Source organism: Marinomonas sp. S3726, from assembly GCF_000967665.1.
Lineage (GTDB): Bacteria > Pseudomonadota > Gammaproteobacteria > Pseudomonadales > Marinomonadaceae > Marinomonas.
In genome coordinates this window covers 1-87,321 of the sequence record NZ_JXYC01000033.1, presented here as the reverse complement: position 1 = coordinate 87,321, position 87,321 = coordinate 1, and the positions used below count along the sequence as shown (strand labels likewise).

The 87,321-nt window shown below is 39.5% G+C and carries 87 protein-coding genes, 3 tRNA genes and 1 pseudogene; 29 read left to right on the top strand and 62 right to left on the bottom strand.

Annotated features, from left to right (window positions below; translation table 11 throughout):
- The 13 genes from TW85_RS21935 to TW85_RS21870 form a co-directional block, all read right to left on the bottom strand.
- Positions 1-222 (bottom strand): hypothetical protein (locus TW85_RS21935; RefSeq protein WP_046019291.1); only part of this gene is annotated, 222 nt, incomplete at its 3' end.
- 1,655 nt (positions 223-1,877) lie between these two features.
- Positions 1,878-2,228: a hypothetical protein gene (locus tag TW85_RS21925; RefSeq protein ID WP_046019289.1), complete on the bottom strand. Its 351-nt coding sequence runs from the start codon at positions 2,226-2,228 to the stop codon at positions 1,878-1,880.
- Between the two features lie 40 nt (positions 2,229-2,268).
- Entirely contained in the window at positions 2,269-2,601 is a 333-nt protein-coding gene (locus TW85_RS21920) for a hypothetical protein (protein WP_046019288.1), read from the bottom strand.
- A gap of 78 nt (positions 2,602-2,679) precedes the next feature.
- Positions 2,680-9,471, bottom strand: a complete 6,792-nt coding sequence (locus TW85_RS21915) for an RHS repeat-associated core domain-containing protein (protein WP_046019287.1) — start codon at positions 9,469-9,471, stop codon at positions 2,680-2,682.
- 951 nt (positions 9,472-10,422) lie between these two features.
- Complete coding sequence (locus TW85_RS21910) at positions 10,423-10,719, bottom strand: hypothetical protein (protein ID WP_046019286.1); 297 nt, start codon at positions 10,717-10,719, stop codon at positions 10,423-10,425.
- A 204-nt stretch (positions 10,720-10,923) separates the two neighbouring features.
- Positions 10,924-12,111, bottom strand: coding sequence for a site-specific integrase (locus tag TW85_RS21905; protein ID WP_046019285.1), 1,188 nt, complete (start codon positions 12,109-12,111; stop codon positions 10,924-10,926).
- Positions 12,108-12,926 (bottom strand): ATP-binding protein, encoded by an 819-nt coding sequence (locus TW85_RS21900; protein ID WP_046019284.1) that lies wholly within the window; start codon positions 12,924-12,926, stop codon positions 12,108-12,110. Before TW85_RS21900 ends, TW85_RS21905 begins: the two co-directional genes overlap by 4 nt.
- Positions 12,927-12,977: 51 nt before the next feature.
- The gene (locus TW85_RS21895; RefSeq protein WP_046019283.1) at positions 12,978-13,565 is read right to left on the bottom strand and encodes a hypothetical protein; all 588 of its coding nucleotides are present in this window, start codon (positions 13,563-13,565) and stop codon (positions 12,978-12,980) included.
- A gap of 2 nt (positions 13,566-13,567) precedes the next feature.
- A complete protein-coding gene (locus tag TW85_RS21890; protein ID WP_046019282.1) occupies positions 13,568-13,912 on the bottom strand; it encodes a hypothetical protein in 345 nt (114 codons plus the stop codon).
- Positions 13,913-13,922: 10 nt separating this feature from the next.
- Entirely contained in the window at positions 13,923-14,843 is a 921-nt protein-coding gene (locus TW85_RS25720; RefSeq protein ID WP_052702361.1) for a hypothetical protein, read from the bottom strand.
- On the bottom strand, positions 14,840-15,532 hold the full coding sequence (locus TW85_RS25715) for a DUF2786 domain-containing protein (RefSeq protein ID WP_052702360.1): 693 nt from the start codon (positions 15,530-15,532) through the stop codon (positions 14,840-14,842). The genes TW85_RS25720 and TW85_RS25715 overlap by 4 nt, the downstream gene beginning before the upstream one ends.
- A 21-nt stretch (positions 15,533-15,553) precedes the next feature.
- Positions 15,554-15,988 (bottom strand): phage regulatory CII family protein, encoded by a 435-nt coding sequence (locus TW85_RS21875; protein ID WP_046019281.1) that lies wholly within the window; start codon positions 15,986-15,988, stop codon positions 15,554-15,556.
- A 91-nt stretch (positions 15,989-16,079) separates the two neighbouring features.
- Entirely contained in the window at positions 16,080-16,283 is a 204-nt protein-coding gene (locus TW85_RS21870; RefSeq protein WP_046019280.1) for a Cro/CI family transcriptional regulator, read from the bottom strand.
- Positions 16,284-16,397: 114 nt separating this feature from the next.
- Between TW85_RS21870 and TW85_RS21865 the strand changes: the two genes are divergently transcribed.
- Positions 16,398-17,048, top strand: coding sequence for an XRE family transcriptional regulator (locus TW85_RS21865; RefSeq protein WP_046019279.1), 651 nt, complete (start codon positions 16,398-16,400; stop codon positions 17,046-17,048).
- Positions 17,049-17,090: 42 nt separating this feature from the next.
- Here TW85_RS21865 and TW85_RS21860 read toward each other — a convergent pair whose 3' ends face one another.
- From TW85_RS21860 to TW85_RS21810, 11 genes and pseudogenes are all read right to left on the bottom strand, one after another.
- Entirely contained in the window at positions 17,091-17,546 is a 456-nt protein-coding gene (locus TW85_RS21860) for a hypothetical protein (RefSeq protein WP_046019278.1), read from the bottom strand.
- Positions 17,547-17,803: 257 nt separating this feature from the next.
- Positions 17,804-18,340 (bottom strand): annotated as a pseudogene (locus tag TW85_RS26060) (antA/AntB antirepressor family protein); the annotation flags it as partial.
- Between the two features lie 546 nt (positions 18,341-18,886).
- Complete coding sequence (locus TW85_RS21850; RefSeq protein WP_046019277.1) at positions 18,887-19,774, bottom strand: DUF6602 domain-containing protein; 888 nt, start codon at positions 19,772-19,774, stop codon at positions 18,887-18,889.
- Between the two features lie 135 nt (positions 19,775-19,909).
- Positions 19,910-20,269, bottom strand: coding sequence for a hypothetical protein (locus tag TW85_RS21845; protein ID WP_046019276.1), 360 nt, complete (start codon positions 20,267-20,269; stop codon positions 19,910-19,912).
- A 201-nt stretch (positions 20,270-20,470) separates the two neighbouring features.
- Positions 20,471-20,632 (bottom strand): hypothetical protein, encoded by a 162-nt coding sequence (locus TW85_RS26240; protein ID WP_162197516.1) that lies wholly within the window; start codon positions 20,630-20,632, stop codon positions 20,471-20,473.
- A gap of 898 nt (positions 20,633-21,530) precedes the next feature.
- Complete coding sequence (locus TW85_RS21835; protein WP_046019274.1) at positions 21,531-22,103, bottom strand: hypothetical protein; 573 nt, start codon at positions 22,101-22,103, stop codon at positions 21,531-21,533.
- Positions 22,104-22,608: 505 nt separating this feature from the next.
- Positions 22,609-22,908, bottom strand: a complete 300-nt coding sequence (locus tag TW85_RS21830) for a hypothetical protein (protein ID WP_046019273.1) — start codon at positions 22,906-22,908, stop codon at positions 22,609-22,611.
- Between the two features lie 53 nt (positions 22,909-22,961).
- Positions 22,962-23,276, bottom strand: coding sequence for a hypothetical protein (locus TW85_RS21825; RefSeq protein ID WP_046019272.1), 315 nt, complete (start codon positions 23,274-23,276; stop codon positions 22,962-22,964).
- Positions 23,277-23,393: 117 nt separating this feature from the next.
- On the bottom strand, positions 23,394-24,179 hold the full coding sequence (locus tag TW85_RS21820; protein WP_046019271.1) for a DUF1963 domain-containing protein: 786 nt from the start codon (positions 24,177-24,179) through the stop codon (positions 23,394-23,396).
- An 87-nt stretch (positions 24,180-24,266) separates the two neighbouring features.
- Entirely contained in the window at positions 24,267-24,587 is a 321-nt protein-coding gene (locus tag TW85_RS21815; protein ID WP_046019270.1) for a hypothetical protein, read from the bottom strand.
- A gap of 337 nt (positions 24,588-24,924) precedes the next feature.
- Positions 24,925-25,272 (bottom strand): hypothetical protein, encoded by a 348-nt coding sequence (locus TW85_RS21810; RefSeq protein ID WP_046019269.1) that lies wholly within the window; start codon positions 25,270-25,272, stop codon positions 24,925-24,927.
- A gap of 409 nt (positions 25,273-25,681) precedes the next feature.
- Between TW85_RS21810 and TW85_RS21805 the strand changes: the two genes are divergently transcribed.
- Positions 25,682-26,698: a hypothetical protein gene (locus tag TW85_RS21805; protein ID WP_046019268.1), complete on the top strand. Its 1,017-nt coding sequence runs from the start codon at positions 25,682-25,684 to the stop codon at positions 26,696-26,698.
- A 688-nt stretch (positions 26,699-27,386) separates the two neighbouring features.
- On the opposite strand, the gene TW85_RS25705 is transcribed toward TW85_RS21805, so the two are convergent.
- The 4 genes from TW85_RS25705 to TW85_RS21780 form a co-directional block, all read right to left on the bottom strand.
- Positions 27,387-28,163: a toll/interleukin-1 receptor domain-containing protein gene (locus TW85_RS25705; RefSeq protein WP_052702358.1), complete on the bottom strand. Its 777-nt coding sequence runs from the start codon at positions 28,161-28,163 to the stop codon at positions 27,387-27,389.
- Between the two features lie 14 nt (positions 28,164-28,177).
- Positions 28,178-28,660, bottom strand: a complete 483-nt coding sequence (locus TW85_RS21790) for a hypothetical protein (RefSeq protein ID WP_046019266.1) — start codon at positions 28,658-28,660, stop codon at positions 28,178-28,180.
- Between the two features lie 96 nt (positions 28,661-28,756).
- Complete coding sequence (locus TW85_RS21785) at positions 28,757-29,179, bottom strand: TIR domain-containing protein (RefSeq protein WP_046019265.1); 423 nt, start codon at positions 29,177-29,179, stop codon at positions 28,757-28,759.
- A 198-nt stretch (positions 29,180-29,377) separates the two neighbouring features.
- The gene (locus TW85_RS21780; RefSeq protein ID WP_157197003.1) at positions 29,378-29,611 is read right to left on the bottom strand and encodes a RebB family R body protein; all 234 of its coding nucleotides are present in this window, start codon (positions 29,609-29,611) and stop codon (positions 29,378-29,380) included.
- 290 nt (positions 29,612-29,901) lie between these two features.
- On the opposite strand from TW85_RS21780, the gene TW85_RS21775 reads away from it, so the two are divergent.
- Positions 29,902-30,654 (top strand): hypothetical protein, encoded by a 753-nt coding sequence (locus TW85_RS21775; RefSeq protein ID WP_046019263.1) that lies wholly within the window; start codon positions 29,902-29,904, stop codon positions 30,652-30,654.
- A 182-nt stretch (positions 30,655-30,836) separates the two neighbouring features.
- Here the strand turns inward: TW85_RS21775 and TW85_RS21770 are convergent, their stop codons facing one another.
- A complete protein-coding gene (locus TW85_RS21770) occupies positions 30,837-31,238 on the bottom strand; it encodes a hypothetical protein (RefSeq protein WP_046019262.1) in 402 nt (133 codons plus the stop codon).
- Positions 31,239-31,255: 17 nt separating this feature from the next.
- Positions 31,256-31,519, bottom strand: a complete 264-nt coding sequence (locus TW85_RS21765; RefSeq protein ID WP_046019261.1) for a hypothetical protein — start codon at positions 31,517-31,519, stop codon at positions 31,256-31,258.
- Positions 31,520-31,872: 353 nt separating this feature from the next.
- Here TW85_RS21765 and csrA point away from each other — a divergent pair, with 353 nt between their 5' ends.
- The 4 genes from csrA to TW85_RS21745 are packed head-to-tail and all read left to right on the top strand — an operon-like array spanning position 31,873 to position 33,317.
- The gene (gene csrA, locus TW85_RS21760) at positions 31,873-32,106 is read left to right on the top strand and encodes a carbon storage regulator CsrA (RefSeq protein ID WP_046019260.1); all 234 of its coding nucleotides are present in this window, start codon (positions 31,873-31,875) and stop codon (positions 32,104-32,106) included.
- Positions 32,103-32,543, top strand: a complete 441-nt coding sequence (locus TW85_RS21755) for a hypothetical protein (RefSeq protein ID WP_046019259.1) — start codon at positions 32,103-32,105, stop codon at positions 32,541-32,543. Before csrA ends, TW85_RS21755 begins: the two co-directional genes overlap by 4 nt.
- A gap of 31 nt (positions 32,544-32,574) precedes the next feature.
- The gene (locus TW85_RS21750) at positions 32,575-32,997 is read left to right on the top strand and encodes a hypothetical protein (protein ID WP_046019258.1); all 423 of its coding nucleotides are present in this window, start codon (positions 32,575-32,577) and stop codon (positions 32,995-32,997) included.
- Between the two features lie 20 nt (positions 32,998-33,017).
- A complete protein-coding gene (locus TW85_RS21745) occupies positions 33,018-33,317 on the top strand; it encodes a hypothetical protein (RefSeq protein WP_046019257.1) in 300 nt (99 codons plus the stop codon).
- Between the two features lie 3 nt (positions 33,318-33,320).
- Here the strand turns inward: TW85_RS21745 and TW85_RS21740 are convergent, their stop codons facing one another.
- From TW85_RS21740 to TW85_RS21700, 9 genes are all read right to left on the bottom strand, one after another.
- Positions 33,321-34,334, bottom strand: a complete 1,014-nt coding sequence (locus TW85_RS21740; protein WP_046019256.1) for a site-specific integrase — start codon at positions 34,332-34,334, stop codon at positions 33,321-33,323.
- A gap of 177 nt (positions 34,335-34,511) precedes the next feature.
- A tRNA-Leu gene (locus TW85_RS21735) sits at positions 34,512-34,598 on the bottom strand.
- Positions 34,599-34,628: 30 nt separating this feature from the next.
- Positions 34,629-34,702: transfer RNA gene (locus TW85_RS21730), tRNA-Cys, on the bottom strand.
- Between the two features lie 21 nt (positions 34,703-34,723).
- Positions 34,724-34,798: transfer RNA gene (locus tag TW85_RS21725), tRNA-Gly, on the bottom strand.
- A gap of 116 nt (positions 34,799-34,914) precedes the next feature.
- Positions 34,915-35,475, bottom strand: a complete 561-nt coding sequence (gene pgsA, locus TW85_RS21720; protein WP_046019255.1) for a CDP-diacylglycerol--glycerol-3-phosphate 3-phosphatidyltransferase — start codon at positions 35,473-35,475, stop codon at positions 34,915-34,917.
- A gap of 105 nt (positions 35,476-35,580) precedes the next feature.
- The gene (gene uvrC / locus TW85_RS21715) at positions 35,581-37,401 is read right to left on the bottom strand and encodes an excinuclease ABC subunit UvrC (RefSeq protein WP_046019254.1); all 1,821 of its coding nucleotides are present in this window, start codon (positions 37,399-37,401) and stop codon (positions 35,581-35,583) included.
- A gap of 138 nt (positions 37,402-37,539) precedes the next feature.
- Complete coding sequence (gene uvrY, locus TW85_RS21710; RefSeq protein WP_046019253.1) at positions 37,540-38,190, bottom strand: UvrY/SirA/GacA family response regulator transcription factor; 651 nt, start codon at positions 38,188-38,190, stop codon at positions 37,540-37,542.
- A gap of 179 nt (positions 38,191-38,369) precedes the next feature.
- Complete coding sequence (locus tag TW85_RS21705; protein ID WP_084616467.1) at positions 38,370-39,125, bottom strand: replication protein P; 756 nt, start codon at positions 39,123-39,125, stop codon at positions 38,370-38,372.
- Positions 39,091-40,020 carry a DnaT-like ssDNA-binding domain-containing protein gene (locus TW85_RS21700; RefSeq protein ID WP_046019252.1) on the bottom strand — a complete coding sequence of 310 codons (930 nt, stop codon included), beginning with the start codon at positions 40,018-40,020 and terminating at the stop codon, positions 39,091-39,093. Before TW85_RS21700 ends, TW85_RS21705 begins: the two co-directional genes overlap by 35 nt.
- A 235-nt stretch (positions 40,021-40,255) precedes the next feature.
- On the opposite strand from TW85_RS21700, the gene raiA reads away from it, so the two are divergent.
- The 6 genes from raiA (at position 40,256) to TW85_RS21670 (ending at position 42,875) form a co-directional block, all read left to right on the top strand.
- Positions 40,256-40,573, top strand: coding sequence for a ribosome-associated translation inhibitor RaiA (raiA, locus tag TW85_RS21695; protein WP_046019251.1), 318 nt, complete (start codon positions 40,256-40,258; stop codon positions 40,571-40,573).
- Positions 40,574-40,752: 179 nt separating this feature from the next.
- Entirely contained in the window at positions 40,753-41,412 is a 660-nt protein-coding gene (locus tag TW85_RS21690; protein ID WP_046019250.1) for a Bax inhibitor-1/YccA family protein, read from the top strand.
- A gap of 98 nt (positions 41,413-41,510) precedes the next feature.
- Positions 41,511-41,903, top strand: a complete 393-nt coding sequence (gene tusD / locus TW85_RS21685; protein WP_046019249.1) for a sulfurtransferase complex subunit TusD — start codon at positions 41,511-41,513, stop codon at positions 41,901-41,903.
- 7 nt (positions 41,904-41,910) lie between these two features.
- The gene (locus TW85_RS21680) at positions 41,911-42,258 is read left to right on the top strand and encodes a DsrE family protein (protein WP_046019248.1); all 348 of its coding nucleotides are present in this window, start codon (positions 41,911-41,913) and stop codon (positions 42,256-42,258) included.
- 2 nt (positions 42,259-42,260) lie between these two features.
- Positions 42,261-42,548 (top strand): DsrH/TusB family sulfur metabolism protein, encoded by a 288-nt coding sequence (locus TW85_RS21675; RefSeq protein WP_046019247.1) that lies wholly within the window; start codon positions 42,261-42,263, stop codon positions 42,546-42,548.
- Positions 42,549-42,554: 6 nt separating this feature from the next.
- Positions 42,555-42,875: a TusE/DsrC/DsvC family sulfur relay protein gene (locus TW85_RS21670; protein ID WP_046019246.1), complete on the top strand. Its 321-nt coding sequence runs from the start codon at positions 42,555-42,557 to the stop codon at positions 42,873-42,875.
- A 47-nt stretch (positions 42,876-42,922) separates the two neighbouring features.
- Here the strand turns inward: TW85_RS21670 and cobA are convergent, their stop codons facing one another.
- From cobA to TW85_RS21635, 7 genes are all read right to left on the bottom strand, one after another.
- On the bottom strand, positions 42,923-43,663 hold the full coding sequence (gene cobA / locus TW85_RS21665; protein ID WP_046019245.1) for a uroporphyrinogen-III C-methyltransferase: 741 nt from the start codon (positions 43,661-43,663) through the stop codon (positions 42,923-42,925).
- Positions 43,664-43,743: 80 nt separating this feature from the next.
- On the bottom strand, positions 43,744-45,051 hold the full coding sequence (serS, locus tag TW85_RS21660; protein ID WP_046019244.1) for a serine--tRNA ligase: 1,308 nt from the start codon (positions 45,049-45,051) through the stop codon (positions 43,744-43,746).
- Between the two features lie 146 nt (positions 45,052-45,197).
- Positions 45,198-45,572, bottom strand: a complete 375-nt coding sequence (crcB, locus tag TW85_RS21655) for a fluoride efflux transporter CrcB (protein ID WP_046019243.1) — start codon at positions 45,570-45,572, stop codon at positions 45,198-45,200.
- 32 nt (positions 45,573-45,604) lie between these two features.
- Positions 45,605-46,996 carry a replication-associated recombination protein A gene (locus TW85_RS21650; RefSeq protein ID WP_046019242.1) on the bottom strand — a complete coding sequence of 464 codons (1,392 nt, stop codon included), beginning with the start codon at positions 46,994-46,996 and terminating at the stop codon, positions 45,605-45,607.
- A 3-nt stretch (positions 46,997-46,999) separates the two neighbouring features.
- The gene (gene lolA / locus TW85_RS21645; protein WP_046019241.1) at positions 47,000-47,632 is read right to left on the bottom strand and encodes an outer membrane lipoprotein chaperone LolA; all 633 of its coding nucleotides are present in this window, start codon (positions 47,630-47,632) and stop codon (positions 47,000-47,002) included.
- Positions 47,633-47,695: 63 nt separating this feature from the next.
- Positions 47,696-50,542 carry a DNA translocase FtsK gene (locus tag TW85_RS21640; protein ID WP_046019240.1) on the bottom strand — a complete coding sequence of 949 codons (2,847 nt, stop codon included), beginning with the start codon at positions 50,540-50,542 and terminating at the stop codon, positions 47,696-47,698.
- 200 nt (positions 50,543-50,742) lie between these two features.
- Positions 50,743-51,672 (bottom strand): hypothetical protein, encoded by a 930-nt coding sequence (locus TW85_RS21635; protein ID WP_046019239.1) that lies wholly within the window; start codon positions 51,670-51,672, stop codon positions 50,743-50,745.
- A 407-nt stretch (positions 51,673-52,079) separates the two neighbouring features.
- Here TW85_RS21635 and aat point away from each other — a divergent pair, with 407 nt between their 5' ends.
- Positions 52,080-52,796, top strand: a complete 717-nt coding sequence (gene aat / locus TW85_RS21625) for a leucyl/phenylalanyl-tRNA--protein transferase (protein ID WP_046019237.1) — start codon at positions 52,080-52,082, stop codon at positions 52,794-52,796.
- A gap of 284 nt (positions 52,797-53,080) precedes the next feature.
- Complete coding sequence (gene infA / locus TW85_RS21620) at positions 53,081-53,299, top strand: translation initiation factor IF-1 (RefSeq protein ID WP_009835335.1); 219 nt, start codon at positions 53,081-53,083, stop codon at positions 53,297-53,299.
- 76 nt (positions 53,300-53,375) lie between these two features.
- Here infA and clpA read toward each other — a convergent pair whose 3' ends face one another.
- Positions 53,376-55,628: an ATP-dependent Clp protease ATP-binding subunit ClpA gene (clpA, locus tag TW85_RS21615; RefSeq protein ID WP_046019236.1), complete on the bottom strand. Its 2,253-nt coding sequence runs from the start codon at positions 55,626-55,628 to the stop codon at positions 53,376-53,378.
- 21 nt (positions 55,629-55,649) lie between these two features.
- The gene (clpS, locus tag TW85_RS21610; RefSeq protein ID WP_197477773.1) at positions 55,650-55,994 is read right to left on the bottom strand and encodes an ATP-dependent Clp protease adapter ClpS; all 345 of its coding nucleotides are present in this window, start codon (positions 55,992-55,994) and stop codon (positions 55,650-55,652) included.
- A gap of 299 nt (positions 55,995-56,293) precedes the next feature.
- Between clpS and TW85_RS21605 the strand changes: the two genes are divergently transcribed.
- The 8 genes from TW85_RS21605 to TW85_RS21570 all read left to right on the top strand — a co-directional run bounded on the left by TW85_RS21605 (position 56,294) and on the right by TW85_RS21570 (position 62,875).
- Positions 56,294-56,569: a cold shock domain-containing protein gene (locus tag TW85_RS21605; protein ID WP_046019235.1), complete on the top strand. Its 276-nt coding sequence runs from the start codon at positions 56,294-56,296 to the stop codon at positions 56,567-56,569.
- Between the two features lie 92 nt (positions 56,570-56,661).
- Positions 56,662-57,390: a pseudouridine synthase gene (locus TW85_RS26055; RefSeq protein WP_052702357.1), complete on the top strand. Its 729-nt coding sequence runs from the start codon at positions 56,662-56,664 to the stop codon at positions 57,388-57,390.
- The gene (locus TW85_RS21595) at positions 57,332-57,712 is read left to right on the top strand and encodes an NUDIX domain-containing protein (RefSeq protein WP_052702356.1); all 381 of its coding nucleotides are present in this window, start codon (positions 57,332-57,334) and stop codon (positions 57,710-57,712) included. Before TW85_RS26055 ends, TW85_RS21595 begins: the two co-directional genes overlap by 59 nt.
- Positions 57,713-57,769: 57 nt before the next feature.
- Entirely contained in the window at positions 57,770-58,915 is a 1,146-nt protein-coding gene (gene mnmA / locus TW85_RS21590; protein ID WP_272947179.1) for a tRNA 2-thiouridine(34) synthase MnmA, read from the top strand.
- A gap of 12 nt (positions 58,916-58,927) precedes the next feature.
- Positions 58,928-59,557, top strand: a complete 630-nt coding sequence (gene hflD, locus TW85_RS21585; RefSeq protein WP_046019234.1) for a high frequency lysogenization protein HflD — start codon at positions 58,928-58,930, stop codon at positions 59,555-59,557.
- 225 nt (positions 59,558-59,782) lie between these two features.
- Positions 59,783-61,156 carry an adenylosuccinate lyase gene (gene purB, locus TW85_RS21580; RefSeq protein ID WP_046019233.1) on the top strand — a complete coding sequence of 458 codons (1,374 nt, stop codon included), beginning with the start codon at positions 59,783-59,785 and terminating at the stop codon, positions 61,154-61,156.
- A gap of 102 nt (positions 61,157-61,258) precedes the next feature.
- A complete protein-coding gene (locus TW85_RS21575; RefSeq protein ID WP_046019232.1) occupies positions 61,259-62,449 on the top strand; it encodes a cupin domain-containing protein in 1,191 nt (396 codons plus the stop codon).
- A 9-nt stretch (positions 62,450-62,458) separates the two neighbouring features.
- On the top strand, positions 62,459-62,875 hold the full coding sequence (locus tag TW85_RS21570) for a GNAT family N-acetyltransferase (RefSeq protein ID WP_046019231.1): 417 nt from the start codon (positions 62,459-62,461) through the stop codon (positions 62,873-62,875).
- Between the two features lie 100 nt (positions 62,876-62,975).
- Here the strand turns inward: TW85_RS21570 and TW85_RS21565 are convergent, their stop codons facing one another.
- Complete coding sequence (locus TW85_RS21565) at positions 62,976-63,596, bottom strand: FKBP-type peptidyl-prolyl cis-trans isomerase (protein ID WP_046019230.1); 621 nt, start codon at positions 63,594-63,596, stop codon at positions 62,976-62,978.
- A 153-nt stretch (positions 63,597-63,749) separates the two neighbouring features.
- Here TW85_RS21565 and TW85_RS21560 point away from each other — a divergent pair, with 153 nt between their 5' ends.
- The 3 genes from TW85_RS21560 (at position 63,750) to TW85_RS21550 (ending at position 66,504) form a co-directional block, all read left to right on the top strand.
- Entirely contained in the window at positions 63,750-63,935 is a 186-nt protein-coding gene (locus tag TW85_RS21560; protein WP_046019229.1) for a hypothetical protein, read from the top strand.
- An 80-nt stretch (positions 63,936-64,015) separates the two neighbouring features.
- Positions 64,016-64,495, top strand: a complete 480-nt coding sequence (locus TW85_RS21555) for a universal stress protein (RefSeq protein ID WP_046019228.1) — start codon at positions 64,016-64,018, stop codon at positions 64,493-64,495.
- 65 nt (positions 64,496-64,560) lie between these two features.
- On the top strand, positions 64,561-66,504 hold the full coding sequence (locus TW85_RS21550) for a DNA topoisomerase III (RefSeq protein WP_046019227.1): 1,944 nt from the start codon (positions 64,561-64,563) through the stop codon (positions 66,502-66,504).
- 55 nt (positions 66,505-66,559) lie between these two features.
- On the opposite strand, the gene TW85_RS21545 is transcribed toward TW85_RS21550, so the two are convergent.
- The 10 genes from TW85_RS21545 to TW85_RS21500 all read right to left on the bottom strand — a co-directional run bounded on the left by TW85_RS21545 (position 66,560) and on the right by TW85_RS21500 (position 78,783).
- Positions 66,560-67,180, bottom strand: a complete 621-nt coding sequence (locus TW85_RS21545; protein WP_046019226.1) for a LysE family translocator — start codon at positions 67,178-67,180, stop codon at positions 66,560-66,562.
- 119 nt (positions 67,181-67,299) lie between these two features.
- The gene (locus TW85_RS21540) at positions 67,300-68,079 is read right to left on the bottom strand and encodes a hypothetical protein (protein ID WP_046019225.1); all 780 of its coding nucleotides are present in this window, start codon (positions 68,077-68,079) and stop codon (positions 67,300-67,302) included.
- Positions 68,080-68,160: 81 nt separating this feature from the next.
- Positions 68,161-68,877, bottom strand: a complete 717-nt coding sequence (locus TW85_RS21535) for a hypothetical protein (protein WP_046019224.1) — start codon at positions 68,875-68,877, stop codon at positions 68,161-68,163.
- 141 nt (positions 68,878-69,018) lie between these two features.
- Positions 69,019-70,599 carry an inorganic phosphate transporter gene (locus TW85_RS21530; protein ID WP_046019223.1) on the bottom strand — a complete coding sequence of 527 codons (1,581 nt, stop codon included), beginning with the start codon at positions 70,597-70,599 and terminating at the stop codon, positions 69,019-69,021.
- A 349-nt stretch (positions 70,600-70,948) separates the two neighbouring features.
- The gene (locus TW85_RS21525) at positions 70,949-71,542 is read right to left on the bottom strand and encodes a sarcosine oxidase subunit gamma family protein (RefSeq protein ID WP_046019222.1); all 594 of its coding nucleotides are present in this window, start codon (positions 71,540-71,542) and stop codon (positions 70,949-70,951) included.
- Complete coding sequence (locus tag TW85_RS21520) at positions 71,535-74,552, bottom strand: sarcosine oxidase subunit alpha (protein WP_046019221.1); 3,018 nt, start codon at positions 74,550-74,552, stop codon at positions 71,535-71,537. The genes TW85_RS21525 and TW85_RS21520 overlap by 8 nt, the downstream gene beginning before the upstream one ends.
- Positions 74,549-74,845, bottom strand: coding sequence for a sarcosine oxidase subunit delta (locus TW85_RS21515; RefSeq protein WP_046019220.1), 297 nt, complete (start codon positions 74,843-74,845; stop codon positions 74,549-74,551). Before TW85_RS21515 ends, TW85_RS21520 begins: the two co-directional genes overlap by 4 nt.
- A gap of 11 nt (positions 74,846-74,856) precedes the next feature.
- Positions 74,857-76,107, bottom strand: a complete 1,251-nt coding sequence (locus TW85_RS21510; protein ID WP_046019219.1) for a sarcosine oxidase subunit beta family protein — start codon at positions 76,105-76,107, stop codon at positions 74,857-74,859.
- An 86-nt stretch (positions 76,108-76,193) separates the two neighbouring features.
- Positions 76,194-77,576 carry an L-serine ammonia-lyase gene (locus TW85_RS21505; protein ID WP_046019218.1) on the bottom strand — a complete coding sequence of 461 codons (1,383 nt, stop codon included), beginning with the start codon at positions 77,574-77,576 and terminating at the stop codon, positions 76,194-76,196.
- A 115-nt stretch (positions 77,577-77,691) separates the two neighbouring features.
- The gene (locus TW85_RS21500; protein ID WP_046019217.1) at positions 77,692-78,783 is read right to left on the bottom strand and encodes a hybrid-cluster NAD(P)-dependent oxidoreductase; all 1,092 of its coding nucleotides are present in this window, start codon (positions 78,781-78,783) and stop codon (positions 77,692-77,694) included.
- Between the two features lie 694 nt (positions 78,784-79,477).
- Between TW85_RS21500 and TW85_RS21495 the strand changes: the two genes are divergently transcribed.
- Together TW85_RS21495 and TW85_RS21490 are read left to right on the top strand one after the other, a co-directional pair.
- Positions 79,478-80,491 (top strand): GlxA family transcriptional regulator, encoded by a 1,014-nt coding sequence (locus tag TW85_RS21495; protein WP_046019216.1) that lies wholly within the window; start codon positions 79,478-79,480, stop codon positions 80,489-80,491.
- 290 nt (positions 80,492-80,781) lie between these two features.
- Entirely contained in the window at positions 80,782-81,726 is a 945-nt protein-coding gene (locus TW85_RS21490; protein WP_046019215.1) for an adenosylmethionine decarboxylase, read from the top strand.
- Between the two features lie 75 nt (positions 81,727-81,801).
- On the opposite strand, the gene clpB is transcribed toward TW85_RS21490, so the two are convergent.
- The 3 genes from clpB to rluD all read right to left on the bottom strand — a co-directional run bounded on the left by clpB (position 81,802) and on the right by rluD (position 86,282).
- Positions 81,802-84,381, bottom strand: a complete 2,580-nt coding sequence (gene clpB, locus TW85_RS21485; protein ID WP_046019214.1) for an ATP-dependent chaperone ClpB — start codon at positions 84,379-84,381, stop codon at positions 81,802-81,804.
- A gap of 125 nt (positions 84,382-84,506) precedes the next feature.
- Positions 84,507-85,268 (bottom strand): peptidoglycan editing factor PgeF, encoded by a 762-nt coding sequence (gene pgeF, locus TW85_RS21480; RefSeq protein ID WP_046019213.1) that lies wholly within the window; start codon positions 85,266-85,268, stop codon positions 84,507-84,509.
- A gap of 33 nt (positions 85,269-85,301) precedes the next feature.
- On the bottom strand, positions 85,302-86,282 hold the full coding sequence (gene rluD / locus TW85_RS21475) for a 23S rRNA pseudouridine(1911/1915/1917) synthase RluD (RefSeq protein ID WP_046019212.1): 981 nt from the start codon (positions 86,280-86,282) through the stop codon (positions 85,302-85,304).
- Between the two features lie 164 nt (positions 86,283-86,446).
- On the opposite strand from rluD, the gene TW85_RS21470 reads away from it, so the two are divergent.
- Complete coding sequence (locus tag TW85_RS21470; protein ID WP_046019211.1) at positions 86,447-87,289, top strand: outer membrane protein assembly factor BamD; 843 nt, start codon at positions 86,447-86,449, stop codon at positions 87,287-87,289.
- Positions 87,290-87,321: the final 32 nt, after the last annotated feature.

Here is an 87,321-nt window from a genome sequence, read left to right as displayed (position 1 = left end):
TGATATGGTATGCTTCACGCCCGCTGCGGTTCCACTTAACCAGAAGCCATTATCACACCCAACTGGAGGTGTACTTACTTGTATCAGAACAGTACCGCTGTCAACTTCTGAATAAACGGTTAGTTTTGTAATAGTCGTATTAGTTGCTTCTACTAAAGTTAATGCTTTTGCAGCACTTGAAAAAAGCCCCATCATTAAAATTGTGAAAAAAATTCTTTTCATTCTTTAATCCCTGAAATAATAAAAATAGTTGGTTTTGGCTAAGACGGTTTTGTCTAAAAACTAGCCACCAAATAAAAACTGAGGCAGTATACATAAAAAATCTTTTTTTAAAACCCAAAGTTAATACAAAAGAAATTTAATACTTTCATTAAAGCCTTCTCTAATGTCTGAAAGGTGCTAAAAATGCTCTTAAGCTTCCGAAAACATCAAAGCAAAAATCAAGAATTACAATAGCAAGAATCTATTTTCTCTAACCCGAATCCCATTTAAAAAAGTACGATGTTAACTACCACTTAAACCTTATAATTTAAAGCACTTAATAGGTTTTATTTTTCGTTCTATTTTTTTAAGTCTAAACCGTTTTACCTCCTTACGTATTTCTACTGCTTCCCCTCGTATTACCCCTCAGTCAAAATTCAATAATTTTGTGAAATTTCTATTTTTTTATTTTTTGGCTTATTCAAGATTTTCACATAACTATCAGCAACTTAAATTCACAAATTAAAACCGCCTACTTCATATTGTCACTTTCTAGTTACACACGAAAATTAAAAATATTTTAGTTTTTCACGAAAAAATCAAAAAAGTTAAAGCGCTGATAAATAAGAAAAAAGTGTCTTTGAGAGGGGAAGGGGTAATACGAGCTGTATTTTTCAAAATTTCTCTGACCCCGCGAGTGTAAAACCCGCAGAAAATAGGCCCCTATTGGGAGTACCTTTTTCTATTTTTGGTACGATATTTACCTTTTTTATAGTGATTACTAACATTTTATTTTTCGTCTGGATAAGTGCAGTACAATTCATCGATTTCACCTCCTATTTTGATAGATCAAGCAGTACAAAAGCCTACTGTAAGCTCATCGATAGCTAAGCTTTTGATGCTTAGTTAGCTCATAAATAATGAATCCACAGATGCTATTCAACTACCACCACCTTGATAACGTACTCTCATCTATTAGTCCCATGCCCCCTCTACAATGCACCACGAGCACATCACCTCCCTCTAAAAACATGAGATTTAGAACGAAAAAAGCCCACAAATCAGTGGGCTAATACAAAAATTGCTGCCCGAATGTATGGCAGCCTGAATTAAAACTATCTCTAATAAAATAGCACTTCAACCCGATAAGCCCGTTTTAAGCAAATGACGTTCTCTTCTTATGAAAAAGACATAATTGGTTTGGGCGGTTGATTTTATTGGGCTGCGGGGAGTTTATTTAAAAGTTGATGGCGGTATGGTGGCGGTAGAGAGCATAAAGATAAAATCTGTTCAGACTATTTTTGAACAAAAAAAACCACCCGAAGGTGGTTTGATATTTTATAAACTGAATTTTAAAAAATCTTACATTGATACAAATAATCTATGTTGAGGAACCTTAATTTAAACGACAGCTAAACTAGCAAAGTTCGTCTATTCATTATAAATTTTGAGAAAAAACTTAAACATTTGCATCAGAGTCAGATTTAGGCCAATAGAACTTTTTAGAACATGGACTATCTGTAATAGTTATATTGATTATATGAAGTCCATTATGGGAGATAACTTCAGTCACTTCACCTTTACTTGTCCAAGCGAATAAAGGAGACGAAATTAATACAACTAGTAAACTAATTTTATTAAGTTTTATAATTAACCCTAATAATACTTTATTATAACTATTCGTTATTAATAGCTATACCATCGGCTCGGTTAAATGGCCCAATGCAGCCACCACGATTACCGTAAACATATACTTTCTTTCCTGTTGCATTAGCGCTTAAAGCAATAGAAATAAACGCATCATGGTTAGGATGCGTTGTTTCAATAGCAAAATAATCATTATATCTAGAATCACAAACACCTCCGCCACTATAAGTTCCACCCTTCAACCTAACAGCAGTATAAGGGCCTCGGCCACAGCAATCATGGGTATAAACTGATATCACAGTGGCGTCAATAACCTGTTTAGCAAAGCTTAAATTACTAAAACCAAATAGAATTAAAATTAAAAAAATATACTTATTCATTAAATTTTTCTCATCCCTAAGATTATTATATAAAAATATTTTAATTAGATATACCAACTCGATCTGCTACAGGTCTATCTGTACAACTAGATATTCTTACATATATTTTTTTGTTACCCATCATTGCTGCTAACAAAACACTTAATGTTTCATCATGAAAGCTACCACCTTGGACAATAAAAATACTTGGATTAGCACAGCCAGTACCAGGTAAGTCAGACGTCAAATGTACGGTATAGCCGTGTGAGCTATTTGGTGGGTTTGGAAACATCTCAATATTTTTAATAGTAAGATCATAATAAAAAGCAGCCGATGCAAAGTTTGCCCAAAAAGAAACTACTACGATACATAAATACTTCATAAATTTAGTCATAAAATTCCCTGATTATAGATAATTAATATTTTCAATTTAATACAGAATAGAAAAATTAATTCTATTCTGTATTAGATTTTACAAAGAGTTTAAATAGTCAGTGCTTTCTCTTTGCTTACGAAAAACGGCGTAGTTAACTCCCATAGCAGGAATAATACTCCCAGCTACAAAACCTGGACCAATGCTTGAATGAATTGAACTACCCCACGACCCCATATTCCAATTACCAGCCCAAGTATCATGAAAAGCAGACATATAATTCATACCAGGAACTAGGTTTAGCCCTTTCATTAAGGTACTACCTTCTTTTGTCCACCCCTCCAAAATACCCAATGGATCACCTGATCCCCACTGAATGCCTATATTATTATATCCAGTATCTCTAATATGATATGGCGAGCTAATTTTCCCTGCGTCTCTACCTTTCGTACCAGGAAGCATCGTGGGTTCAGACCCATCTAGATCGTTCTGCGCTTGTATGTAAAAAGTAATAGCGTCACTTGAAAATTGAGCTTTAAAGCCAGACTCAAAGCCATCTTTAAACTTTCCACCTTGCAAGGTAGCGTAACTACCATTAACACCTCCTCGGATCGCTGCTCGGGAGCCTATATTACTAAAAGTAACTCTATTCTGACTAAAACCTGTATTCATTTGATAAGTAACATAGCTGAATACTCCAGCCTTAACTGCAGACTCCCAACCACCTCCATTATCAATGGTACGTCCTGCAGATAATGCTGCAGAGCAATACCCTGAACAACCGATACTATCAAGATACAAAGCTCCGATAGTTAATAAATTCTCTTTGGTTCCAAAGTTCTTAATCTCTGTATAAGCTTTTGAAAGAATGTTCTCCGTGCTTTTACCAAGACTTTTAACCGCTTTTTTAATCTTCTTCCAACTTTTACTTAAAGACCAATAGCCATTCGGGTCTGTAAAAGCTAATGGGTTGTTATATACATAGGTATAGCGATTAAAAGATTGACTGTTATTCGGATCTTGTATAAATGGGTCTGCACTCACGAATCGTCCAAGTTCGGGATCATATACTCGACCATTCATATGTATAAGACCAACGGCATCTAGCATTTCATGGCCTGTGTAACCTAAACGCCCTGATATTCCAAATGCATCCCAAGGGTTTTGATCCCCAGCAACTTTAACATATTCACGCTTCCCCCAAGCATCATAATGGAACTGCTCTAATAGGCGCATGCTGCCACCTTCCGCAATAGCTAATACCGACCCAAGGTGGTCTTTTAAGAAGTAGCGTGTTTGTTCTAAAAATAAGCCAGCTACAGCACTTTCACTACGCTCAATAAGACCAAAGCTACCTAAATAGAAACGCTCAACAAACTTGCCATCTTTATCTTCTACTTTTTCGTATAAGCCATCTAAATACCAAGTACTTTGTTTTTCACTTCCAATCGTATCTATACGTTTATAACGTTTAAAGTTTGGCCCATAGAAGAGTTCTGTTTGAGTACCTGATTTAGTAATTTTTTGAGGCTTACCAAAAGAAGTGTAAGTAAAGTTTCTACCATCACCGTTTAGAAGATTGCCATTGGCGTCATAGCAAAATTGCCCTTTTCCTTCTATGAAAGAGACAGCATGAGGGCCTGATGGTAAACCACAACTACCTTGTTGCTGATATTGATAGTTTCCAACATCAGCTTTAGTAAGAATATTGCCGTTATCCATATAGGCCATTGATTTAATTTCACCACTTGTACCAAGGCCATCAAAACTGCGAGTAGTCCATGAATTTAAGCGATTTAATGCATCATAAGTGAATGTTTGCCCTTGATCTTGGTTTGATATACTAGTCGATGAGTCCATAAAAATTTGATCGTCTCGATAAGTAAGATTACCAAGACCATCAAATTGATAAGTAGATTTTTGTGCAGTTGCAATACCACCCCAAGCACTTTCTATAGATTTAACAAAACCTGTTGCAGCATCATACTCACGATAAGTTTTTAAACCACCATCTAGTTCGTAGGCAGTTAGTTTACCTCTAGCATCCATACTAGTTGCTTGCCAGTGCACGTCATTAACATCATCAGCTCTATGAATATTTCGCAAATACCCAGTAGAGTCATAAGTTTGTTTGACTGTATAACCACCAGGATAAGTTAAAGTATCTAACTTGCCTTTAACGTAATGCCAATTAAGTTCTGCAGTATTACCATCGCCGAATACCACTTTTTTACTAACAAGGTTACTAAAGCCATCATAACTATAGTTTTCTGTATAACTACCTTGGACAACTTGATTTACAAAACCAATGCCATTACTCGCTTGATCATATTGCCAGTAGCTTGCCCCCTCCAAATTAACGCGAGATAGCATTCGCCCCAATAAGTCATAAGTAAACGTTGTAATTTGGCCATTACCATCAATTTCTTTAGTAACTTGACCAAACACATTATTAACAAACGTCCAGTTCCCTTTATCTAAATCAATTAACTGTGTCCGTGTGCCATTAACGTCATAATTAATATACGTTTCGTTAGCGTCCATGTCAGTTGATTTAATTAACTGGCCTCGGCCATTATATTGATAATCTATTCTATTCCCTAGATTATCAATATTATATTTAGTCATTCCAAAAGCATTATGCTCGCTTATTGCTTGTTGAGATTTACCATCAAAATAATCAGTACTAACTTGCTTCAAACCAATAAAAGAAAATTCGCTATAACGCCCTACAGCAGGTAGATCTATTTTTGTATTTCGACCTCTAGCATCATAGGTATATCGAGAAAAGTGGCTAGGGGAAATTAGGTAAGGTTCAGAAACAGAAGCTAATTGTCCTTTTGAGTTATAACTAGATGAAATATATGAGTAAGCTCCTCCCATTATTTGCTTACTAGTTCTTAAAGTTCGGCCTATAGAGTCAAAGTAAGAACGTTTTGATGGAGCTTCAGAGGTTGTAGTTAAGACATAACTTGTTTCATTAGCTGCACAATTTCCAGAACAAGCAGCGTACTCGTATGTTTCACTAGACTGTGGGCTAACAACACTTAATTTACGGCCTAATACATCCAAGCTAGTTGTCGTCGTTTGACCATTTACATTTGTATAAGACTCAACAACAGAATAAACAGGGTGTTTTTGAAAGCTCTCTTTATGTCCTAATGCATTCCAACTGGAACTCACCGCTCCATTAACATCATATTCATAAGTGTTTATAGCTTGAGTCGAAGATAAACTTGCATTAGCTTCATTGTCACGCCAGCTTGTAATAACAGAACGCGGTAATCCACGATCGAACTCACTATAAGATGTTGTAACTTCACCATCACTACCGGGGTTATTTATCTTCTGAACTAATAATCCACTGGCTGAGTACTCATATGCAGTAACATTGGAGCTTGTTTGTATTGAAGCACCAGATACACTCTTAATGGTACGGCTAGTTACCCATATCCCCTGAGTTGATAATGCTGAATCGTACTCGTAATTATTAGTTTCAGTAACATCAATACTAGATAAACCTAAACCAGATGCAGCAACAGAGGTGCCTGATTGAGTCTCTACACTAGTAACATTTGCATGATTATCATAAACGTACACCGAGCTTTTTGCCTTGATTAATTCTTGGCTAGTACCAAAGCTTTCGTACAAACTCGCTGACTTGGTTAATGAAAAGCTAACTAAACCTGGCTCTACTTGATTACAATTACCAGATGTACACGAACTCGTTACTGTTGATTCGCCAGTAATGTAATTAGACGTCCACTCATGTCTCTCTCTCTCTAATAACCCTTCAGAAAAATCAGAACAATAGTCGTTACCTACATAACTGTTCACATTAAAATCAGAAGGTATAATACAGGTTTCCTGTTTTAATAAAGATGCATTTAGCCGACCGAACCAATCATGTGAGTAGTGATTTACGATGACAGTATCTTGTGCTAAGTCAAATTTTTGAACCTTAGCATAACCAAGATTACCTAAACCTTGTGTTTGGACTTTTTGATCATAATATCGATACGCAATTGTATCGAATCCACCTGAACCATTATCAGTTTCAATAGAAAAAGCTATTGGATAGCTACCAACAACATTTTGAACCTTACCAGTAGGCCAATTATTTGTATCCAAATTATAAATTGATCTATCAGAGCTTAAGCCATAATTAAATTTATTTACGATGCCATAAACATTATCTACTTGAACTAATTTATCTTGATAAGGACTACCAGATACAATCCAACTTGCCACATTTGCAGTTGCAGAGTTAGATGCGGACGCTTGATAAATTTCAACTAAATCATCTGTTCCATCGGCATTAACATCCATACTAAGGTAGTTACGACCTAAACTTGTATCATAATAGTTTCGGCTCAGCTGTTTATGATTACCTTCATCAAAGCCTGCTTGACCGTTATTAATCCAACTTACGGAAGATGAGTAATCTCCGGTTCTGTAAATATGAATTAGATCTCTAGCGCCATCAAAGTTAACATCTATAACTTGGAAACTTGTTGGTGAAACTGAATTTGCAGCTACCCAATTTGTGGCTATTTGTTGGGTGATACCAGTTGTAAAATTATTGAGATCTGTATTTAGCCAAGATTCAATATAAGTTCTACCACTACTTTCTTTAACTTTGACAATATCAATTAGGCCATCTGCATTGGTGTCTAAACTAATAAAGTTTGGTGTTTTATCAACACTACTACTCCAAGCACCAAATGATTTACCACTAAGTACCTTATTAAAACTCAAGTCACCGTTATTTGACCAAATATTGACATAGGCATTTTCACCAGAGCGGTAGATTGCTACAAAGTCTTGCAAACCATCGCCATTAGTATCCATAGGAATTAGCCTTGATGTTGCACTCGCTCCTATTGAAGACCAGCTCCCTAAATTACTTGTAGTACAGCTCCCAATTGTGCCATCGCCACTATTAACACAAGCTTGGGCAAAAGCCGTTGATCCCGATTGGTAGATTTTGACTAAATCAGGTAATGCATCGCTATTCATATCCATTATCTGATAGCGCTTACCATTTTCGATACCTGTATTGTTATCTCCGAATGGATCTGCATCAATTTGCTTAACTAGCTTTCCATTTGCATCACTTAACCAAGCAGTTAAATAGCTGCTAGCATCTGAAGTTCCTTTTTTAATTTCAGCGAAATCTTCAATCCCGTCACCATTCACATCAAAAACATAATAACTGGAATCTATGTTATTAGGCTCAAAGTCCTGACTATGTGTGTACCCTCCCGCTTTATCATTTAAATAAAGCGATGCTGAACGCGTAGGAGATGTTTCACGAACCTTAATAAGGTCACTATAACCATCTGCATTGGCATCTAAAGAGAAAAAATCAGGCTTATTAGTACTTAAAGAACCATTATATTGGCCTATGGTACTATTACTTACATTTGAATCAATCATTGTAGATAATTGACTCAAGGTGTCATCTTGGTAAGTAAAGCTTAGCGGTGAAACGCATTCATCAGCACACAGCTTTACGTTTGATAACTGAGAGCGTTTGGTACCTTGACTCTCTTCATAGCTAAGCTGATAACTATAACTAATTTTAGAAACTGCTGAATTATTTACATTGATACTGGATAAACGCTGATCACGCGTAATTTGCTGACCGGCTAAAAACTGTACCGTTGAATCTGAACGTCCTCTAAAATTGAAATCAATTGTTGTTCCAGCATAACTAATACTTTTAGGTCGCTGAATACCAGTAGAAGCGATGGTGTTATAGCTATATTTTATTTCATTATTAGCAATATCTTTTCTGCTACTAATAGACCAAATAAGAGTTTGGCTCTGAGTACTCGCAACTAATTTACTATCATCTGTTTGTCCATAAATATATTGGTCACCTGATTTACTAATTACTTCCCAATAATCAGGGTCTCCAGCGTCGCCACCTCTAGAATAAATTTTTTCAAAATCATCCATGCCCGTTTTATATTGGGTGCCATTTGCTCCATAGGCACCATTTACGGCGATAAGTTTTTGTCCATTCAAACAAAATCTATCCGAGCTTGTTAAAGAAATACCGCCTACAGTATTATCTTCGGCTTTATTTGCGCGGCATCTACGAATAACTGGTTGCCCAGTCATTTCCCAACCGACTCCTAATAAACCATTACCACTATAACTGTTATAGCTAAGTGATAAAGATGGCTGTAATCCATTAATGCCGACGGGCAATCGTAATGGAATTTCATATCTTGTTGCCCCAGAGTAATCAATACCAGCACCAGAGCCTATTAAACCAATAACTTTACCTGTTTGATTATTAGATGAGCTACTATCAACATTTTCAAAATCAAGTGTAATAAATGCTTGGCCATAAAGAGTTGAATTCGTAACTATCTGGCCTCCGGAAATAGTCATAGTAACGGTGTTACTACCAATATAGTTATAATCAAGATCAGATATAAAGAAGCTCGCCACACTTGAATCAGATGTTTTGATAACATGTAAACTAGACAAATCAGTGGATGGCTGTAAGACAATATCAGCGGCGGAGTCACCATCTAAATCGCCATAATGAAGAGTATATGAACTTAAAGTGAGCTGTGACGATTGCCAAAGAGACTTAAGAATATCAATATCAGCAGGTGAGATTAGGCTGTAATTTCCACTAGGTTCTTTTGTTAGCACTATTGGCTGAGCACCAGTATCAATAAAAAAAGGAATATTAATTTCACCAGAAATTAAAAGAAACTGGTGAGAAAATAGTATGTAATCCTGCTTTCCATCTGCATTATAGTCTCCTTCATATAAAATATAATCCCCTTCTCCCCAAGCGGCAGAAACAGATATTGAAAAAGACATTAACAAAATAACGAAAAATGTAGATAAACATTGACGCAGCATACGAACCCATCCCTAGATAATGCAAATTTTGTAAAAAAATGACAGAGCTATAAATTTTTATACAATCAATAACAAAATACCTAAATGACATAATCTTTACAAACATTTATTAAAAAATCTCACTTAAATTAATAACTTGATTGATTCATTCCTATATAAAGTAATACATAAAAGACAACATACGTAAGAAATATCCTACACCAAAAAAATTTCGTTCTTTTATCCCCCCCCTTCTAACAGTGCGCTTGTTATTTATATTTTTTTTCAAGAGTTAGAAAAAAACGTGTAATTTATAGTTTGTTTTTTTAATTAATAACACTTTAAAAAAACTATTAATCGATTTAAACCATAAGAGTTTTACTTTTTAAAATTTTATAAATATTTAACTCTTTAATCTCGAACTAGGTGATCTAAAAAACTTTGATTAATCAGAGAATTCTTCACCTTATGCCATTGTATTTCTCGTTAATTTTATTTAAAAAATCAACTTCACTTATATACACCATCCCTATAATCTATTTTATGAAATTTTATGCATTACCCTACAACCTCCCCCCACTCTTTCAACGCCTTGCGCATTCGCTCTCTACTATGAACATGCATATACCGCTTATCTAACCCTTATCTTTCGTGGTTGAGTATCATCTCGCCGACAATCAAATCTACTCCCATATATTGCCAGTAATCTCTCGCCTGTTTACGCATGTCGCGGCTGGTGAATTTGATTTTTACTCATTTCTTGATACCAGCGCCCAATGGTACGTGTGGTGATGGGGTTCTCTACTCGATTAGTGAATATGTAAGCCCCCCAACTTTGGCAGGCTTTGCACTAGGCCTATTGCGTGTTGGGTAATCGATGCCCATGCCTTGCCAGCATTCTCGGGTAATCTGCTTCGTACAGGCACAAAAAAACCACCCGAAGGTGGTTTTAATATGAATAGCTTTTTCAATCTACAAGGCTATTGACGCATTAGCTGAAGGGAGATCGGTCCCATCATAGTAATTAACATAGAACTCTAATGTAGAATCCGGCGAAGAAGCGTCATAAGAAATAGACTGATCAGCGGTAACTCTTTCGCTTTTCACTTCAGATCCATTTTCAAAAATGGCAAAGTTTGCTGTACCTGCTGCATTTGGGGATAACTGCAATTGTATTGATTTAATACTTTTAAATTTACCAGTGAAAAGTGACTTTTGAGTAGATGTATCAGTTGCTAGACGTGCGTATAAAGATTGAATTTGAGACATGTTATTTCCCTATTTTATTTACATAATTAAATATTGTTTAAATAATATATTTTCTAAGTAAATGAGGAAGCAGACAGCTATTTTACCCCTCAAAAGTTAATTGAGGCAGTTCAATACAACATCCTTGTGTAATCTTACTCGCTTGAAACAGTACAACACTAAGTCAAAAAATCAAATTACTATTTAAGATTAAATGTAAATCAATTAAAGCTTACAAACCTCACCCCATTCCCTCAACGCTTTCCGCATTTGCTCTCTACTATGAGCATGCATATACCGTTTATCTAACCCGTCTCTTTCGTGGTTGAGTATCATCTCGCCGATAATCCAATCGATTCCCATGTCTTGCCAACAGTCTCTAGCGAGTTTTCGCATATCATGGCTTGTGAAGCTTAGATTTAACTCACTACTCAAGACTTGATACCAACGCCCTATTGTTCGTTTTGTAATGGGTTTACCGCTTTTGTTTGTGAAGAGGTGCGAGCCAACTTTAGGCAGGCTTTGCACTAAATCAATGGCTTGCTGGGTGATAGGTAATCGGTGCTCTTTTTTGCCTTTAGTATTCTCCTCTGGGAGATACCACTCCAAAGTATCAACTGAGAAATGCGTGTACTCAGCAAGGCTGGTTTCACCAATGCGCGTACCATGGAGGAGCTGAAGCAGGAAGAAGACCTTCCTTTGTTGAGGTTGTTTATTTATGGCGCCAACAAGCGTTTTAAGTTGATGAGGTTTTAACTTACCAGGTAACACATCAGGCCGAGAGGTCGTAAAGCTTTTTAGCGTCACATTTACAGCAGGGTTCTTCGCAATTAGGCCCAAGGTTTTCGCCCTAGCTAAAGCAGTTTTTAATACACCCAAAACACCCTGTATTGTCGAAAGCGCATACCGAGACTGCATAGGCAAATACAATACCTGATACAACAAGTTCTGCGTAATGCTATTAAGCTTCACATCAAACAACATGCCTAATAAGTGGTTACCAATATAGCTAGAGGCAGTCGCAACATAAGCAGAAGAATAGGTTCTATCCGTTTCGATATGCTCCATAAACCACATCAACACATCACCGCCCGTTTTAAAGGTAGCAACCGTTAAACTCGCTTCACGATCAGCCAATGCATTCGCCCTAATAGCAGGCAATTCTTCAAACAAAGCCTGCGCCGTTACAGCTGGCCACTTTGCCAACCGGGTGCGTTGCCTTGTCTTGCCTTTATAAACCACATCAAAGAATGTCCCACCCGTACGTTTCGAATTAATCCTAAACTCAACCCGTCGAGTGTCATACAAATACTCTTTGTCCCCTTTTAAAGCCGCTTTAATACTCGTATCCGTTATACGTTTTAAACCTGCTTTATGTTTTTGAGTATTCACCGCATGTGCTTTTTTATTCATGAGAGAACCTGCTTATACAGCGAATGGCTTACCTCACTCAAAGGCTCATCAGCATCATAAACAGCCACTAAAAGCTGCTCACACATCAGATGTATGTAATAAGGAAAGCCATTACTTAACTCAGCAATCTGATAGCAAATATCTTCAGGTACTTTAATAGCAAACCGATCAAACGCCGTATCAATAATCTTCTCTCTCGCATCCCAAACCAAAGGCTCCAAAGTAATCGTCTCAAGTTGATTAGCGATAAACACAGGCATATCCGTACCGACAAAAATCAGCTTCACACCGGTACTAATGTCCCCCAAGAACTTCAGCATCAAACCAAACAACTTTCTTTGCTCTATAGAAACAGATTCAAAACCATCCAGAACAATAACAGGCGTGTCAGAGTGCCAATGCATCAAACTACTCAAAGCTACAGCCACACTAAAAGGGCTAATCACATCAGGCAATTCTGGTTTAGCGGCTTTATATTGAGACTGTTCATTACCAACTTTTAAAACAGAAAGGTTAAACACCAACCTAACAATACCCTCAAGGGTTGAGCTTTCATCACAACAGATTTTCACAAAACTGTTCTGAGGCGATTGAATCAAACCCGCTGCAGTTTGTGCCAAAGAGGTCTTGCCTACACCTACCTCACCCGTAATCAAAACATGTCGTCCCTTAGCGAATAAGGCCACCTCAATATCATGCAATGCTTTCGCTCTCCCCCGAAGATACTCAGGCTTTCTAATTGGCGAGCTAGGGCTCAAAACAGTATGTACCTGATGTAAAAAAGCAGAAGTCGTTAAATCAAGATGTTTTAACATATCGTTTCCCTCAAAGAGTCCCTAATAGATCAATCCCAAATATCGAATAAACTAAGATGCCAACGGTTCCGAGTCTGTCTCGCTACCAATAACAGGAGCTCCCTGTTTTGATGGCAAGCCCTCCTCGCGCTCTGTCTTTTCTGCTAACACCTTAAGCTCCAGTACAACCCTATTAATAAAGCGTTTTTTGCCTTCACTCACATGTCGAGCAAATGTCTTTTCCGTCATCGTACTGTGTGCCGGTCCTAACCTTAATTGAGCCGCATAAGTTGGCAGAGTTGCCGCTATCCGAGCATTACTGAGAGGCTTGCCTCGGCTGGTTTTATGGTCATTCACCAGAACTGCCGTGAGCAAACACAATTTCTGCATCTTGCTTAAATCTTCAAACAACCAGGCTAACCCTTTGTCTTTAACTTGGAGAGAACGCATCTGCCGAATAATTAAATTTCCCTTATCACCACGGCCACCAAAATCAGGCACAACGCCCAAACGGAGCGAATCACAAATACTTGCCGTGTTCCCTATTCCATGCCAGCCAGCATCTTCAGTACTCGACAACAAATAATTCACATATTCATTCGCGATCAACCAAGTTAACGCCCCCAAAGTGTTCGGTTTGTCCTTATTCAACCAACGCATTCTTACTCTCCTAGTGCTGCTCGAAGCATGTGTAAATTACTATTAGCGATCGCATTAAATTCCGCTCTCTGTTGCGGCTTCACCACAACCCGTTTTTGTGCTTTTGGCTTAGTATCGATAAAACGTTCACCTCGCGAATAGGCATTGCAAACCTCCGAATACACTCGCTTAAAACTCAACACCCCTGCGCCTTTTTCTCGCATTCGTATTGCTCTAATTCCAATACGCTTACCCGTCTCGAATACGACTGGGTGGCTTGGTTGCCAGTTGGCTAGGTCGTGGCAATTTTCGACAACCTCACGATAAGCCGAAGCAGCACTGGGATAGGTTTCAAACAAGTCTTTCATGGTTCGCTCCTTACCAATTCGTGTCTTGAATATTGGTCAAACAGTCGTTCACTTGATCACGAGACGTTCCCATCACGGGTTCATTTCCAACAGGGAAAGCTTGCCGCAATGTTGGCAAGGCCTCGTCCTCCCAACGCTTGCCGTTTATCCAACTGGCAGGGTGTGGTTGGTAAGCTTTCTGGTCACTCGGTGCAATTCGAAACAACTCCCCCCAGCATCGAGCACAGTCGATAATCGCGCTGACAAACAATTCACGATTTTCAGCAGGCAGCTTAATTTTTGAAAAGGCTTTTTCAGCACCAGAGCGATTAGCTTTTTTCCCGTAAACCTCATAAAACTCGTCAAAACGTGATTTGAGATAATTTTGATTTGTCATTCGAACGTTTGCCGGAGGTGAGCAAAGATCAATCGATTGATTAACTTGCTCGTTCGATTCACCCGAATCGGACAAATCAATATCAGGATCATTGGTAATAGGATTATTAGTAATATTATTAGTCGGAAATTTATCCGAGGGGGGTCGGATATTTTTCCGAGGGCTCGCGGATTTTTTCTCTGAGGGTCGGATATTTTTCCGACCCTCGGATTCAACTGGTTCACAAGGATGTGAAGCAGCATTCCATTGCTTACCTTTCTCAGTTATAGCGACATAAACAAACGTCTTATTATTTTCTACAATCACCTTGCGAAGAATTAATCCAGCCTTTTCAAGTGCTGCCATATGCCTTACTGCTGTATCAGGCTTATCAGTTACCATAGGCAGTTCTTCAATCAGCTTAGTCTTGCTAAACCAATAATAAACATTGCCATCGAACACTGTACTATTCGCCCAATTACTAGCCTCATTAAGCACAGAAAACACAGCAGCCTGAGCAAGGTTTAAACCCCACTCAAGCACCTTGACTTGATTGAGGTAGAGATTAAATCTCATAACCCACCTCCCAACCTAAGCTGAACTTCTTGCTGGTTAGTCGTTGCTTGATTTAATTGAGCATCCTTTCCTTGCTTAAAGCCTAAGCCCGCACAAATCTCAGAGTCTTTACTATCAATGCTTTGTGTTTTTCTCGATTTAGCCTCACTAAGCCCTTTCGCTTCTTTTTCATAATGCTTTGTCACTACCTCGGGCATTTGTCTATCGCCAAAAACATTCGCGAGTTTTTCACATGCGGAAATAATCCAACCAGTACAAAACTGATCCTGCTGAGCAGCACTAGCCCGATACAAACGCTTAAACTCAAATCGTGCTTTCATCATCTGCTGATGAAGCACATCAAAAGAATAAGCCGCTAATTCTGCATCGCGTTCTAAACCAATAAAATTAACCCGAGTAAGCCACTGCACACGGTCATTTCGAAACTTAAAGTCATAATCCTGCAACCCATAAACACCGGATATTTTCATCACAGCGGCGACCAAATAAGCTTCAAAATCTTTCAACTTTTTTCTTGAAATAAACCGAGTACACACCTCAACAACATCTAACTCATCCGCATCAATCTCATGCTTCTTCATCAAAGCCATGGCTTGACGTTTAGCAATCTCAGATTCATGTGGGTTATCGCTTTGAGCCAAAGCTAAGAGCTTTTTGATCTTAGCCTTGTATCGACTATCAACACTCATCGTACTTAACCTTGCACAGCCTTAATTGCCGTGCGTTAGAATAGACTCTCTCAATTGCGTCAGTGCTTCGATCGCCTCAGTGATCTCGCGCTGGCACGCCTCTTGTTCGCGTAGGGTAAAACGGCCATCGGCCAAGGCATCATTGATAGAGCGCAACACATCGCCGTGCTCTTTTCCGGCAGCCAGTACCGATTCGAGGATGCCCACCTTAGGCACACCATCAGCCGCCTTGCTCGCCACATTCAGTGCATTCGTCATCGCCGTGTGAATCGCATGATTCCCCGTGATGAGTTGCATCTGCAACGCCTCGCGGCAAGTTAGCTTGTGTGAATCGGTATGGGGGTTGGCTTTATTAACAAGCACCTGATGCACAATGCCCATCTCGCTCGAAATGGCCTTAGCGTCCATGTCAGATTGATGCAAAGTGTTGTGAATAGCGGTATCTAAATTATCCATCGTCCTTACTCCGTTTTAGCGTTTTTTATAAAAACGTGTCCATGATCCTTAAGTAGGCTTACCTTAATGATTAAGCGCATTAACAAGTGCCTTAATTAAGAGCCTTATTAGCTTCCCTTGCAGAGTACAAAGCAGGGTTATATTTCAAAGCACCGTTTGTGAGTTTCTCCAAACGTAACGCTTGTTTCTCAGGGATGATCTCACCCCACTTAGAAACAGAGGCTTGGCTGAGCGAAAGAAGCTCAGCAACACCCACCTGAGTGTTAAAAAAATCGACTACCTGTGTCTTGTACATGGTGGCTCCCTTTTATGTGACTATTTTTATTATTAACCATAGTTAATAAACTTTGCAAGAAAATATTAACCTTAGTTAGTAAACAAATCTTAACTTAAGTTATAGAATAAACCCATGAATAGACTACCGAGCAATATCAGAGCAAGACTAAAAGACCTAGGCATGACTCAACGCGAGTTATCAGAAAGGGCCAATATTTCCCAAGTAATGATTCACAAATTACTGTCGGGCAAATCCAACACGACTACCAAAATATTGGATCTCGCCAAGGCACTACAATGTGACCCAGACTGGCTAAAAAATGGCATCGCAAGTTCAGCGAAAGCCGAGACAAACAGCAACGTAAGCCCTGCGCCAGCGCCAGTTATCACCAAAATGGTGCCAGTCATTAGTTATGTTCAAGCAGGTGAATGGACAGAAGCACACGACCTACTCGAAATAGGCGATGCAGATTGGGAACCAGCGCCAGCAAGCCTAGGGCCGCATGCGTTCTGGTTAAAAGTAGTGGGCGACAGCATGACATCACTAAACGGCCTAAGCATTCCCGAAGGCCATTTGATTTTGGTTGATCCTGATGTACCCGCAGAGAATGGAAGCCTAGTCGTCGCCAAGCTAGACGCCACCGATGAAGTGACCTTTAAGAAGTTGATTATTGATGCAGGGCAGAAATATCTAAAGCCCCTAAATCCAAACTACAAGATGGTAGATATCAACAGCGAATGTCAGATAGTGGGCGTGGTGTTAGAGGCTAAGGTTAAGTTTTAAAAATAAATTTAATTCGATTTTGACACAATATATAGAAACTTATTATCGCTCTTTAACTCGATCTAAGCCGATATGTCTTTTTATTTCGAGAGCCAACCCCTCAAGGTCACTATAATCAAGAAGATCCATTTTTCCTGCATCTTCAGTAACAACCAAAAACTTTTTAAATTTATTACCTTTACGCTTTAATTCAACATGAGTAACCAAATCCCAAGTTATTATTGTTTCTACGCCATAATCGACAAAAGAAAAGCCTTTAGAACTCACGTTAAGGTTATGATTCTTAACGTTTTTAATGATTTTTCTTAGATCATTTACTTGTGGTAAACAACCGAAAAAAAGTACAATAGCTTCAGTAATAGCAAACACTTTCCAGTTAAACGTTTCTTCTGAACTTAAGTACTCAAACCCTACTGGCAGCAAAATTAAAAATACTGTTAAATAGGTAATGCGTTTTTTACGTCTAGAGATAAAGCCTTCAGATATTACAAAATCCATAATAATTAATCGTACTCTCAAATATTTCAGAAATGATAACAAGCATTTCAGCATGCTTTGACTAAACTAGGCAATTCAGATCAGCCTGCTTATAAAAAACTAACATCATCAATTATTTAATTTGTCGCATGGCCTAGCTTTTAACATGCTTAATTGGATATTACGCCATAAAATAAATAATTCAATTAGGCACCCTTTATAAACAACAACTTACCTGAACATTTGCGCTCGCCAAAACAGGCGAACGCAAACCTCACCTAATCCGCCAAGTTCCTATTTGTATAAGTCTTTATGGTATCTATTTGTTCGTCGATCCAGTTAGGGCTGGTTGCTTGCTGGGCGATGAAGGCGAGCTTCTCTTGGCAGGTGCGGACAGCATTTACCATGTGGGCCATCTCGATCGCGGGGATAACAAGCGTATCTTGTTTGAACTCCATGCTTTTGATGATGCCATTGAGCAGTTTGTACTTGGCGCGTTCTTCTAGGGTGATGTATTGAGATTGAATGGAAGGAAGGGTTTTATCTGAGGTGTCGTGTTCGATGGCTGGGGCTTGGTGACTTCTGAGTTTATGTTCGCACTCAATAAAGTAACGTCTTGCTTCCCTGCCCTTATCGTTCCGTTCGACCATGGCTAACTCTTTCGCCATGTCTAAGGTAATAAAGTAATTGATTTCTTTAACGTTTGAACGGATGCCCGTTTTGGCATTCGTTAAAATATAGTCTTGTCCTTCTACAAACCTATACTGCTTAATACGGGCTTTAATCCAATTAGAGAAGTATCGACCAACACCGAGAAAAGCATGAAGCTATCTGGCGCTAACACTATCGCAACAGCGATTATTAATTTCGCGAGATTGAATAGAAAGGGATTGTGAAGGGTTCAAGCGTTCTACTTGGTTTTCGGATTGAATAGCCATCATTGGCCTCCTACGGTTAGGGTTAAATACCACCAACTGAGGTTGCAATCTCAAAGGGTGGCAGGTCTAAACTAGGTTGCAACAACCGCCCGTAGGAACGGCCTAGCCAAGGCTAGCCTAACAAAGACCCACCATTACAGGCGAATCTCGGCCACAAAAAAACACGCGGTGCGTGTTTTAGGCCGCTACGGTAAAACGGGGTTGCAATCCCGACGCTGGATTTTGCCAGCGCACATAAATGGTAGACCTAGGTAGGTACGGGTGTCAATGGAAGGTGTGTAATACTTCATTTGTGGGTTTGCTGTTTAACCGTAGAAAACTCTTTTAATTAGGTATTTAACACCTCGTTAAGAGGCAAAAATTTGTTGAGTAAAATTAGCAAAGAAGCAAAAGAAAACTATTTTTGTCTTTTTAAACAACTCGTTAGTTCTTTTTTGACGAATCTTCCATTTGCTTTTCTGCATTACTTTGAAGCGCTAATGGTGAAAATATATATTTACCATACCAAGGTACTTTCGCTGTAGAAATACTACTCATACAATGATCGATCATATTAGATAAAAACCATAAAAAAGGTGGTGCATCTGATTTGGGAATATTTTTTGTTCCCATTTTCTCTTGGAAGCTAAAACTCTCACCACCGAACATACCTTGAGGGCCTATACGAAAAGCACCATTACTAGAAGGTAATAAAAAGCCTTTCTTTAAAACATAGACCATATTAGGGCGCAATGAAGGAGGTACATCTTTAAGTAAATCATTAAGTTTTTTGCAAGTAGACTCTAAATTCCATGTAGAATCGTATGCAAAAATAAAATACCCTATTTCAGAGTGCTCACCACTTTCAGATCGACCTTCAGACAAACCATGTTGAAACGATAGTTTTTTTAGAGATATACAATTAAGTACTGTTTTCCTTAATTCTGATAAGTTTAATTTTGATTTTATTTCAACTGACCCCAATACTGACTCAATAGGATAGTAAACTGCTTTATTTATTTTAACAAAGGTAGCTGTAAACTCTTTATTTAAAAGTAGACAGTCTTGTTCATAACTTTTTGTAGAATATTCATTCATTACAAATCCATTTGAGATTTCTACAGAAGAAGGAAGTATATCTTTTAATAGGCTTATAAAAGCATCTTCTCTAGAGTCCCCTCTATAACGCGGGTGAGATATTTGTGAACATTGCTCAGATAAAGAAGAGAGCTGTTCAATTGTTTCTTCATACCAACTTGTCAAAAAACTAATATCAATGGCACTAGAATTTTTAAGATCTTCTAATTTTTTATTGAACTCTATTTGATTCATCATTTACCCTAAAAAACTAACACTTTAATTAAGCGTGCGCTATTTATCCACGTCGTTAAGAGATGCTTATATAGACAGTTGCCAATAATTAAAAACATTTAGTCGTCACTGTCCATGCAAATACATTTATAGGCTTTATACCAACAGATCACCGTACCCCCAAATTAGTGTACCAACTGCCACCAATATAAAAGCAGTTTTATTTAATCTTGCCGGCCAACCCCAATATTTTCTACGAAACTCATCGAAACCTACTTCAACCATACCAGATGGGTTGAAAAGGTTGAAAATTTTAAACGCATTAGATTCTGCTAACAGCGCGAGTACAACCATTGCTGCGCCACTACGAGCAAACCAATTATCCAGAGATACCTCTTCTGGCCTGATGGGAATAACTAAAGCCACTACCGGTGCAATTATTGCTAAAAGCGCAAAAATAGAAAACCGTAGTCGCTCCCTTTTAAATCTTTTTTCATATGCTGTTTCAACGGACATAGTACCTCCTGATACAGATTTTTTTAACATACATGCTCGATTTTCGAGCTCATAACGCATCAAATACTTTGTTAGATAAAGTGGCTTATCAACCACTATATTCTAAAGCAAGTACAATGTTTTTAAACTTTAACCTATTGATCTATATATAAACCTGCATCCTAGCAGCAATCAAAAACTGAACACACACTCAAAACCAAGCTACATCCCTAGGTTTAGCTGCTCTTGTTGTTTAAGTAATTCCCTTACCAAATCCTCAACGTCCTTTTGGGGTGGATTGAGGTAATGGAAAAATAAGGCAAACACGATAAAGGTGCAGCCGCAGTCTTTTAAGTTGGTGCAATGGCAATACAGCTCTTTCATAAAGCCCCTTCAACTCAACTAGATGTTCAAACTCCGATGCTACAAGAATACAAACCCAACTAAAGCAATGACCAAACGTTTTCATATCTTCAATTTCTAACACTTCTAAAATCTATAAGTCATTGGCTTAAAGAAGAATCAAGTTCACCAAAAGAAAGCCTTGAAAAGCACAGAGGATAGGCTAGATTAGAAGAGTAAATGAAGTAGCCAAGGACTGGCTAAGCTCGCTGTTCGTACTTAGGATGAGCACAACAACGAGCCTTTGAACGATATAACGCAGGGAGCGCGAACATGGAACACATCACTACTCTCTAATACAGTTAAGTCTAGAAATAATCAAACTTACCTAAAAAAGAGAGCCTAAAAGACATCTTAGACCTACCACCCGAACACACAGTCTCCCTTAGACTAGAACAACTACAAGACAAACTAAAAAGAGCGTCGGTGGGTGTGTGGCTAAAAAGTGTTACTTAACTGTCCCGTATGCTGTCTCCATAAAAAATTATTATGAAAATAAATATGAGAAAACAAAAAAACAAACTGAAAATAAACCTATTCCTTGCCTTACGTACCTTATTTCCTAAAGCAATATAACCCTCATCATTTGATGCTAAATAATTTCTTTTATGTATATAGCGATTAAAACTAAATGAATCACTTTGTAATTCATATTTACTACCCACTCTAGATTTTTCAAATAATTCTGAAAAATTAGATTTTGTTAACTTTCTAAATTTAATGAAAATTATGTCGTATCGAGTACCATTAACAAGAACCATAACAATGGTGAATAAGAAAAAATAAATTGTTATATCTTCCAAATACTCTGATTTTAAAAATAAATATATATCGTTAATCACTATGAATTCCTATCCCTTGGCCTACCACCCGAACCCAATTATTTTTCAGTAAAATCATTCATGCAAAAATCGTAGAATTTATTATTCTGATGTAAAAACATATGTCCTGATACATATTTATATTTTAGGCTTTCATCATAAGCTTTATAACGCTTAACTGAAATTTCAGAAACGCCTTCATTATCAAGAGTTACTGTGGCTTTTCCTTCTAATAACAGTACAAAATAGCTAGACATGAGTCCTACTACCGCTATAGCTGAGCCTTTAATACTTTCATCATTTACAGAAAGAAGAGAGTTCTGAATCTCAATATATTTCAGTGTATTACTCTTCTCCCACTCTTTATCAAGAGTTGATATTAATATTGCTGTAGGTTTTTCAATTATCTCGTTTTCTTTTGCACGCTCTCTTAATACTTTATAAAGATCGTCTTTATTAACAGTAGTTCGATACCTACCCTTATCAAAGTGTATAAGGCTTTTATCCTTCATATTTTCTTTAAGTGTGATTAACGCTGAACCTGTTACTTCAATTGGCACATTAGTACATTGTGATTCAGGTAGTGAGGTTACTGAAACCAATGATGATAAAAGGATAGAACTAATAAGCATTTACAACACCATCTGGAGCTTTATACGGACATTCAAACTTAATAGAATACTACGCCTTTCACTAAACAATTTCTAACCTTTCCAATAACCACAAGTCATTGTTTCAAAGATAAATGCTCACCAAACGAAAACCTTGAAAAGCACAGAGGATAGGCTAGATCAGAAGAGTTAATTAAGCAGCCAAGGATTGGCTAAGCTCGCTGTTCGTACTTAGGGTGAAAACAACAATGAGCCAAGGACTGGCTAAGCTCGCTGTTCGTACTTAGGATGAGCACAACAACAAGCCAAGGACTGGCTAAGCTCGCTGTTCGTACTTAGGATGAGCACAACAACAAGCCTTTAAACGATAAAGGCGCAAGGTGTGAACGATAGACCTTGCCAGCGCACAGTAATGGTAGCGGTTGTTTTCTCATTTTGTAAATCAAGGTCTGGGTTAGGTCGTTAACACCTTTAGCAGCTGCGTTAGCCTGTTCAGCCACGCAGTTGCTTTGACTTGTTAAGAGACTTACTCAACTACGATAACCCCACAGTTAAATTTTGCGCAAAACGCCTCAGACCCAGAATAATCTGTATCTACGAGCGAAATTTCTATTTTCGCGCCACTTTTCATAATAATGCTAAACGATAAACCCTGTTTGTAGTTTATAGAATGGACTACCCGATTAATAAAGCATTCATTTTTCCCCGTGACGATTGCAGGGTTATACGCACAAACAACACCACAACTAAACGTACAAATTAGATATTCGTTCTCTTGCTTTAAGCCCAGTAAGGTTGAACCAACAATCCTATCTAGTTCTGACATTGCTTGCCTCTGAACGATTTAGCTAAATTTTGAGTAATTTGCTAGCTGTACTTTTAACAAACCTCGATACTGGTAAATTGAAACCAAATATTGTCTTTGTCGTAATCAGCTACGTCGTTTAATTCTTCAAATGGATCTAGTGACAAATATATTTGGTCAGCTATGTTGACCAATTTAACTTGAGATATTTGCATTGTGCCAAAATCATCATAAATACTGAACTCAAGTAATCCATTTAACCTAAAGGATTGCTCTTTCCCATTTTGATCGTTTACCGATATTAAAGCTGAGTGCAGTGAACCATCCCATACATATTTGATTGAGATTTCAGTAATGATTTTATCTCTGAAGTTTGATGAATTAACCATAACCCCCTTTACAGCTAACGCCTAATTAGTAGGCGTATAAATGCCAGGCTAAAATTAGCGACGGAAGGAGCGCAAGCCAAGCATTTTGCGTCCTTTTAAGTAACTTATTATGCATTTTTAGCAACAATCCCAATAGAAGTAGGACTTTTCAAATTCTCTATTTTTTAGGTGTTCTGGTGAAATGAAAATATGTCCGATACCACTATCCCCAAACATAATTTCTTCATCAACATCGATTTGTAGAAGTTGTATATCATTCCGTTGGTCATCTGCGTAATCTCGAGGATCGCTCTGCGTAAAGTCAGCATACCCACCGACCTTATGACCCTCTCCAGAAAAATAGCCATCAAATATTATTTTGTCATCTTCCGTTAATGATTCTTCAAAGTCCCAATAATCTTTACCGCCAAAGTTAAATGAAAACTGACAGTCCTCACTACTCCCAGTATCTATAGCTTTCGCATATTCTAATTTATGTATTTTCCAAACAGGAAGCTCTTCGTACAAATTGTTATCTATTGAAGGAAGATCACTTCGCTGAGGCTCGTTTAGCTCAGCGCCCGTTATATAAATAATTTTTTCCGCTCCTGACATATCCCACCACTCTTTTGTGCTGAAATATAGCTGAAGGATCCCTTCGTTTGGGAACCCCTCCAATGAAGGTAATTCGGAAAAATTAATTTGAGCAATTAGGACTAGCGGGTCATCATTTTTATCTGTTGGATACTCCATCCCTTCTGGAACAAAAGGAACCCCCAAAAACTTGCTACTTTTTACGCCCAAAGGATCCTTATCTAGCTCGCAATCCAAGGCAGTAGCCTTGATTGATACATATGGTCTTTGTTTAGCTATTAAGCCTTCTGAAAACTGCTTTAATAGTTCTGGTATTTCTACTTCTTCCATTTTGTAATTCTCGGTATCTAGATTGATGTAAAACGCTTAGCTCTGCGGGAGCGTAGCGATCCTCAGTAGTATCTTGTTATATGTGGCCTATTTGCGAATGACAAGGTCGCCACCACTGAATTGCACTTGTTGCCCCTCAAAAATAACCTCTTCCCAATTATCAGGATTTGAGGACTCGTTTTCATGAACTGCCAAATAGCAAAAATTTGGATTTTCAGTTTCGGGTAAAACACTAACCAATGAGCTGGAATTGATGCTGTACCTTTCACATAGCTCAAGCTGACCGATCGCCGACTTAACTTGATTAATACAACCAATATGCTGTGCCTTAACTTGAATAGAGTCGAACTCATTTACTGCTTCTAGTTCGTCTAAAAAACTTCGTAATTTATCGATTGCTGGATTCATAATGGATTACACAAACAGTTAAGGGTTATTGCGTGGCGAAGCCATGATTATAACCATCTGTTGAAAGGCCGTTTCTTTATATAGGGTATATGCTTTTTATGGTGTGACTTCCCTGTTTTTATGCTGCGTATGTTAGGCCCTTCTTGAGCCTCTTTTCAGATTAGAAAAAGCTGATAATACCTCTTACTAAGCATTCTTACTTTTTATTTCAGTATTTGTATCACAATATTTATCAAGACATTCATCATAATGACAATAAAGTACACATTAGCCAAGACAGCCATTCTAAAAAATGGTGAAGGGCGTTTTCTTGCCTGAAAGAGTTTTGATTGCTTTGTTAGCTACGATTGCAGGCATAGGCCACCTCTTTGGTCAGAGATGATAGAACGCTATTAACCTTAGCTTCATTTTCAACACGAGGATTAAGCCCTCTGCCGTGAAGCACTACCTCAGCATTTCCGTACTCATTGATTGATATTTCGTACATCGAGTAAGGAGTTTGTCCCACGACACGTCCTTCCTTTTTCCAATGCTCGTTTAAAGTAAGTTCTTCGAGTAGCGATATTGCTTGATAAGCACAAGTTGGAAATGACACAGTATCTATTGATATATACGATGTCTTATACCAAAAAGTGTCACAGGCTGTAATCAAAACCAAGCAGAATATTAAAAAAATTCGTTTCATGCTTTCCTATAGTTAATGCTGCAAACGATAGCAATACCAGCACCTCAGGTACGATGGTGGTTTGCCTTATTAAGTTTAGATCCTGTACCAAGCATATAGCTCTCAAATCTCACTGTGCTTTTCCAAATTAAAGTTTTTAACCTTAGCTTGTAAACAAATTTACCGAGACAGCCATTGTAAAAAAGATCAAAAATAACGTCCACCTTAACTAAGATTGTGTCGATCTAATAAGGGTGATCACACATTTTATAGGAACAAAACTGAACTGCTTTAACTAATGCCTGATTAGATCTTCTCAATAACCTCTTTAGTATTTATTCCTGCTAATAATCGTTTTATATTTCAATCCATTTGTTACATATTAGATTTACTATAGATCTTTATCTCAATGATTTTAGGAGTAGGCAGAATGGCAGGGATTACGGAAAAGATTGCGAAGTTAAACAGTTCATTTAGTAGCGATAGTTTAAATAATTCAAGAATAAAATGGGTTAACTTTCTAAGGGACCCTGCTGACACGCTACGAACCGTTTCTTTTCATGTAGATATTGATATAAACAGTAAGTTAGATGGTGTTGGAGGTATTTGTAAGATAACTCCTCAAACGCTAGAAAAAGCATTAGATGGCTCTTTAAGAACTCAGTTTTTAACTAACCAAGCCATTGTAATGAATGACCAAAAAGCACCTGTTGTCGTGATTGGCGCTGGCAACGGCGCAAACACAGACCATAAGTCATATTTTTACCCGTACCATACTGGTATGAATAATGAGAAATCCTTCACTACAATAAAGCATGGAAGTGTTAGACCTACCCAAGGTTTTTTTCAATCTAACGATAGCTTTATGAGAGAAAAACTTAAGTGGGGGGTAGAAAATACAAAGACGATGACTATATCGTTAACTCCTCCGGATAAATCTGTAGAAAAGCATTTAAAGCAAGTCGGTGTTGGTTGGTGCAAGATTCCTAAAAATGCACCTGATGGCACTGTTGTGGTTACAGGCGGTATGAATGGTTGTTCGTTACGCGCCCTTTATGACACAGATACCGAACAGTATTATTTTATGCATGATAAAAACTCGGTTAGTTACAATAACGAGGATGCTCCACCATCACTTATTGAAAGAGTAAGAGTCGGCCCAGAGTATTATCATACTGCAGAGGTCGATCGTCGATTATCACGCGGTGAAGCATATGCTGTTTATTTAATCATTATTAAGCGAGCTGGAATGTGGGAAGTACATAGAACAGGCCGTACGGTTATTACTTCTCAAGAAGATATGATGGGAGACATTCAAACAGGCATTTTCAGCTCAAGCGCACCTGTATCTGAAAAAGTCACATGCTATACCCTATCAGGCATTAAATATTCTGAAAGTTTGTGCTGTCGGTTTAACCATTTGATATGTGCAATGCATGTCGTTTAATTTTGAGATGATAACCAAATTTATGTGAGTTGGCAGGTGTCTAAACCGCTTTTAAAATTAGCTTTTAAAAGTGGTTATCAGATTAACTTAAGGCTGCTCCTCGAAGGTGCGCCCTCTTTCTCAGATCAAGGGACTTATGATTTCTTTCTGGTATTCAACCAAGTAGGGACTTTAGTTTGCCAGGCGATGTAGGTGAGCCAACTTGTAAAATAGAGACCCTTTATTATCTAACTAACTCTCAAAACTGATGTCGCCATTACTCCATAAAGCTAAAACAACATTCATCTGTGAATTATGTTTTTTGTTTCTTCCATTCATTACAGTTTTCATAACTCCTTAACAATAAAGGTGGTATTTGAGTTCCTTCGAATGACTTAAATTGCATCCAATGCATATCGTTTATTATCTTTGGAACGAGTATAATTTTTTGTTGGTATATATTTTAATAGGCCTTCTTCTGCCAATCCGAGAAATACACTTTTTGGACACCCTATTTCACGATTGCTAACCGATTCAGGAAATACTCCTTGTGTTGCATTGCTCCACGCTTCTATAGATAGGTGAAGAACAATTGCGAGCAACCTTGTCGGCCTGAATAGCAAGATAATCATAATTAGACATTTTAACTCCCTAATTATATTTAGCCTTTCGTAGTTGTATTAAATACTCCTATTAAAATATTCTTAGCTCATCTGAATACTCTAATTAAATGAGAGTTTCGATTAACACTTCTAGCTTCAAAAAAGTACCCACCAATAACCATCGTAATTAATGCGCTAGGTACCGACCATAAACCTAATCCCCAAAACATTGGAATTTTCTGCCCTATCCATTCAGATGAAAAGAATGGAAAAAAAGTCATCGTCAGCAATGATATAAAACCAACCAAAAATATCGCATTTCTTCTGATGTTAAACCTTTCTTGATTGCTAAGTCCGTATATAACTGTCCCATGGCATCCAAGACATACGTGCACACCGTGCTGAAATGGGGTACTGCAATGCCCGCATGTATGCATTTTTATTTGTGGCTCAATTAATTGCCCTTTCGATTTTAGCACTGTCATCTGAACTGTATTTGCAACACGATTAGCATCTCCGTTCCATAATAAAAAGAGCTTGTCATTTAAAAGTGGGAATTCTTCTACAACGCTATCAATTTCATTCTGAGTACCAACTAAAATTGGGATTATTATTGCTCTTCCTGATTTTGCTTCTAAATTAAGTACTGCAGATAACTCTTTTCTTGGCCAGTTTTTAGCCATGAAGGATCGGCTAATAATCACTACGACGAAATCTGATTCTCTAAGCCCTTCATTAATTTTTTCGGAGATACTTTCACCAGCAAATATTTCAGCTTCATCAACCCAGCAACTAATTCCTCGCTCGGAAAGAGAATGTACTAATGGCCGAATAATTGAAGACTTATCTTCACATGCATGACAAATAAAAATATCTTTTCTCATATACAGTATTTATCCTATTGAATTTCATCGTTATCAATCTCAGTAAGATCTTCGACTCCAGCCATATCTGCTAGCATTTTCGAATATATTCTCAACGTTTTTTGGAGCTCATCAAGTTCAACTCTAAACTCTCTACATTTTATCGGATCTTCAAATGCATTTTTTAAAGATAAATTATGCCATTTAGCAGTAAACGGTCTAACCACTTGATTAAGCACAATTATGGCAATTTTTGTAAACTCTACACAATTACGGCCATTGTTTTTCATAACATCACGTGTAATAGAAAATATTGCAAAAATACTATTCAAAGCAGTCTCTTCGTCACCGTGATCTTTGCTAAGGCTTTGAGTTGTTATTCTTGTTAACAATTCAACATAAAGCTCCCAAGCTGCAGTTTTATCTTCATCTTGGGGTTTCCACTCCATATCCAGAAATGGAGTTTTGATTTTAAGAGATGTCATATCCCAGTTTTCTAGCCATTTACTCCACTTCATAATTTACACCAGTTTGAGATTAAACGATTTTTCCCAAGCATATTTCGAGAATTATCTAGAATAAATTGGTAGAAGTTAGCACTTCTACCAATTAGTTTATTTTAGCCAGCTGATTAGCTCCGACATACTCCAATTTTTAATTTCATGGCTATTAGCAAAGCTTGGTAAGCCTGAACCATAATCACCTTTCACTCTCATGAAAAGGATATCAGGGCTTCTCTTTAAAGATTTAAACGTTTCAACTTCCCACTTTACCCATTTAGAACTATGCGTATCTCGTCCTATCAATACCAAAAGTTTTGATGATTCTTTAAGTTTACGCTCAATAGCATCTCGAACTTCTTTGGATGCAGGGTCTTCTGGCATTCTTCTATTTACATCGCCGTATACATTTCTTACTGGTTCATCCAGTGAGTTATCATGAAATGATACTGAGTTGTTTGTATTTGCCTTAATAGACTCCATATCTCTTTTAGCATTTTGGTCATCATGATCATAACTAATAAAAACAGTTCTCATTTATTACTTCCTTTTAAGTTTTAAACTTTCGTCTCTTACATCTAAGAAAAATTTAGAGAACGATTATAAAAGGAGTTAATGAAAAGAAACTAGTGAACGTCGCTCACTTAGATTGTAAATAAGATGGCTATATGAACAAACAATTGAGAGATAATTAAACCCTCATTGGAATCAGTGAGAGCGGCATTAGGTTAAAGCTTATTTGTTTTGCGAAAACAGTTTAGCAACCCCTAACGTAGTAGCAGCTTGGTAAGTAACATTAGCTTGCTGTTGAGCATAAACCGCATTTGCAGTAGCAATTGCGACAGAGTTACCTATAGTTTGATACAGGCTGCCCATTGCAGGCGCTTCTGCCAAGACTTTGGTATTGGTTGCCGTTATCGCATCAACTACTGCACCGCTAACGACTGTTGGTTGAAATTTCTCATCCATGATTTTCTCCATAAACTTTTTAAACTAGTGGATATGAAAATAGTTCATAAAAGGCTGTAAAAACAGCTCTAAATGTCGTTTATAAGATACCCTCTAACACAATAAATTACTAAACTCACGAATAATCATGGAGAGCACTTCATTGAGTTTTTACTATACTAACCACATTGAAAATGTTCGAGAGGGAGTTAGAATTAGTGACATGTTTCATTTTCTGGTTACCCTCTACACGCTTTAATTTTAAAGCCTTAAAGGGGTTATTGCTTCTTTGCTCCATATGCTTTCACTCAATGTTTACTTTAGCGGCTCCTGCTGAAAAAACTGTGATTGTGCTTGGTACGTTTAATTACCCACCTCTCATGATTGACGATCGACTTAGCGCAGATGAGCGTTTTAATAGCGGAATGAGCGTTAGACATGGCATAGGGGTAGATTTTATAAAGAATGCTTTTAGAAATAACGAAGCATATCAACTAAAAATTAAGTTCTACCCGCCAAAGCGTGCTATGGCTCAGTTTGTATACCGTGACACAGATATCTTCTTGGGAAGCAGAATGGATGTTCCTGAAATTAAAGATGAAATTATTCCGATAAAGATTATCTCTCTAAAATCTGTATTGTTCTGTATGCCAACTCAGTGCGACTTAGCTAACCAGAAAGATTCACCGACAAACCTTGGATATATATCATCCATTACAGGAAGCCCTGTCAATGACCCTCTAGAGAGAAAAGGCAATCAGGTTGTCGCATTACAAGATATAGAAAAAACCTTTATACATATGCTAAGAGGACGTTCTGACTATGTTGCCGCAATTGATTTTGCGGGCTACCACACTTTACGAGCAAACGACTTTATAGGCTCGAAAAATGTAGAACAAACTAAACATGTTTTAATGGAAATTCCATATGATGCGGTGGTTTACAAAGACAGCATTCATTCTCAAGCGATAATAAACATTTTAAAAGCAGAGCTTCGAAGGGTTAATCTTATGATAGAACCAGACAAGTTAGTTGCTAACTATTTTCAGGTAAGTGGCCCTTAATAAATTGAAAGGGCCATTTAGCCAGAATACTCAAGACTTATCTAAACTCGTCAGGCTGTGAGCCTGCACTATATAAGTTATAAACTTTTAATAAGTTAAATCCACTTTCTAGTGCATTGCTGTAGCCTAGAAAGTGGTTTACTTGATAAAAGAGCTGCCTTGTTCAAATTTGGTTTATTATTTTATTCAAGCCTAAAAATATGATCCGTAGACTTTTTCCCCATGCTAATCACGATATCATCTGAGAGCCTGGCTAGCTTAAGTATTGCTTGTCTTTCTAGGCCCGTTTTGCTCATAACCCGCTTGATACTTGTCCATTTAAAGCTACTCATTTCTATTACTTTTTTAATTGCTTGGAGGTCATCCGCTCCTTCATCTTTATCCATCACTTTTTCATCTTCAGGTGTCACTGACTCATAGACATCTGTCGCTATTGCGTCTATTTGTTCTTGTGCGCTACTGACAAATTGCTCTATCTCGCTCTCAGTCTCTTCTACAAACTCTTTTAAAGCATTCTCATGTTTTGTCATTTCAGAAAGGGTTTTATTGATAAAGACTTTAAACTCTTCCTTCTGGGCATTCATATCTTTAACTGTGTTTACTAGCTCGGTATGTAGTTCAAGAATGGCTTCCTTTTTTCATTCACTTCTTTTTTGACATCATCTAATTCATTTCGTGTTCGCCTAACATCAAACCCAAACACCCAAATACCTAATGCAGCAATCACCGCAATAAACACACCTCCAATTACCATATAAAGCTGTAGTAATTCGAGAATGTCTCCAATTTCTATTGCTTCAGCTTTCACTGATTGAGCATATATAGAGCCTAAAACGAAGACTGAGAACATGGTTTTATTCATCATAATACTTCCATTTTATTATTCGGTTTTTATGGTTTGCTTTACCGCAGCCTGTGTCTGGCTAGGTACTTTCCCCACTTAAACATTAACACAACTCAAATTATTGGCCCTACAAACTGCAAGGCATCAAGAAACCAACTCACCTTCTCACCTCTATAAACCTGTTATATGGAAGGTATTTTTTCCGTCCAAAATTCTAAAAAAACCAATTACTTAGCATTCACCTTCTTTTTAAAAATTATTTTCAACAAAATAAATTAACCAAAGTTATTGATAATTTTAATAACCATAGTTTATATTTATTCAAACAAAAGGTAACCAAGGTTATCAAAAATTCCCAGTCAAAGGATTTGATTATGTTAATTCTCAGCCGTAGACCGTCAGAAACCGTCCGTATAGGCAACAACATTACCGTCACTGTATTAGCAGTAAGAGGCAACCAAGTTCGCTTGGGCGTCCATGCGCCACAAGATATCTCTATTCATCGAGAAGAAATCTTTCAGCGCATTCAAAGTTACGTTGGTGAAGTAACCCTAGCAGATACTGTTTCTCAGTTAGATAACCAAGCAATGCAGGAGCAAACCGCATGAGTACTCAAGGACAAGCAGATACACCAATAATGCCTAATCAGCTAATTAAGCATGGGCTTCAACTCGACCGCATCGAATTTAGACCCGAAGCGATTGCCGGCACTGATAAGTTCGGATCACCAATTAGCGTCGGTCTAATCTTGCTGGAGATGCAGAAACTCGAAAGCACTATTGCTGCCCTAGAAGCACAGCTTAATCATGAGCTATCGCTACGCACGGTAAACAACAACGGCAATGTGGTTGCCATGATCGAAGCGCTCAGCCTTTACGCCAATATCAAAAACTGGGCAAACCCTCGTGATCAATACGGCGACTTGAACGAACAGCAAGCCAATACATGGTTTAAAAACCACAACGGCTACGAACCCGCCCTAAAAGCACTGCAAGCCCTCGGCACCGACGAGCTACGCAGTTTATCCCTATACAAAGTGGCTTAATAAATTAATGGCTTTTGCCAAGGAGTGATTTATGTCTTTTGCAGTATTTGGAGTATCGATAGAAACCGCAACAAAACAAGCGCGTATGCAGCTTAATCGCATACGTAAACAAGACATAAAGAAAACCGAGAGACAAAGAGAAAAACTTAGGAAGGACGGCGAAACTCACTGCGCTTTCTACCGTTATTTGAATGAGTTGATTGGGCTTAAACCTACGCAAGAAACCTTTGACGAGACTGTCCAAGAGCTAATCCCTCAACTCATGAAAAAGCTGACACCCAAGCAATTAAGCCCACTTTACAGTATGCCGAGCATCTGTGAAGAATTTAAAACCATTGCTAAAAAGCATGGTGCTGTAAAGCTGATTACCAAACAGCAGGTCGCAGAACCAGATAAGAAAATACACGGTAAATTCAAGCGTGTATGGAAAGAACCAAAACCCACTTTTTGTTAATTTGACTCAAGGAGAGCATCATGACAGATACAGCAACTACGAAAGAGCAACCAAGTACAGCCGAATCAGCTTTAATTGAACGGTTAGATACATTGATTCAAACTCTGCAAATGCCAAAGATCCCTAAGAACAAGGAGCTTTGGAACTCTGCACAAGCTTCGAACTACTTGGGACTATCCAAGAATAAATTTATGTATAGCGTGGCTTGCAAACGCACCTTCCCTAAACCACGTAACGTCGGTGATTCGATTAATAGTACGAATTATCGTTGGCTAGCTGGTGAGGTGATGAGCTGGGCCGAAGCCCAGAAGATGAGGTAAGAGTTAATCCAACATCAAAGCCACTTCTGCCATATCTGGGGCATAGTAGACTTTTTGCAGTATTCTAAGGTCTGTATGCCCTGATATCTTGGCAAGGTTAAGTACATCTACTTTCTTCGCTAATCTCGTTAAAGCTTCTCTTCTTAAGTCATGAAAGTGCAAATCATCAATCAAACATTTGCTTCGAATCTTTCTAAAATTCACATCGAGACTATCTGACTTAAGCCCAAACGCTTTTCGCTTGCAATCATCTAAGCCTTGTAACCCTTTAAGCACAGTTACTGCTGTTGTTGATAATGGCACGGTACGAGGATTACCGTTCTTGGTTTTAGGGAGGTGGACTGTTCGCCTTTCTAGATCTATGTCTTCCCATGACATATTGCAGATTTCACCAGCTCGCATGGCGGTTTCGATCGCAAAGACTATTGCAGCACCAATACGTTCACGCTTAGATTCTGGCGGGTTAATTAAATCGTATTGAGTGGCTATCATTAACTGATCAAACTCACCTTCTTGCAATCGCCTTGTTCGTGAGTCTGGTTCGGCAGGTCGTTTTACGCGTGACATTGGATTCTCATGTAACCAGCCCCATTCTTTTGCACACTGACTACAAATAGCAGACAGTACGGTCCACTCTCTTAAGACGGTACCAGGTGCAACTTCTTGTAGGCGACGATCACGCCACTCAGCAAAATGCTTAGACTGTAAATCTTCGAGAGGGATATACACAAGAGGGTCTGGTCGGGCATCACCTTTACCAAGCCAACGGTCGATGCGTCTGATTTCAAACTTCTGACCACGTTTAGTAATGCTGATGGTATCTCGATAACGTTCTAACGCATCTTGAAAAGGTCTGTCGGGGATATCTCTTGATTTGCTTTCTTTTGCTAAGCGTTCTTTTTCGCTCGCCCATTCCAAAGCTTCTCGCCTTGTTGTGAAGCCATCTTTCGTTTTTCGCTGTCCATTTATGCGAGCTTGTCCACGCCATGACGTGTTCTTCCTATATGCACTTGGCATATGTCCTCCTTGATGGGTGCTCTAGCGGGTGCTAAAAAGGTGCAAAGTTTCTAGAAACATAGCATATGATAAGGAAAGTAGACAATTTGAGGAATACGCTAAAAAACGCTGAAAGCCAGAGTAGGCAAGGGATTGAGGAGAGTTTAATTTATTACAGGCATAAAAAAAGGCACCAAATGGTGCCCGGGACCGGAATCGAACCGGTACGGTATTACTACCGCAAGATTTTAAGTCTTGTGCGTCTACCAATTTCGCCACCCGGGCACATCTAGCTTTTGCTACATGTTCTGATTATGGAGGCCGGAGTCGGAATCGAACCGGCGTTGACGGAGTTGCAGTCCGCTGCATGACCACTCTGCCATCCGGCCTTAAATCAGATTATCTTCTACTGGAGCGGGAAACGAGGCTCGAACTCGCGACCCCAACCTTGGCAAGGTTGTGCTCTACCACTGAGCTATTCCCGCGTTCAGAAGATGGTGCATATTCTATGTATTTCTGATCCTGCGTCAAGCAATAATTCTAAATAAATCCATTAACTTAGCGTTTTATTTCTTTTTAGATCAATAATTGTTCTAAGTGATTATTTTTTATCCGATACTGATGGTGCTAGGTGTGGCCAAGCTGCTTTTAAGTAAACATACATAGACCAAAGCGTTAATAACGCAGCAAGAATCAGTACAATTTCACCTAGGTTTGCCCATTTAGTATCTGGCTCATTACCCAATAAAATAAAGATGGCTAACATTTGCATACTTGTTTTGAGCTTGCCGACATAAGAAACCGCTACACTTGCTCGCTTCCCCATTTCTGCCATCCATTCTCTTAGGGCTGAAATGACGATTTCACGACCAACGATCACGGCAGCGGCTACTGTCATTAATGGGTTTGCATAACTTTCGACAAGTAGCACAAGTGCAATTGACACCATAAGCTTATCTGCAACTGGATCGAAGAAAGCACCAAAAGCAGATGTTTGGTTCAACTTTCTCGCTAAATAACCATCTAGCCAATCGGTTATTGCTGCGGCGGCAAATACGGCAGCACAAATTACATAACGTCCATCCCAAGGCAAGTAATACAATACAACCAAAATGGGTATCATAAAAATTCGGATAGACGTCAAAATATTCGGTATATTCATTTATTTTCTGCTTAGTCTTTTTTGCTAATCAATAGCTTGAGCTGATTTTTCGTTAATACGATGTATTTTTAAGGATGATGCTATTTAGTAACATAATCATAACACTTATGTTTGATGGAGAAAGCGGTAAACTTCTTGTGCCATATTACTACTGATACCTTTCACCTTACCTATCTCCTCCTGACTCGCCGCTTTTAACTCTTGTATTCCACCAAAAGCTGTTAATAAACTTTTACGACGAGTTGGGCCTACTCCTGGAATCCCTTCTAAAGTAGAGTGTCGACGCTTTTTATCTCGTCTTTTTCTATGGGTTTTTATCGCAAACCTGTGCGCTTCATCACGAATGTGCTGTATGAGATGCAAAGCGGCTGAATCAGGAGGCAATACTACCTCATCTTCCTTGCAACCTATATAAAGAGTTTCCAACCCTGGTTTTCGAGTTTCGCCTTTTGCCACACCTAATAAAAAAATTTGGTTTAGGCCTAACTCACTCAATACCTCTTCGGCTTGGGTTAACTGACCTTTACCACCGTCGACTAAGAGAACATCTGGCGCTTCTAATTCACCGGACTTAACTCGTTTATAACGCCTTGTTAATGCCTGCTTCATTGCGCCGTAATCATCACCAGGTTCTACGCCTTCTATATTAAAAGAACGATAACGTTTTTTATCTGGCCCTTCTGGCCCAAACACAACACAGGAAGCAACCGTTGCTTCACCACTAGAATGACTGATATCAAAACATTCCATTTGTTTTGGTGGCTCAGACAAACCTAATAGCTTTTGCAAAGCAGTTGCTCGGCTAAAGTGATGCTTTTTATCCAATAAACGGGTTTGCAAACCTTGCTCAGCATTTAACTTAGCAAGGTCAAGCCATCTGGCTCTCTGGCCTCTTACGTTGCAGGTGATCTCAACCTTTTTTAAGGTACTTTCAAATATGGCGGCTGTAAGCACTTCGGTGTCACTAGGCTCGTGACTCAAAATTAACGCCTTAGGTAACTCTTGAGCACCGCCTATATAGGATTGAGCAATAAAGTTAGTTAATAACTCACCTTCATTCATCTCAAGTGGCATTTTAGGGTAGTAGCTTTTACTCCCAACAACCTTGCCCCCTCGAATCATCATAAGATGAACGCAATGCCCACCAGGCTGAATCAGAGCGGCAAGCACATCTGCCTCACCCGATTGCCCATAAACATATTGTTGTTCTTGAATATGTTTAAGCTGAGTAATCTGATCTCTTAATTCCGCGGCTCGCTCAAATTCCATATCAGCTGCGGCAGCGCTCATATTTTGGGTAATTTCACTAACTAATTCTTGGTCTTTTCCCTCTAAAAACATACGTGTATGACGCACATCTTTGGCGTACTCCTCGTCTGTAATGAGATCTACGCAAGGTGCAGAGCAACGCTTAATTTGATATTGGAGGCATGGACGAGATCGATTGGCATAATAGCTATCTTCACACTGGCGCACTTTGAAGACTTTCTGCATGGTCGTAAGGCTTTCTCTAACCGCTGTGCCACTCGGAAAAGGGCCAAACAACTTACCTTCTTCAGACTTACCACCACGACGAAACAGCAAAGCAGGATGCTGATGTTGAGACAGGAGAATATAGGGATAGGATTTATCATCCCTTAATAAAATATTATAAGGTGGTCTATGTTGTTTGATTAACGTTTGCTCTAACAAAAGCGCTTCTGTTTCGCTCTTGGTTAGGGTTACTTCTATATCATCAATGCGGTTAACCAAGGCCATGGTTTTTGTCGTGAGACCTGTGTTTCTAAAATAACTAGAAACACGGTTCTTTAAGTTTTTTGCCTTACCCACATAAAGTAGCTCACCTTTACCGTACATGCGGTAGACCCCTGGTCGGGTCGTAAGGTTGCTAATAAAATGTTTTGCATCAAATTCAATGTGAGTCAAACAAACCTCAAACAGCCAAATATAATCAATCTAGAACACCTAATTTTAGGTTAGATGGTGTGTTCCATAATGTAGCAAAATTCAGAGTGTTTGTTGACCCTAGAGAGAGGACTTAATCAGGACGGCTATCGATTAAACTTAATCAACAGCGCCAACACCTAATAAGTTATGGCGCATTGCCAGACGAGCTAATTCTACATCACTACCAATAGACAGTTTTTCAAACATACGATAACGGTAGGTATTAACCGTCTTTGCGCTTAAGTTCAGCTTTTCAGCTATATCTTGAACTTTGCGACAGTCTACTATCATTTGAGCAATCTGTAGTTCACGGTCTGATAAGCTATCTAATGGTGTCTCCCCTTCCTCTTTGGACATTTGAGATAGAGCCATTTTTTGAGCAACATCAGAACTTATGTACTTGCCACCTTTAGCGACTTTTTCAATCGCTCCTATCATTTCATCTAAGGCGATACCTTTAGTAATATAACCAGAAGCACCCGCTTCGATCAGCTTGGTAGGATAAGGGTTATCATCTAAGGCAGAAAGCGCAATGACTTTTGTTTTTGGTACCAAACGTTTAATTTCTTTGGTTGCACCCAAGCCACCAATACCCGGCATGTGAACATCCATAAGTACAATATCCGGTTGTTGCTCTTTAGTAAGTGAAATAGCTTCTTCACCACTTGCGGCACAACCTACAACTTGCAAATTGGACACATCCTGTAACATGCGACTGATCCCAGTACTGACAATTTCGTGATCATCAACAATTAATACTTTCAGCACCTAATTTCACCTCTATTTTACGCTTTCAAGTTTTCAATATAAGGGATTATTTCTTGTATTTAAAATTGTTTTGTCAAAATAGATGTCAAAAAAACAAATCAACACAATTGGAGCCCACCCAAGTAGGGTGAAACACTTATAATTCAAACAATTACGTAAAGTTAGTTAACCATTCACCTTTATTCAGGTAGTTGCAGGTCAAATCCTTTTTCAGCTAAATCGGCTTGGCTTTTAGCACGATATCTTGCTCTTATTTGTGTTCCTTTGGTTTTTTTAAGGTAATAAAGCAAACAAGCAATATCCCCTTCAGGCAAACCTGTTTTTTTCATCAAGTCTGGAATCAAACTGGCAAGATGATCTTCTTGACGGTTTTCAATCAGGGGCACACTAGGAATAACCAAAACTTGGCCCTGAACGATTTTATCAACTTGCTCATTATAGTTTTTTTCAAAAGCCGGCCATGTTTTAGATTCTTCATCCGACTTTAAGCTATACCAACCAGTAGCAGCTCCAGCATGATAAACCGCAGGATGAGACCAAGAGAACTCTAATGGATTAATGCGACATTGGCTCGCTTCAAGGTAGGCTGTTCTCGTATCAACTAAACCATAAGCCCCGTAGGCCTTTGAAATAAGCTGTAAAAATTCAGCGATGGTTGGCGGCCATGCATAAGTCTCTTTCGACCTTTCAACAGCATAAGCCAAGAGTGGCTCTTTAAAGCCTTTTATAGCTATTGCCCACTCTCTTTTAGCTAGTTTTACTTCATCGGGGTTCGCATAGGCAGACGCAAATTTGTGTGTGTAAATTGCTTTAAAACGAGCAAAAAGCATATTAACCAAAACTCGAGTTTGCTGCTGGGCATCCGAACTTTCTTGTTGTGATTGCTGACTGTACTCTTGACTACCAGTCTGTGTCGTGGATGTTTGTGAGTGCATCGCTAACTTGTTCTTTAGAGGTTCGATTAGTGTATGAGCTGCCTTGGGTGCCTTCATGCGAGGATCTATCCGATTGTTTATATTGCCATTGACGTTTTACATATTTGAAAAATTCGCTGTTCCAAGTGCGTACATTCTTTCTTTGTTCTTTTATCCGTAACAAGAATTCTGCGAGCAGTTGTAATGCAAATTGGCGATTAATTCCAGCCTGCGAAATTTGCTCTAAAGTACTCTCTTCAGGCTGCCACTGATCAGGTTGACGAGTTCTTTCTTTCTGCTCTAAATATAGATCGAAGTCAGACACTCCGCGACGTTTATCTTCTTGGCTTTTATGAGCGCCAGGCCACGAATTGGTTGCCGACCTTGGAGGAGATTCAGACGCTGCTGGATATTGTCCTTGCCCTTGTTTGTTCGCATATTGCATATGAGAACTAGCCAAATTCTTGCGGCTCTTTAACCTTGACGGATCAGGGTTAACTGAAGGTTGAGTTTTAGCCTGCCTTTGTAAACGACCAATCCTATCAACTAATTCATCATTTGATTGCGAAGATTCAGAGCTCGACGGCACAGCTGTAGCTGCATGATAAGTTTGACTGTTTACTTTAGGTTCAGGGTCTTGCATTTGCCCTTGACCATCTAAATAGACGATTAACTTCCCGTTTTCACGCTGAAAACTTAACACTTGATTAGCTTGTAGGTTAGAAAAAATACGCTGCAACATAGGACCAGTCCAGAACGGAAGTTGGGCCGCTAAAACAGACATTTCGAAACTAAGTACTCGACTTGATAACATGAAAGCATGCTGTTCTAAAAACGCAATTAAAACAGATTCTTCCAGACCAATCTCTTGAGCTGTGCGAAATGAAATCGGCAATATAAAATCGTTGCTGGGCATTTTATCTATCTACTTCAATTGTCTTTAAATCAAAATGCAGTGTAGCAAATTGACTTATTTGAAGCACTAAAAGGATGCTTTAAAAATCATCTAGGGCTTAAACATTTATTTGTTACAGAGTGATTAAAGCGTATTGACAGGCATTTATCAGAATTCTATGCTGAAACTGTGCCGTGTGGTTTTTATATTTAAAAAACCTATTTTAACGGTCCAACTTTGCCAAGGAGAAAGTTGTATGTATACAATCAATATTACTGGACACCACGTCGACGTCACTCCCGCTCTAAAAGAACACATCAATGAAAAAATGGATAAACTAGGTAGACTTAGTGATCAGATCACCACTATCCATGTCACTCTCATGCAAGACAATAATGAACAAAAAGCAGAAGCAACCATTCATCTTCCAGGTAAAGAGCTTTTTGCAGCTGCTGTTTCTGAAAACCGCCTGTTCCATGCAATTGATGCCATGACAGAAAAACTGGCGAGACAAATTGATAAACATAAAACCCGAAAAAGTGCGAACCACCAAAAACCTATGGTCGCATCTTGATCTAAATCAAATCATATTAATTTTCATAAAACACCGCTTATTAGCGGTGTTTTTTTGTCTCCCACTTATTTCCCCACGTTTTTAACAAAGCAATACAAGGAAATTACGCACAAACACTTGAGTTTTATGGCCAGCGTCTCCATATTAGCTATATAGATTTGACCTTAATGGAGATTATGATGCGTTATACCGATGCAATCAGTTCAAGCCAAACACAAGAAGCGGCAAACAAAACTTTAAGAAACACTTATGGACTTTTGTCATTAACCCTACTTTTTAGTGCCTTCACTGCAGGCGCTAGTATGGCATTCAACTTACCTCACCCAGGACTAATCATTACCCTAGTTGGTTTTTACGGCCTACTATTTTTCATTAGTAAATTTCAAAATTCTGGGTTAGGCATTGTTTTAGTTTTTGCTCTAACAGGTTTTATGGGAATTACCATTGGGCCGATCTTAAACGCTTATCTAAGTTTGCCTAACGGCACGTCTTTAGTTATGAACGCTTTGGGCTTAACAGGTTTAGCTTTCTTAGGCCTTTCTGCTTATGCATTAATCTCTAAACAAGATTTCAGCTTTCTAAAAGGCTTTTTGACTGTTGGTGTGTTTGTTCTATTGTTTGCCATGATTCTTGGCTTTTTTGTTCAAATCCCAGCACTACAAATCTTTATCTCTGCAGGCTTCGCACTTTTCTCTGCTGCTATGATTCTGTATCAAACAGGCGAAATCGTAAGAGGCGGTGAGACCAATTATGTAATGGCCACTGTGACTCTATTTATCTCTATCTACAACCTATTCCTTAGCTTGCTAGCTCTTTTAGGCATGGCTAACGACGACTAGTTGTTTATTGTAAACTAGCAAATAGCTCCATAACTATAGGCCGCATATGTGGCCTTTAGTTTTTTTGATCGTCATATAACCTTTTGTTAGGCCCAAACATGCTTTACGCACTTTTCATCCATGGTTCACCTTTTCAAACAAAAGCCTGCCACTCAGCTTTATCTTTTGCCAAAACAATCATTGCGAGCAAAGAGCACCAATTAAAGGGTGTGTTTTTCTATCAGGATGCTGTGCTTATTGGCAATCGCTTTAATCAATGCCCAAGAGATGAGTTTGATATTCAAGCGGCTTGGCAAACACTGTCAAAAGACTATGGCATTGAACTGACACTTTGCATTGCAGCAGCTGTAAGGCGTGGCATCATGAGCGAACCTGAAAGTAAAAGGTATGAGCTAGAAAGTGCAAGTCTAGCCTCTCAATTCCAACTTGAGGGCCTTGGCACCTTTGTATCCTTTATGAATGATTGTGACAAAATAATTAGTTTTAAGTGAGCACAAGATGGGTAAGACTCTCATACATATCACCAGCTCTCCTTATACGGGACTGGCAGTAAAAGAAGCACTAGACCTAGCTATGGTTCTAGCTACATTTGAACAAGATGTAGATCTCGCTTTTTCGGGTGCTGGTATCGCCCTTCTTCATCAAAACCAATTACCAGATGAGAGCCAAGGTAAAGCACTTTATAAAATGCTAGCCAGTTTCGAATTTTATGATATAGACAACCTCTATCTTCCTGAGTCACAAATACCTAAAGAAGGTATAGAAATTACTTCTCTTGCATCTAGTCTGTCTGAATTAGAGTGGAAAGACATGTTAACTCGTTACCAACACACTTTTAGGTTTTAAGCATGCCGCGTTTACATCAACTAAATAAAGCCAATTACCCAGCCAATACTGAGCATGAGATTCTTTTAAGTTTGCAGCAGAATGATGCCATATTACTCATTGAAGAAGGCGTACTTAAAGCAGATAAAGATGAATCCTTATTTAGAAAAGCAAATAGTTTAAATATTAAAATTTATGCTTTAGAGCAAGACATAAAAACCTATGCCCTCATTGCTGAAAGTCTCGATATTATTAACAATGAAGAATGGTTAGAGTTAACCAGTAAATTTGAACAGCACACAGCTTGGTAGCAAGATATGACATCGTTTGAAACACTATTAGACCAAGAAGGTTATCTGATTAAACTTGAAGATTGGTCTGAAGAGCTAACATCTTATTTAGCTGATCAGGAAGAAATCATCTTAACGGATGCACACTGGGAAATAATATTCCTGTTGCGAGACTTTTATCAAGAATATGAAGTTTCCCCAGCTATGAGACCTTTAGTAAAAGCCGTTAGCAAAAAGCTTGGGAGCGATAAAGGCAAAAGTATCTACTTAATGCAGCTATTTCCTGGTAGTCCGGCAAAACTGATCGCAAAACTTGCAGGCTTACCCAAACCTGCTAACTGCCTATAAATTGTTCTATCAATAGCTATAGTTTATAGGCAGCTTCTAACTTCAACCTATGGCTTAAACCAAGATAAACGCGTTTGCAGCTTAACTACATCACCTATAATTAATAAGCTAGGTGATTTTACTTCGTTATCTATTACTACTTGGTTAATCTCACAAATATTAGAAGTGAAAACTCTTTGAGAAAGTGTTGTCCCTTTCTCAACCACAGCAACAGACATATCTTTATTCATTCCATGGGCAACCAGCTTCTCAGCGGTTTCAGCAAGACCAGTTAACCCCATATAAATCACTAAAGTTTGTGCTGGATGTACTAGCTCACCCCAGGGAAGGTCTGTTGAGCCATCTTTTAAATGCCCGGTTACAAAGCGCACGGATTGCGCATAATCTCTATGAGTTAGTGGTATGCCTGCATAAGCAGCACAGCCAGCAGCAGCCGTGACACCTGGGATAACTTCAAATTCAACACCGGCATCCACCAACTCTTCTATCTCTTCGCCACCACGTCCAAAAATAAAAGGGTCTCCCCCTTTTAAACGAACAACACACTTGCCCTCAGCCGCTTTTTCACACAAAAGCTTATTAATATCTTCCTGAGGCAGGCTATGCTTTGATTTAGCCTTACCAACATATAAGGCTTCGGCACTATCAGGAATAAGTGCAATAATTTGATCACCAACTAAGCGATCATAAAGAACGACATCAGCTTGAGTTAATATCCTATGGGCTTTCAGTGTTAATAACTCTGGATCACCTGGACCGCCCCCAACTAAATAAACCTTACCACTCATAATTTTTCTCAAAATATTTGTCAAAAAAAACGCCTCTGTAATGAGAGGCGTCCTTTATAAATTAGTTTAGCTGAACTAAATTAATTTTGATTCGCACTCAACTTAGTTTTTCCACCCATATAAGGCACAAGCGCCTCAGGCACATCAACAGAACCATCTTCGTTTTGATAATTCTCAAGTACAGCAACTAAAGTTCTACCAACAGCAAGACCAGAACCATTCAAGGTATGTGCCAATTCTGGACGACCTGTTTCCGGATTACGCCAGCGAGCTTGCATACGACGTGCTTGGAAGTCTCCCATATTAGAACAAGATGAAATTTCACGATATTTGCCCTGACCTGGTAGCCACACTTCAATATCATAAGTTTTGTGTGCAGAGAAACCTAAATCTCCACCACACAGTATTACTGTACGATAAGGCAGGTTTAACTTCTTCAAAATAACTTCAGCATCTTGAACCAAATCTTCAAGCACTTGCTCTGAACGATCTGGGCGACAAACATGCACTAATTCAACTTTTTCGAATTGATGCTGACGAATCATACCACGCGTATCACGACCATAACTTCCCGCTTCACTTCTAAAACAAGGTGTATGAGCAACAAACTTTTTATGAAGTTCTGCATCATTTAAGATCTCGTCACGCACCAAATTGGTTACAGGTACTTCCGCTGTCGGGATAAGGTAAAGGTCATTATTACCACTTTCTTTATCGACTGGCACCTTAAACAAATCAGCTTCAAACTTTGGTAACTGACCTGTTCCTTTTAAAGAATGCTCGTTAACTAGGTAAGGAACATAAACTTCACTATAACCATGCTCATCTGCATGGGTATTAATCATAAATTGAGTCAAGGCACGGTGTAGACGCGCTAAGTCTTGTCTCATAACAGCAAAACGAGAACCTGTTAATTTAACTGCAGCTTCAAAGTCTAGTTGCCCTAAGTGTTCACCTAGATCTACGTGATCCTTAGGCTCAAAAGAAAATTCACGAATATCACCCCAACGGCGAATTTCTACGTTATCGTCTTCTGTCGCACCAGCTGGAACTGATTCGTGAGGCACATTAGGAATACTAGCAAGAATAAGATCCATATCATGCTGAACTTGAGCAAGCTGCTCCTTCGCATTAGCTAGATCATCACCCAAGGTTGCTGTTTGCGCTTTAAGCTCAGCCGCCTTGTCTTTATCACCAGCCTTCATGGCCATACCAATTTCTTTAGAAACAGAGTTGCGGGACTGTTGCAGATTCTCAGTTTCGACCTGAATGGATTTACGACGCTCTTCTAGGCCAACAAAAGCGGCAACGTCTAGTTCAAAACCTTTTTTCTTGAGACTTAGAGCAACCGCTTCTGGGTCTGCTCTTAATGCTTTAATGTCCAACATTTCTGCAACTCTTTCCTCTATGAGTTAGCGCTAAGGTTATATTTATACATAACGGCGCATAACAAGAATTAATAAAATTATTTAAGGGCGACTATACTACTACGATTAACTTAACATTAAACAATAAGATGTATGATATTCTGCAATTAAATGAGTCTTGCTGCTAAAATTCCTAGCCAAGTGCCAATAACACCACAAAAACAGCTTAATAATAAGTAGCTGATCGCACTAAGCCAAGCTTGCTGATTCAGTAACGCAACTATTTCTAATGAGAAAGTAGAAAAGGTAGTAAAAGCCCCTAAGAACCCAACCATTAAGAGTGGTCGATAAGCCTCTAAAGCTGTGATGCGCTCCGTCATAAGCACAAACAACACCCCCATTACAAAGCAGCCAATGACATTAACAGTAAAGGTCGCTATCGGAAAAGCCCCTTGATTAAACTGAGCAAAGTATTTTGCAACAGAAAATCGCCCCATAGCGCCAATAGCGCCACCTAAAGCAACCATCAAATATGCACTCATATAAAGATTCTTATCTAGTCGGTAATAGAAGGTTAATTATTAGAATATGGATCTGAATTATCATAATGAGGGTTGTGAGAGTCAAATTCATACCGCTTATTTGCACTTGACTCATTTAGCTCATTTAACCATGCCAACTTATCTGAGATTTTTTTCTCTAAACCTCTATCCGTCGGGTGATAGAAAGTGTGGCCAACTAGCTCTGGCGGCAAATAAGACTCTCCTGCGGCAAAGGCATTCTCTTCATTATGAGCGTATCGATAATCTTCCCCATGCCCCATTTCTTTTGCCAGTTTAGTTGGCGCATTACGTAAATGATTTGGGACATCATGACTTGGCTGCTCAGCAACTAAAGACATTGCTTGTTTGAAAGCGTTATAAACCGCATTACTCTTAGGCGCACAAGCAAGATATACAGCCGCTTGTGCGATAGCTCTATTCCCTTCACCGGGACCTACTCTATGGTAAATATCCCATGCGTTAAGCGCTACTTGTAAGGCTCTTGGGTCTGCATTGCCAATATCTTCTGATGCAATTGCCAATAGACGCCTTGCAATATAAAGAGGGTCACAACCTCCATCTAGCATACGCGCCATCCAATAAAGGGCACCATCAGCAGATGAGCCTCTTACTGACTTATGAAATGCAGATATTTGATCATAGAAAGCATCGCCACCTTTATCGAAGGCCCTATAAGATTGCCCTAAAACATCAACTAGCTGAGCTTCAGTTACTTGCTTTTTACCATCCTCTTCTGTCGCCATATCCACTAAAACTTCGAGAAGGTTTAGTGATCGCCTAACATCACCATCTGCTGCATGGGCGATAGCATCAATGAAGCTAGCTTCGATCAGAATATTATCCTTACCATAACCATGCTCTTGATCTGTCAGTGCTCGCTCAAGCCCTTGTCGAATAATTGCTTGGGTTGGTTTCTTGAGGCTATAAACCCTCGCCCTTGAAAGTAAGGCTGAGTTTAATTCAAACGCAGGATTTTCAGTTGTGGCACCAATAAACAAAAAAGTACCATCTTCGATGTAAGGCAGAAATGCATCTTGCTGGGACTTATTAAATCTATGTACCTCATCAACAAACAACACAGTTTGCCCTGAGTTCATCATTTTATGTTGCTTAGCTTGATCAACGGCTGCTCTAATGTCTTTTACACCAGACATAACGGCAGATAACTCTAAGAAATGCGCCTGTAACTGATGTGATAATAATTTGGCAAATGTCGTTTTACCCACACCTGGAGGGCCCCAAAGTATAAAAGAGTGGCATCGACCTGTTTCTATCATCCTCTTTAAAGGCTTTCCGTCACCCACCAGATGATCTTGACCTAAGTAGTCAGATAGGCTTTTTGGTCGCATACGAGCAGCTAGCGGCTCATATAAATCCCATTGACTTTCAAACAGGTCTTGCATTAATTAACCTTTGCTTTTAACCGTTTTATCAAGCAAACCTGGCTCAACTAATAAATCTACTTCAGCAGGCAGGTCAACTTGAAAGTTACCATCTGCAACACCATCATGATGCTCCACATTGTTAAATTCAATCACTGTAGTTTGACCTAGACTATCTTGTATACTCATAGCTTCAATGGCGTTACTTCTAAATGACAAGGTCAATGTAGAAAATAAATCCACCTCTTCTTTGGGTTCTAATCTAAACCTTTGCTCCCCTAGCTGTGATATTTCGTAATGAGGCAAAACATCGTTAGCTGGACGCCCTAATAAAGCAGCAGGCGAATTACCTAAAGCACCCTCAAGCGGTTTTTGTGTCGCTTGCTCAAGATCTACATCCCAAACTGTAATCCATTGTCCATTAGAAATGATTCTTTGAGGGAATGGAGTAATCGTATCCCATACAAAGCGATTAGGTTCGGCTAATAAAAAAACACCTTCATTAGCCTGTAATTGATGGCCTTCTTCGTCATAGGTAACTTGACGAAACTCACCTTCGATATTGCGATTCGATTCTAGTAATTGAGTTAGAAGCTCACTTGCTACACTGATACTCATACCTAAAGACAACATCAGCATAATTAATATTTTTTGCATTTTAAAATCTCAAACTCTCATAAAAAAGATAGCCAATAAGCAGACTAATAAATAACAGCTAGCCTACTCTGGTATCAGAACTTCACGCTGGCCGTTAGTTCCCATAGAACTTACTAAACCAGCCGCTTCCATTGCCTCAACTAAGTTTGCAGCACGGTTATAACCAATTTTTAATCGCCTCTGAATGGATGATATAGAGGCTTTTCTTGTCTCAATTACAATAGCAACAGCCTCATCATAAAGTGCATCTTTATCTTCCGAGCCAGAATCTGTCATTAGATCTTCTGGGTTAACAACAACATCAGAAATATATTGAGGCTCTCCACGCTTTTTCCATTCCTCAACAACTGCATGCACCTCTTCATCAGAAACAAAAGCACCATGCACTCGAATTGGTGTTGGAAGACCAGCAGGCAAATAAAGCATATCACCCTGACCTAATAGCTGGTCAGCGCCACCTTGATCCAAAATTGTTCTTGAATCAATTTTTGAGGACACTTGGAAAGCCATTCGAGTCGGCACGTTAGCTTTGATCAAGCCGGTAATAACATCTACTGAAGGTCTTTGCGTCGCTAATATTAGATGTATCCCTGCTGCCCTCGCTTTTTGGGCAATACGAGCAATCAGTTCTTCTACTTTTTTACCCACTATCATCATCATATCAGCAAATTCATCCACGACAATGACGATATAAGGTAAGGGCTCTAACAGGGGAACACTTCTAGCAACACCCTCTTGGGAGAACATTGCATCATGCTCTGGCTGCCATAATGGGTCTTCAATCGGGTTACCTGCTTCTATAGCTTCTCTAACTTTCTTATTAAAGCCAGCTAGATTTCTCACTCCTAATTTAGACATGAGCTTGTAACGACGTTCCATTTCATCGACAGACCAACGAAGCCCATTGGCTGCATCTTTCATATCCGTGATAACAGGGGTTAACAAATGAGGAATGCCTTCATAAATAGAAAGCTCCAACATTTTAGGGTCAACCATGATCATTCTAACTTGATCAGGGGATGACTTGAGCAACATACTCATAATCATGGAGTTAACGCCAACAGACTTACCAGAGCCCGTTGTGCCGGCAACCAATAAGTGCGGCATTTTGGCTAGATCAACAACAACAGGTTCACCTGAAATATCATGACCTAAAGAAATGGTAAGAGGAGATGTGGCATTATCGTAAATATCACAGTTAATGACTTCACTAAAGTAAACAATATCCCTTACATCATTAGGAATCTCTATACCTATTGTCGATTTACCTGCTATTACTTCAACTACACGAACACTCATCACACTTAAAGAGCGCGCCAAATCTTTCGCTAAGTTAGTAATACGAGAAACCTTAACGCCAGGTGCAGGCTGTATTTCAAATCGAGTAATAACTGGACCAGGATTTACTTCGACCACTTCAACCTTTACACCAAAGTCAGCTAACCTTTGCTCTAATAAAGCAGATAAAGAAAGCAACTCATCTTCTGAGTAGCCACCTTTTTTAGGCTGAGGTTGAGTTAAAACACTTCTATCAGGCAATGAATAACTCATCACGGCCTCTTTCGTCTGCCCATTAGGCTCTTGGCTTGCTAACTTATCTAATTGCTTAGCTTCAGATAATGTTTTTACCGCTGGCTTACTCTGGGAAGCATCAATTTGCTCAAGCTCATCCCTAATTGAAGCATTCTCTTCTAAGCTATTAAGGCTCTTCTGTTTAAAAGCCTCTGCAAGCTGACTTTCTTGAGATTCAATAGGCGTTACTTCACTGGCCTTTTCAGCGCTTTCTATAATTTTTGCCTCAGGCCTTTTACTATTTTCATCTTGTTTGGCCGCCACTTGATTAGTAACGCCCCGCCCACCTGCACTCTCTAACCCTAGGTCATTTTCATCTTCAATATAAAGGGTATCACTGAACGCGAGGTCAACATCATCCAATGCGATATCATCTAAAGACCCAAAATTTGGCTCTTCTTTTGACTTAGACTCCCTAGATTTTGAGTCATCACTAACTCTATTTTTTTGAGCTAATTTATGAGTATCTAACTTTGCAACACCTTCTTCAGATTCTTCTTTTGCTGAAGATTTAAACAGTGAGGAGACTCTATTAAAGAGTTTTTTACCTTTATTATCAGAGTGAGTATTAGATGAAGACTCGTCAATTTCATTAGGTACAGATGAAACCTCAACCTTAGGCGAAGCGCCTGTCGTTTCTAACTTACTCTTCTTTAATTTTCGCTTGTAAGCAGGTTCATCCAATTCATCAAGCGAATCATCATAGTCAGCATTCTTTTCTTCTGAGTTATGTTTTTGTCTGTTTTCAAATTTCGCTTTTAGGCTATTCAGCACTTTGAGTACATAAAAACCTAATCTCTCAACAATAAGCGCCCAATGAGCTTGGCTAATAAGGGTTATGGACAGAATAAAAAGAGCCAAACTGACCAGTGTCGCCCCATCATAACCAACCCAATAAAAAAGCAACTCACCTAAAGCACGACCAAGAATACCACCATGACCATATTGTAAGTTGTCATACCCAATGGAATGCAAAAAGCAAAGCGTAGAACCAGCAGATAAATATAGAAGACAACCAAAGGTTACTAAGGACACATTAGCAATAGATTGCAACTGATTAACATTACGCCAGCAAACAAAGGCGCACAATAAAAATACGAAAGGGAACGAAACAAAAAGAGAGCCAAAAAAGGCAGAAAGGATATCCGTTAAAGTAGCACCAATGGCCCCCATAGAGTTCTGAGTTGCTGAACCATCACCAGAGTAGAACCAACCAGCATCATGCACATCATAAGAAAATGTCGCAAAGCTGAAAAAAAGAAATATCAACAAGGCAAATAAACCTAAACCTTGTTTGGTAATCGTTGTCATAGCGGGTGATCGTAACGACTCACTCATACAAAAGTATCCATTCTAAAAAAAGTAATAAATGTAGACCCATTTCAATAGACTCCCTTTAAAGATTAACGGCGGTATCTAAGAGAACTGTAAAAAGATGATGAAAAGGATTCTAGAATGGACTAGCTTACCATAAAAAAAGCCAACCCGAAGGTTGGCTTTTTGGATTTCTATACTAAGAATTACTTACTAAGTAAGTCTTAGAAAGAAGCGTTAACACCAATCTCAGTTGTATCACCAACTTCGTTTGTGTAATGCTCAACATAGTAATCTAGATCGCCAGCTGTGTAAGAAGCATAAACATAGAAACCTGTTGTTTCAGTTTCTGTAGAACCAGCAACTTGAGACTGAGATGTGTTTTTAACATATTCAATGTTAAGTGTAGTTGCATCTGTTGGTGTTAACTGAGCACTGATTGCAGCACTAGTTTCATCAGAGATAACACCTACAGCTGTTGATGTACCCTTTGTATACTTTTCACCATCACCGTAAGATACAGCTAGAGTTGTACTACCAACATCCATAGAGTAACCAACGTTAAGTGCGCTAGCATCACCTAAAGCACCACCTGAGAAACCAAATGTGCCTGGACCCATGTCAGCGATGAAAGAAAGCGCCATACCAACATCAGAGTTTGTATGATCGTTTGCAGCATTACCAAGCTCTGCAGCTTCAGATGCTTCTATAGCAACTGTCAACTCATCAGATACTGAGTAACGAATACCAGTGTCATCAGTATCAGTTGTACTGAAAAGTTGAACACCACTATTCTCATTAACACCTAGAGCAGCAGCATCAGATAGAGTTCCGTCGAAACGACCAAATTGAACTGCACCTTGAGTTACATAAGCTTTTTCTAAGCCGATGTTAATAGTTTCATCAGAGTTAGCGTCACCACCCATTTCAATCTCTAGGTAAACAACACCTGTGTCGATAGCTAGTTCTAGTTCAGCATCTTCTGTGCCGCTAAAAGTGTCAGCGCGCGAGTCAGCATCGTTATGCTCACCTTTGATTAGGTAAGAAACACCAGCAGTACCAGAGAAAACTGGCTCAGCTGCAATAGTCGTTGTAGAAACAGCAGCTGCAACAGCAGATACTGCAAAGATAGAAGCAAGTTTAATCGCTTTCATTCAAGATTCCCCTTTATATTATATTTTTTTGGCTTTTAGACCTTTCGAAAGGCTTTGACTAACCTATCGAAGAAACGCTGAAAAATCAACGACTCTGAAATACTAAAACCCAGCAGTGTCACTTTTATGACAGTTAGTACAAAAAAGTCAACCGTCATCTCACTAAGGTCATTTTGCCTAAGTTCGAATTTGACGCCATTTAAGACTGCGTTGATTAAAACCAAGTTTTCCTTTGTAGGTCAAGCATTCATCAACATTTTTTTCTTATTTTTTGCAATTTTCATCTTTTATTCGACTTAAGCCAATTTTTTTTAAAGATTTTAGACATAATGCCGTTATTCTCTTGATGCACTCTGATAGAATTTTCGTTTACATAACTTATCATTTCTAGTTAAAAAGCCCGAAAAATGAACGAACAAAAACAGCTTTTAATCCTCTCAGAAGACATATTAGAACTTCCTGATCCTAACTTGGCGTTAGATGATCCAGATGGATTAGCTGCGATCGGTGGTGATTTATCGAGTGGACGCTTAATACATCTCTATCAACATGGTTTTTTCCCTTGGTTTAGCGAATCCGACCCAATTTTATGGTGGCATCCCTCTTTAAGATGTCAACTTAATCCCAGCAAATTCCATTGCTCAAAGTCTTTAAAAAAGCATATCCGTAAATTTTCTGGGCAGATAAGAATCAACACTGAATTTGAAACTGTGATTCAGCATTGTGCTCAATTAAGGCAGGAGCAAGAGGGAACATGGATATCAGATGAAATAGTGTCTGCCTTTGTTAAACTCCATAAAGCAGGTTATGCTCACTCTATTGAAGTGTGGCAAGACAAGCAGTTAATAGGCGGTTTCTATGGTGTTGCTATGGGCCGTTTCTTCTTTGGAGAATCCATGTTTTCCTTAGAAGCTAATGCGTCCAAACTCGCTCTCTATAGCCTTTGTTTAAATGCTAAAGCATTGGGGATTGAACATATCGATTGCCAAGTAGAGTCAGAGCATCTCATGTCACTGGGAGCTAGCTTGATACCTCGCAAAAACTTTATCCAACAATTACAGCAAGCAATACCTAAACCTGAAAAAAATCAAAACTTAATAAATCAGACGCATTTAGATCTTTAATTGTGCGAAGTTTTCATTTTTTATACTGATTAATAGATTTATTTTACGCCTTGTTCCAGAGAAGCATTTGCCTAATCAGCAAATTTTAGGCAAAATATGCGCGATTAATTTTTAGGCGTATTTCCTAGTATTTATTCAAACTAAGCAAATACTGTCGAACTATACTTCGCCTAAACAGGTGAGACATCAAAAGTTCAGACCTGTAGTCGTTCTGCAAAAGTGCATGATTAATGACTTTAAGCTTGAACGAACTAAAAAACTTATAACACCATAGGACACATATTGTGGCAAAAGAAGAAAGCATAGAAATGGAAGGCACTATCATTGATACACTGCCTAACACCATGTTTCGCGTAGAACTTGAAAACGGACACGTAGTGACTGCTCATATTTCTGGGAAAATGAGAAAGAACTACATCCGTATTTTGACTGGCGATAAAGTAAAAGTAGAACTAACACCTTACGACTTATCTAAAGGTCGTATTGTTTACCGTTCTCGCTAATACTCAGTCAGCAAGACATAAAAAAACCGAACTAATTAGTTCGGTTTTTTTATGTCTAAAAGAAATTCAGTTAATATTACACAACCGCTTCTTTTTCAATTTCAAAAGCTAACTCATCAAGTTTTTCATCAAGTTTAACTAAAACACTTCCACCTGAATCAAGATCACCAAATAGGATTTTATCTGCTAAAGGTTTTTTCAAATGCTCCTGAATGACCCTAGCCATAGGCCTAGCTCCCATTTGTCTATCATAACCTTTACTTGCCAACCAACCTCTAGCCTCATCAGAAACCTCCATGAGAACACCTTTAGGGTCTAGTTGAGCTTGAAGCTCTACTAGGAACTTATCAACCACATTAAAGATAACTTTTTCATCAAGTTGATTAAATTGAATCACAGCATCTAAACGGTTTCTAAATTCAGGTGTAAAGGTTTTATTAATAACTTCCATACCATCAGTAGAATTATCCTGACTTGAGAAGCCTATTGAGCGTTTCGCTAACACTTCTGCACCAGCATTAGATGTCATTACAAGAATCACATTCCTAAAGTCTGCTTTACGGCCATTATTATCAGTCAAAGTACCATGATCCATGACCTGTAAGAGTAGATTAAAGACTTCAGGGTGTGCTTTTTCAATTTCATCAAGTAAAACCACACTATGAGGTTGCTTGGTCACAGCCTCAGTCAATAAACCACCTTGATCAAAGCCAACATAGCCTGGAGGCGCACCTATCAACCTAGATACCGCATGTCTTTCCATATACTCAGACATATCAAAACGGATTAACTCTACACCAAGCTGTTTAGCAAGCTGGCGTGTTACTTCCGTCTTACCCACCCCAGTAGGGCCTGCCATCAAGAAGGAGCCTATTGGTTTTTGATCTGCTTTAAGACCAGCACGAGAAAGCTTAATAGCATCAGATAATGACACTATGGCTTGATCTTGACCGAACACTACCATTTTAAGGTTGCGCTCAAGATTCTCTAACACCTTTCTGTCATCTGAGTTAACAGACTTAACCGGAACCCTAGCAATTTTTGACACAATATCTTCAATATCTTCGACAGTAATGACTTCCTTACGAAGATTATCTTTCTGCAGTCTTTGATAAGCACCCGCTTCATCAATGACATCAATTGCCTTATCAGGCATGTGTCTATCCGTGATGTACTTCGAAGCAAGCTCAGCAGCAGCAAGCAACGCAGGCTCTTCATACTTAATTTCATGATGAGCTTCAAAAGCGGCAGAGATGCCTTTTAAAATCTGATAAGTATCATCAACACTTGGCTCATTAACATCTATTTTCTGGAACCTTCTTGCTAAAGCATGATCTTTTTCAAACACACCACGAAACTCTTGGAAAGTCGTGGATCCAATGCACCTTAATCCACCAGCACCAAGCACAGGTTTCAATAAGTTAGATGCATCCATTACCCCACCAGACGCAGCTCCTGCACCTATGATGGTATGTATTTCATCAATAAAGAGAATGGCATTAGGCAGCTTTTTCAATTCACTTAATAAATGCTTTAAGCGCTTCTCGAAATCACCACGGTACTTAGTACCTGCTAATAAGGCGCCCAAATCCAATGAATAAACCACACCATCTTTGATTACATCTGGTACATCACCATCAACAATTCGCTTCGCTAAGCCTTCAGCAATGGCCGTTTTACCAACTCCTGATTCACCCACTAGCAAAGGGTTATTTTTACGGCGTCGAGATAACGTCTGAACGACTCTAGAAACCTCATAATCTCGGCCAATCAAATTATCAATCTTGCCTGATTTAGCTTCTTCATTCAGGTTCAAAGCATACTTTTGTAAAGGTGCTGCATTATCATCACCCTCTTCCTCTTGCTCTACTGAGTCAGGAGAGGATTGGTCACCCACCTTAGAAATACCATGGGCAACATAATTGACAACATCAATTCGAGCCACACCTTGCCTTTTAAGCAGATAAACAGCTTGGCTTTCTTGCTCACTAAAAATAGCAACCAAGACATTAGCACCTGTCACTTCTCGCTTACCGGATGACTGAACATGGAAAACAGCTCGTTGCAAAACACGCTGAAAACCCAATGTAGGCTGAACCTCTCGCTCTGCATCATCTTCAGGGATTAAAGGTGTCGTACTATCGACAAATTCAATTAATTCTTGTCTTAAAGTATCTAAATTTACGCCACACGAACTCAATACAACAGAGGCGGCATCATTCTCTGTTAAGGCTAATAAAAGGTGCTCAACCGTCATAAACTCATGACGTTTGTCACGCGCTAATTTGAATGCACTATTTAGGGTTTGCTCTAATTCTTTATCTAACATAGGTGTACCCTCTCTTATAAATCAGTCGACTTTTTGCAAATCGCACATCAAGGGGTGTTCATTTTGTTCTACAAACTGCTGAACCATTGCGACTTTTGTTTCTGCAATATCAAACGGGTATACCCCACATACACCCTTACCTTTATTGTGAACTTCTAGCATTATTTTTTGCGCTTTCTCACCATCCATATAGAAGAACTTTTGCAACACAAATATCACAAAGTCCATTGGTGTAAAGTCATCATTAAATAACACCACTTGGTACATTGAAGGTGGTTTTAACTCAGTCTCCTCAGGAGCAAGTACAACACCTATATCTCCTTGCTCGTTATCTAAGGTTAGTCGAATTTGTTGATTTAGATTCATCCTGGGTCTCTGAATTACAAAAATTAAAATTTATCGGCTAGTTATTTATATGGAGACATCTTTGAAACAAACAAGTTCTCCTGCGATAAAACAAAAGATTGGCATTAATTTTACAAAGCCTATATCTACTTCTACGCTTTTCTTTGAGCAATGTCATGCATTGAAAGCAGTTTTTTGAAACAAAGAAACGCTAAACAATTTTAAAGAAAAGAATTACTCAGCAAACAGGATAAGCGAAAACAATTAGTTACATTATTTTTGAATGAGACACTGTCATAATTTTTCTAACGGAGTGAAATATGTATCAGGGAAGAGTAAAGTGGTTCAATAATGCTAAAGGGTATGGTTTTATTGTGTCAGACAGCTTTGATGAAGACCTATTTACCCATTATTCATCCATCATGATTGATGGATACAAAACGCTGAAAGCAGGGCAAGCCGTTACATTTGAAACATCACCAGGCAAACAAGGAATGCACGCAGTAGACATAACCCCAATCACAGATAATCAAACTGATTTAAACCACATACAGGTGAACGGAGAAACACATACTGAACTCACAGCCAGCGCTTAAACCACATATAAATTCACTAGCCTTACCTTATGCAAATCAATTTTGACTCAAAACTCTCGATAGCATAAGGTGGGCTTTTTATACTGAAAGTCATGCCTTCTATAATCATTTTTAATAAACCATTTCAGGTTTTAAGCCAATTTACCTCAGATGAAGACAAAGCCACTCTTGCTCAATTTATAAATAAAGCACATTTCTATCCCGCAGGTCGCCTAGATTATGACTCTGAAGGTTTACTACTTCTTACTGATGAAGGTGCACTACAGCACCTTATTGCTTCACCTAAGCACAAAATGCCAAAAACATACCTTGTTCAGGTAGAAGGTGAAATAACTGACGAAGCCATACAAAAATTAGCCAAAGGTATTGAGCTTAAAGATGGTTTAACTAAACCAGCAAAGGCAAAGCGAGCAGCGTCATTTGAAGGCTGGCCCAGAGTCCCCCCCATTAGAGAAAGAAAAAATATTCCAACTAGTTGGGTCGAACTTACTATTACCGAAGGTAAAAACCGCCAAGTTAGACGTATGACTGCGGCGGTTGGTTTTCCAACATTACGCCTTATTCGCACACAAATTGGCCCTTACTCAATTGATGGCTTGAATTCAGGACAATGGCAAGAAAAGCCAATCGACGAAAAACTAACCTTGGAGTTAAAACAATTTGAAGATATCAGAGCCAAGCACAAACAGAGGAAGCCTTCCCAGGCTCACCGTCGCAGCAGTCATTCCTCAAATAGAAGCGAATCAAACTATAAAGTTTCTCATGGTCAAAGAAAGCAAGCAGGAAAAAATCGTTCTAAACCAACCAGCGGGACACGTTGAAAATAGCGAAAGTCTTAGCCAAGCAATTGAAAGAGAAGTACTAGAAGAAACAGGTTGGAAAGTTTCAACTCAAGCTCTACTTGGCTTTTATAGCTTTACACCTGAAAAGAATCAGGAGACTTATCATAGAGCCTGTTTTATTTGTACACCAATTGCAAAAGTAAGCGACAAACTAGATAAAGATATCAGTGAAGCGGTCTGGTTAAATAAGAAAGAAATATTGAATCAGAAGCTTCGCAGTCCTCTTGTAAAAAAGTGCCTTGAAGATTATTTAGCAGGCACTATATACCCTTTATCTCTCATCTGCGATAAGCATCTATAATCGTAATGAGTTACAATACTGCCACTTTAATTCAACCCAATGAGCATACACAGTTAAATGATGAATAGCACAACACCTTCCACTACTGAAAACCTAGCTACCCCAAACGAAAACACCAAAGTCATTGTTGGTATGTCTGGTGGTGTTGACTCATCTGTATCCGCGCTACTTTTGATTCAGCAGGGTTATCAGGTAGAAGGCTTATTCATGAAAAACTGGGACGAAGACGATGGTACAGAATACTGTACTGCAAAAGACGACCTTGCCGATGCCCAAAGTGTTTGCGACAAACTTGGTATCAAACTGCATACAGCCAATTTCGCCGCAGAATACTGGGACAATGTGTTTGAGCACTTTCTAGAAGAATATAAAGCCGGTAGAACACCAAACCCAGATATACTCTGTAATAAAGAAATTAAGTTTAAAGCCTTTTTAGAATATGCCAACGCTTTAGGTGCTGACTATATAGCAACAGGCCACTATGTCAGACGAACTCACGATGATAACCAAGCTAAGCTATTAAAAGGTCTTGATAATAACAAAGATCAAAGCTACTTCCTTTATGCTGTTGGCAAAGATGAAATTGCAAAGAGTTTGTTCCCTGTTGGTGAATTAGAAAAACCTGAAGTTCGTCGTTTGGCACAAGAGCATGACCTTATTACCCATAACAAAAAAGACAGTACTGGTATTTGTTTTATCGGTGAACGTCGTTTTAAAGACTTCTTAGAGCAGTATTTACCAGCACAACCTGGCGATATAAAAACTCTAGAAGGCGATACCATAGGTCGTCATTCTGGCCTTATGTACCACACCATAGGCCAGCGCCAAGGACTGGGTATTGGTGGTTTAGCCAACTACTCAGACGAGCCTTGGTATGTGGTTGAAAAAGACTTAGAGAACAACGTGTTATTGGTAACACAAAGCAGTGACGACAAGCCTCTATATAAAACCCATTTGAATGCTAGCAATATGGATTGGGTGGCAAGAAAAGCGCCTGAGTTGCCATTAACTTGTAAAGCGAAGTGTCGTTACCGTCAAGCAGATCAAGATTGCACCATTTCGGCAAACTCAGACGGTTCGATTGAAGTGAGTTTTGTTGAAGCGCAAAGAGCGATTACACCGGGCCAATCAGTTGTATTTTATCTTGATGAAGAATGTCTTGGTGGCGGCATTATCAATCGCGCATTTAATAAGAATAACTAGGTTAAATAAAGAATGAGCACACAAGTAAACGACCAAGCAATTGCATTAAGCGCTTTATTTCAAGCTGCAGAACTCGTCTCACAATTAGCTAGAAACGGTACAGCACCTGAAGCTTCTTTACGCCCGTTATTAGATAGTTTATTAAAAATAAACGTAACTAGCACAGATGAAATCTATGGTGGTAATTGGCAACTATTTGATAATTTACAACTTGGTAATGAGATTTGCCAAAAAACCATAGGTAAAGACAAGACCAGTGTTAACCCTGACACCATTCGTTATGCGTTAAGTATTTTACACTTAGAATCTAAACTTGCTAAACAACCAGACATGCTATCAGCTTTAGGTCAAAGAATTAGCCAACTAGAGCGTCAAAAAGAACATTACGAGGATATGATACATCCTAATATGCTCGCTGCTATTTCTGGTATTTATCAGGATAACCTGAGCAAACTAAATTTTCGCATCCAAGTACACGGCGACAGTCGCTACTTGCAACAAAGCTTGGTTTCAGACCAAGTTAGAGCAAGCTTATTGGCAGGCGTTAGAGCGGCTATGCTATGGCGTCAATTAGGTGGTCGCCGCTGGCACCTTATTTTTAAACGTAAACCTATTTTAGCGGCTTTAAACAACTTTAAATAAGCTTTAATTTCATCAAAAGAACTGCTACAAAAGAAGCATTTTTCATGAGACTGAAAACCTAATTTCAGTCTCACCTCACATCTTAAAAAATAACCAAAATCTCACCAAAAAAACTAAGTATCTGACCATATTAAAAAGGCCAGTGATAGCATACTTCTAGGCTTTTCCCTATAATAGCCCTTCCCTGAAAACCACTCAGTAATCCACGGTCGAGGCGTTATTTCAATGCAATTAACTAGCTTAAATGCTATTTCCCCAATAGATGGTCGTTATGGTTCAAAAACTCGTTCACTAGGTCGCTCTGTTAGTGAATACGGTTTATTAAGAATGCGTGTTCTAGTAGAGGTAAGATGGTTACAAGCCCTTGCTGCTCACGAACAAATTCAAGAAGTACCAGCACTTAGCCAAGAAGCAACTAACTTCTTAGATCAACTTGCAGAAAACTTCAGTGAAGCAGATGCTCAAGCGATCAAAGACATTGAAAGAACAACTAACCACGACGTGAAAGCAGTTGAGTATTTCATCAAAGATAAGATGAAAGCATTGACTGAACTAGACAATGTGTCTGAGTTCGTACATTTCGCCTGCACATCTGAGGACATCAACAACCTATCTCATGCCCTAATGCTACGCGAAGCATTGGAAGATGTGATCAAGCCAGAGCTAATAAATGTAATCGAAGCGATTCAAGGCCTTGCTCTTGAACATGCTGAACAACCTATGCTTTCTCGTACACATGGTCAAACAGCATCACCATCAACCATGGGTAAGGAAATGGCTAACGTGGTAGCACGCTTGTCTCGTCAGTTCAAACAAATTCAAGCCGTTGAGTTTTTAGGCAAAATTAACGGTGCTGTTGGTAACTACAACGCCCACCTTTCAGCGTACCCAAATATAGATTGGCAAGCACATGCTGAGAAATTTGTAACTTCTCTGGGCCTTAGCTGGAACCCTTACACAACACAAATCGAACCACATGATTACATTGCTGAGCTTTACGATGCGATCAGTCGTTTCAATACAATTCTTTTGGACTTCGACCGTGATGTTTGGGCTTATATCTCTATGGGCTTCTTCAAGCAAAAAACCATAGCGGGTGAAATTGGCTCTTCTACCATGCCTCATAAAGTTAACCCAATCGACTTCGAGAACTCAGAAGGTAACTTAGGTATCGCTAATGCGATTATGGGGCATTTAAGCGCTAAGCTCCCAGTTTCTCGCTGGCAGCGTGACCTTACTGACTCAACAGTGCTTCGTAACCTAGGTGTTGGTTTAGCCCACAGCTTGATTGCTTATCAAGCAAGCTTAAAAGGTATTAGCAAACTAGAAATCAACAAAGAACGTCTAGAGCAAGATCTAGATGCAGCATGGGAAGTATTGGCTGAGCCGATTCAAACTGTAATGCGTCGTTACGGTATTGAGTCTCCATACGAGAAGCTAAAAGAGCTAACTCGTGGCCGTGCTATCGATCAAGCGACCATCGAAGCCTTTGTTGATACATTAGAAATGCCAGAAGATGCTAAGACAGAGTTGAAAAAACTAACTCCTGCAACTTATATTGGTAATGCGGCAGAGCAAGCTAAAGCAATAAAAAATTAATTTTTAGGGTTAACTCCTTATATAATTAACACTTTGAAAAGCCGAGTAAGAGACTTACTCGGCTTTTTCTCATTCATAACCTTAGCGAAATAACATATTTTTATGACAACACTTGATACTCCCCTTTCCATTCTTGGTGGTATGAGCGCGAATACTTTTTTACGCGATTATTGGCAAAAGAAACCGCTTCTTATTCGAGCTGGTTTAACTGATTTTGAACCACCACTTGAGGCCGATGAACTTGCAGGCATGGCAATGGAAAGTGAGGTTGAATCTCGTATTGTTATTGAACAAGGCAAAACACCTTGGCAGACAATAAAAGGCCCCTTTACTGAGGAGACTTTTGCACAGTTACCAGAACAAGAATGGACTTTACTTATTCAAGCCGTTGACCACTGGGTACCTGAGGTTCAAGAGCTTAAAGAGCGTTTTCGCTTTCTACCAAGTTGGCGCTTAGATGACGTTATGGTGAGCTATGCAACCAAAGGCGGCAGCGTTGGCCCTCACTATGATCAATACGATGTTTTCCTTGTTCAAGTCAGTGGTAAAAGGCGCTGGCAAGTTCTTGCTCCTGATGCTTATCAGGATCAAGCTATTGAAGATATAGATCTACATATCTTACCTGATTTCAAAGCAAACCCAGAACAAGACTGGGAACTTGAAGCCGGTGACATTCTCTATCTACCACCAAACTTTGCTCATAATGGGCGTGCTCTCGATGATGACTGCATGACCTACTCAATTGGCTTTAGAGCACCAAGCATGCAAGAGGTACTGACAGGTATTAGAGATCAAATTTGTGAAGTAGATAATGAGAAACACAGATTTAGCTCACCATCGGATCATGAAGAGCCTCATCATGCAGAGATACATCATTCTGACATTAGCTATTTACAACAAGAGCTAAAAGCCATGATTGATCAACCTGAGATGCTTGCTGACTGGCTAGGAACTTACATGAGTGAGGTAAAGTATCCTGAGTTTCATGGAGACCTTAATCAAGAAGACACTCAAGCAAGCCTTGAAGACGCACTTAAAGGTGTCCCTTTCTTTAGACCAGGTGATGCGCGTATTTGTTATCATGCAGCGCCAGATAGCGCACTTATTCAACTTTATTGTAATGGTACAAAAATCGAGATAGACCAAGCACTTGAGCCACTTATTCATGCTATATGTGATCAAGTAGAATTTGATTTCAGTACCCTTGAAACAGACAAACACAAAGATATATTACCTATGTTAAGCTTCTTAATAAGTAAACAAGGTGTGGTTCATCTGCCAGCAGAAGAATAGGGATTAGACATGAAAGTACTCACCACAGATTGGGAAAGCAGCAAGGCTCAACTTAGCTTTGTCAGAAAACAAGTATTCATCATAGAGCAAGGTATTGATGAAAGAGATGAGTGGGACAACCTAGACGAAGATGCGGTACATTTCGTTTCTTTTGGCACAACAGCAGTGCCAACGGGGGTTTGTCGACTAACGCCAGAAGGGCAAATTGGACGCCTTAGTGTACTTCCAGCTTATCGTAGTCAAGGTTATGCAACCATGCTATTACGCAAAGCGATTCAAGTTGCTAGAGAAATGGATTTAAAACGTATCTTTCTCCATGCTCAAACTGAGTCTCAAGTGTTTTATGAGCGCCATGGCTTTAGTACGGATGGGAAAATTTTTCTAGAGTCAGGCATCCTACACGTACTGATGGAAAGAGAGATTTAGGTTAACGACCTTTAAAAACGTATTTCTAGAGCAGTACCTAAAAGCAATAAAACACATAAAAAAAGCGAGCCTAAGCTCGCTTTTTTTATAATCAAATTAATTACACTACAGCAATCAATTCAACATCAAATACCAACACAGAGTGAGGCTTGATCATAGCGCCAGCGCCTTGAGCACCGTAAGCTAATTCAGCTGGGATAGTAAGGCGGTATTTAGAACCTTCTTTCATCAACTGAAGCGCTTCAGTCCAACCAGCAATTACGCCAGTTACTGGGAATTCAATTGGCTCGCCACGTGCGATAGAGCTATCGAAAACCTGACCGTCAACTAGACGACCTTCATAATGAACACGTACAGTAGACTCAGTTGTAGGAGTCGCGCCTGTACCTTCTTCAACAACATGGTACTGAAGACCGCTTTCAGTGATTTGAACGCCTTCTTTCGCTTTGTTTTCTTCTAGGAAAGCAGCGCCTGCAGCAATCGTTTCTTCAGAAGCAGCTAATGTTTTAGCTTCCATTTCTTCTTGTAGGCTAGCAAAAGCAGCTTCTAGATCTTCTCCAGAAACGCGCATTTCTGCACCTTTTAGGGAATCTTCAATTGCAGCAAAAAGGTGAGGTAGAGAAATATCACCTAGATCACTTCCACCTAATTGATCACCGATTTGACGACCAATACCATAGCCAATTTTAGCTTCTTTTGAGTCGAACGATAGTTCAGACATAATTTCTCACTCTCTTCATTAAATAAATAAAGCGGGCATCATATCACAGTCATTTAATAGAACCGAAGCGCAAAAACATGCAAGTTTGTTAAAAAAATGTTGAATGATATTGATTATCATTTATAATTTATTTATTCAATTAGGACGATCAAAATGAAACTCTCTGACTTTAATCAAATTTCAAATCATCCACAAAAAATTAAGCCTAGCAGCCCAGCTTGGGATATTGCTTTTGTCTGTGCAATTTTTATCATAGCAAGCAGCAGCTTCTTCTATGATAGCTACCAAGAAGCGAATCCAAGCCCATCTTTAAAGAGTGCTCAATTAAATCTCAAATAAGACCTGCTTATGATGTAAGTCAGCACTTTTAACTCCCCTAGGCATACACTATAACCAAGATAGCCAAACGGAGTTAAGCCATGTTACCTCAAGTTAAAACCATTCTATTTGCCTGTGATTTAGAAGATAAAACACAAGAATCTTTATCTCTTGTGATGTCGATAGCAGCCAGCCAAAAAGCCAAAATCATTTTCATGCATGCCATAGAACCTATGAACCACCAGGCTCAGAGCATGATAAATAACTACTTGCCAATTGAAGAGTTACAATCACTTAGACGAGAAGCACTCAATAGCGTTAAAGATGCAATGGAGACTCAAATCACCATCTTTTATGAAAACCATGCTAATGATAACGAGCTTCCAGAAAAGCCTGAATATTTAATTATTCAAGAAGATGCAAGCAGCGCGATTAAACATGCCGTTGAAGATCATAAAGTGGATCTTGTTGTTATGAACAGCCGAACCCACAGCAAAATTGGCCAAATGATCATTGGCTCAACTGCAAACAAAGTCATTCATCAAAGCCAAGTGCCTGTTATGGTTATCCCATTAAGATAATTACTGGCCTTTAAATTACTTCTTAGATAGACTGCTACTGTATAAAAACACAGTAGCCGTCTTACATGATTCTCTATATTGCCGAAAAACCCAGTCTAGCCCGTGCTATCGCCTCAGCCTTTCCTAAGCCGCAAAAGAAAGAAGATGGCTGTATCTGGCTCCCTAATGGCGATTGTGTGAGCTGGTGTATTGGCCACCTTCTAGAACAAGCCGAGCCTGATGCATACAACCCTGTCTATAAAAGTTGGCAATTGGATCATTTACCCATTGTGCCAGAAACTTGGCAATGGCAAGAAAAAAGCAAAACTCGAAAGCAGCTTAATGTACTTAAAAAGCTCATCAAGAAATCTAGCCAATTAGTCCATGCAGGAGATCCTGACCGAGAAGGACAGCTTCTAGTTGATGAAGTTATACACTATCTAAAAGTATCAAAAGCAAAACAAGATAATATCCAGCGCCTACTCATTAGTGACCTTACCCCTTCTGCTGTGAAAAAATCACTGGGTCAATTACGATCAAATAAAGAGTTTTCAGCGCTCTCAAGATCTGCCTTAGCCAGAGCCAGAGCAGATTGGTTACACGGTATTAATTTAACCCGTGCTTATACCATTAAAGGTAAACAAGGCGGCTATCAAGGCGTACTATCAATAGGGAGAGTACAAACTCCTATTTTAGGTTTAGTCGTAAAAAGAGACGCAGAAAGAGAAAACTTTACCCCTAAAGACTTCTTCCAAGTCTTAGCCAATATAGAAACACCTAAAAATGAAGCCTTTAAAGCGAAGTGGATTCCGAGTGAAGCTTGCACGCTTCATATGGACAGTGAAGGTAGAGTGTTAAATAAAGCGTTAGCTGAAAATGTGATAAAGCGCATTCAGGGACAAGACGCTAAAGTGCATCAAGCGCAATATAAGAATAAGCGTCAAGCACCTCCTTTACCCTATAGCCTTTCCAGCTTACAGATAGATGCAGCTAAAGCCTTTTCTATGTCAGCTCAACAGGTACTGGATACCTGTCAGGCTCTGTATGAAAGACATCAACTGATTACTTACCCAAGATCCGACAGTCGTTATTTACCGAACGAACAATTTAAAGATGCATCAGGTGTTATTAACAGTTTGAGAAACAACTTGCCACAATGGCAAGATAAGTTAAATAAAGCCAATACCAGCCAACGCTCTAAGGCTTGGAACGATAAAGAAGTACAAGCACACCACGCTATTATCCCAACAGCTAAACAAGCGAATATTGACGGCTTATCGCAATCAGAGAAAAAACTGTATGAGCTTATCGCTCGACAATACTTGATGCAGTTTTATCCTCACTATGAGTACCTAGATTCAATTATTGAACTTATTATTGCGGGAGGTCTATTTCGCAGTAAAGGCCATACTAGCCTTTCGCAAGGATGGAAAGCACTGTTACCAGAGAAAAAGAAAGATGAGGAAGAAGGCAATATCTTGCCTAAAGTTGCCATAGGTGATGTCTTGTTTTGTCATAAAGGAGAGCTTATTTCTAAGGTGACAACACCGCCACCGGCCTTTACTGATGCGAGCTTACTTGCTGCCATGACAGGTATTAGCCGCTATGTAAAACAAGCAGACATTAAAGCTATTTTAAAAGAAACCGATGGCTTGGGCACAGAAGCAACACGAGCAGGGATTATTGAATTACTCTTTCGTCGAAACTTCCTAAAACGACAGGGCAAAAATATTATCTCCACCGAAACAGGTAGAGCCCTTATTAATAGTTTACCAGAGAGCTTAATCACACCCGATATGACAGCGAAATGGGAAGCAGGCCTAAATGATATTTGCCAAGGCAGTGGCTCCTACTTAAATTTCATGGATGAGCTACAAACAAATTTAGTTCAGCTCATTGAGCAAGCTAAAACAACTAATGTTGAAGTCTTTGCCACACTGCCTAGTCCAAGCAAAAAACCTTATAAAAAGAAATCCACTTACCGTAAAAAAGCAGGGGCAAAGTACACAAAAAAGCCTAAAACAAGTTAACTGTCTTAGGCTTTTAATTTCGTGTGTTTACGATATTTATGAGTCAGCGTTATGCCTAGCTACCAAGGCCTAACCAAGCTCCTACCCCTACCATCAAGCTACCAGAAAAACGATTCATAGCCCTTACATTGCTAGATTGAAGTAGCAAGGTTCGTAATGTTCTACCGCCACTTGCATAGATCATGAGGCAAATAAACTCTAAGGTTAGAATCACACTAATCAGTGTAATCAACTGAGATGTGAGTGCTTGCTCTGGGTTTAAAAATGGTGGTAACAGCGCAACAAAGAATGCCCAACCTTTAGGGTTGGCAATGGCTGTAACAAAACCTTGTAGAGCAAGCTCCCTTCGACTCGCCTGCTCTTTTTCTTGTTCAAGTTGTATTGCCATCTTGCCTTTTGAGCGCCACATTTGCACACCAATATAAGCAAGATAAAGTCCACCAAGAATTTTGAAAGCCAAGAAGAAATTAGGATAATTTAATAATAGCGCTGCTACACCAACCGCAGCTAATGCCGCCACTAATCCCACACCAATAAGCTCACCAAGCATCATCCATAAAGCACGCTTAACACCAATAGTCATGCCCATTGTCATGGCAAGTGTCATGCACATACCAGGTGTTAGAGAAACAAAGAAAAAGGTGGGAATAAAGACTGTTAGTAGTGCAATTTCCATATTAGCCTCATAGGTAAATTAACAAGGCTAAGGTCTCATGCAAGTCCTGAAAAATCAATACTAGTTAGTTAGGGAAACTAAATAATTTTAGGCTGTTGTACTTAAAGAAACAAACAGAGTTAGAAGGTTTTTTTCTTAGTAAACTCCCCTTCTTCGATGAACTTGTTCCACTCATCATCAAGGCCGTCTTCTTCCTCTTGATCTTCAGCCGCAGCTTCAGCTTCTTGTTGCTGTAACTTAAGATCACTTTCTATTTCATCCGCCGCTGAATTGTATTTATTCATGGCCTCTTTTGCTTCTGGTGTTTCTTCAATTTCTTCTAACTCACCTGCGGCAGTACGATACATATCAACGGCTTCTTGTAACTTACCCGTTAAAAAAAATTGGCGAGCTTGGTAGGCCTTGTGATCAGCATTCAACTTATAACGATAAAAACCAATGAGTTGTCCATATTTGTGGAAGGAGTCTGGATCGAGTTTTTTATCTTCTTTAGATTGTTGAATAAAGGTAAAGAAAGAGTCCAACAAACGACGAATATTAATAATCAATAACTCATCATTGATGGGCTTTGCCTTGCGTCTTTGCTTGCTAGTTTGAAACTTTTCCATTTCTTCAACCACATGGCTGCGGCGTTTAACAAGCTTCTCATCGGGGGCTAATTTCATTAATTCGTCATGAATACCAACTAAACGAGAATAGAGCCAAAGTCGCATATCTTTTGGTTGGTACTGAGGAGGTAAGTCATCAAGATAATGACGTACTTGTCGCGTTTGATTATTCAGCATCGCGACTTTTCTTAACTTCTCTAACCTAGCTTGCTCCTTCATCTGCAGGGTTACGACAAAGCCAATAAAGCCAATGCCAACAACTAATAATCCAATGATAATAAATGAAGACATTAGAAGCCTCTGACGATTGACAGTAACAATAGCATAATCTTAAATCTCACCATTTTTGTTATCAGCTCCTAAGTTAAGCCTTTAGTTTGACCTAGTCGCTGTATGTTCTTGTTTTTGAGCTTTCATCTTAGTATGCAATTTTTGATCCAATCGACTTATTTTATATTGCAACTTTTCAATTTCCTCTTTTGAACTTTCAACTGATACAAACTTTTCTAAACCAGCTAAAGCACTCAAATACCTCTCCCTAGCTTGACTTAACCTATCTGCATCCAAATCCTGCTGAGCAATGTGAGATAAAAAATCAGTTGTCGCTAACTGCCTCATAAAGCGGATTTGCTCAACTTGTTTAAGGGCAATCCCTTTATCAAGCTGTCCTTGCGTCGTTAAACCTTTTAAAAAAGTGGGTAGCACGGTCAAGCCTTCATTGACCTTATCTAGATGAGCCTTAGAAGACACTCTTTCCTGGTTAAGCGTATATTTCCCTGCTTTCATTAAACTGGCTACGTGAGTCATTTCATTCAGCGTCGCTTCATGACTCTCTTTTTTGTTCATCTTCTGTAAGTGAGTCAAACCACTTATCAAAAACTCTGTCAGAATCATCTTAGTTTGAATTGGCATATAACGATCAGAGATCAAATGTAAAATGCCAGCAATACGATCACAGCGTTTTTGCAATAAGTTATCCGCTAATAATTGCGCTCTTCTGCGTGCACCGATAATACGAGCTAATTGTGAACCAATAATTAGAATTGACACAAAGAGTACAAAGGTGACTATGATTAGCAGATTATCCATAAATGACTTAACTCAAAATCGTAAAAACAAGAAAACTGAGTGTAACTTTGTTTACACTACCCTTCAGTTTATATCATTCCGCTAAACTTAGTTACAAAAAAGGCCAGCATAAGCTGGCCTTTCAATGACTACTTGGAAAAATTAACCATTAATATGGTTAAAACCAACAAGCATGTAGAACAATATAGCTGCTAGACAGCCTGATGCAGGAACAGTAATAACCCATGCTGCTGCGATTTTAAACAGAGCAGAACGTTTAACTAGTTCTTGTTTAGTTGCTTTCTTCAAACCTTTACGCTCTTTCTTAGAGATAGGTGAATCATCTCTAAGTTGCTTAAGTTCACGTAAGATTGCACGTTTACCTTCCACATCAGCCGCTTCAAAGCGTGTAACAAAGCTATTCGTTTCATCTTTGTCATGACCAGCATCTTCTGAGTGTTCAATGATTTCAGCCAGTTTTTTCTCATATGACTTTTTAAGGTATTCACGTAGGAAGCCCACACCAAAGATACCACCAACCGCAATATGAGTAGAACTCACAGGTAAGCCAAGCTGAGAAGCAATGATTACAGTGATAGCAGCAGCCATCGCGATACAGAAAGCACGAGTTTTATCTAGTTCAGTAATTTCCGAGCCAACAGTACGAATCAGTTTAGGGCCATAAAGCGCTAGACCAAACGCAATGCCAATACCACCCACTAACATGATCCATAATGGAATCGTTGCCTTACTAGAAATGCCACCAGACATTAGTGCATCGTTAATCGCAGCAAGCGGCCCAATTGCGTTAGCAACATCGTTAGCACCGTGTGCAAAACTTAGTAGTGCAGCAGAAATAATCAGAGGAATAGTAAATAAGCTGTTAACACTGTCTTTATGATTCTTCAGGCTGGCAGACGCTTTCGCTACAATCGGACGAACAAATAAATAAGCACCTGTTGCAATCGCAAAACCAAGCATTGCAGCAGTAACAATATCTGTTTTCCAAATTTTCTTAAGGCCTTTCATGATTAGGTAAGTAGAGAAAGCCCAAACCATCAAAGCAACCAATAGAGGCACGACCTTGCGAGCAGCAGCAATCATGTCGTTTTGATATGTAACAGATCGTTTTATATAAATAAGGAATGAAGCTGCAATAAGTCCGCCTAATACAGGTGAAATAACCCAACTAGCAGCAATCATAGACATTTGCCCCCAGTTAGCAATTCCCCAACCACCAGCAGCAATACCAGCACCTAACACACCACCCACAATAGAGTGAGTCGTAGAAACAGGTGCACCTAAATAAGTTGCTAGGTTAAGCCAAGTTGCGCCAGCTAATAAAGCGGCCATCATTACCCAAATAAAGGTTGCACTATCAGCAATGGCATTCGGGTTAATAATTCCTTTTTTGATGGTACTAACAACACTACCACCAGCAATCAAAGCACCAGATGCTTCAAATATAGCGGCGATCAAAATAGCGCCTGTCATGCTTAGAGCTTGTGAGCCTACCGCTGGGCCAACATTGTTCGCTACATCATTAGCACCAATGTTCAGTGCCATATAGGCACCAATTGCAGCAGCAATTGCTAGAATAGAAACGTTTGAGATACTCTCGCCATTCATTGAGGCATAGAAACCTGTTGCTACCACAAAGGCAACAGCAATAATTAGACGAACAAGATCACTTCCAAGAAGTGACGAGTTAGTTGTTACAGAATTTGATTTTGCACGATCCATTCTGGGTCTTCTCTATTTAAATTAAATGGTACCAAAGTCATTATTCTCAATATCAGTTTCGACCTTGGCTTATTAAGGTCGCAATCCATGCAATCGATATTGAATCTTTGGCATTTATATTGGGCTGAAACAAATTCGTCATGAAATTGTAACGGCGGCAATTCTACACTGAGCAAAAACAGATAAAAAGCGTTAGAACCTTTGTTTATTACATGTTTGTGACATAAAAAAAGAGGCCAATTTAGGCCTCTTTTGAAGTCTGATCATAAAATTTACTTTATAATCAATCACATAATATTAGACGCAATTTTAAATGCTTCAAAAGTGTGACTAATATATGAATCTTTTGTTACAGTTTAATGACAAGTCCGAATTCTTGGCTTGAATCTTCAATCCAGCGCCACACATAGTCAGAAAAACTACGACGAACCACTAACATAAAACACTTCTCATCAAGTCGATTCATCACCACACTAGCTTTAGCAAAATGTGTCGTTACTGTTTTACCCATTGGTAATTCAGCTTCAACATCATAACCACAGCTCTTTTTCATCAAGGTGATCACATCATCGCCTGAAAGCTCAAACACAGTTTGACCTCCAGAAACATCCACGACAGAGAAATGGCCTGTTAACTTAGCGCGTAAGTTAGCTTCTAATTCAGCTTCATCACCTTTAGCACTGATAATTAGCCACTCATTTGGACTGATCCAATGAATAGAAACATCCGCATTGCTCGCTGAACTTAGCGCTTTCACTGGCAGGCTTAAGCCTAAAACCTCTTCGACAGATGAAACAAAACCAGCATCACCACTATTACCACGTAGCGTTAGGTGGCCATAAAATCCACGCTCTTGAAAAGTAACACCACCTTGCTTTGCAGACGGAAAACTAATATGAGCCAGTGGTGTATCAGGCCTAACTTTAACATTGACATTAGACATGCTGTTTCTCCCCTTTGGCATCATAGAAAACATAGTCAGTAATTTCAGCTTCAATGGTGCGACCATCTGCTAACGGGAAGTAAACAGACTCGCCTTTACGGTTATGACCATCTTTAATTACAGCCAACGCAAAACTATGGCCTAATACCGCACTGTAATAACTTGAAGTCACATGCCCTACCATTGTCATAGGGATACTCTCATTCGGATTACGAACAGCTTGAGCACCTTCTGGCAAAATAACGTTAGCATCTTTCGGCTTAAGGCCAACAAATTGCTTACGATCTGTACGTGACGTATCAGGTCGAGTAAAGGAGCGCTTACCAATAAAGCTGAACTCTTTATTCTTACCAATACACCAGCTCATATCCATATCTTGTGGCGTAACAGACCCATCGGTGTCTTGACCGACAATGATAAAGCCTTTTTCAGCACGTAATACGTGCATTGTCTCAGTGCCGTAAGGGGTAATATCAAACTCTTTACCCGCTTCCATGATAGCTTCCCAAACGTGCAAACCATGATTTGCTTGAACGTTAATCTCGTAAGAAAGCTCACCAGTGAAACTGATACGGAAGACACGAGACTTAACACCCGCCACGGTACCGCTACGCCAATCCATGAACTTAAAGCTATCTTTATCAAGATCAATATCATCACATACTTTCGCTAATACTTTGCGAGAGTTAGGACCAGAAATAGTCATGGTTGACCAGTGGTCTGTCACTGATGTCATATAAACTTCTAGTTCAGGCCACTCTGTTTGATGCCAGAGTTCTAGCCACTCAAGTACATTAGCCGCACCACCCGTTGTGGTTGTTAGAATGAAATGATCATCGGCAATACAAGAGGTCACACCGTCATCCATGATCATGCCATCTTCTTTCAACATAAGACCATAACGGCATTTACCGACTGCTAACTTGCTCCAAGCATTGGTATAAACACGGTTTAAGAATTCACGCGCATCTTTACCTTGGATATCAATCTTACCAAGTGTAGAGGCATCTAATATGCCCACACTATTACGCGTTGCTAAACATTCACGATCCAATGTTTGTTGCATGGTTTCACCAGGCTTAGGGAAATACCAAGGACGTTTCCATTGGCCCACATCCTCAAACAAGGCGCCGTTAGCTTCATGCCAAGACTGCATTGCAGTATAACGAATAGGATCAAACAAACTGTCTGTATCACGTCCAGCAATCGCACCAAAAGTTGTTGGTGTATAAGATGGACGGAAAATCGTTGTCCCTGTTTCTGCGATGGTCTTATTCAAAGACTGAGCAGCAACAGCCATACCATTAATGTTACCCAACTTACCTTGGTCAGTACCAAAGCCTAACGCTGTATAACGTTTAACATGTTCAATCGACTCAAAGCCTTCACGTGTCGCCAGCTCAATACCCGCCGCAGTTACATCGTTTTGCATATCAACAAACTGCTTAGGTGCACGACTCACTGACTTAGAGTGCGGTACTAAGAATAGCGCCTGAGCTTGGCCTGTTTTAACAAGATCAACACTCGGTACTTTAATTGAGTTAGAACCATCACCAAAACCTGCTTCACATGCCGCTTGTGCACCGGTTGCTAGGCCTTGCTCAAAAGTGTCGTGTAGTTGATGCTGTCCCATTAGGGAGCCTACACAGTGTTGCTTTTGTACCGTTTTACCAGGTAAGAATCCGATAATGTCATCATTCCATACTGGACGAGCGCCTGTGTGGCAACTCAAATGTACAACAGGACTCCAACCACCAGACGTTGCAATAATATCGCAATCATAATTCTGGCTAGTGCCGGTTACTTGTGTACCTTCCGCATTAATTGGCGCCACAGTCGCAGCATAAACACGACGGCTACCTTTTGCTTCAATAACAGCATGTGAGAACCAGATTTTAAGACCTAATTTTTTAGCTTCTTCAACCAGCTCGCCATTTGACTCAGCGCGGCTATCAGCAATACCGATTACTTTTCGGCCAGCTTTATGCCAATCAATTGCAGCTTGATAGCCGGAGTCGTTTGCTGTCGATACAACTAAAGCATTACCAGGAGCGACTGCATAACGATTTAGGTAAACACTAATAGACGAAGCTAGCATCACCCCAGGAATATCATTGTTAGCAAAGATCAAAGGTCGCTCTTGTGCGCCTGGTGCCAAGATAACTTGTTTCGCACGGACACGATGCATACGCTGACGAGCCCCTCTTGGAGAGATCTCACCAAGATGGTCTGTACGACGCTCAATCACAGCCAAGAAGTTATGATCGTAATATCCCATAACCGTACTACGAGGCAGAACAATCACATTTGAATAGTCTTCTAGTGTTTCAATAGTATCTTGCAGCCATTGGCTTGCAGGAGCACCATCAATTGTTTGGGTCGTGCTAAGTAGGCTACCACCCATTTCGTTCTGTTCATCAGCAATGATAACTCGCGCGCCTGTTTTTGCAGCAGCAAGTGCCGCAGAAAGGCCAGCTGGGCCTGCGCCAACAATCATCACATCACAATGATGATTAATTTTGTCGTAAGTATCTGGATCTGGTGCTGTCGGGGCTTTACCTAAACCTGCCGCTTTACGAATAAAGTGCTCGTATGTCATCCACAATTTTTGCGGGTACATAAAGGTTTTGTAGTAAAAACCAGGAGGCATCATGGCACCTGCTTTTCCAAGCGTAGCCATCAAATCAAAGTTAACACTTGGCCAACCTGCAACTGGGTTTGCTACAAGGCCTGCATACAACTCCTGTTGAGTTGCTCTGACATTGGGAATGGTAGATGCACCAGTGCCTAACTGAATAACACCATTTGGCTCTTCGCTACCATGCCCTGTGATACCACGAGGACGAGAATATTTAAAACTACGGGCAATAATATCGACACCGTTAGCTAGCAAGGCTGAAGCAAGTGTATCCCCTTCAAAACCCTTATAAGATTTTCCGTCAAAACTAAAGTTAATGACTTTTTTACGATCAATACGACCGCCACTGGCTAAGCGTTTGTTCTGACTCATGTTACGTCGCCCTCACTTTTCACTGCAGGCTCTTCACCTATTTTATAACTTTCATGAATTTTGTAAGTTACCGTGTCACGGGTAACATTAAAAAATTGACGACATCCGGTGGTGTGATACCAAAGTTCGTGATGAATGCCCTTCGGGTTCTTTCTAAAAAATAAGTAACTTCCCCACTCTTCATCCGTTAACGCTTCTGGATCTTTAGGACGCACAATATGCGCCTGTCCACGGTAATGAAATTCATCTTCCTCACGATATTCCTGACAATGAGGACAAAAGATATGCAACATAAGAATACCTCCTAGTGGGCAACGCCGGCAGCGCCGTGTTCGTCAATTAAGAAACCAGAATTAAAGCGATCAATAGAGAAGGCTTTTGCCAGTGGGTGTGGGTCATCATGCGCAATCGTGTGCGCAAAAACGTTACCTGAGCCAGGTGTCGCTTTGAAGCCACCTGTGCCCCAACCACAGTTGAAATACAAACCAGGTACAGATGTTTTACTAATGATTGGGCAAGCATCAGGTGTCGTATCAACGATACCACCCCAAGCGCGGTTCATACGTACACGTCGAACATCAGGGAAAAGCTCACAAATGGCAGCTAAAGTATGCTCAATACCTTGGAATGATCCACGTTGACCATAACCATTATAAGAGTCAATACCAGCACCAATAACCAAATCACCTTTGTCTGATTGACTCATGTAGCCATGTACCGCATTCGACATTACAACCGTATCAATAATCGGTTTAATCGGTTCAGATACACAGGCTTGTAGAGGGTGACTTTCTAGAGGAAGTTCTAAACCAACCATACGAGCAAGTTCAGAAGAGTTACCAGAAGCAACACAGGCCACTTTTTTTGCAGCGATAAAACCATTGTTGGTTTCAACACCACAAACCGCGCCTTCATGGCGGCGAATACCCGTCACTTCAGTCTGTTGAATTAGATCAACACCTAGCGCATCAGCAGCACGTGCAAAACCCCAAGCAACGGCATCATGACGAGCAACACCAGCTCTTGGCTGCCAAGATGCCCCTAACACTGGGTAACGCGCATTGTCTGAACAGTCCAGTAACGGACAAATTTCTTTTACTTGGGCAGCATTAAGAACGCTACCATCGATACCATTTAAGCGGTTAGCATTAACACGTCGCTCGATATCACGCATATCTTGTAGGTTATGCCCAAGGTTTAATACGCCGCGTTGCGAGAACATAACGTTGTAGTTAAGGTCTTGGCTAAGACCTTCCCACAATTTCATTGCATGTTCATACAAGTTTGCAGCTTCATCCCATAAGTAGTTAGAGCGAACAATGGTGGTATTACGCGCGGTATTACCGCCACCTAGGTAGCCCTTCTCAATTACAGCAACATTGGTAATACCATGTTCTTTTGCTAGGTAATAAGCAGTTGCCAAACCATGACCACCACCACCAACAATGACAACATCATAAACCTGTTTTGGTTTAGGATTACGCCAAACTCTTTGCCAATTTTCATGATGACTTAGAGCATGCTTAAAAAGACTAAACACTGAATAACGTTTCATATCACCACCCTAGAAATTGCTGCCATATTGTTCACTGCCATCAACTGCTAAATAACTACTTTATTAGGAATAAAGGGTAACGCCCGTCAACATTCAATAACGTTAACAGCCAATCCCCCTCGCGAAGTTTCTTTATATTTATCATTCATATCACGCCCTGTATCTCGCATGGTTTTTATTACCTTATCCAGAGATACATAGTGTGTTCCATCACCACGAAGTGCCATGGACGCCGAGTTAATCGCTTTAACCGAAGCCATTGCATTACGTTCGATACAAGGAACCTGCACCAGACCACCAATGGGGTCACATGTCAGTCCCAAGTTATGTTCCATACCAATTTCCGCCGCATTTTCAATTTGTTCAGGTGAACCACCTGTTGCTGCGGCTAAACCTGCTGCTGCCATAGCGCACGCTGAACCTACTTCCCCTTGGCAACCCACTTCAGCGCCAGAGATAGAAGCATTCTCTTTGAATAGCAGGCCAATTGCGGCAGCCGTTAAAAAGAAATCAATAATGCCTTCTTCATTTGAACGAGGGCAGAAATCCCAGTAATAATGAAGTACAGCAGGAATAATGCCGGCAGCACCATTTGTCGGCGCAGTCACAATACGACCACCACCTGCGTTTTCTTCATTTACCGCTAGGGCATACAAGTTAACCCAATCCATTGCCCCTAAAGATGGTGTAATCATATCCATCTTATTTTTCTTCGTGAGGTCTTGGTAAAGGCTTGCTGCACGACGTTTAACTTTTAAGCCGCCAGGCAAAATACCTTCGGTTTGAATCCCCTTATCTATGCAAGATTTCATCACCTGCCAGATAGAAAGAATATTAGCTTTTACTTCTTCTTCACTGCGCCATGCTTTCTCATTTTCTAGCATGATTTGAGCAATGCTAAGATCGTGCTCTTTACACAACTTTAAAAGCTCTTCGCTGCTATGAAAGTCATAAGCTAGCTGAGTATCATCTTCGACTAACTCAACTTCACCTTGATCATTTTGATTAACAATGAAACCACCACCAATTGAGTAGTAGGTTTTTTCACAAATCAAAGTTTGCGTTTCATCATAAGCACGTAATGTCATACCGTTAGCATGAAAATCAAGACGATCTATTCTGTGATAAATCAAATCTGTAGCGGGTTCAAAAGCGACGCTATGCTTAGCATTCAAACTAATTTGTTTAGTTGATTCAATTGCTTCTACTCTAGGATCTACCGTATCTGGGTCAATAGAATCAGGAAGCTCACCTTCTAAGCCCATTAGTACAGCTTTACCTGTACCATGGCCTTTACCTGTTGCCCCAAGGGATCCATAAAGTTCACACATAACGCGTGTCACTTTAGGTGTGAGTTTCTCATCGTCAAGAAAGTGGACAAATTGATTAGCCGCAACCATAGGACCCACAGTGTGTGAACTAGATGGACCGATACCAACTTTAAATAAATCAAATAAGCTAATAGCCATAACAACGCCTCATGTGATTATGCCTGCCAGTTAATTAAAATTAACCGGCATGCGAAAAGGATTAATCTTTCCCCTATTAGAACACAAAGTTTCCAATAGGAAACACGATTTTTGATTAAACCTCGATTTCGACGTCTGTTTTTGGCTTAGAACAGCATGAAAGTATGTAGCCATCTGCCACATCATCATCTGTAATACCGCCGTTATGCTCCATCTCTACTTCTCCGGAGACTTTAAGAACACGACAGGTACCACAAATACCCATACCACATGCTTTAGGAATGCGAATACCTAGCTGGGTAGCAGCCGAATGAACAGTTTCTTCTGCTTTAACCTTGATACCTTTACCAATATTAGTGAAAGAAACCATGGCACCTTCAGATCTATCTTCCAGAGCTTCTTCTTCAGCTTCTGTCAGGATATCTAGATCTTCATCAGCAGGCGGCTCGCCGAAGCTTTCTTCAAAGTAATTTTCCATTGGAAAATCAGCATCTTGAAGCATACGCTTAACTGCAGCCATATAAGGTGCTGGACCACAACAAAAGACCGTTCTTTCTTTAAAGTCAGGTGCCATGAGTTGCAGTTTAAATAAGTCTAAATAGCCCCTATAACCTGACCAAGTTTCACCTATGCCATGAGTTTCACAGACAAAGTTAACTTGTAAATTAGGCACACGTGAATCCATCAACTCTAATTCACGTCTAAAAATAATGTCTGATGGTGATCTGGCACTATGGCAGAAAACCATATCAACACCCGTATTGGTATCATAGAACCAACGTGCCATAGACATAGTTGGTGTAATACCACTACCACCAGAAAGAAGAAGTACTTTTTCAGCAGGGTGATCGATACAGTTAAAGATCCCCATTGGACCATGAACGGCTAATTCATCACCTTCAGACAAGTTGTCATGTAACCAGTTTGAAACAAGACCACCAGGTACACGCTTTACGGTAATAGAAAAGCTATAAGGAACAGAAGGTGACGATGCAATAGTATAACTACGCATGATCTGTTCACCTTCAATCATTAATTCAAGCGTGACAAACTGACCAGGTTTGAAGAAGAACATGATTGGCTGCTCTGCCATAAAGCAGAAAGTCGTCACATCAGGTGTTTCCCAAATGCGGTTTACACATCTGACTTGGTGACGGCCATTAGCCCATGTTTGCGTATTTACTGTGTTTAAAAAAGTATCATTCATCGACTTTACTCTTCTTGTCTTCTTCTTATGCTTTTCTTATTAAGGTAGCCATAAATAATAGGCTGAGTCTGAATAAAACGGAGTATGTGATTAGCGGCCTTCACTCGTTTATTCAAAAACGACATTTTTATACTCTAACCATCCAAATTTAAAAAAACCCTCTTAGATAAAACATAGGAATTGCTTTTTAGACCTGCTTACAAGCCCTAATAGGAATGATTATCAAGCTAATAAGCAGGTAACTGGCGAGTTATCCCCCCTTTTTAGCGATAAACCAAAGGCAGCAAGCATGTCGCACAAAGAATAAAGATAGAAAAGCAATTGATCTTAGACACGTAAAAGCGTCAATTTTTTGCTAAAAATAGACCTAACTTATTAAAAATTAAGCCTTTTGAAAAATTAACCATGTCCTAAACTCATTTTCCTCGGCTTTTAAGCCCCAAAAAAATTAATAAAAACATAGGTTATGACGCTTTTAAATGAGATATTGTCGTTATTAGAACACCCTTACCCCTAACCGACATGGCACAGTACGAATCGGGGACTAAAATAAAAATATGGCCGCTATTAAAGCCTTAAATCAGTATGACAGAAGAAAAATTCAACAAAGATTAATCTTAATCATAAAGTTGACCTGCCACCCCTGATCAAAAACTTTAAATAAGCACCCACTCAACATTCAGAGGTAGTCGTAATGACAACAACCGCACCAACCAAAAAGTATCGTTATGGTTTTGTTCTGGTAGAGGACTTTTCCATGCTGCCTATGACATCAGCGATAGAAGTTATGCGTATGGCAAACTATTTGTTGGGCCATGATGTGTATGAGTGGTTTACCATTACTCAAGATGGGCAACCGGCCAAAGCGAGTGACAATATTATGATTGCCGCTGACCTCGACTTTAGACAGGATCTATCTAATTTTGACGGTATCATTGTTTGCTCAGGTGTTAATGTAGAAAAACACTGTGACCCTCAACTATTACATTGGTTAAGAGAGCAAGAAAAGAAAGGGACTGCAATGGGAGCCATTTGCACCGGTGCCTTTATTCTTGCCGCTGCAGGCTTGATGGACGGCTACCGCTGTACGGTTCATTGGGAGTACATGACGACTTTCTGCGAGCGCTTTCCAAATGCTTATACAGATTTAAAACTCTTTTCATTCGATAGAGACCGCTTCACTTGTGCAGGCGGTACAGCCCCATTGGATATGTTTTTAAACCTAGTACGTAAGCACTTTAGTCATGAACTCAGTGCAGCCATTGGTGAAGAGTTTATGTCTGAACGCATTCGAACTGAAAGTGACTTACAACGAATCCCATTACGAACCTATTTAGGCCCTAGCCATTCTAAATTAATGGAAGTTGTGTCTCTGATGGAAGCTAACTTAGAAGAACCAATTTCTTTAGATGAGTTGGCCAGCTTTGTGAGCATGTCTAGAAGACAGCTAGAGCGACAATTCCAAAAACATTTAAACTGCACACCATCACGCTATTACTTAAAACTTCGCCTCGTTAGAGCCAGAAAACTTCTGACTCAAACAAATATGTCTATTACCGACATAGGTATAGCCTGTGGTTTTGTTTCAACCCCTCATTTTAGTAAATGTTATCGTGAATATTTTGGTATTCCTCCCCGTAATGAGCGCATTACACCTCATACTCAAGTTCCTTTCATGGGCATTCAGGGTGCCGCTTTTAGCGCTTAATAAACCCAGTCTAAAAACGACAATTCATAATAAAAAAAGAGTCTTTATAGGCTCTTTTTTTATCGCTTTCTCAATTACCTCTTTAAATTTTTATCAACTTTTTAATACAAGCATAAAAATTATCTTTCGCTTTTAAAAAAGATGGATACAATAGCCGCACTCAAATTTCAGCAAGCAGAATACTTGCTAAGAGGTCTCATAAATTAAAGGTAAAACTTACCTGAGTTTGTTTGATTGAAGCATCGTTTTAATCATATTTCAGGGCGCACTAGTATTAAGAGGATTGTCCTATGTTCTTTGAAGGTTCAGAGAAAAAAGTTGAGCTTGTCATGTCTCATGATGCGGTCTCATTAAGAAGCCTAGGCATAGATTTTTGGGCCAGCATAGTGGCTCAATGTGAAGCAGAGATTCTTTCAAGCATTTCTAATGAGCACTGTGATGCTTACCTCTTATCTGAATCTAGTTTGTTTGTGTGGGATCATCATTTTTTGATGCTAACATGCGGCACCACAACCTTAGTCAATTCACTTCAAGCCTTTCTTGATCACCTAGAGAATCAATTTGAAGGTCAACTTGAATTAATTCAGTCTGTTATTTTTCAGCGTAAAAATGAGTACCAGTCTCACCTGCAGAAGACCTCATTTGAACAAGATATTGCTCAGCTACAAAAAAGACTCAAAGGTGTCGCATTTCAACTAGGTAACCTTGATAGCCACCACAATTATATTTACCACCTAGATAAACCCTATTCACCAAACGAGTCAGATAAAACCTTTGAGCTCTTGATGTATCATATTGAAGGCAAAGCGGCTGATTATTTAAGACAAGAGGGACAAGATACCAAAACAATTCGCTCACTACTTAGCCTTGAAACACTACTACCTGGCTTTACGATTGATGAGTATGTTTTTGAACCCTTTGGCTATTCTATGAATGCGATACTGGGAGATAAATATGCGACCATGCATATCACGCCACAAGAAAAAAGCTCCTATGTTAGCTTTGAAACAAACCTTGATATCAAGCATCACAGCGTCAATATTTTTAATCAGTTAATTCATCTACTTCAGCCAAGCTGTTTTGACATTATTAGCTTTAATGATGAAGCTGAAATTCACACAGAACACACCTTAATGAATCAAGTTGAGCAAAGCTTAAGCTGTGGTTATACCATGCGATTTAAAGAATATATGAAGCAGCAAAAAATCAGTGCAGCAAGCTTAATTGAGATTTAAGAAGCATAAATCCTAATAAAAAAGCCCCAAGATAAAACACGCTATCTTGGGGCCTACTATTGTTGAGAGAAAAGATTATTGTTTTTTGAAAACAATATTCGCCTCTTCTAAATCTGCCAAAATGGCATCTCCAGAAACAAAATTTCCCGCTAACAATTCATTCGCTAATGGGTTTTCGAGCCAATTTTGAATCGCTCTTTTAAGTGGTCTTGCACCATACACTGGGTCATACCCCACTTCAGCAAGACGATCCAACGCCTTCTCAGATAAAGTGAGTGTCATCCCCATTTCTTGTAATCTGGCATTTAAGTGAGTCATTTGAATACGCGCAATACCATGGATTTGACTCTGCATAAGCGGATGGAAAACCACAGTTTCATCAATTCGGTTAATAAATTCTGGTCTAAAGTGATTACCTACAACACCAAGTACTTCTTGTTTGATTTCTTCGTACTGCTCATTAGTACGATAGTTTTGAATCAGGTCAGAACCTAAATTTGAGGTCATCACTATCACAGTATTTCTGAAGTCGACCGTGCGTCCTTGTCCGTCAGTTAAACGGCCATCATCAAGTACCTGCAGCAAAATGTTAAATACATCAGGATGTGCTTTTTCAATTTCATCTAACAAAAGTACAGAATAAGGTCGACGTCTAACCGCTTCTGTTAAGTAGCCACCTTCTTCATATCCCACATAACCTGGAGGAGAGCCTATCAAACGAGCAACTGAGTGTTTTTCCATAAACTCAGACATATCCACTCTGACCATAGACGCTTCAGTATCAAACAAAAAGGTCGCTAAAGATTTACACAGCTCAGTTTTACCAACACCAGTTGGCCCTAAAAATAGGAAAGACCCATTGGGTCGATTTGGATCAGCTAAGCCAGAACGAGAACGTCTTACAGCATTAGCAACCGCAGTCACAGCTTCTTCTTGACCTATAACTGAATTGTGTAACTCATTTTCCATGGTCAATAGCTTTTCACGTTCTCCTTGTAGCATTTTATCCACAGGAATTCCGGTCCAACGAGAAACAACTGTCGCCACTTCTTCTTCTGAGACGCGATTTCTAAGCAGTTGGGCTTGATCAAGCTCTTCCGCCATACTGGCTTTTTCTATTTCAGCTTCTAGCATAGGGATCACCCCATACTGTAGCTCAGACATCTTAGCTAGGTTGCCATCACGTCTAGCTTCTTCCATTTCTTGACGTACAGATTCAAGCTCTTCTTTTAACTTTTGCGCCCCTTGTAACTGGGCTTTCTCTGCATTCCAAATTTCTTCAAGGTCACTAAACTGCTTTTCAGCAATGGCTATATCTGATTCGAGTTTTGAAAGCCTTTGTTTAGAGGCTCTGTCTTTTTCTTTCTTCAGGGCCTCTTTTTCAATTTTTAATTGAATAAGTCGACGCTCAAGCCTATCCATATCCTCAGGCTTAGAGTCCATTTCCATACGAATACGGCTTCCCGCTTCATCAATTAGATCAATCGCCTTATCAGGCAGTTGTCTATCGGTAATATAGCGTTGTGATAACTTAGCCGCTGCAATGATTGCAGAATCCGTAATATCTACCCCATGGTGAATCTCATAACGCTCTTTTAAACCACGTAGAATTGCTATGGTATCGGCTACACTCGGCTCTTCAACTAGCACCTTTTGGAAACGACGCTCTAGAGCAGCATCCTTCTCAATAAACTGGCGATACTCGTCTAGCGTTGTCGCCCCCACACAATGAAGTTCACCACGAGACAAAGCAGGCTTTAACATATTACCCGCATCCATTGAGCCTTCAGATTTACCCGCACCAACCATGGTGTGTATTTCATCAATGAAAAGAATCACCTGACCTTCCTGTTTAGCAAGCTCAGTTAATAAGGATTTCAGCCTTTCTTCGAATTCTCCACGGTATTTTGCACCTGCAATCAGAGCGGCCATATCGAGAGATAAAACGCGTTTATTCTTTAACCCTTCAGGCACTTCACCATTTACAATCCTCTGAGCTAATCCTTCTGCGATAGCCGTTTTACCCACCCCAGGCTCACCAATTAAAACAGGATTATTTTTACGACGACGCTGTAACACTTGAATAGTACGACGAATTTCGTCATCTCTGCCTATCACAGGGTCTAGCTGGCCTTCCGCTGCACGTGCAGTCAAATCTACCGTAAACTTATCTAGCGCTTGGCGGCTTTCTTCTGCGTTCGGGTCATTCACCCCTTCCCCACCACGTACCTGATCAATAACAGCAACAATATCTGCTTTGCTTACACCGGTTTTTTTAAGCGCTTTGGCAAGTTCATCTTTACCGTCAAACATGGCTAATAAAATTAGCTCAGAGGAGATATATTGATCTTTACGTTTCTGTGCTTCTTTATCTGCTAAATTTAGTAGGCGACCCAACTCTGGCGACATTTGAATGTTACCATCGTGATCCTGCATTTCAGGCAAGCCATCCAGAATATGGTTTAAGGTATCGCGAAATTTCGCCACCTGAATACCAGCTTGCTGAAGAATAGGTCGAATGCCGCTGCCTTGTTGGTCAAATAAAGCAACTAATAAATGGACGGCATCTATGTAGGCGTGATCTCTGCCTAAAGCAACAGACTGAGCATCAGAAAGTGCGATTTGTAATTTACTGGTTAATCGGTCGATTCTCATATTAAAGTCCTAATTATCCGAAAAATACCTTAGATACCTTTCTAGATAGGTCCCACTTTTTAAAATTCAATTGCTGAGTGTCATTTTTTTGACACCCATAAAAAAAGAGCCTCTCGGCTCTTCTTTCAACTTTCTGCGTCAATCCAGATTACGCTGGCTAATCGACCTGTTTGTTTATCTCGTCGATAAGAAAAAAATTGTGACTCATCTTCATAAGTACAATAATCACCACCATAAATTTGATTTACACCCAAGGCCTTCAGCCTTTGCTTAGCTAAAAGGTAAATATCAGCAAGCCATTTACCATCATTTCTTGATGTCTTAAAAGCGCTTTCTGCTTGTTTATCTTGCAGCACAAACGCCTCTTTAACCTCACCACCCACTTCAAATGCACTGGCACCAATGGCAGGCCCAAGCCAAACCATCAGATCGCTAGCATCCTCAAACTTTGCAATGCTTGACTCGATTACGCCGTCACATAATCCACGCCAGCCAGCATGACATGCGGCAACTTGTGTTCCCTTGTTATTACAAATCAACAAGGGCAGACAATCAGCTGTCATTACAGCACACACCTGACCTTTAGTTTGTGTAAAAGAGGCATCGGCTTCTAAATCACCCAAGGCTTTTGAAGGCAAGGTGACCGTTTTAGTACCATGAACCTGATTAAGCCAACGTAAACTTGTAGGCATATTAATATGATCAGCAAAACGTTGTCGGTTCTCAGTCACGTCTGTAATCTGATCACCAACATGAGCACCTAGGTTTAACGAACCATAAGGCATTTCACTCACACCGCCTTGGCGAGTCGATGAAAAAGCCTTTATCTGTTTAGGCGCTGGCCATTGAGGACAGATGTATGAATCATTTGAATGTGTTGAGGTCACTTTTTCTCCAAATAAACCAAGAAAAATAAAAGCTTAGAAGTCACCTTCTACACTATCTGTTTCTGCTAAGTCTTGGTTAAGAAGCTCAATCAGCTGCTTCATATCGTCAGGTAGATCGACTTCCCATTCCATAAACTCACCGCTAATAGGGTGTGATAGCTCTAATCTTTTTGCATGTAGGGCCTGTCGTCTAAAGTTTTGCAGCTCTTCTCTCAATTCAGGAATGCAAGCTTTAGGCATTTTCATCCGTCCAGCATATTGAGGGTCGCCTAATAAAGGGAATTGAATATGAGACATATGCACACGAATTTGGTGTGTACGTCCAGTTTCCAGTTTAAGTCGGATATGTGTGTGGTTTTTAAAACGTTGCAATAAACGGTAATGCGTCACAGCATCTTTACCATTTAAAGGCTCTACCGCCATTTTTTGACGGTTCTGAGGATGACGACCAATTGGCTCATTTACTGTACCACCGCCAGTCATTATGCCTATAGTCACCGCTTCATATTCACGCCCCATACTTCTATCTTGCAGCTGAGCAACCAACTCAGTTTGTGCTGCTAATGTTTTAGCAACAACCATCAAGCCAGTTGTTTCTTTATCAAGACGGTGAACGATACCTGCCCTTGGGATATGGGCCGATTCAGGACAATGAAATAAAATAGCATTCATCAAGGTACCTGTGCGGTGCCCTACCGCAGGGTGAACAACCAAGCCTGCTGGCTTGTTGATCACAATAATATCGTCGTCTTCAAAAACGATATCTAAAGGGATATCTTCGGGTTGATGATCATCAATATCTTCAACTAAGGTTTCTAGGCTAATTACTTCACCTACAAAAAGTTTTTCTTTCGCTTTTGACTTCTTGCCATCAACTAATAAAACCCCTTCTTTAATCCAAGTCTGAATACGTGACCTTGAATAATCACTAAAGAGTTCTGTTGCGACTAAATCAAACCTTTGCCCATTTAATTCAAATGGAACTTGGGCTTCTTTTACTATGCGCTCTGCCATACAATGTACTTAAATTCGAGTTGATCTTAATTTGCGTAATTTTTACGTATTATCGATCAAGTTACAAAGAAAAAAGGTGTATCTAACTGCCATTGGAAACTTTATGACTATTTTAGAGTCAATCAAGGCAGGATTACATTTAACTATTCAAGGTTTGATTATACATGGGATTACGCAAGTCTTTGCTGCAATTATCTGGTTTCGTTGGAATTTCTTTATTACTAGGAGCCTGCTCCAATACACCGGTTCAAGAACCAGACCTACCTGAGCGAGAATATTACCAGAATGCTCAAGAAGCATTTGATCAAGGCCGACCACTTGTCGCTGTTAAAAACCTGAAGGACCTTGATAGTCGCTACCCTTTTGGTGAGTTTAGCCAAAGAGCAGAACTTGAGTTAATTTATGCCTATTTTTTAGCAAGTGACTATATTTCAGCACACGCTAATGCTGAGCGCTTTATTAAAAAATACCCAGACTTTGAAACTATAGATTATGTCTTTTACTATCGCGCCCTTTCCACATATAAAGGTGGCCAAACCCTTAGTGCCCGCTTCTTAAATCAAGATCCAAGCCAAAGAGATACGAGTGAGTTTGTTAAAGCTTTCCGCGAGTTTGCAGACCTCCTTAAACGTTACCCTGAAAGTGAGTATGCCAATGATGCGAAAGCTCGCATGATTTATTTACGCAACACCATTGCAAAACACGAGCTACAAGTTGCTAAGTATTACTTTAAACGTAACGCCCCTTTAGCGGCTCTTCACAGAAGCCAAACAGTTCTCAACCAATATCCTAGTTCTGACTCAATAGAAGAGGCACTCGCCATTAGCGTTCAAGCTTATATTGAATTAGAGCAAGAGGAGTTGGCAGACAGAAACCTAGCTATCTTAGTAGAAAACTATCCTAGCTCAGTGCATCTTGATGAAAATGGACAACTGATTATTCCTGCAAGACCAAAAGATGCCGATCCTGATTTTTGGTATTGGGTAACGCTAGGTTGGATGGACTAATATCCACTAAGCCTTAAAACTAAAAAAGCCGA

Bases quoted from the DNA above. Each gene is read 5' to 3' on its own strand.
- TW85_RS21925 (WP_046019289.1), bottom strand. From the start codon at position 2,228: ATGAATAAGTATATTTTTTTAATTTTAATTCTATTTGGTTTTAGTAAT.
- TW85_RS21920 (WP_046019288.1), bottom strand. From the start codon at position 2,601: ATGACTAAATTTATGAAGTATTTATGTATCGTAGTAGTTTCTTTTTGG.
- TW85_RS21915 (WP_046019287.1), bottom strand. From the start codon at position 9,471: ATGCTGCGTCAATGTTTATCTACATTTTTCGTTATTTTGTTAATGTCT.
- TW85_RS21910 (WP_046019286.1), bottom strand. From the start codon at position 10,719: ATGTCTCAAATTCAATCTTTATACGCACGTCTAGCAACTGATACATCT.
- TW85_RS21905 (WP_046019285.1), bottom strand. From the start codon at position 12,111: ATGAATAAAAAAGCACATGCGGTGAATACTCAAAAACATAAAGCAGGT.
- TW85_RS21900 (WP_046019284.1), bottom strand. From the start codon at position 12,926: ATGTTAAAACATCTTGATTTAACGACTTCTGCTTTTTTACATCAGGTA.
- TW85_RS21895 (WP_046019283.1), bottom strand. From the start codon at position 13,565: ATGCGTTGGTTGAATAAGGACAAACCGAACACTTTGGGGGCGTTAACT.
- TW85_RS21890 (WP_046019282.1), bottom strand. From the start codon at position 13,912: ATGAAAGACTTGTTTGAAACCTATCCCAGTGCTGCTTCGGCTTATCGT.
- TW85_RS25720 (WP_052702361.1), bottom strand. From the start codon at position 14,843: ATGAGATTTAATCTCTACCTCAATCAAGTCAAGGTGCTTGAGTGGGGT.
- TW85_RS25715 (WP_052702360.1), bottom strand. From the start codon at position 15,532: ATGAGTGTTGATAGTCGATACAAGGCTAAGATCAAAAAGCTCTTAGCT.
- TW85_RS21875 (WP_046019281.1), bottom strand. From the start codon at position 15,988: ATGGATAATTTAGATACCGCTATTCACAACACTTTGCATCAATCTGAC.
- TW85_RS21870 (WP_046019280.1), bottom strand. From the start codon at position 16,283: ATGTACAAGACACAGGTAGTCGATTTTTTTAACACTCAGGTGGGTGTT.
- TW85_RS21865 (WP_046019279.1), top strand. From the start codon at position 16,398: ATGAATAGACTACCGAGCAATATCAGAGCAAGACTAAAAGACCTAGGC.
- TW85_RS21860 (WP_046019278.1), bottom strand. From the start codon at position 17,546: ATGGATTTTGTAATATCTGAAGGCTTTATCTCTAGACGTAAAAAACGC.
- TW85_RS21850 (WP_046019277.1), bottom strand. From the start codon at position 19,774: ATGAATCAAATAGAGTTCAATAAAAAATTAGAAGATCTTAAAAATTCT.
- TW85_RS21845 (WP_046019276.1), bottom strand. From the start codon at position 20,269: ATGTCCGTTGAAACAGCATATGAAAAAAGATTTAAAAGGGAGCGACTA.
- TW85_RS26240 (WP_162197516.1), bottom strand. From the start codon at position 20,632: ATGAAAGAGCTGTATTGCCATTGCACCAACTTAAAAGACTGCGGCTGC.
- TW85_RS21835 (WP_046019274.1), bottom strand. From the start codon at position 22,103: ATGCTTATTAGTTCTATCCTTTTATCATCATTGGTTTCAGTAACCTCA.
- TW85_RS21830 (WP_046019273.1), bottom strand. From the start codon at position 22,908: ATGTCAGAACTAGATAGGATTGTTGGTTCAACCTTACTGGGCTTAAAG.
- TW85_RS21825 (WP_046019272.1), bottom strand. From the start codon at position 23,276: ATGGTTAATTCATCAAACTTCAGAGATAAAATCATTACTGAAATCTCA.
- TW85_RS21820 (WP_046019271.1), bottom strand. From the start codon at position 24,179: ATGGAAGAAGTAGAAATACCAGAACTATTAAAGCAGTTTTCAGAAGGC.
- TW85_RS21815 (WP_046019270.1), bottom strand. From the start codon at position 24,587: ATGAATCCAGCAATCGATAAATTACGAAGTTTTTTAGACGAACTAGAA.
- TW85_RS21810 (WP_046019269.1), bottom strand. From the start codon at position 25,272: ATGAAACGAATTTTTTTAATATTCTGCTTGGTTTTGATTACAGCCTGT.
- TW85_RS21805 (WP_046019268.1), top strand. From the start codon at position 25,682: ATGGCAGGGATTACGGAAAAGATTGCGAAGTTAAACAGTTCATTTAGT.
- TW85_RS25705 (WP_052702358.1), bottom strand. From the start codon at position 28,163: ATGAGAAAAGATATTTTTATTTGTCATGCATGTGAAGATAAGTCTTCA.
- TW85_RS21790 (WP_046019266.1), bottom strand. From the start codon at position 28,660: ATGAAGTGGAGTAAATGGCTAGAAAACTGGGATATGACATCTCTTAAA.
- TW85_RS21785 (WP_046019265.1), bottom strand. From the start codon at position 29,179: ATGAGAACTGTTTTTATTAGTTATGATCATGATGACCAAAATGCTAAA.
- TW85_RS21780 (WP_157197003.1), bottom strand. From the start codon at position 29,611: ATGGATGAGAAATTTCAACCAACAGTCGTTAGCGGTGCAGTAGTTGAT.
- TW85_RS21775 (WP_046019263.1), top strand. From the start codon at position 29,902: ATGTTTACTTTAGCGGCTCCTGCTGAAAAAACTGTGATTGTGCTTGGT.
- TW85_RS21770 (WP_046019262.1), bottom strand. From the start codon at position 31,238: ATGAATGCCCAGAAGGAAGAGTTTAAAGTCTTTATCAATAAAACCCTT.
- TW85_RS21765 (WP_046019261.1), bottom strand. From the start codon at position 31,519: ATGATGAATAAAACCATGTTCTCAGTCTTCGTTTTAGGCTCTATATAT.
- csrA (WP_046019260.1), top strand. From the start codon at position 31,873: ATGTTAATTCTCAGCCGTAGACCGTCAGAAACCGTCCGTATAGGCAAC.
- TW85_RS21755 (WP_046019259.1), top strand. From the start codon at position 32,103: ATGAGTACTCAAGGACAAGCAGATACACCAATAATGCCTAATCAGCTA.
- TW85_RS21750 (WP_046019258.1), top strand. From the start codon at position 32,575: ATGTCTTTTGCAGTATTTGGAGTATCGATAGAAACCGCAACAAAACAA.
- TW85_RS21745 (WP_046019257.1), top strand. From the start codon at position 33,018: ATGACAGATACAGCAACTACGAAAGAGCAACCAAGTACAGCCGAATCA.
- TW85_RS21740 (WP_046019256.1), bottom strand. From the start codon at position 34,334: ATGCCAAGTGCATATAGGAAGAACACGTCATGGCGTGGACAAGCTCGC.
- pgsA (WP_046019255.1), bottom strand. From the start codon at position 35,475: ATGAATATACCGAATATTTTGACGTCTATCCGAATTTTTATGATACCC.
- TW85_RS21705 (WP_084616467.1), bottom strand. From the start codon at position 39,125: ATGCACTCACAAACATCCACGACACAGACTGGTAGTCAAGAGTACAGT.
- TW85_RS21700 (WP_046019252.1), bottom strand. From the start codon at position 40,020: ATGCCCAGCAACGATTTTATATTGCCGATTTCATTTCGCACAGCTCAA.
- raiA (WP_046019251.1), top strand. From the start codon at position 40,256: ATGTATACAATCAATATTACTGGACACCACGTCGACGTCACTCCCGCT.
- TW85_RS21690 (WP_046019250.1), top strand. From the start codon at position 40,753: ATGCGTTATACCGATGCAATCAGTTCAAGCCAAACACAAGAAGCGGCA.
- tusD (WP_046019249.1), top strand. From the start codon at position 41,511: ATGCTTTACGCACTTTTCATCCATGGTTCACCTTTTCAAACAAAAGCC.
- TW85_RS21680 (WP_046019248.1), top strand. From the start codon at position 41,911: ATGGGTAAGACTCTCATACATATCACCAGCTCTCCTTATACGGGACTG.
- TW85_RS21675 (WP_046019247.1), top strand. From the start codon at position 42,261: ATGCCGCGTTTACATCAACTAAATAAAGCCAATTACCCAGCCAATACT.
- TW85_RS21670 (WP_046019246.1), top strand. From the start codon at position 42,555: ATGACATCGTTTGAAACACTATTAGACCAAGAAGGTTATCTGATTAAA.
- cobA (WP_046019245.1), bottom strand. From the start codon at position 43,663: ATGAGTGGTAAGGTTTATTTAGTTGGGGGCGGTCCAGGTGATCCAGAG.
- serS (WP_046019244.1), bottom strand. From the start codon at position 45,051: ATGTTGGACATTAAAGCATTAAGAGCAGACCCAGAAGCGGTTGCTCTA.
- crcB (WP_046019243.1), bottom strand. From the start codon at position 45,572: ATGAGTGCATATTTGATGGTTGCTTTAGGTGGCGCTATTGGCGCTATG.
- TW85_RS21650 (WP_046019242.1), bottom strand. From the start codon at position 46,996: ATGCAAGACCTGTTTGAAAGTCAATGGGATTTATATGAGCCGCTAGCT.
- lolA (WP_046019241.1), bottom strand. From the start codon at position 47,632: ATGCAAAAAATATTAATTATGCTGATGTTGTCTTTAGGTATGAGTATC.
- TW85_RS21640 (WP_046019240.1), bottom strand. From the start codon at position 50,542: ATGAGTGAGTCGTTACGATCACCCGCTATGACAACGATTACCAAACAA.
- TW85_RS21635 (WP_046019239.1), bottom strand. From the start codon at position 51,672: ATGAAAGCGATTAAACTTGCTTCTATCTTTGCAGTATCTGCTGTTGCA.
- aat (WP_046019237.1), top strand. From the start codon at position 52,080: ATGAACGAACAAAAACAGCTTTTAATCCTCTCAGAAGACATATTAGAA.
- clpA (WP_046019236.1), bottom strand. From the start codon at position 55,628: ATGTTAGATAAAGAATTAGAGCAAACCCTAAATAGTGCATTCAAATTA.
- clpS (WP_197477773.1), bottom strand. From the start codon at position 55,994: ATGAATCTAAATCAACAAATTCGACTAACCTTAGATAACGAGCAAGGA.
- TW85_RS21605 (WP_046019235.1), top strand. From the start codon at position 56,294: ATGTATCAGGGAAGAGTAAAGTGGTTCAATAATGCTAAAGGGTATGGT.
- TW85_RS26055 (WP_052702357.1), top strand. From the start codon at position 56,662: ATGCCTTCTATAATCATTTTTAATAAACCATTTCAGGTTTTAAGCCAA.
- TW85_RS21595 (WP_052702356.1), top strand. From the start codon at position 57,332: ATGGTCAAAGAAAGCAAGCAGGAAAAAATCGTTCTAAACCAACCAGCG.
- mnmA (WP_272947179.1), top strand. From the start codon at position 57,770: ATGATGAATAGCACAACACCTTCCACTACTGAAAACCTAGCTACCCCA.
- hflD (WP_046019234.1), top strand. From the start codon at position 58,928: ATGAGCACACAAGTAAACGACCAAGCAATTGCATTAAGCGCTTTATTT.
- purB (WP_046019233.1), top strand. From the start codon at position 59,783: ATGCAATTAACTAGCTTAAATGCTATTTCCCCAATAGATGGTCGTTAT.
- TW85_RS21575 (WP_046019232.1), top strand. From the start codon at position 61,259: ATGACAACACTTGATACTCCCCTTTCCATTCTTGGTGGTATGAGCGCG.
- TW85_RS21570 (WP_046019231.1), top strand. From the start codon at position 62,459: ATGAAAGTACTCACCACAGATTGGGAAAGCAGCAAGGCTCAACTTAGC.
- TW85_RS21565 (WP_046019230.1), bottom strand. From the start codon at position 63,596: ATGTCTGAACTATCGTTCGACTCAAAAGAAGCTAAAATTGGCTATGGT.
- TW85_RS21560 (WP_046019229.1), top strand. From the start codon at position 63,750: ATGAAACTCTCTGACTTTAATCAAATTTCAAATCATCCACAAAAAATT.
- TW85_RS21555 (WP_046019228.1), top strand. From the start codon at position 64,016: ATGTTACCTCAAGTTAAAACCATTCTATTTGCCTGTGATTTAGAAGAT.
- TW85_RS21550 (WP_046019227.1), top strand. From the start codon at position 64,561: ATGATTCTCTATATTGCCGAAAAACCCAGTCTAGCCCGTGCTATCGCC.
- TW85_RS21545 (WP_046019226.1), bottom strand. From the start codon at position 67,180: ATGGAAATTGCACTACTAACAGTCTTTATTCCCACCTTTTTCTTTGTT.
- TW85_RS21540 (WP_046019225.1), bottom strand. From the start codon at position 68,079: ATGTCTTCATTTATTATCATTGGATTATTAGTTGTTGGCATTGGCTTT.
- TW85_RS21535 (WP_046019224.1), bottom strand. From the start codon at position 68,877: ATGGATAATCTGCTAATCATAGTCACCTTTGTACTCTTTGTGTCAATT.
- TW85_RS21530 (WP_046019223.1), bottom strand. From the start codon at position 70,599: ATGGATCGTGCAAAATCAAATTCTGTAACAACTAACTCGTCACTTCTT.
- TW85_RS21525 (WP_046019222.1), bottom strand. From the start codon at position 71,542: ATGTCTAATGTCAATGTTAAAGTTAGGCCTGATACACCACTGGCTCAT.
- TW85_RS21520 (WP_046019221.1), bottom strand. From the start codon at position 74,552: ATGAGTCAGAACAAACGCTTAGCCAGTGGCGGTCGTATTGATCGTAAA.
- TW85_RS21515 (WP_046019220.1), bottom strand. From the start codon at position 74,845: ATGTTGCATATCTTTTGTCCTCATTGTCAGGAATATCGTGAGGAAGAT.
- TW85_RS21510 (WP_046019219.1), bottom strand. From the start codon at position 76,107: ATGAAACGTTATTCAGTGTTTAGTCTTTTTAAGCATGCTCTAAGTCAT.
- TW85_RS21505 (WP_046019218.1), bottom strand. From the start codon at position 77,576: ATGGCTATTAGCTTATTTGATTTATTTAAAGTTGGTATCGGTCCATCT.
- TW85_RS21500 (WP_046019217.1), bottom strand. From the start codon at position 78,783: ATGAATGATACTTTTTTAAACACAGTAAATACGCAAACATGGGCTAAT.
- TW85_RS21495 (WP_046019216.1), top strand. From the start codon at position 79,478: ATGACAACAACCGCACCAACCAAAAAGTATCGTTATGGTTTTGTTCTG.
- TW85_RS21490 (WP_046019215.1), top strand. From the start codon at position 80,782: ATGTTCTTTGAAGGTTCAGAGAAAAAAGTTGAGCTTGTCATGTCTCAT.
- clpB (WP_046019214.1), bottom strand. From the start codon at position 84,381: ATGAGAATCGACCGATTAACCAGTAAATTACAAATCGCACTTTCTGAT.
- rluD (WP_046019212.1), bottom strand. From the start codon at position 86,282: ATGGCAGAGCGCATAGTAAAAGAAGCCCAAGTTCCATTTGAATTAAAT.
- TW85_RS21470 (WP_046019211.1), top strand. From the start codon at position 86,447: ATGGGATTACGCAAGTCTTTGCTGCAATTATCTGGTTTCGTTGGAATT.